This window comes from Nocardia sp. bgisy134, assembly GCF_057708325.1.
Window position 1 is genome coordinate 1 of record NZ_JBYIRW010000025.1, and the last position, 93,926, is coordinate 93,926.

The following is a 93,926-nucleotide window of genomic DNA, read 5'->3' on the forward strand; positions in this document are numbered from 1 at the left end:
TTCCAGGGGGGGGGACCGCTCGCCCCCACCACCGGAACGAGATGTCAGGAGCTCGGCGGCGAGCTGGACGCCGATGCCCTGCGCGCCCGGCGGCGGATCAAGAGCCATCCGCCGCCCGCGACCACCGCACCCACACCGACACCGGCCGCGACGAGCAGCACCGAAGACGTGCGGTCGTCGGCGTCCTGCGGCACCGTGACGGCCACGTTGGTTGTCGCGTTCGTCGCCTTTGCCTGGACCGTGGTCTTGCCCGACGACGGCAGCGCGACGTACGGGAAACTGCTGGAGAACGACGCGTCGTTGACATCGACCGCGTCACCGGCAGCGAGCGCCTCGACCGGTTTGCCAGTCTGCGCCGCGCCCACCATCGCCTGCAGCGCGATGTCGACCACGTCGTCGCTCAGCCGCCGGCCGTTCGGGAATCCCTGGAGATCGCCGCCGATCACGCCGAGCCGGTTGGGCTGGGCGGTCACCGGCACCGACATGTTCAAACGCAACATCTCCGAGGGCTGGAACGCGGCCGCCTGCGCGTCGGCGTTGAGGATCTGCGAGTTCAGGTCGGCCTGGATGGGCGGGGCGCTGCCGTCCAGGGTCGGCGCCTTCTTCGCGATCCCGGTCAGGAAGATCTCCACGAGGTCGTTGCGCGGGGCCGTGGGTGCGGGCACCTTGTACAGCGACTCGATCAACTTCGGCAGCTCGGGATCGGTGACCCGCTGGACGACCTCTGGAATCGTCGCGTCCCTGCTCGGTGACAACCCGTTGAACGCGTCCTTCAGCCCGACCGGGACGACAACTTCGTTCACCAGCGGGTTGCCCAGCCGCGACACCTGCACGAAGTCACCGACCGAGGTCGCGGCGCCCGGGCTCAGTTGCAGCGAGCGGCGCTCGGTGTCGCTCCACACCCCGACCACAGGGTTGCGCGCCGGGTCGCCACGCAGCGCGAGATCGCGCTTCGGCACCTGGAGGACGACGGTGTTGACGTTGTACCCGGCGAGCGTGTCGGTACCGACCTCGGACAGATCACCGCCGTAGAGCAGGTCGAAAACCCGCAGATCGAGGAAGAAGGGGTCCTCCGCGGCGCCGACGTAGACCGAGCCGCCGCCCGGCAGATTCGCGGTCGCCTCCTTGCGCAGCCGACCGTAGTCCGGCATCGAAGCCGGACCGGTGAACGACGGAGCCGCCTGACCGTGCGCGATCGGCCGCCAGTCGTTCACGCCCTGACTCACCGACACCGTGTAGTTCTGCCGGAACAGCAGGTTCTCGTCCTTCAGTCCGGTGACCGGGCCGTTGTTGAACAGGAACGTGCTGCCACCGCGCCGATCCTCGGTCGCGAAGGTGATCCGATAGGTGATGTCCGGCTTTCCGTTGCCGTCGTTGTCGATGTTGATGTCGTAGTTGGCGTCGGTGGCCCACGGGTAGAAGTTCGGGCCACCGTTGGGCTCCTGTAACCCGAACCAGTTGGCGACGAGCGTCACCGTGTCCGGATTGTCGGGGCTGACGAACGCGTAGACGTCCGTGTTGTCCACCGCCGGATCGGCGGCGACCAGGGGAGCCTCGCGGTGGCTGGAGGCGCCCGCGGATTGCAGCGCGGGGCCTGCGGCCGTGCTGAGCGCGATAGCACCTACACCCACGAGAATGCCTGCGGCACGAGCGCCGCGGCGGAGTGGACGGGACATGAGTTTCCTTCGACGAGTGCGATGATGCTGCGCCGGAGCGCAATCGGACACGGCTCGACGATGAATCGGCAGTCGAGGCAACGCATTTCACGTGAACCGCCGATGACCGGTGTTCGTGTTCGTCAAGACCGTGCCGTCAATGGTGCGCGCCGACCCGTCCGGGCCACATCGGTCGATCGACCTATCTCGGATGGCCTCGCCTGCGTCCGGCCGCCGAAGCAGAACCGCCACTGCGCCGCGACCGACCGGCCAGTTCGGCGCTGCCCGCGCGCAGGGGCTCGGTCCCGGTGTCCAGCTGGGCCGCCCCGGCCACCAGCTGATCGATGTCGGTGGCCAGGGCGCGGGAGCCGTCGACGAGTTGCACGGCTCCCTGCCCGGGCCTGTGCGGAACCGGCGGCGAGACCGTCGAGTCCGGTGGCCAAGGCCCGAGCCCCGTCGTTCAGCTGCGTCGCGCCGCCGGACAGCCGTTGCACGTCGGGTCGCGCCGCGCGAGCTGCCCTGCCGCCGAGCCGAGCCGGTCGCTCAGGATGCCGAGCTGCCCGTTGACCGAGGCTTCCTGGATGGGGCGCCCAGCGAACGGGAGATCGACCGGACCGAAGCCACACCGGGGAGCCGGGAGATCCCGGTGGCGAGCGTTTCCAGCCCGGCGTAGTCGCGAGAGCTGCGCATGTCGTGGTCGGACCGGATGTACACGGAGATCGGCAGCAGCTCGTTTGCCGGGCAATGCCCCGCAGTGGCGGCATAGCCGCGGTCGCTCGGAGTGTCGGACGGCTGGGTGGCGCGCTCGTCGTAGCTGATGGCCAGTCGGCACCATCGCGACTCGTCGGCGAACGTGGCGCTCGGCTCGGTTAGGTCGGCTGAAAGCCCCTGCGGTCGTGAAATATTCGCCACAGTGGCACGCAAGGCGTCCACCGAGCGCGTGTCCTGGGTGGTGCCGGTGTCGCCGACCAACCGGACCTGCCTGCTCATGTCGAGCAGCGCCCTGGACACGGGGGTATCCTGCGGGACCATCGGGTACGAATGCTCGAAGATTGCTAATTCCAGCTGCGGCACAGCGAGATTCAGGATGCCAGCAGTTAGCAGCCAGATCGCCGCCACAGGGTGGCGGCAGCGCAGCACCAGTGCGCCGAGTCGGTCGAGTAGGCCGGTTCGCATCCGACTCTCTCCACACATCCGCGACGACCATGTGTCGAGCTGGCTCGAGAACGAGAGTCTCGTATTACCAACCCTTTTGAAAGCCATTGCGAATTCGATAGTACGCCTGGAGTTAGAACATCCTGGACCGCAGGCCAATTGGCGGACGATAGCGGCAGCGAACGAGCCGCGCAGAGGATTAAGGGCGACAAGCCAACTCTCCTCATCTCGAGGAGAGTTCACAAGACTTGAAGAACGTGCATGTAGCACTTAAAAGCTCTGTGCTACTTAGAGATTCATGTTAGGTCCGTCCCAGCCAGCAAGAACCCTCGCCGGGAGATCGCTCCACCAGCTCGGAGGCGATCCCCGCCCGCCCAGACGCGCGATCAACCAGTGTCTGTCTGGGTTGCGTTGTCTTTCAAGCTGTTACATACTTGCCCACCTGTATCGATCGCCATGAAAAGTTCCTGTCATTTTCAACGAGCGCTCAGTTGTGTTGTGGGGTAGCCTCTTCCGCTATGTCGAGGGATGAAGATCTGGTTGCGTTGATGGGAAAGCTGAACGACGGACGGGACGCATCGGCGGTGGGGCAAGACTGTGTGGGACGACTACGTATTGCGTGACGATCCACGCGCGTACGCGGACGAGCACCCGAGCGATCCGGACGGGATGCTGGTTGTGGATGGGACCGGATACTCGAAGAACGGAATGAAATCACCTGGGGCGCAACCGTCTACCTCAGGAAGAGCCTCCATGCGCGTCGAGTACTGTCGGCTCGACGTTCTGCGCACAGGAGGCGTGGCCGCTACGCCGCGCAACCGGCCCAACTCGACGATCACCGGCTGCCCATGCGATGATTACCGTGTCGCACACACCGTTTCACACGCATCGACACAGCTCGGCCGCGGTTTCGGAGCCGAACGACCGCGGATGTCCGAATGGGCGGTAACCCCGCCACCGACCGGCCCGTGGACCACTCCCGGCGGCTGGAGCCGCCCGCAACTCGCTCGGCGCGCACTGACGCCGAATCTCAATGGCGAGCACGAAATCGCTACTACCTTCGCTGCACATCCGCCCGGACAAGCGACGACGACCGCACGGCGTCACGGTGGCAGTGTCGCCGCACGCTGCCGGACAGCCACCTCGTAAGTAACTCGACGCCCGCCAGGCCGCTGGTGCCTGTCGCATGCCCGACTCCGCCGCCGTTACGACACCGAAGGAGCCCTCCGCCCATGGATAATCCCACGTCACCGTCAGGACATCAGCAGGAAGAGCGCTTGGTGGCGGCCGTGTCCGGACGGTCCGGCACCACGCACGCGGTCGTGGACAGCCGGGCGCGTGGCACCGCCCCGGCGTCGAACGGACATGCCGGCACCACCGACACCGTGGCCCAGGATGTGGCGGTGGACCAGGTCGACGCCCAGCTCATCGCGCCGACCTATCAGCCAGCGATGGTCACCGAGCGCATGCGCGAAATCCTGGTTACCGGAAGCGATTTCGACGATATCTACCGTCATGTCCTGGCCGCTCCCGGTAAACGGGTCCGCGCCCGCCTGGTGCTGGACTGCCACCGCCTGTTGCCCTCGGCCGAGTCCACATCCGTGCCCGACGCCGTCGACCTGGCCTGCGCGATGGAGATGTTCCACGAGTCGTCGCTGATCCACGACGACATCTGCGACAGTTCTCTGCTGCGCCGCGATTCCCCCTCGGTACCGGCATTGTTCGGCATCCGGACCGCCGCCCGCGCCGGATTCCATATGGCGGGCACCGCATTACAAGTGTTGGCGCGGGTACTCGAGGACAATCCCGTGGTCTGCGCACACCTCGGTGAGGCTCCCGGCGTCACCTATCTGGACCGCATCTCGGATCTCTCGGCCGGGCAGCTCGTGGAGATCATGGCGCCCGACGTCGACGATGCCGCGCTGCGCAGGCACTACGAGGTCGTCGCGGGCGCGAAGACCGGCACGCTGTTCCGGCTGGCCTGCACGTACGGCGGCACGGCGGGCGGCGTCGACCACGACCGGCTGCGGGTCCTGATGCAGTACGCCGAGCAGTTCTCGCTGGCCTTCCAGATCATGGACGACGTGCGCGACGTCGAGGGCGATCCCGCGCTGGGCAAGGAGGCCTGCGGCGACCTCGACCGCCGTGTGCCGACCTGGCCGGTGATCGAATGGCTGGCGATCCGGCCCGATGCTCGCGAAATGTGGCTCTCCGAAGAGACTTCCAGCGCCGAACTGCAAGCCGACCTGGTGCGCAGCGGAGCGACCAAGGCCGCGCACGACGCCGCGATCCGTGCCGCCGAGACGGCGTGCGAAGCCCTCGAAGTGTTCCCGCCCACCCCCGCGCGGGACGACCTGCGCGACCTAGCGCTACAGGTGGTGTCCCGATGATCGGACGACGACTCGGCATTCTCGCCCACGGGCTGCGGAATCTGCGCCGCGCACCCGACCTCGCCGCGCTGCGGGCAGCAGGCTCACCGGACGAACTGGCCCGGCTGGCACTGATTCCTGCGGCCAGGAACATGGGCATCGCCATCGGTTTCCTCACCCCGGAGCTGCGGGCCGAGGCCACCGCGGCCCTGCTGGCCTGCCGGGTGCTCGACGCCTACGAGGACCTGATCGACCGTCCGCTGGCAGGCAGCGCGGTGCGGACCGCGGCCGAGTATCTCACCGGCAGCACCGACACCCCGCCGCCACCGCCGGACCGGGTCACGGTGCGCGACAGCGAAGCCGTGGATTTGGTACTGGCAGAACGTATTCGGGACATTCGGGCGCTGGTGGCGGCGCTTCCCGTCGCGGGACGAGAACGGGTGGGCAGGCTGCTGCTCGATATCGGCGATGTCATGGCCCGCAACCTCGATTCCCCCCTGTCGCGGGTGGTCTACGGCGAAGGCGTGCTCGGCCGGGTGACGCACTACGCGTGTTCGCTGGCCGCCCCGGAGGCCTGTGCCGAGGACGATTTGCGCGAACTGGCCGCCTGCGTCGGTGTCATCGCCCAGTCCGCCAACGACCTGCGCGACAACGAAATGGCGCTCTACGGTGTCGCCGACCGCAAGGAACTGACCCAAGTGGTGATGCTGCGGCTGCTGGCGCCCGCGCTGGGTGGGTTCGCCCTGCTGGCCCGGCTCGGTCCGCACACCCCGAGCGCGGGCGCCCGGGCGGCGATGGCGTACATGACCATCACCACAACCGGTTTCCTCTGCACCGCCGTCGGCGCCCCGGTGCCCTACCGGCGGCCGGTCGGCGCGACCGCGCTGGCCGCCTGCTCACCCGCCTACTGGACCAAGATGGTCGAGCGGGTGCAGCGAGCCGCCGACGAGGCGATCCACCGGGTGCTCGACGCCTCGCCCGAACTCGGTACCGGTTCCGACGCCGCGGCGGAGTTGCTCGGCTCGGTCGACCCGCGTTCGCTGTCGCCCTCGATGGTGCCGCTGATCGTCGACACCACCTTCGCTCTCGTCCGGTCGCTGCCGGAAGAACCGCTGACGGGCAGGCTTTCCGCCGCCGACATCCGCACCATGATGATCGCCGACCACTTGGCCTTCGGCGCACTGGAGCGGCTGCCACCCCACAGCGCCGACGCGATGCGGGCGCTCGCCACGAATTTCCAACTCGCCGCCCTCGAAACGACAACCCCTGGAGATCGCCCGTGACCAGCGCGTCAACCCATTCCGCAGGAACGCCCGACACCGATACCCGAGGAGATCGACTATGACCACCGTGCCCACCCGTCCCGGCGACGGAACGCCAGCGGCGTCCGACCAACCGCCGTTCAGCCGCCGGGTGCTGAAACTCGAGCACCCGGCGAATGTCGGCCCGCTGCTGCACATCGTGGCCTGGGTCGTGCTGCTGTCCTTCGGCCTGTTCGTCCCCGCCGCCACGAACTGGTACCTCGCCGTCCCGCTGATCATCCTGCTGACCCTGCTGAACTTCTCGCTCACCATCGGCGTGATGCACATGCACACGCACCGTGCGCTGTTCGTGTCGCGCAGGATGAACCGGTTCGTGGACATCATGTGCTGTCTGCCCGCCACGCTGACCTCGGCGGAGATGCGTGAGGTGCACGTGCTCAACCATCACCGGTTCAACGACGGACCGGGTGATGTGACCTCCACCGAGGGCATGGAGCGCGGGCTGGGCGCCGTCTGGTACTGGATCAGATACGGCACCATCGTCAAGAACCACACGATGCGAATGATCTTCGCCGCCAACCCGTCCGAAGGCAGGCGCAAGCGCCGCCACCAGTTCGTCTTCGACCTCACGCTGGCCTTGGTGCTGCCGGTGGGCATCTGGTACGCCGCGGGCTTCGAACGCTTCGCGCTGTTCTGGGCCCTTCCGTTCCTCATCACCCAGGTGAACTCCGGATACTTCGCCTGGCTGACGCACGCCCCGGCGCGGGTGTTCGAGGACGACCCGAGCAAGTCGCTGAACACGGCGGGTAACTGGCTGAACTTCTTCATCTTCAACCAGGGCTACCACAGCGTGCACCACCGTTACCCGGGCGTGCACTGGAGCCAGATCCCCGACAAGCTCGACTTCATGCGGCAGGTCGACGCCGCCGTCATCGTGCCCTACTGGATGACGATCAACTCGGCGTGGCGCCTGGCGCGCACTGATGGCTTCCTGACCGCGCCTTACGGTGAGCGGTGGAAGACCAAGCTGGACAAGCGGATGGAGGAGGGCACGGTCCGCATGCGGTTCCTGCCCTGGTTCGCATGGATCTGACCACCACGCGGCATTCGGTTCGGGGCGCGCTGACGGACCGCCGCCGGCTCGTCCCGTTCCTGCTGGCCTTCGGCGTGTACGGCGTCGCAGGGGTGACCGTGCCCCTGATGCTGCTGTTCGCCGGAGGCTGGTGGCTGCCGAAGACCGTCGACGACGGACCGCACCTGGCGACCGGTCCCGCGCTCGCGATCGACGTCCTGCTGATCGCGCTGTTCGGCTTGCAGCACTCGGGCATGTCGCGGCCCGCGTTCAAGGCGTTCATCACCCGCTGGGTGCCGGAGGCTTTGGAGCGGACCGTCTACATCGTGATGGTCTGCCTGGTCATGTGGTTGCTCTGCCTGGCTTGGCAGCCGCTGCCGCAACGGATCTGGTCGGCCGACGGCGTCGTCGGGATCGCGCTCGACGCCGGATTCTGGCTCGGCTTCGTGCTGGTCTACGCGGCCACCCTGCTGCTCAACCACTTTCACCTGCTCGGCATCAGCCAGGCATACCGCCACTACGTGATCCAGGTGCCCGACGCGACCATGGACCGCCTGCAGGTGCACGGGCCCTACCGCCTGGTGCGCCATCCGCTGATGACCGGCCTGCTGCTCTCCTTCTGGTGCGCGAGCGACATGACGGCCGGGCATCTGCTGTGGGCGGTGGGAATGACCGGCTACATCCTGCTGGGCACCTTCCTGGAGGAGCGCGACCTCGTCGCTCGCTTCGGCGCGGCGTACCGTGCCTACGCCGCACAGGTACCCGCCTTCTTCCCCTCGCCGCTCGGCCCCTCGGCGCGGGCAAGTCTCCGCCAGACCCTTTTCCGCCGTTCGGATCAGCAGCTGTGACGGCCGATTCGCCCTCGGCCTGAACGGATTTCGCACTACAGCGCAGACCGTCCACTGTCGCCGCACGCCGAAGTGTCCAGCGGCTGCGCACCGTCCGCCACCGCGTGTCCCCATCCGGGAACACGCCGGTGGGCCCTGCTCGAGTTTGGAGATGAACCGACGTGAACAGCGATCGCGTTCGCGAGGACAGCAGACCCACGGCCGCGGGGCCGGGGGGAGGGCGCGGCACCGGTCGCGCCCATGGCAAGGCGATCCTGCTCGGCGAGCACACGGTGGTGCACGGCACGCCCGCCATCGCGTTTCCCTTGCCCGCGCTGTCGGCGCGCGCGGTCGCTCGCCGGGCGGATGCGTCGCAGGAGGGCGAATCCTCTGCGGGACAGCACTTTCGATTCGTCGCGGGTGACGTCGTCACCCCGGAGCGCGCGTCGTCCGGTGCGCACGTCGCGGTCGAGGAGGCGTTGCGGCGGTGGGGTCTGGCCGGTGCGGCGGTCGAGGTCGCGCTCGACTGCGAGATCCCGCCCGCACGCGGCCTTGGATCCAGTGCCGCGTGCGCGGCGGCCGCGGTGCGGGCGGTCGCCGACCTCTACGACCGGACCATCGACTCCGAAGCGCTCTACGAGTTGGTGCAGTGCGGCGAGCAGTTCGCACACGGCCGGGCCAGCGGCGTGGACGCCAGCACCGCGGTGGCGACCGGACCGATCTGGTTCCGGGCGGGTGCGGCGCGCGGGCTGGCCGTCGGACTGGACGCCACCCTGGTGATCGCCGACACCGGGGTGCGGGGCGCCACGCAGCATGCGGTCGCGGCCGTCCGCGGCAAGCTGGAGGCCGATCCACCGGCGGCCCGGCGGCTGCTGGAACGCGCGACGGACCTGGTCGAGTCGGCCACGGCGGATCTCGCGGCCGGTGACGCCGCGTCGCTGGGCAAGGCGCTGCTCGAATTCCAGGATCTGCTGGCCGAACTCGGCGTCAGCACACCCGAGATCGACACCCTCGTCTCCGCGGCACACGATGCGGGCGCGTACGGCGCGAAACTCACCGGCGGCGGCCTCGGCGGATGCGTCCTCGCCCTCACCGACACCGGCGACGCCGCCGCGACAGTGCGTGCGGCGCTGCGCCGGGCCGGCGCGGCGAAGACCTGGATCGTCCCGGTCCGAGACGCACAGCAATGACCGATTCCCGATTCCCCTCGATACCGGAGTTCGAGACACGCCAATGACATTCACACCTGGAGCAGAGCTGGCCGATCCGCTCGCGGATCGACGCGGCGACGACGCGGCGACCGCTGTCGCGCATCCGAACATCGCCTTGGTGAAGTACTGGGGCAAGCGGGACGAGTCGTATTTCCTTCCCGTCACGGGAAGCCTGTCGATGACACTCGACATCTACCCGACCACGACAACGGTGCAGTTGAGTGCGGAACCTGCCGACACGGTCGTGCTCAACGGCCGCCAGGCGGTCGGCGAGGCGTACACCAGGGTGGCGCGCTTCATGGATCTGGTGCGCGCGCGGGCAGGCCGCGAAGAACACGCCGCGGTCGTCTCCACCAACGCCGGGCCGACGGGCGCGGGTCTGGCCTCCTCCGCGAGCGGCTTCGCGGCGCTGGCCGTCGCGGCGGCCGCCGCCTACGGGCTCGACGCGGATCCCCGTGCGCTGTCGCGGCTGGCTCGACGGGGGTCGGGATCGGCCTGCCGGTCCCTCTTCGGGGGCTTCGTGGTGTGGCATGCGGGGGAGGGCGACGGCGACGCGGGGGATGCGACTTCCTACGCCGAACCGATCGACGGCGACGCGCTCGATCCGGCTCTGGTGGTCGCCGTGGTCGACAACGCGTCGAAGGCCGTGTCGAGCCGGGAGGCGATGCGGCGGACCTGCGACACCTCGCCCTTCTACCTGCCGTGGGCCGAGGCGTCCAGGGTCGACCTCGAGGAGATGCGCAAGGCGATCGAGCGCCGCGATCTGCCCGCGGTCGGGGAGATCGCCGAGCGCAACGCCCTGGGGATGCACGCCAGCATGCTGCTGGCCAGGCCGTCGGTCCGATACCTTTCGCCGCAGTCGGTCGCGATCCTGGATCGTGTGCTGGCGCTGCGCGCGGACGGCATCGCCGCGTACGCGACCATCGACGCCGGACCGAACGTCACCGTGCTGTGCGCCCGCGCCGACGAGCAGCGGGTGATCGCCGCCCTGCGGGAAGCAGGCGACGTCATCGACCTTCCGGTGGCGCATCTCGGTCCCGGCGCGGCCCTCGTCCCGGATGGCGAACGATGATCATCTGTCGGGCCCCGGGCAAACTGTTCATCGCAGGCGAGTACGCCGTCGTCGAGCCGGGGCGCCACGCGGTGCTCACCGCGGTCGACCGCTACGCCACCGCCGCGGTGGTGGCGGCCGGCGCCGAGGGCACGACGCTGCATTCGGATCTCGACGGTGGCGTGACGCTGTCCTGCGGGCGCGTCGGCGGCCGACTGGTCCCGTCGACCGCCGATGGCATTGTGCCGCCGAACTTCACCTACGTTTTCGCGGCGGCCGCGATCATCGAACAACTGCTCGTCGAGCGCGGTATCGGGGCGCGTTCCTACCGGCTGAGCATCGGCACCGACCTCGCCGACGAGGATGGCAGAAAGCTCGGCCTCGGTTCCAGCGCGGCCGTCACGGTGGCCACCGTCGCGGCGCTGGGGCGGTTTCACCGGCTCGATCTGAGCCCGATGGACCGCTACCGACTGGCGATGCTTGCCACCGTTTCGATCAACCCGCGCGCCTCCGGTGGCGACGTCGCGGCGAGCACCTGGGGCGGCTGGATCGCCTACTGTTCCCCCGACCGGCAACGGGTCTCCGAGCTGGCGAGGGAGAGCGGGGTGGACGCCGCACTCCGTGCGCCATGGCCCGGGCTGTCGGTGCGCCCGCTGCCCACGCCGACGGGACTCGCGATGCAGGTCGGCTGGACCGCCAAGCCCGCGTCGACACCGACAATGGTCGCCGGGCTCGGCGACAGCCGCCGGAAGCTCGGCGCGCACGCCGATTTCGTGTCGCGCAGCGACCATTGCGTCCAACGGCTCACCGCCGCGCTGGAGGCCGACGACTCGCTCGGCATTCGAACCGAAATCGACTGTGCCCGACAGCTTCTCCTCGACCTCGACGCAACAGCCCAGTTGGGCATCATGACGCCGTCGTTGCGTGCGCTGTGCGAGGCGGGCGAGGCGGTCGGCGCTGCGGCCAAACCCTCCGGCGCGGGCGGCGGCGACTGCGGCATCGCGCTCATCGACCGCACCCGCCGCGCGGCGATCACCGAACTCACCGGCCGCTGGGTCGCCGCGGGCATCCGGCCGCTGTCGCTGCGGACACATCCATTCGAAGGGGATCGCCGATGACCGCGAGCCGCAAGGACGATCACGTTCGCCACGCCGTGAGTCAGCAGCGCGACGCGGGCCGCAACGACTTCGACTCGGTGACCTTCGTGCACCACGCCCTCGCGGGCATCGACGGCGGCGACGTGTCATTGGCCGTCGACGTCATCGGCAAGCGGTGGGACACACCGCTGTTCGTCAACGGCATGACCGGAGGCAGTCAGCACACCGGAGAGATCAACCGGCAGCTGGCCATCGCCGCCCGGGAGACCGGAATTCCCATCGCGTCCGGGTCGATGAGCGCCTACTTCCGCGATCCCTCGGTCGCCGACACCTTCCGTGTGCTGCGTCAGGAGAATCCGCACGGCTTCGTCATGGCGAACGTCAACGCCACCGCGACGCTGGACGAGGTGCGGCGAGCGATCGATCTGCTGGAAGCCGACGCGCTCCAGATCCACCTCAACGCGGTCCAGGAGATCGTGATGCCCGAAGGGGACCGGTCTTTCCGGTCATGGGGGCGCCAGATCGAGCGGATCACCGCCAATACTCCCGTGCCGGTGATCGTCAAAGAAGTCGGGTTCGGTCTCAGCAGGCCCACCGTCGCCTGGCTGCGTGAGGCGGGCGTGGCCGTGGCCGATGTCGGCGGCCGCGGCGGCACCAATTTCGCGCGCATCGAGAACGATCGGCGGCCCACGGCGGACTTCTCCTTCCTGGAGAATTGGGGTCAGTCCACGCCCAACTGCCTGGTGGATTGCGCGGGCATCACCGGCATCGATCTCTTCGCCTCGGGCGGCATCCGCTCACCGCTCGACATCGCCCGCGCATTGGCGTTGGGCGCCAACGCGACCGGGGTGGCGGGCCGCTTCCTCGAGACGCTCGTCAGCCACGGCACCGACGCCTTGGTGGCGATGATTCGCACCTGGCTCGATCAGCTGCGGCAGATCCTCACCGTGCTCGGCGCATCCACGCCTGCGGACCTGGTCGGTAGCGATCTGCTGATCACCGGCGACGTGGCCGCGTTCTGCCGGCTGCGCGGTATCGACCCGGCCTCCTATGCCCACCGGAACCTCTGGTGGAACGAATCGGACAGAAGGAGTCACCCATGAACGACTCGGAATTCGCGGCGGTGCCGCTGCGGTGGGTCGGCCCCCTGCGCATTACGGGCAACACCGTCGACGACAGTGTCGACGTCCCGCTGGCCACCTACGAATCGCCGCTGTGGCCGTCGGTCGGTCGCGGCGCGCGGATTTCCACGCTGACCGAGAAGGGCGTGGTGGCGACCCTCGTCGACGACCGCATGACGCGCTCGATCCTGCTCGAGGCCGACGACGCCTACACCGCCCACACCACCGTCACGCAGATCGAAGCCCGCTTCCCCGAACTACAGGAGGTGGCCGCGGGCAGCAGCCGGTTCGCCCACCTCATCGACCTGCACCACCAGATCACCGGCAACCTGCTGTTCCTGCGCTTCGAATTCACCACCGGCGACGCCTCCGGCCACAACATGGTCACTCTCGCCTGCGACCACCTGATGAACCACATCCTGGTCACGCAGCCCGGCATGCGGTATGTCTCGATCTCCGGAAACTACTGCACGGACAAGAAGGCGACCGCGGTCAACGGGATCCTCGGCCGCGGCAAGAACGTCGTCACCGAACTGCTCATCCCCCGTGAAGTGGTCGAGAAGCGACTGCACACCACCGCTCGCCAGGTGGTGGAGCTGAACATCCGCAAGAATCTCATCGGAACCCTGCTTGCGGGCGGAATCCGTTCCGCCAACGCGCATTACGCCAATATGCTGCTGGCCTTCTACCTGGCCACCGGCCAGGACGCCGCGAACATCGTGGAAGGGTCCCAGGGCATCACCCACGCCGAGGACCGCGAGGGCGACCTGTACTTCTCGTGCACACTGCCCAATCTCATTCTCGGGACGGTGGGCAACGGCAAGCACCAGAGCTTCGTCGACGAGAACCTGACCCGCCTGGGTTGCCGCGCGGATCGCGATCCCGGCGACAACGCTCGGCGGCTCGCCGTCATCGCCGCGGCCACGGTGCTGTGCGGCGAACTGTCGCTGATGGCGGCACAGACCAACAGCGGCGAATTGATGCGCGCCCATACCCAATTCGAACGGTCCACCGTAAGCAACGGAGTACAGCCATGACCATGACGCCGGTAGGAATCCACGACCTTTCCTTCGCGACCACTCACTACGCACTCGACCACGGGGTGCTCGCCGAGCGCCTCGGCGTCGATCCCGACAAGTTCTACCTCGGCATCGGCCAGGAGAAGATGAGCGTCGCCGCCGCCGACGAGGACATCGTCACCATCGCCGCGGCCGCTGCCAAGCCCATCCTCGACCGCCACGGCATCGACAACATCCGCACCGTGCTGCTGGCCACCGAAAGCGGTGTCGACCAATCCAAGGCGGCAGGCCTCTACCTCCACCCGCTGATCGGCCTGCCGAACACCGCCCGCGTCGTCGAGCTCAAGCAGGCCTGCTACGGCGGCACGGCCGGGCTGCAATTCGCCGCCGGGCTGATCGCCCGCGATCCGTCGCAGCGAGTGCTCGTCATCGCCGCCGACGTCGCCAAATACGAGCTCGACACCCCCGGTGAACCGACCCAGGGCGCCGCCGCGGTCGCGATGCTCGTCAGCGCGAATCCGGCGATCCTGCAACTGGAACCGCAGTCCGGGATCTACAGCGCCGACATCATGGATTTCTGGCGGCCGAACTATCGCACCGCCGCCATGGTCGACGGCAAGACCTCCGTCAACGCCTACCAGAAGGCCACCCAGGAAGCCTGGACCGACTACCGGCGCAATGGGGGACGCGATCTGACCGAGTTCGCCGCGTTCTGCTATCACCAGCCGTTCACCAAGATGGCCTTCAAGGCGCATCGCCACCTCCTGGAAAGCCAGGGGCACACCGCCGAACCCGCCGAGATCGACGCCGCGATCAACGCCACGACCATCTACAACCGCACGGTCGGCAACAGCTACACCGCGTCGCTCTACCTCGGTCTGGCCTCGCTGCTCGACCACGCCGACGACCTGACCGGGCAGCCGCTCGCCTTCATCAGCTACGGATCGGGCAGCGTCGCCGAATTCTTCAGCGGCACAGTGCAGCCCGGCTACCGCGACCACCTGCGCACCGACGCCAACCGGGACGCCATCGACACGCGCATCGCGCTCGACTACGACCGCTACCGGGTGCTGCACGAAACCGAGTCGCCGTCGGACGGGATGTATCACGCCATTCCGGAGGAGACGGGTCGCCCGTTCCGGCTGGCCGCGATCTCCGGCCACAAGCGCATCTACGAAGCCCGATGAGGTCCGGTATGAGTCAGAGCATCACCAATGGGCACACCCAGGACACTTCTCGGCGGCACGCACGTGTCGTCATCATCGGCAGCGGGCTGTCCGGGCTCGGCACGGCCGTGCGGCTGAGCCAGGAGGGATACACCGATTTCCTGGTCCTCGAGCGTGGCGAAGACGTGGGCGGCACCTGGCGGGTCAACACGTATCCCGGTGCGGGCTGCGATGTTCCGTCCCAGCTGTACTCGTACTCGTTCGCGCTGAATCCGGAGTGGTCGCGGTCGTTCTCGCCGCAGCCGGAGATCCAGCGGTACATCCAGGGCATCGCCGACCGGTACGGGGTGCGCGACAAGCACATCTTCGACTGTGCGATGACGGCCGCCCGGTGGAACGACGCGGACAGCCGATGGGAGATCGACACCACGCGCGGCGCGTTCACGGCCGACATCGTCGTCTCCGCGGCCGGGGTGCTCGCGGAGCCGAAACTCCCGGACATCAAGGGAATTCACACCTTCGAGGGAGAGATCTTCCATTCGGCGCAGTGGGATCACGACGCCGATCTGGCGGGTAAGCGGGTCGCCGTCATCGGCACGGGCGCCTCGGCCGTGCAGGTCGTGCCGTCCATCGCGCCAGAGGTCGCGCACCTCGACGTGTACCAGCGCAGCGCCGCATGGGTATTCCCGCATCTCACCCGCACGTACCTGGCGCCGGAGCGATTCGCCTTCAAACACGTTCCTGGGCTACAGCGGTTGATCCGTGGGCTGATCTACGCGAACCGCGAACTGTTCGTCATCACCCAAGCCAAGTACCCGGCGACGGCGCGGCTGCTCGAGGTGATCGCGCGCGTGAAGTTGTGGTGGGAGGTCCGTGATCCCGCGCTGCGCAAGCGGCTCACCCCCACCTTCCGCGCGGGATGCAAGCGCCTGCTGGTCTCGAACAAGTTCTATCCGGCGCTGACGCGCGACAATGTCGACCTCGTCACCGACGGCATCGAAGAGATCCGCGGGCGCTCGATCGTGTCGAACGACGGCACCGAACGCGAGGTCGACGCGATCGTGCTGTGCACCGGCTTCCACGTCGCCGATTCGCCGACATACAGCATGTTCACCGGCCGGGACGGGCGCACCCTGTTCGAGGAGTTCGAAACCGACGGACTGCAGGCATACAAAGGCACGACCGTCGCAGGCTTCCCGAACGCCTTCACCATGCTCGGCGCCAACTCCGGGCTGAACTACACCTCGCTGATCTATGTCATCGAATCCCAGATCGCCTATGTCATCGACGCTCTCGCGACGATGGACAAGCAGGGCCTGCGGACGTTCGAGGTTCGGCAGGACGTGCAGGACGAGTACAACCGCGCTGTGCAGCGGAAGATGGCCCGCGGCGTGTGGCTCACCGGCGGTTGCACCAGCTGGTTCCTGGACCGGCACGGAAACAACCCTGTGCTGTGGCCGGATTTCAGCTTCCGGTTGCGGCAGTTGCTGCGGAAGTTCGATGTGGAGAACTACGAGACGACTGATCGCGTTGCGGCACAGGATGCTTCGACAGTCGTCACCGCGCCCGCAGAGATTTCCGCCAACGGGAACGGTGTCCACGATCCGGCGGGTCAGAAGCTGGCGTAGTGACGCCGCGGTTCGCCGAGCGCGCCTGCCCGTAGGTTTTTCGATACGGGCGGCCGCGAGGTGAGTCGACGTGGGGTCGGCTCCGACCGTGTGCGTGCGATCGGCGGGAAGTCGCGCGGTCAGTGCTTGGACTTCTTCGGCTTCTTCTTGTACTTCGGCTTGTCGTGGTCCGGTTCCCACTCGTAGCCCGGCACACCCTGTTCGCAGTACGAGTTCTCGACGACCACGTCACCTCGGTCCAGCTCGCACCAGCGTTCGGTGCGTGAGCAGGCGGTGGCGCTCGCGCCGGCGAGCACGGTGAGCGCGAGAACAGCGGCGGCGGTGGAAGTTCGGGTGGTCATTCGTCCTCGTATCCACAGGTCGGGGTGTGCATGGTCCGTGGTTGCCCTCGGCGCCGATCAGCCGGCGCCGGTCGAGCACGTTCCTCACGGTATTCGATCGGCCGGACTTGCACCCTTCGCGTTGCCTGATTCGCTGAGCAGATAGGCGCGAAATACGCGCGGGGCGTAGTAGACGGCGCTTTGCTCGGTGCGCCGATGCCGAGCCGCCCGACGGCGTCACTCAGAACGCGAAACGGTTCAGCACGTCGTAATTTCTGGCCGATGTCGCGGACATCAGCCGGTACAGCAGCCGCAGCGGCGCGGAGGGGATCCTTGTGTAGTTCGCCAGCGCGGCGGTCTGTTCGAGGAAGCGAAGTCGCGGGCTCCAGCGCTCCAATTCGCGGACGTCACGGATGCCCCAGGTGACGATGCCTTTGCTGAACACCTTCGACAGGCGTGGGCCTGCCGACGACAGTGTGTCGAAAAGGAGCTCTCCGTTCGAGAATCGATCCGTCAGGCGCTTGATCAGCGCGCGCACCTCGTCCTCGTGCAGGTACATGAGCAAGCCTTCGGCGACGATCAACGCGGGCCGGTCGGGCGGAGTCTCGTCGAGCCAGCCGGGGTCCGTCACCGAAGAGCCGATCATCCGGTAGCCGTCGCGATCGTCGTACAGCTTGCGCCGCAGCTCGATGACCTTCGGCTGGTCCACGTCGAACCACTGCACGTCCTGCGGCGGATGCAGCCGGAACGCCCTGGTGTCCATTCCGCACCCGAGATGCAGCACCACGGCGTTCGGATGGCGGCCGAGGAAGTCCGCGCTCCAGTCGTCCAGCGTGGCCGCTCGCAGGGCGACCAGCCACTGGTTCGCCCACGGCTGCATGTACCGGCGCATCTTGGCCCAGTCGTAGTCGATTCGGTCCACCGCCTCCGCCGCCGCGTCGTCACCGAGAATTGTTCGCGACGAACGACTTTCGCAGGCTCGCAGATAGAGTGTGGCGAGGTTCGTCCACTCCACCGACCCCCACCGCACGTCGCCGAAATCGAGCTTGCCCTCCTGCGTCATCAATGCCTCCTTGGTGTGCTGTACTCGATCGTGTCCTGACCTGTCGTGAACGAGCTGATGTTTCGACCGAAGGGTTCTTCCACATGAGCATTACCACCTGTTCCCTTCACCCTGCCGGACCGGCGCGGCACAAGGTCACCGGCGATGTTCATCTGTTGCTGTGCGTAGAGAACGGTTGCGTCGGTAAATCGAGTGACGACTTGCCCGTAGGGTCCTAGCCTTACCGGCATCGGACCGTGCCACGGTCCGGTCGTACCGTTGAGGACACACCGAATGATCACCGAAACGATTCCCATGTGGACCTCCCAGCGAACGCTGGTGTCCCTGCGCGATGTACTCCAGTTGTTCCCGCCGAACAACTGGCGGTGGACGGTCGAGGACTTCGACGGGGTGTTCGGATTCCCCACTGACATCACCCGGGCCCAGTTCCAGGAGATGGTGGCCGCCGGGGCAGTGGCATTCGACTGGAACGGAATCCAACAATTCGCCGACGGCGTAGATCAGATGATCGATGGCCGGATCGTCGCGACCGATGAGAACGACACCGCCGTGGTACAGCTGGACGCGTTCGACAGCACCGAATACGAGATCGTCATCGATCCTGCCTGGAGCGGCGCGGCTGCGCTGGTTTCCGCTGTCCGTTCCGGACTGGTGCCCCACCGCCGAACACCGTAGGGCGTGCCTCAGCCCGCGACCCGAACCCCCACAACGCCGTGGCCTATGGGCGTTTTCGCAGGTCCACACGACCCGGCAGCACCATGGGGATGTCGTTCTTCCAGTCGATCTTCCGCTTGGCGGCGCGCACCACGCGACTGCGGGCAGCCAGATCATGCACAGCACGGCGCTTTCCGACAGGAACCGCCGCGAGGAAGAAGCTCGCGATCAGCGTGAGCAGGCCGAGCACGGAGATCACCTCGAGGATGTCCGATTCGGGATTCGACCCGGACAAGGACATGAAAACGAACGGCAGGAAGATGATCAGCATGCGAGACGCCGCTGGCAGCAACTCCAGCCTAGGCCGAGCCCACTCCCCAGCAGGTACCACCCGCAGCCCGAGAAGCCCCTTGCCCAGAGTCTGCCCTTCGCGGCGGATCAGCAGGAAGACCTCCAATCCGACATAGGCGATGAAGTAGCACAACCACGCCGCTGCCCCATAGATCACCCCTTCGTTGGCTTCGGTCGTCACCAAGGTAATCGGGATCAGCAGAATCCCGACCGGTATCGCAATGACGAACGTGAGTAGCAGGCAGAATGCAAGGTCGAGCAGCCTGGCGACGAAGCGCCGGAAGAATGGTGCGGATTCGTAGGGCACGTGACCTCCTCTGCGAGGTTTCGCCGACGGCGAGCTGCTCTCGGCAAGGTCGGCTTCGGGTACTGTGGCGCAAATCGCCAAGCGCGTTCTGCGCGTTACTCATACGGGGAGGGCGGCTCGGCGTTCGGATTCGGTCGGGGTGGTGTGGGGACGAGACCGAGACTGTGTGCTTTCCGCAGTGCCGAGACGCGGTCGTGCACGCCGAGCTTGCGGTAGAGGTTCTCGGTGTGCTTGGTCACGGTCGCCGGCGTGATCACGAGTCTGGTGGCGATGGCGCGAGCGGTCAGGCCTTCGCACAGCAGGGTCAGTACCGCCAGCTCGCGCGGAGTGATCTTGTATTCGGCGGGGTCGCTTGCTCCCCGGTAGGCGAATATCGCTGTCTCGTGGGCTTCGACGGTATCGAGCAGGGATCTGGCGAGCGCGGCGTATTCGAGGTCGCGATCGTTGAAACCGAGACCGCTGCGGCTCATGATGACACCGCGAATTCGTCCCGGCCCAGCGGACAGCGGCAGGGCGAGCTGGCGGTCGATGCCGATGGCTTCCTTGCCCGCTCGGTAGGCTTCGCCTTTCCACCAGCGGTCGTCGGCGACCTCGTCCATGGTCAGCGGTGTCTTGTCCCGGGAGTGCGCGTAGTGCCGCAGCAGGGGATGGGATCGCATGTGCGCGTGGATGAGTGCGTCCAGCGGGGCCTCGTGCAACCAGTCGGGGGACCCGGTCAGCGCGTGGCCGGTGCCCGCGTTCCAGTCGAGGTCGATCAGGACGGCCAGGTCACACGGTAGGTCGGCGGTCAACCTCGCCATCAGCAGCGGCCACACCCGCACCGGCTGCTTCTCGGTGATGATCTCGAGCGCGAGATCGTGGATCCTCTTGGCGTCGCCCCCTGGCAAACCCTGCACTCCAGCATTGTGCCCCAACGGATTCCGCATATCAGCCGAAAGACCGGACCGCCATACGAGGTTCTGCGTATGGCAGCCGATGCGGCGTGAAATCTACCGTTGATCTGCATGTAAGCAGTTGGCCGACAAACACTTTCGAAGCAGAGGCGGGTCGGCCACTACCACGGAGGGTGTCTCATGTCCGAAAACGCACGTTTCCGTCGCCAGCGGGGCAAGGGGTGGGTAGCTGCGCTGCTCGCCGCTGCCGGATTCGCAGGCGCGATCATCGCTGCCACACCCGCCGCGCACGCGGACATACCGGTCCTGTACCCGCTCTACACCTGGTGGAATCCGGACCGCGGCGACAACTTCACCACCGGCAACCTCAACGACGAGAACAGCGCCGTAGCGGCCGCCTATCTGCCCATCCGCAAGGAGGCGTTCGTCTACGAGACCCAGCAGCCGGGCACCGTGCCGCTGCATCTGTTCTGGAACAACGCCCGCCAGGACAACTTCAGCACAGCGACACCGGTGGGAATCGACTCCGCCTACAGCGCCGGCTACACCTACATCGGCGTCCAGGGATACGTCCACACCGCCCAGGCGCCCGGCACCCGCCCGCTCTACCTGTTCTGGAGCGAAGCGCGCCAGGACAACGTCCTCGCCGTCGATCAGACCACCATCGACTCTGCCTACAGTGCGGGCTACGTCCTCATCCGCACGGAAGGCTACGCGCCGTACGCCTGACGCACAGCTGGACGGCATCCAGCCGCGCAAGCCCGATCGGTCGTCGCGACAGAGCCCACCCGATGTCCGGCTCTGTCGCACGAGTTCTCCTTCGAATCATTCCCCGCCCGACACCGAACGCCAGGACGAACAGTTGGCGCGCCGCCTTCGCGATGCGTGCACGGGTCAACCGCTTCTGCCCGGGCGGGCAGTGAGCGGCGGCGGACTCGTTCTCCAGGGACGCCGTCACACGCTAGACAAGCAGTCACTCACTAGACACGGTGTCAAGCCAGTGCTAGCGTGTGCCACATCACGCCCGGCCCGGTCCTCGTCGACCGTCAGCCCTACAGGAGAGTGACCCCCGCATGCCGGGCAATCACAGTGAAACCGCTGCCGCGCAAGACAACCGGCCGCCTCGCCCGGGGCGAGATTCCGATTCGCGGCGTGGCCAGCGCGGTGACCGCAGGCTGTGACCGAGGGGAGTAAGGAGAAATCCCATGTACGACGGCATCATCAAAGGTGGCCGCTGGTTCGACGGAACCGGCGCACCCTCGGCGATTCGTCACATCGGCATCCGCGACGGGCGGGTGGCGATCGTCTCGGCCGAGCCGCTCGACGAAACCGGGTGTGGCACCGTCGTGGACGCCAACGACAAGTGGGTGATCCCCGGCATGGTCGACATCCACACCCACTACGACGTGGAGGTGCTCCTGGACCCGGCGCTGTCGGAGTCGGTGCGACACGGTGTCACCACCGTTCTGCTCGGCTCCTGCTCACTGTCGGCGGTGCATGTCGACCCGGAGACGGCAGGCGATCTGTTCGGCCGGGTAGAGGCTATTCCGCGCCCGTACGTCATCGAGGCCGTGGCCGATCACAAGACCTGGCGCAGCGCCCAGGAATACGTCGAGGCGCTGGAGCGGTTGCCGCTGGGCGCGAATATTGCCAGCTTCCTGGGACATTCGGACATCCGGGCTGCCGAACTCGGGCTCGACCGCGCCACCCGCCACGACGTGCGGCCCGAGGCCGGCGAACTGGCGGCGATCGAACGCAGGCTGGTCGAGGCGCTCGACGCGGGATTCGTCGGAATGTCCTCCCAGCAGTTGCTGTTCGACAAGCTCGACGGAGAGCTGTGCAGGTCCCGAACGCTACCGTCGACCTTCGCTACCAGCCAGGAACGGAAGCGGCTCAACGCGATCCTGCGCGAACGCCATCGTGCCCTCCAGGGCGGCCCCGACGTGGCCCGACCGCAGAGCCTGGTCTCCATGGCGGCCGCCACGCTGGGCATCTGGCGCAAGCCGCTGAAGACGAGTCTGCTCTCGGCGGCCGACATCAAGGCGATTCCCGCGATCGCCACCCTCTTCCCAGTGGTCGCGCGGTTGCTCAACGCGCTGGGCGGCGACTTTCGCTGGCAACACCTGCCGGTCCCGTTCGAGGTGTACTCCGACGGCATCGACTTGCCCGTGTTCGAGGAATTCGGGTCCGGCGCTGCCGCATTGCACCTGTCGAATCAGCTGGACGAACGCGGGCAGCTGATGCGCAGCGAAAGTTACCGACGGCAGTTCCGGAAGGACTACGACAAGAAGTATGGGCCGAGGGTGTGGCATCGCGACTTCTTCGACGCCGAGATCGTCGAATGCCCCGATCGGGCGGTGATCGGCAAGACCTTCGGGCAGGTCGGGAGGGAGCGCGGCGGCGTGCATCCGGTGGATGCGTTCCTGGACTTGGTCGTCGAGCACGGTGGCAAGGTGCGCTGGCGCACCACGATCTCCAACCACCGTCCCCACGTGCTGGACCGGTTCGCCGCCGATCCTGGTGTGCAACTGGGATTCTCGGATGCCGGCGCGCACCTGCGCAACATGGCTTTCTACAACTTCGGCCTGCGGTTGCTGCGCCGGGTGTACGAGGCCGAGCTGGCGGGCCGGCCGTTCATGACGGTAGAGCACGCGGTGCACCGAGTGACCGGCGAACTCGCCGACTGGTACGGACTGGAAGCCGGGCACCTGCGCGTCGGCGATCGGGCCGACGCGGTCGTCATCGACCCCGCTCACCTGGATGGCAGCCTCGACGCCTACGCCGAGCATCCGGCACCGTACTTCGGCAACCTGGCGCGGATGGTGAACCGCAACGACGACACCGTCACCGCGGTATTCATCGGAGGCGCCTACGTATTCGGCAACGGAAAGGCTGCCCCGATCCTCGGCGACCGGCGCACCGGCCAATTCCTCCGCGCCGCCTGATCGGCTCGTTCGTTCAACTCCACAGTGTCACATGCACTTTCGGTCGGAACCGGGTGACGCCCACGCCGGAGCCGCGGATCATCGCTTGAATGCATCGAGGGGTGGTGATGAACCGCAGCAGTTCCGACGCCGCGGGCTGGCGGGAATCGGGCGGCAATGTGGTGGCGCACCATTCGTCGGATACCTGAAGCCTGGGTCCCTTGATATGGATCAACCGACCGGCCGCGAGGTCGGAGGAGACGGCGAAACCGATCGTCAGGGTGATGCCTCCGACCCGGCGGACCTCTTCCAGGGCGGCAGCGTCGCTCTGGAAGATCCGCTGGTGTGATTCGGGAACGGCCAACTCGCGCAGCATCGTCGCGATGTGCCCGTCGACACTGCCCGCGCCGGGGCCCAGCATCCACTGTTGCTCCCGCAGCAGCGCCGGATGTGGCGCGGCGCTCGCCAGCGGGGTGTCCGGGCGCGCGACCGCAATGATCTGATACTTCAGGAACGGCCGGGCGGCGAGGGCCGTGTCGGCGCCGTCCGGCCCCGGTCCCAGTGCGATGTCCACCGCACGGGTCTCGATCAGACCGCGGAATTGGCTGGTGGGATGCACACTCAGCTCGACGGACAGATCCTTCGCACGCGCCGCGAACAAATCGATGAGGCCGGGCGCGGCGTGTTCGGCGAACGCGCTCGACGCCGCGATGCGGAGCAGCCGCCTGCCGTGCGCCGCCTCGCTGACCTCGACAGCGGTTTGATGTTGCAGTCCGAGAATCTCGATAGCCCGGCTCGCCAGGCGCAATCCGCCGGGAGTGAAGGCCAGCCCCGCCGCCGCGCGGACGAACAGCGGGTCGTCGAGCTCCTTGCGCAGCTGGGCGATGTGCAGCGAGACACCGGCGTCGGACATCCCCAGCTCTCTGGCCGCCGCATGGACGGAGCCGAGCCGTACCACGGTCGAGTAGGCCCTAAGCTGGGCGGGCGTCACGATCCGAGTCTAGTTTGGTGGTGGACGCAGTGCCTACAGTCGCATCGCGCCTGGAGGACGCATCATGCGGGACGTGCTCACGGATCTGATGACAACCTGGAAGGGCGGGGGTACGGCTGGGGTCGCGACGGTCGTGCGGACCTTCCGTTCGGCACCGCGACCGCCTGGCGCGTCCATGGTCGTCGCGCCGGACGGGACGGTCGGCGGTTCGGTTTCCGGTGGCTGCGTCGAAGGCGCGGTCTACGAACTCGCCACCGACGTGATGCGGACCGGTCGCCCGGTGCTGCAGCGGTTCGGCTTCTCCGACGACGACGCCTTCGCCATCGGCCTCACCTGCGGCGGCATCATCGACATCTTCGTCGAATCGATCTCGCGGGAGACGTTTCCGGAACTCGGCGAGGTCGCCGCGGATATCGCCGCGGATCGTCCGGTCGCGATCGCGACCGTCATCGAGCACCCCGACACCGCCAGGGTGGGGCGACGGCTGCTGATCCGGCCGAGCGCCGCGCACGGCACGCTGGGGTCGGCGCGCGCCGACGACGCGGTGATCGACGACGGACGCGGCCTGCTCGCGACGGGCCGCAGCGAGGTGCTGTCCTACGGCCCGGACGGGCAGCGCCGCGGTGAGGGCATGGCGGTTTTCGTCGCCAGTCATGCCAGGCAGCCGCGGATGCTGGTGTTCGGGGCCATCGATTTCGCCGCCGCCGTCGCCCAGCAGGGATCGTTCCTCGGGTATCGGGTCACGGTGTGCGACGCGCGGCCGGTCTTCGCCACCTCCGCCCGGTTCCCGACCGCCGACGAGGTCGTCGTCGACTGGCCGCATCGCTATCTGGCCGCGCAGATCGCGGAGGGCGCGGTCGATGCGCAGACCGTCGTCTGCGTGCTGACCCACGATCCCAAGTTCGACGTTCCGCTGCTCGAGGTGGCGCTGCGCGCGCCGGAGATCGGCTATGTCGGCGCCATGGGGTCGCGCCGCACGCACGACGAGCGCCTGTCTCGGCTGCGCCAGGCAGGCCTCACCGACGAGCAGCTCGCCCGGCTCGCCAGCCCGATCGGGCTCGATCTGGGCGGCCGGACGCCCGAGGAGACGGCGGTGTCCATCGCGGCCGAGATCATCGCGCGGCGCTGGGGCGGACACGGCCGCTCGCTGACCCGAACCGGCGGCAGGATCCACCACGACGGGGGCGAACAGCGAATTAAGTGATTCCTTAATCCGGTCTTGACGGCGGCGTCAGCGGGGCAGAGGCTTGGTTTCTCCCCAATGATGTGAGGTAGATCACATGCAAGTCCCTGGGCCATTCGAATACGAGCGCGCGACGGGCGTGGATCACGCCATCGGACTGCTGGACCGGCTGGGGGAGGAGGCGCGCATCATCGCGGGCGGGCACAGCCTCCTGCCGATGATGAAGCTGCGGCTGGCCAATCCGGAATATCTCATCGACATCAACGACCTGGCCGCCGAACTGGGCTACATCGTCACCGATCCGACCCTAGTGCGCATCGGTGCGATGGTCCGGCATCGGAACCTGCTCGAATCGGACCGCCTCGCCGCGGTGTGCCCGATCTTCCGTGACGCCGAGCGCGTGATCGCCGATCCGGTCGTGCGCAACCGCGGCACGATCGGCGGCTCGCTGTGCCAGGCCGATCCCGCCGAAGATCTCACCACGGTGTGCACGGTCCTCGGCGCCACCTGTCTGGTGCGCGGACCGTCCGGCGAACGGGAGATCGCGATGGACGACTTCCTGGTCGGTCCGTACGAAACCGCCATGTCGCGCAACGAACTTCTGATCGAGCTCCGAATTCCCTTGCGGCATCGGACCTCGAGCGCCTACGCGAAGGTGGAGCGGCGGGTCGGCGACTGGGCGATCGCGGCGGCAGGCGCGACCGTGACAGTGCACGGCGGGACGATAGCGGCCGCGCGAATCGGTCTGACGGCGGTCAACCCCGATCCGTCGGCGGTCACCGCCGCGGCGGACGCGCTCGTCGGTCAGCCGCACACCGAAGAGGTCTTCGCGGAGGCGGGCCGCCAGGTGAGCGCAGCGTGCTCACCTGTCTCCGATGCGCGCGGTAGCGCGGACTACAAGCTCCATCTCGCGTCCGAACTGACGATTCGCGCGCTGCGCACGTCGGTCGAGCGCGTACTGAACGAATCTGCCCTGAAAGGGAATTAGCCATGCAGGTCACCATGACCGTCAACGGCGAGCCGGTCACCGCGGAAGTCGAGCCGCGTACCCTGCTCGTGCACTTCCTGCGAGATCAATTGCGGCTCACCGGAACCCACTGGGGCTGCGACACCAGCAACTGCGGCACCTGCGTGGTGGAGGTCGACGGCGAACCGGTGAAGTCGTGCACGATGCTGGCCGTGATGGCCGGCGGCCATTCGGTGCGCACCGTCGAGGGACTCGAAGTGGACGGCAAGCTCGATCCCGTGCAGGAGGGCTTCATGCAGTGCCACGGGTTGCAGTGCGGATTCTGCACGCCCGGAATGATGATCACCGCCCGCGCGCTGCTCGACCGCAACCCGAATCCCGACGAGCAGACCATCCGGGAGGCGATCTCGGGCCAGATCTGCCGCTGCACCGGATATACCACCATTGTGCGGTCGATCCAGTGGGCCGCGGCGAAGCAACGCGGCGAAGCGGCGGAGCCCGAACCCGCTGCCAGCCCGACGCCGGTGGGGAGCACATCATGACCGCCGTCGAGTCCCGGCCCGAAGACCGGGTCGACAACGACCACAAGCCCTGCGGTCACGGCAGGATGCTCCGGAAAGAGGATCCGCGGTTCATTCGCGGACGCGGCAACTACGTCGACGACGTGCAACTGCCCGGCATGCTGCATATGGCGATCCTGCGTTCGCCGTTCGCGCACGCGCGGATCGTGAGCATCGATGTCTCCGCGGCACAGGCGCATCCGAAGGTCAAGGCGGTCGTCACCGGCGCGGATCTCGCGGCGAAGGGACTGGCCTGGATGCCGACGCTGTCCAACGATGTGCAGGCGGTGCTGGCGACGGACAAGGTCCGGTTCCAGGGGCAGGAGGTGGCCTTCGTCGTCGCCGAGGATCGCTACTCCGCGCGTGATGCGTTGGAGCTGATCAACGTCGAGTACGAGATGCTCGATCCGGTGATCGACGCCCGCACCGCGCTGGCGCCCGACATGCCGGTGATCCGCGATGATCTCGAGGGCAAGCGGGACAACCAGTGCTTCGAATGGGAGACCGGCGACGCCGCCGCGACCGAGGCGGTGTTCGCGCGCGCCGACGTCGTCGTCAAGCAGGAGATGGTCTATCCGCGAGTGCATCCCGCCCCGATGGAGACCTGCGGCGCCGTCGCGGATCTCGATCCCGTGACGGGGAAGCTCACGCTGTGGTCGACGAGCCAGGCGCCGCATGCCCACCGCACGCTCTACGCGTTGGTGGCAGGACTGCCCGAGCACAAGATCCGGGTGGTCTCACCCGATATCGGCGGCGGGTTCGGCAACAAGGTGCCCATCTATCCGGGATACGTCTGTGCCATCGTCGGGTCGTTGTTGCTGGGCAAACCGGTGAAGTGGATGGAGGATCGCAGCGAGAATCTCACCAGCACCGGGTTCGCCCGCGACTACATCATGGTCGGTGAGATCGCCGCCGACGCCGACGGCAAGATCCTGGCCATCCGGTCGACCGTGCTCGCCGATCACGGCGCCTTCAATGGCCAGGCCGCGCCGTTGAAGTATCCGGCAGGCTTCTTCGGAGTCTTCACCGGTAGCTACGACATCGAGGCCGCCTACTGCAAGATGACCGCGGTCTACACGAACAAGGCCCCCGGCGGCGTAGCCTACGCGTGCTCGTTCCGGATCACCGAGGCCGTGTACTTCGTCGAGCGGTTGGTGGATTGCCTCGCCTACGAACTGAAGGTGGATCCCGCCGAGCTACGGCTGCGGAATCTGCTTCGCCCTGAACAGTTCCCGTACACGAGCAAGACCGGCTGGGTCTACGACTCCGGCGACTACGAGAAGACCATGCGCCTGGCGATGGACATGATCGGCTACGACGCCTTGCGAAAAGAGCAGCAGGACAAGCGCGCCCGCGGCGAGTTGATGGGCATCGGGATGTCCTTCTTCACCGAGGCGGTCGGCGCGGGTCCGCGCAAGGATATGGACATCCTCGGACTCGGCATGGCCGACGGGTGCGAGCTGCGTATCCATCCGACCGGCAAGGCCGTGGTGCGCATCTCGGTTCAGACCCAGGGGCAAGGGCACGAGACGACGTTCGCCCAGATCGTCGCCGAGGAACTCGGCATACCGCCGGACGACATCGACGTCGTGCACGGCGACACCGATCAGACTCCGTTCGGTCTCGGCACCTACGGCACCCGGTCGACACCGGTCTCGGGCGCCGCTGCCGCACTGGTGGCGCGGAAGGTGCGCGACAAGGCGCGGATCATCGCCTCCGGCATGCTCGAGGTCTCCGTCGCCGACCTCGAGTGGGAGAAGGGCTCGTTCCACGTCAAGGGCGATCCGTCCGCGGCCGTGACGATCCAGCAGATCGCGATGCGCGCACACGGCACCGGTGACCTGCCCGAGGGCATCGAGGGCGGACTCGACGCGCAGATCTGCTACAACCCGGAGAATCTCACCTACCCGTATGGTGCGTACTTCTGCGTCGTCGACATCGACCCGGGGACGGCCGTGGTCAAGGTCCGGCGCTTCCTGGCGGTCGACGACTGCGGCACCCGTATCAATCCGATGATCATCGAGGGCCAGGTGCACGGCGGTCTCACCGACGGCATCGGCATGGCCCTGATGGAGATCATGGCCTTCGACGAGGACGGCAACTGCCTCGGCGGATCCCTGATGGACTACCTCATCCCGACGGCACTCGAGGTTCCGCACTTCGAGACCGGGTACACGGTCACCCCGTCGCCGCACCACCCGATCGGCGCGAAAGGCATCGGTGAATCGGCCACGGTCGGATCACCGCCTGCCGTGGTCAATGCGGTGGTGGATGCGTTGGCGCCGTTCGGAGTTCGGCACGCCGACATGCCGCTGACGCCGTCGCGGGTCTGGGAAGCGATGCAGGGGCGGGCCACACCACCCATCTGAGCAGGTGCGAGCGATGGGATCATCGATGAAGATGACCGAGCGTGCACAGCAGTTGGTCCGCACCAGGACGCCGTTCGTGCACGCGACCGTCGTACGCGCGCAGCAGCCGACCTCGGCGCACGCCGGGGACGAGGCGATTCTCTTGCAGGACGGGACGATCGAAGGATTCGTCGGCGGCCAGTGCGCGCAGAACTCGGTCCGCAAGGCGGCGCTGGGCGCCCTGCAATCGAACGAGAGCGTGCTGCTGCGTGTGCTACCCGACGGCGATCTGCACTTTCCCGAGGCGCCCGGCGCGGCGGTGGTGGTGAATCCCTGTCTGTCCGGCGGCGCGCTGGAGATCTTCCTCGAGCCGCAGATCCCGCCGCCGCTGGTGCACATCTGCGGCGCGACGCCTATCGCGGACGCCCTGGCCGACTTGTGCGAACTGGTGGGATTCACGGTGCGGCGCAGTGTAGCCGGAGCCGACCCGCTGGAGTCACCGTCCGACACGACGGCGATGGTGATCGCGAGCCATGGCGGCCCGGAAGCCGAGATGATCCGCGTCGCGCTCGATGCGGGCGTGGGGTATATCGGGTTGGTTGCCAGCAGGATTCGGGGCGCGTCGATTCTCGACGAACTCGAATTGACCGACGCCGAGCGGGCTCGCGTGCACACCCCGGTGGGATTGCCGATCGGCGCCAAGACGTCCGCGGAGATCGCCGTCTCGATTGTCGCGGAAGTGATCCAGGCGATCCGCAAGGGTGGCTTGGCCGTCCCGGCCCGCCCGGCGAGCGTTGTCTTCGAGGCGCTCGATCCGGTGTGCGGTATGACCGTGACGGTCGGGCCGGACACACCACACCTCACCGTCGACGATGTCGACTACTGGTTCTGCGGCTCCAGCTGCCGCAATTCCTTCGCGGCGGCGAAGGCGGGCTCATGACCATCGGATTCGTCACCGGAGTCGTACTCGCCGCGGGATCCTCGCGGCGCCTCGGCACCGCGAAACAGGTACTGCCGTATCGAGATACGACGGTTCTCGGCGCCACCCTCGACGTGGTTCGATCCTGCGCCCTCGATCAGATCATCGTCACGCTCGGGGGTGCCGCGGAAGCGGTGCGCAGGCAGGTCGACCTCACCGGGGTGGAGGTGGTCATGGCCGACGACTTCGGTTCGGGCTGTTCGTCGTCGTTGCGTTCGGCCCTGAGCGCGGTGCATCCGCGGGCCGCCGGAATAGTACTGATGCTCGGTGACCAACCGGGACTGTCGGCGGCAACCGTCGACCGGCTGGTCGCCGAGGGGACAACCGCCGCTCCGATCACCGTCTGCCGCTACCGCGACGGTGTCGGGCATCCGTTCTGGCTGAACCGCAGCACATTCGGCGAGCTGGCCCGGTTGCACGGCGACAAGGCCGTGTGGAAGCTCATCGAGTCCGGCCGCGTCGCGGTGTCGCGACTCGACGTCGACGCACCGGCGCCCTTGGACGTCGACACCTGGGACGACTACGAGCGCCTGCGCGCCTCGACGTTGCCATGATCGCGCCGTTCGACGATGTCGAGGAGGTGGTCCGGCGATTCGACGCCGACGACTACCTGCTCGATACCGGGACCGCCGCCGCCTTCTATCTGGCCACCACGTTGGGTCGGCCGCTGCTGCTGGAAGGCGAACCCGGAGTGGGCAAGACGACGGCGGCGAAGACCCTGGCCACGGTGCTGGATGCACCGCTGATCCGCCTGCAATGCTACGAGGGCCTCACCGTGAGCGAAGCGCTGTACGACTGGAACTACCAACGTCAGCTGCTCAGCATCCGGCTCGCCGAGGCGCGCGGCGCCGACCTCACCGAGGCGGACCTGTTCACCGAGGCCTACCTGGTCGACCGCCCCATCCTGCGCTGTGTGCGATATCGCGGTCCGACGCCCCCGGTGCTGCTCGTCGACGAAATCGACCGTGCCGATGACGAATTCGAGGCACTGCTGCTCGAATTCCTCGGTGAGGCCACGGTGACGGTTCCCGAACTCGGGACTTTCGTCGCCGAGCACCCGCCGCTCACGGTGCTGACCTCGAATCGCAGTCGCGACCTGCACGACGCGTTGCGGCGGCGTTGCCTCTACCACTGGATCGACTACCCGGATCCGGCCCGCGCGGTCGCGATCGTGCGACGCACCGTGCCCGGGGCAACCGATGTGCTGATCGAGCACGCCACCCGATTCGTCGGCCGCGCCCGCGATCTGGATCTCGACAAACCGCCCGGCGTCGCCGAGACCATCGACTGGATCGCCGCGTTGGCGACGCTCGACGTCGCCGATCTGACCGCGCCGGAAGCGGTCGCCGCGCTCAGCGCACTGGCGAAGACACCCGACGACCGTGCCACCTTGCACGGGGAATTCGTCGAATACACCCAAGGCATGGCTACCGGATGAGAGGGATACTCCGATGAAGATCGCCAATGAGTTCACCGTCAACGCCCCGGTCGAGCAGGCATGGGAGGTGCTGTCCGACCTCGAACAGGTGGTCCCGCTCCTGCCCGGCGCACAGATGGTCGGCTGGGAGGGAGACGATTTCCTCGGCAAACTGAAGGTCAAAGTCGGCCCGGTGACAAGCGAATTCACCGGAAAAGCGAACTTCGTCGAGCGCGACGAACACGACCATCGCGCCGTCATCGACGGCCGCGGCCGGGACACCCGCGGATCCGGAAACGCGGCGGCGACCATCACCACCCAACTGCGCGAGGAAGGCGATCGGACCCGGGTCATCGTGGACACCGACCTCAAGATCGTCGGCAAGCTCGCCCAGTTCGGCAGCGGGATGCTGCAGCAGGTGTCCGAGAAGATGATCAGTCAATTCGTCACGTCTCTGGAAGCGAAACTCGCAGAAGGGGATTCGGCCGCCGCGCAGCCGGTGGCCGGGCCGGACAGCCGAGCGGTGCAACCCGTTGCCCAATCCGAGCCCGCGCCGCTCGACCTCGTCGATCTCGTGGGGCCCGCGATGATCAAAAGGTATGGCCCCGCGATCGCCTTCGTGCTCGCGGCCGTGCTCGCAATCATTCTGGTACGCAGGCGGATGCGCGAGCGGTGATGACGGGAACGGTGCTGCTGCGCGGCATCGATCTGGCCGCATTCGCCGTCGCGGTGGTCGCGCGGCTGCGGCGCGGTGGCGTCGCCGTGGCGCCGAGCGGACCCGCCCTGTTCGTACAAGCTTTGCGGCGCATGGCGCCGCGGTCACGCACCGAGCTCTACTGGGCCATGCGACTCACGCTCGTCGATCGCATGCAAGATCTCGCCGCCTTCGACACGGTCTTCGCGACGGTGTTCGCCGACGCGACGCTGGGTGTGGACCCGCCGAGCCGGACGCACGGGCTGCCCACCGAACGCGCGTCGACGCCGGGCACCGGCGGTCAGGGTCAGTCTCGAAACGGTGGTGAAGTCCCTTGGGCGACACTGCAATCGGCAACCGGCTCCGACCGATCCACCGACAAGAGCGTGGCGCTCCCGGACGTGCTGCCGAGCCGGTTCGCGGCACGGGAACAAGAACCGTTCGCTCGCTTCGATCCGGACGACCTGCGGACAGTCGGCGCCTGGCTGGAGCAGACGTCGGCGCTGTGGCCGCAGCGCAACAGCAGGCGCTACGAAAACCATTCGCACGGCAAGCGGATCGACTTCCGGGCGACGATGCACAACTCCCGCCGCACGGGCTGGGAGCCTGCGGTGCTGGTTCGCACTCGTCCCCGGCGCCGACCGCGCCGAATCGTCATGATCTGCGACGTCAGCCGCTCGATGCAGCCGTACTCGACGATCTACCTGCACCTGATGCGGGCCGCGATGCAGCACCGTTCGCCCGGCCGACCGGAGGTTTTCGCCTTCTCGACCTCGCTGACCAGGCTGACTTCGGTACTGGCGCACCGTTCCCCGGATATCGCGGTAGCCAGGGCCAACGAGAAGGTCGCCGACCGCTACGGCGGCACGCACATCGGGCGATCCCTCACCGCGCTGCTCACAACCCCGTCCGGCAACGCGGTGCGCGGCGCCGTCGTCGTCATCGCATCGGACGGCTGGGACAGCGACACCCCCGATGTCCTCGCCCGCGCGATGGCCCGCATCCGCCGCCGGGCTTGGCGCGTCATCTGGCTCAATCCCCGTGCGGGCGAATCCCGATTCCAGCCCGCCACCGGTGCGATGGCGGCGGCCCTGCCGTTCTGCGACATCATGATGCCCGCGCACACACTGGCGGGGATCCACGCGTTCGTGCAAGTTCTGGCATCGTCGGTCGTCACCTGACGCGCGACCGGCTTCCGGCCGACGGGTAGCGATTCCGACTCGGCTACCTACGTCTCAGCCGAACCGACAAATATCGCCGCAGATGCGGCAAGAATTGCAGCCACTACTTCACCTCTTGTGGGAAACCGCCAACTGTGCGCGGCTCGAGGCTCCGGCGGAGCATGCTCTATTCCCGATTCGAATGCCAGCAGGGCACTTTGCGCCAAGAGGACGAAGGTACCGACGCCCACGATGACCCAACCGACCGCGGGGGAGATATGAGCGGCTGGATCCGTATTGGGAAGCGATACCGACCAGGGCCGACCACAACAGCCTGGCGACGCTGACCGACCATGCGAAGGCGCTCGAGGATCACGGCTGGAAGGGTGCATTGCTCGGCACCGGTTGGGGTCGCCCCGACACATTCACCGTCGCCGCGGCGCTCGCCGCCAGGACGACGACCTTCGAACCGCTCAGCGCGATCCGACCCGCTATTGGCATTCGTCCTCGAGGATGCGCAACTGTTGTTTTCGCCGCCGGTCCCGGTTCACGATCATCGGCCCCGGCAAGGGTCGAGGAAATGCTTACGATCAGGGCGATTTTGTGCAGGACTGCTTGCCTGATCGATCAGAAGCCGGCCGGACACCGCGCCGCTCCGGAAGCGGAGGCAGAGGCTGGTCGCGGATGGATCGGGGGCGGCCAGCAAGAACCGCCGCACACCTAGCAGCGCTAGAAAACTGACACCGGCCACACCGCGTATGACGTGAGTCGTAGCCCCATCGATTCGCTCGGTGGCCTGGTGAAAGAGATTCGCAACTACGCCGGCGAGCGCTTCGGAGTTATCGTGGAAGTCCTGCCGGACGCCGTGGTGGCCTCAGGGGACACGATATGCACACGCTGATCGAGTCGCTCACCGAGAACCTCCGCATGCTGCTTTCGAAGCCGCTCGCGGCGGCCGATGGCAGCGCGATGGTGTGCCCATGACGGCCGGAGCGGATGGCGCGTTCCCGCTGTCGGCGGCGCAGCGCGGAATCTGGTTCGCCCAGCACATCGCGGGCGACATCCCGATCTCCATCGCCCAGTATGTCGACCTGGCCGGGCCGATCGATGTCGACCGGCTGGCGCCGGCGGCGCGTCAGGCCGGGCGCGAGTTCGGCACCGGCTATCTGCGCTTGATCGAAAGCGACGGGTATCCACTTCAGTGCGTCGACACCACCCTGGACGACAGTGCGCGCATCGTCGACTTCCGCCATGAGCGTGATCCGGTGGCCGCCGCGCACGCCTGGATGCGCGACGAATACTCGGCACCTCTCGATCTGCTGAACGATCGGTTGGCCTGTGCGGTCATGCTGCGGATCGCCGACGACCACTGGTTCTCCTACTGGCGGATGCATCACATCGCGCTCGACGGCATGGGTGTCTCGGTGATGGCCCGGCGTACCGGCGAGCTCTACACCGCGGCGATCGAGGGAAGGCCGCCGCCCGCCTCCCGAGCCGAGAACCTCAGGAAGATCGTGGCCGCCGATCTGGCGTACCGCGGCTCCGACCGTTTCGCGGCCGACCGGGAGTACTGGCTGCGGCACCTCGACGGGATGGCCGACCCGGTGAGCCTCGCCGGCCGCACCGCCGACATCGACGCCCACCCGCGGCGCGTCGAGGGCGTGCTGGCGCAGGAAACAGCGGAATTGCTGGAGACGGTCGCCACGGCGGCGGCCTCCGGTGTGGCACCCACGGTGGTCGCGGCGTTCGGCGCCTATCTCGCCGCGACGACCGGTGCGCCGGAGGTGGTATTGAGTCTGCCGGTCTCGGCGCGCACGACGGCAGCCATGCGACGTTCCGGCGGCATGATCGCCAACGTCGTCCCGGTGCGACTCCGGGTGGCTCCGACCATGACCGTCGGTGAGCTGATCAGCGCCGCGCAGGGCGAGCTGACCGGTGCGCTGCGGCGGCAGCGTTACCGTCAGGAGGACATCTTCCGTGACCTCGGCTGGCCGATGGACGAGGTCGCGACATTCGGCCCCTCCGTGAACTTGATGATGCTGGACACCAGGGTTCAGCTCGGCCCGGTCACCGGACGAGTGCATGTGCTGACCCCCGGGCCGATCGAGGACCTGTACCTCAATCTGTATCCCGGTGTGGGCGGCGAGAGCACCCACATCGACTTCCAGGGCAATGCGAACCTGTACAGCGACACCGAATTGGTCACCCACCACAGCCGATTCCTGCGGTTCCTGCGGAAACTTCTCGCCGCAGGCCCGGACGCGGCCCTGTCCACGGTGCCTGTCGTATCCGACGACGAGCTTGCCGAGCTGGCACCGGCACGAGGACCGGCGAGCGTCACGCCTCGTACGCTCCCCGAAATACTCTCCGCGGGTGCGGAAATCAACCCTGATGGGATCGCTGTTCGCGACGGTGCCGCCTGTCTGACCTACCGCCAGGTCGACGAATACACCAATCGGCTTGCGCGCGTAGCGATCGCCTCGGGTGCGGGCCCGGAATCCAGTGTGGCGATATCGATTCCGCGTTCGATCGATTCGGTGCTCGGGATGCTCGCGGTGGCCAAGACCGGTGCCGCCTTCGTGCCGATCGACCCGGACTACCCTGCCGACCGGATCGCGTACATGATCGACGACAGTGGAGTCGTCGCCGGGATTACCGTATCGACCGCGCGAAGCCTGTTGCCGGACAGGGTGAACTGGCTGGTTCTCGATGAGGACAGGACCGGTCGGCGGATCGCCGAGCAGGACTCGGCAGCGGTGGATGACAGTGTGCGGCATGCCCCGGTGCACCTGGATCAGGTCGCGTACATCATCTACACCTCGGGATCGACCGGATCGCCCAAAGGCGTGCTGGTCACCCATCGGGGTTTGGCGAACATGGTCGCGAGTTTGGCGCATGCCTTCGGTGTCGGTGCCGATTCCGTCATGGCACATGCGGTTTCGTCGAGTTTCGACCTCTCGGTCGAGGAGATCCTGGTGACCTTCGCCGCCGGAGCGATGCTCTCCGTTGTCCCGCCGTCGGCGTACGCCGGCGAGGAGATGGCGGACAGTCTTCGCGTGCAAGGTGTTTCCCATCTGGATGCCACGTCGGCAGTGGTGGGGTCCCTCGACCCGGCGACGCTGCCCGGCCTGCGCACTGTCATCGTCGGTGGCGACGCCTGCCCTGCCGAACTGGCGGCCAGGTGGTCCGGCCATGCTGTCCTCAACGGGTACGGACCCACCGAAACCACCGTCACGGCGACGTTGAGCGACGCGTTGACACCCGCTGCGCCGGTCACGATCGGTGGCCCCATCCGCGGTGTCTCCGCAGTCCTGCTCGATTCATGGTTGCGACCGGTCGCTCCGGGCACGATCGGTGAGCTGTACCTCGCGGGTGGGGGAGTAGCGCGCGGCTATCACCGGCGCACGGGCCTCACCGCGGGCCGATTCGTCGCGAACCCGTACGCGTGCGGCGAGCGGATGTACCGCACCGGGGATCTGGCGCGCTGGACCAAGAGTTCCGGTACGTTGGAGCTGGACTATCAAGGCCGCAACGACTTCCAGGTGAAGGTGCGCGGCTTCCGGGCCGAGCTCGGCGAGATCGACGCCGTCCTGCAACGGCACCCGGACATCGACTTCGCGATCACCCTCGGGATCGATACCGATTCGGGCACCACTGTCCTGGTCTCCTATGTGCTGCCCGAACCGGGCATCGAGGTGAGCGTAGAAGCACTGAAAGCGGCTGCTGGCGAATCGCTTCCGGCGTACATGGTGCCCGCCGCGATCATGCCTCTGGAGAGCGTTCCGCTGACACCGCTGGGCAAGATCGATCGTACGGCGCTGCCCGAACCCGATTTCGCTTCCCACGCACTCATGAGCCGACCACCCTCGACCCCGCGCGAGGAGGCGCTGGCCGCGTTGTTCGCCGAAGTTCTCGGGCTGGATTCGGTGGGCGTCGAGGAGAGCTTCTTCGCGCTCGGCGGCGACAGCATTTCCTCTATTCAACTGGTCTCCAGGGCGAAGAACGCCGGGATCGGCTTCAGCGCACGCGAGGTATTCGAACGCAAAACCGTTGCCGGGCTGGCGGCGGTGGCCACCGAGGCGCGCGCCGAAGTTGTGCACGAGTTACCCGGCGGGGGAGTGGGCGCCGTCGAACTCACGCCGATCGTGCGCGCGATGCTGGACCAAGGAGATACCTGGCGCCGGTTCGGCCAGGCCGTCTTGATCGGTCTTCCGGCCGGCGTCGACGGCGCTCGGCTGATCGCTGCCGTCCAAGCGCTCCTCGACCATCACGATCTGCTGCGCTGTTCGTTGCGAAGCACCGATCACGGCTGGGAATGGAACGTCGCCCGCCAGGGTTCGGTCGTGGCAGGCACTCTGGTGGACGTCGTGACCGCGCGCCCCGATCGGGACCATAGCGGCGAATTCGAATTGCAACGTGCCGCAGACCAACTCGACCCGGAGGCGGGAATCGTCGCGCGCTTCGTGCTGATCGAGCGCGCCGACGCTGCTCCACTGTGCTGGATCGTGCTGCACCACCTCGTGACCGACGCCGTCTCGTGGCGGATCCTGCTGCAAGATCTGGCGACCGCCGCCTCTGGCGGCGCCCTCGCTCCGGTCGGCACATCGTTCCGACGTTGGGCGCGTGGACAGTTCGAGCACGCGACTGACCGAAATGTCGAACTGCAGGTCTGGCAACGCATCCTGGCCACACCCGACCCGCCGATCGGCACGGGCACCTTGGATCCGGCCGTCGATGTCGCCGCCACGAGGGCGATCTACCGGACCGCTATCGCCCCCGACGTCGCGCACGCAGTGCTCACCACGGTGCCCGACCGATTCCATTGTGGCGCTGATGATGTCCTGCTGACCGCGTTCGCGATGGCGGTGAGCCGTTGGCGCGGTCGAAGGTCCTCACTCTTCACGCTGGAGGGCCATGGTCGCGAGGAGGCCATCCTGCCCGGCGCCGATATCGCGCGCACGCTGGGCTGGTTCACCGCGGTGCATCCGGTGGCCATCGACCTGACGGGCATCGATCTCGGTGACGCGTTCGACGGCGGCCCCGCGGCGGGCGCCGCGATCAAGACTACGAAGCAGCAGCTGCGCGCGATGCCCGACAAGGGAATCGGTTTCGGCATGCTTCGCTATCCGAACGCCGGCACCACCGATCCGTTCGCGGATGCGCCGACACCGCAGCTGAGCTTCAACTATCTCGGCCGAGCGCCGACCGGCGGCGAGACCGGAGCCTGGCTGCCGCAACGCTTCGCGGCAACGCAGGACGACCGAGCGCCGTTGGCCGCGGTCATCGATCTCAACGCCGTGCTGACCGAGAATGGCTTGGAAGCGGCCTGGGCCTACGCTTCTCGGCTGCTCGATGCGGCCGAGGTCGGCGAACTCGCCGGTCTCTGGGCGCACGCACTGCGGGCGCTCGTCGACCATGCCACGACCGCGGGAGCGGGCGGGCACGCGCCCTGCGACTTCGACCTCGTCGCGGTCACCCAGCCGCAGATCGAGGCTTGGGAGCACGACTATCCGAATCTGGTCGACATATGGCCGCTTTCACCGCTCCAGTCCGGCCTGTTCTTCCATGCGATCTACGACCCTGATGCCGCCGACGGCTACACAGTGCAATCGGTGTTCACGCTGGCGGGCACGATCGACGACGCGCGACTGCGCGCTGCCGCGGAGGCGGTGGTGGCACGGCACGACATCCTGCGGGCCGCGTTCGTGGCGACCGACGACGGGCCTCGCCAAATCGTGCTGTCGGACGCCGACATCCGCTGGCGGGAGGTCGACCTGAGCGGAGTCGCCGATCCCGAGGAACGGGAGCGGGAGCTCGATCGAGTGATCGCCCTGGACGCAAGAACCCGATTCGAGCTGACTCGTCCGCCGCTGATGCGCTGCACACTCATACGCAGCGGCCCCAACCACTACCGGTTCGTGCTGACCAACCATCACCTCGTGCTGGACGGCTGGTCGACCTCGCTGCTCGTGCGCGAGTTTCTGACGCTGTACGCCACGGGCGACGCGTCCGCGCTATCGCCCGCGCACTCCTACCGCGAGCTTCTTTCGTGGCTGCGCGAGCAGGACCACGCCGCGTCGACCACGGTATGGAAGCAATACCTCGCGGGCATCGATACCCCGACACGGGCCGTCCCGGCACTGGCCGGTATCGAAACGACCGAGGCCGGGACGGTTTCCGTCGACCTGGTCCGGGACACGGTCGACCAGCTGGAAACGACCGCCCGCAGTTCCGGCACCACGGTGAACACGATGATGCAGGCGAGCTGGGCGATGCTGCTGGCCGTACTGACGGGCCGAACCGATGTGGTGTTCGGCGCAACGGTGTCCGGCAGGCCACCGGAACTGGCCGGTGTCGAGGAGATGGTCGGGCTCTTCATCGACACGCTGCCGGTGCGAGTGCGGCTCGATCCCTCGGAGACAGCGGCCGACCTGCTGGCCCGCCTGCAGAGCGAGCAGGCGCGGCTGATGGACCACCAGCACGTCGGCCTTGCTGCGATCCACAAGGCTGTGGGCCTCGCCGAATTGTTCGACACCCTCACCGTTTTCGAGTCCTACCCGATTGACCGTGAGGCTTTGGCGGCAGCAACGGACATCGCGGGCATGCGTGTGCTGGACGTCGAGGGCACCGACGCGACGCCGTATCCGTTGAATCTCGTGGTTGTTCCACTCCGCGGCAGCGATGGGCACAACACGCTGCGCATCACCCTGAAGTTCGCGGCCGACCAGGTCGCGCCGGAGGCGATGCGACCGCTGCTGGATCGCTTGGTCGGGTTGCTGACCCAGCTCGCGAACAACCCGCATGCCCTGGTGTCCCAGCTCCAGTACTGCGACGACGTCGAACGCGCCGAGCTGCTTCCGGTTCGTGGCGCGGAGTCGGTGCCGCCGCGGACTCTTCCCGAGATCCTCTACGCCGGAGCGCAGATCGATCCCGGCGCCATCGCGGTGAGCGCGGGCGAGCTCACGATGTCCTACGAGGAGCTCGACGCCTGGTCCAACCGCCTCGCCCGGGTGTTGCTGCGCCGAGGTGTCCGGCGGGAGATGTGCGTCGCGCTCGCCCTCGGTCGATCGCTGGAGTCGGTGGTGGCGGTGTGGGCGGTGGCCAAGACAGGGGCGGCTTTCGTGCCGCTGGATCCCCGCAATCCGATCGCGCGGATCGAGCACATGCTCGCCGACTCGAAGGCGCCGATCGGCCTGACAATGACCGCGGCCCGCGAGGCGCTGCCCAGCACCATCGACTGGCTGCTGCTGGACGATCTCGAGACGATCCGCCGGGTCGAGAAGGTCGCCGACGCGCCGATCACCGACGAGGAGCGTCGCGGTCCCATCGACATCGATCAGGCGGCCTACCTGATCTACACCTCGGGATCCACCGGCACACCGAAAGCGGTGCTGCTCGGTCATCGCGGCATGGCGAATCTGGTTGCGGACCTGAAGAATTCATTGGATCTGGATTCGACCGCCAGCGTGTTGCAGGTAGCCTCCCCGAGCTTCGACGCGTCGGTGTTCGAGCTGCTCGCCGCGCTGAGCGTGGGCGGCAGGCTCGTGATCTCGCCACCGGATGTCTGCGGTGGCGCCGACCTGACTCGCCTGCTGCGCACCGAACGGGTCACTCACGTGGCGATCACGCCGTCGGTGCTGGCCACGATGGAATCCGCGGGCCTCGATCGCTTGCGAGTGCTTGCTGTCGAGGGTGAGGCCGCGACACCGAAGCTGATCGAGCAGTGGTCGGGCGGGCGGCGGATGGTGAACCTGTATGGTCCGGCGGAGTTCAGCATCTGGGCAACCTGTCGCGGCGAACTCGAAGCGGACGATCCGATCACTATCGGCGGGCCGATCCGTGGGGCCGCGGCCATGGTGCTCGACACCTGGCTGCGTCCGGTGCCGATCGGCGTCGCCGGTGAACTGTATGTGGCCGGTCCCGCACTGGCCCGCGGCTATTTCAACCACTCCGCGACGACCGCGGGACGGTTCGTCGCCAACCCCTGCGGCGAGCCGGGGGAGCGGATGTACCGGACCGGCGACATGGTGCGCTGGGTCATCGGGAGCGACAACACGTACGAGCTGGAGTATCTGGGCCGCAGCGACTTTCAAGTCGAGATTCGCGGCGTGCGGATCGAGCTCGGCGAGATCGATACCGTGCTGTCTCGCGACGAACTGGTCGACCATGCGGTGACGATCGGCCGCACCGGACCGGCGGGGACGACCGTGCTGGTGTCGTACATAGTGCCCGCCGAGGGCGCCGAGGTCGACGGCGAGCATCTGCGCGCGGTAGCGGCCGACGCCCTGCCCGCGTACATGATCCCCTCCGCCTTCGTCGTGCTGGATGCGATCCCGCTCACCGCGGTCGGCAAACTCGACCGGGCAGCGTTGCCGACACCGAAATTCACCGACGGGCAGACCGAGTACCGAACACCCTCGACACCGACCGAAGAAAGTCTCGCCGATATCTACGCGGAGTTGCTCGGCCTCGACAAGGTCGGCGCCGACGATTCCTTCTTCACCCTCGGCGGCGACAGCATCACCGCCATCCAGCTCGTGTCCAGGGCGAAGCAGCGGGGCGTGCACTGCACCCCGCTGCAAGTGTTCGAGCATCGCACCGTCGCCGCGCTGGCCGCGGCCGCCGACACCGCGCGGGCGACGCTGCTTCCCGGCGAGCTGCCGGTGGTCGACCGCGGACCTGCGCTCGACGTCGTGTTGCCGATCCGGCTCGGCGGCGACGAACCCGCGCTGTTCTGCGTCCACCCCTCATCCGGATTGTCCTGGACCTACCTGGGATTCGCGGATGTGCTGGCCCCCGGCAGGCCGATCTATGGACTACAAGCGCCGGACCTGCGCGGTGCCGAAGCGCCGGCACGCTCGATCGAGGAGCTGGCCGATAGGTACATCCGCGAGATCCGCGCCGTGCAGCCCGCAGGGCCCTACCACCTCCTCGGGTATTCGTTCGGCGGACTCATCGCCCACGCGATCGCCACGAAGCTCGAGAACGCCGGTGCCACGGTCGGCGTCCTCGCGTTGCTCGACGCCGATTGCGCTGATATCGACGGTGGCAGTATCGAGCAGCTGTCCGCCGGCGCTTTCGTCAGTACCTTCGGCCCGATCGTCGGCATCCACGATGTGCCCGCCGATGCGTCCGCCCAGGAGGCCGCCGATCTGATCCGAGCACGGCTGGGCGGCGCTTCGCCGATCGACGCGGGCGCCATCGAGCGGATGGCCCGGTCGTACAACGCGACGGCGCGGACCCGAACGGGATACCATCGTCCCGTATTCGACGGTGACATGGTGTATTTCAGCGCCACGGTCGATACTTCCGACCTCTTCGGCCCGGTCGGCTGGCAGCCCTATGTGACCGGCGAAGTCGTCAACCACGACGTAGCGGCCACCCATGACGAACTGACCTCGCGACACGTGCTGCCGACCATCGCTCGTCTACTCGACGAGCATTTGGCAGGTCGGCGATGAGTATCGCAGCGATGCGAACGTCCGCCGAACGTCACGCGGAGATCCTGCTCTAGCTCGCTGTCGGTGTCAGGGAGAGGTTCCACATATCGGCGTAGCGGCCACCGCGGCGCAGCAGCTCGTCGTGGCTGCCCGCTTCCACGACGCGGCCGCGGTCGACGAAGACGATGCGATCGGCTCGTCGCACGGTCCGCAACCGGTGCGCGACCATCACCACCGTCCGGCCCGCCATCAAGTGCTCGACACCCTGGTGGACGGCCGCCTCGTTCACCGGGTCCAATGCGGAGGTGATCTCGTCCAGCAGGACGATGGGCGCGTCCTTCAGCAGTGCCCGTGCGATCGAAACACGTTGTCGCTCACCGCCGGACAGCAATGCGCCACCCTCGCCGACTTTTGTCGCCCAACCGTCGGGTAGCCGCTCGATCACCTCGTCCAATCGCGCCGCGGTGGCTGCTGCCCGCACCTCGGCGTCACCGGCGTCGGGACGGCCGAGGCGCACGTTCTCCTCGATGGTTCCGTCGAAGAGATAGACGTCCTGGAAGACGATGGCGATCTGCGCCATCAACTCCTCGTCGCTGATCCCGCGCACGTCCACACCGCCGATGCGCACCGCTCCCGCGTCCGCGTCGTAGAACCGCGCGAGCAGTTGCAGCACTGTGCTTTTGCCCGCACCCGACGGACCGACGATGGCGAGCCGCTGTCCCTGCGGCACGGACAACGACACGTCGTCGATCACGACGCGACCGCCGTGCCGGAAGGTGACGCAGTCGAACTCGAGGTCGTGGCGTTCCGGCCGGATCGATTCGCGAGGTTCGGGCAGCGGCTCGGTGCGCAAGACCGCATCCAGTCTCGCCAGCACCGAACGCGCGCCGCGAAGTTTGCCGCCGATATCGGCCAGCGACAGTAGCGGATCGGCGCAGCGAGCGGCCAGCACCAGGATCGCCAAAACCTCTGCCGCGCCGGTATTCCCGCCGAGCGTAAGGTAGGCGCCGAGGGCCAGCAGCGCGCTGAACATCGCCTGCACCGTGAGGGTCAGGCCCACCACGCCGGGTAGTGCGGACACGGTCGAACGGCGGGACGCGCGCTCGAGCTCACGCAGCGAGTCGTCGAGCAACCGGAAGCGCTCCGTGGTCCGGCCACCGGCCCGTAGCACCGGCTGCGCTTGGAGATACTCGATGACCCGCCCGGTGGCCTCCTGTGCGCGTTCGGCGCTTTCGGCGTCGCTTGCGGCCGTCGACCGTCGCGTCCGGACTTGAACCGCCGCCACGAGCGGGACGGCGAGCACCGCGGCCAAGCCCATCTGCCAGTTGAAGGCCAGCATGACGACAACGATCGTCAGCGGAGTCACCGCGGCGGCGATGAACGGCGCCAGCAGATGCGCGATCACGCTCATCGCCTCCAGCACACCGCGACTGGCCAGGACGGACACTTCCCCGGTCCGGCTCGCGCTGTACCAGCCGAGGGGCAAGCGGGCCAGGTGATCGCCGAGCCGGTGATACATGCCGCGCAGCAGCGTGGTCCCGGCGCGGAAACCGGACAGGTCGCTGAGATAGCGCAGCACCGCGAAGACCGCGACCGCGACCCCGAACGCGATCAGCCAGGGCCGGGCCTCCGCGGGCGTGCTCCCGAACAGGGCCCGCAGCACCGGAACCAGCAGTGCGTAGGACAGACCCTCGGCGACGGCGGTCGTCGTCATCAGCGCCACGGTGCGGCGCACCGGACGGGCGTACTGGGGCCCCAGCACGCGCAGCAGCATTCGAATCATCGGTACTCGTCTCCTTGCAACGCACCGGAACGGGTTTCGACCTCGTCCGCGATCGCCGATCGATGGGATTGCCAGAACGCGGCGAACTTTCCGCCGCGTGCCACTAGTTCGGCGGGCCTGCCGCGCTCGACGATCGACCCGTTCTCCAGCACCACGACGGTGTCGGCGTCGGCAACCGTCTCGAGTCGATGGGCGATGACCAGGATCGTGCGATCAGCTGCCAGCGTCGAAAGGGCTTGGCGCACCGCCTGTTCGGTCTGCGGGTCGGCGAAGGCGGTCGCCTCGTCGAGCACGAGCACCGGAGTGTCGGCAAGCAGTGCTCGGGCGAGCGAAATCCGTTGTGCTTCACCACCGGACAGTCCGGCATCCGCACCGATCACCGAATCGTATCCGCGTGGCAGCTCGAGGATTCGATCGTGAATATTCGCCAGGCGGGCGGCGCGAACCACGTCGTCGAGGCCGGCATGCGGTACCGCCAGCGCGATATTGTCCGCGACCGACGCGCGCAGCAGTCGAACGTCCTGGAAGACGAAGGACACCATCCGGTAGAGCTCCCGGCTGCCGAGCTCGCGCAGATCGATGCCGCCCACGGCCACCGAACCGTGGGTCGGGTCGAAGAACCGCGGCAACAGCTGCACCAGCGTGGACTTGCCACTTCCCGAAGGACCCACGAGCGCGGTGACGGTGCCGGGCTCCAGCACCAGGTCGATTCCGCGCAGCACCTCGCGCCCTGTGTCGTAGCCGAATCGGACGCCACGCAGTTCCACCCGGTGACCCTCTGGTGTGCGCGGATGCTCGGGCTCCGGCAGCGACGGCACGGCCAGCACATCCCGGATCCGGTCGACCGCGCGCCGGGCGGCCTGCATCTCGTCGAAGCCGTGGCCCAGCGCCGCCACCGGAGCGGTCAGGCCGAGTCCCAGCAGCAGAAACGGGAGCAGATCCGTCGGGGCCAGCGAACCGTTCGTGATGAGAACCGCGCCACCGACCAGCACGATCAGCAGCACGAACGGCGGCGACAGCACCAGCTGCATCCCCGCGGCGATCGGGGCGAGACCGCGCACCCACCGGAAGAAGGTGCCGACGAAATCGTCCACGGCCGTGCGGAATGCGCGATGGGCGCGCCCGGACCCGCCGAACGCCTTGACCACCGCGATCCCCTGCACGAACTCGACGACCGAACTCGCGACCCGCCCCATCGCGACGTCGAACTCCTCCTGCTCACGAAGCCGGGTCGGGGTCATCATCAGCGGAACCAGCGCCACTGCCAGCACCACCGGAATCAGCGTGATCAGCGTCAGCCGCCAGTCGACGGTGAACAAGTAGATCAGCGACACCAGCGGCACCACGAAAGCCGAGACCAGCTCGCCAGGGGTGTGGGCGATGAACGGGTGCACGGCGCTCACATCGTCGCCCACCAACTGCGCCAGCTCACCCGTTCTGCGGCGGGAGAACCAGCCGATCGGTACACGCCCCAGCTGCGCGGCCAGTTGCCGACGTAACGACAGTTGCACCCGGCCGTCGAGTAGATGCCCGATCCCGGACGACGCGGCGGTGAACAGCAACCGGACGAACAAGCCGCCCGCGCCCGCGAACACGACAGTCCAGACATGGCCGTCATCGATGGGACCGGCCGACACCAGGGTTCGCCCCAATTCGACAACCGCCAGCAACGGGGCCAACCCCGCGACAGCGCCGATGACTTGCAGGATCACCACGGCGGCGAAGCTGCCCAGATAGGGGCGCAGGAGTCGGGAAATGCTCTGTCCAGCAGCGGAATCCGCCTCAGGGCGCAGCGGGGGCAGCACCCTCGCCTCGGCGATTTCGGTGGTAGTCATGGCCGCCGCGCCTTAGCCGTCCCCGTCGCCACACTGTCCGAGCGCTCCAGCAGGTGGCGGCGCAGAAAGGCGAGGATCTCGGCGCGGGCGGGCCGGGCCGCCGGGACCAGTCCGGGCATACTCAGGAAGGCGTGCACCGCTTCCGGATAGCGAGTCAGCGTCGCCTCGACTCCCGCGTGCCGCAACCGCTCGGCGTAGGCCGGTGCCTGATCTTCCAGCGGGTCGGTACCTACGGCTTGGACGAGGGTAGGGGCGAGTCCCGCGAGGTCGTCGCTGTGCACTGGTGAAATCGCACGAGGGTCGAAGGATTCGGGAAGCGCGATGCGTTGCACCGCACGGCAATTGGCCGGTGTCGCGGTTGGACTGTCCGCGTTCTCGGTGAACGAGGGGTATTCGAAGACGCGCTCGGTCCAATCCAGCTGCGGATTGATCAGCACTTGGGCGCGCACCGGCAGTCCCAGTTCGACCGCCCGGATCGCGGTGAGTGCCGCGAGCGTAGCTCCCGCGCTGGCGCCCAGCAGGGCGATCCGAGTGGGATCGGCTTCCCACCGCGCGGCCTCGTCGACGATGTGCGATACGGAGTCATAGGCGTCCTCCACGGGCGCGGGCACGGGGTGCTCGGGCGCCAGCCGATAGTCGACCGAGACGACCACGGCCGGACATTCGGCCGCGAGGTGACTGAGAAGCCAATCGTCCTGGTCCGGTGCGCCGAGAATCAATCCGCCGCCGTGGAACGCGACGATCAGCGGCAGCGCCGAGCCACCCTGCGCGGGCCGGTACACGCGCGCACTCAGCCGACGCCCTGGCAGGGGGAGAGTGTGTGTCGTGATCAGCGCGCCACGGTCGGGCCTGCCGGTGACGATTTTGCCCAGCGCGGACCGGCGCTTGCGGTGCTGCGCTTCACGCACCTCGATGACCTGGGCCGGGGTGATCGAATCCCAATCCGGTTCGGTCGAGAGCGCGGACAGAATCCGCACCCCCAGGGGAACTTTACCTCGCATGACTGTCTCCAGACTCCTCGTCGACCGCCGGGTTCCAGCGGCCGTACCGATACCCTGGCAAGCGTGACCATCGACGCGCTTTCGGAAATCTGCGGTCCGGCACGGACGCCGGTGGCGTGGGTGCGGCCCGGTCACGTCGGCTACATCGGGCCGGATCTCGGCGTCGACCCGCATTCCCCCTCGGTCGCGATGCTCAGCGTCGGCCTGGACGCGCCGCTCGTCCTGCACACCGCGCACGGGCCGAGACACACCGGCAGTTCATTCGCCCCCGCCCGCACGACGCAGCGCATCGTCGCCACCCGGGGATGGATTCTGGTGCTGTTCGTCGACCCTGCGGGTGCGCCCGCCACGGCTATCGCCGACGAGATGACCACTGCCGCAGGCCCTTTCGGCCTCAATCATCGCCGAGAGCGTGAGCTCGTCGAGCTGTGCCGTAGCCCCATCGTGGACCCGGACCGCATCTACGCCCGCGCCATCGCAGGCCCCGCACCCGTCACCGATCCACGCATCGAGCAGATCGCCGCCACCATCCGCAGCGACCCTGCCCGCCCCTTCCGCGCCGACCACATCGCCGCGAACCTGGGCCTGTCCACCACCCATTTCCTCCGCCTGTTCACCCAGCAGTGCGGCACCACATTCCGCGGCTATCAGCGGTGGAACCGCATGATCCACACCGTCCGCGGCGCCGTCGGCGGCCACGACCTCACCCGATCCGCCCTGGACGCCGGCTTCGCCACCCCTTCCCACTTCAGCGAAACCTTCCGCGACATGATCGGCCTGTCCGCCACCAAAATGCTGCGCGCCGGCATCCACTTCGATCTCGGAACCTCGCCCGCGCCATAGGATTCGCGATCTCCCGGCTGGCCACAACGCCCTGATGTGGTTGGAGCAGGTCCGGTTCGACGGACTGCGTTGGGAAACAATCAGCAGATCTCGCTGCGCACCAACGAGTATTCGGTCCCGGTCCGGTTCATCGACCGTCAGGTCCGGTCCTGCTGCGCGCCTCGGGACTGGTCGTCTACGACGGAAAGACCGAGATCGCCCGCGACGAACGGCTGCTGGCCAAAGGTGGATCCCGGCTGGAACTGGATCACTATCTGGAAGGGTCGCTGCGCAAACCCGGAGCCCTGCCCGGGGCAATCACCGAGCGCGAGGAGAAGAACAGTGTCGCCATCGCATCCAACGACAGCTACTCCGGATGGACGAAACCTTCACCGACCCGCGGCTCTGCGCGGCGATCATCGACAGGTTGACCTTCGGCGGGCACATCATCGAAACCGGCACCGACTCCTACCGGCTCGCCCATACGCGCGCTGGCAAAGCTGATCCCTCAGTGCCGCCGGTGATTCCGTGAACAGGATCCGACGCCATTGGAATACGAACCGCCACAAGCTCTCGAGCCGCAACAGGTAACAGTTGAGATCCGCGGAGCGACAGCATCGTCGGCGGGTGGAGCGGCATCACTGGATGATGCTGGCGACGTTGTTCGCGTTGGGTCTACCGATCAGCCGAGGTGAGCAGTCCAGACCAGGATGGTCTGGCGGGGAGGACAACAGTTATGGCGCAGGACACCGATGCATGGCTTCGCAAGGTCAAGAGGTTCAACAAGGTGATCATCTGGCTGCAGAAAATGGGGATCGCCCTTGGCCCTCACCACTTGATCACCACGACCGGACACCGCACCGGCCAGCCCCGGATCGCGGCGATCGGGGTGATTCCTATTGCGGGGCAACGCTACATTTTCCAGGCATACCCGAAGGCCGCGTGGGTCGCGAACGTTCGCGCAGCGCAGACTGTCACCCTCTCTCGCGGCCGCCGATCCTCGGTCGTGAAGTTGGTCGAGTTGCCCGTCGAGGAACGCCGGCCAATACTGCGTGACCACATCGCGAACAGTCATGCACGAGTCGGCAATCTGTTCGTCACGACCGGCTTGGTCGAGGATCCGACCCCACAGGCTGTTGCCGACGCCGCGGATCGGATCGCCGTATTCCGCATCGCGGCCCAGCCCTAGTTCGAACTCGACGGCGCTGGGCGCCAGAATCCGCACACGCACGTCACTGCGACACAAACAGCACCGTTCGGCCGACACGCTGGCCGAACGGTGTTCATTTTCGCGACCAGAATCCGACGCCAAGCCGTCCGACTGATTCCAGGTTTCACGACCAACCGGCACCACAATTCGGTTCTGGCCCACTTTCCGTGACGAAAGGTGTTGTGCCGCAGAACCCCAGATCTGGCGTCATCGTTGCGCGGCCGTGGGAAGCACGCGTTTTCGTAGCAGTGGAAGGCCAGCCCTGCCGAACATCTGCCTCTTGATCATTTTGATGTGATTGACCGGGCCCTCGACCGGACCGGAGTTCCAGCGCATGGTCAGACCGGCACCGTGCGCCGGTGTCGGAGCGAGGCGGGCGCAACCGGCCAACGCGCGCTATTCGAACCAGTGAGACCGTGATCCGGCTGGATGTCGTCCTGCTGGCGGCCCTGCTGCAACCGCTCGGGCCGGGCTACTTCAGTAGTTCGATGACCGGTGCGAATCTCTCCATAGCCGGTTCCTGCACAGTGAAATACGTGATTCCGTGGCGCTCGCGGAATTCGCGCACGTTTTCGGCGATCTGCCGAGGAGTGCCGATCATGACCGTGGGGGTGGCATCGATCTGGTCGTCGGTGAATCCGGGCAGAAACGCGCGCACCTGTTGGCCAAGGGTGTCGCGTTCGGACGGGGAGGCCACGCCCCAGATGGCGACGTTGATTTCCACCTGATCGCGACGCTCACCGAGCAAGCCGCGCACGTACTCGGCGCGTTCGGCGAGCGTGTCCGGGTCGGCGGCGGTCGGCAGCCCGGATTTCGCGGGCACGGCACCGGACAGACTCACCACATCGGCGTGCTGAGCGGCCATGCGCAGCAACCGTTTTCCCCATCCGGCGATCAGCACCGCCGGGCCTTCCGGACGCGTGGGCGCCGGCCGGTAGCCGGGGTCGGCGTAGAGCTTGCGCATGGTGAGCACAGTCTGCTCGACATGGTCGATGCGGGCGCCTGCGCCCGCGAACGGTATTGCGGCGGCGTCGAATTCGCCTTCTACGTATCCCGCGCCCAGCCCCAGCTCGACCCTGCCTCCACTGAACTGGTCGAGTGCGGCGATATCGCGAGCGAGCAGCACCGGATTGTAGAACGGCGTGTTCAACACGAAGGTGCCCAGCCGAATTCGCTCGGTAGCCTGCGCCGCCAGCAGTAACGTCGGCAACGGAGCCAGCACACCGAGGTGATCGGGCACCGCGAGTACGTCGTAACCGAGCATCTCCGCACGGCGAGCTTGACTTACCCACTTCGAAGGCGAATTCGGGAACGCAATGTTGACCCCGAAGCGAAAACCAACCATGTTTCGTTTCTACCACCACCCGCGCAGTCGACACTGCACCAGCGTCTCGTCGGCAGCGGACCCGGACCACTCGGCAAGGCGGACACCACGACGCACTGCCATGCCGCTGGGCGCTCGTTGGTCGACTGTCCGAAATCTGGCTCGGATCGATTGGGTGGCAAGGACCTTCGCTCGCAGCCATGGGGTTGCGGCGGGTACTCGCACGGGGGCCGCGGCTCCAGACCTGATCACGGAAAGTGGGCCAGAACCCAAAATTCCACGACCAAAGCCACCTGCTGATCGCAGAAGGACATCTGCTCGGTCCCCGAGACTCGAAGCGGCAGTTTCAGCCCGGTGTTGGCCGTCCAATACGGCTCCCAGCCGGGTTGGCCGTACCAGGGCGAGGACTCACTGGCGAGCAACAGCAGGGGCCGGTCTGTCCCCTCGACAGCGACCGAGCCCAGGACGGGGCCGTCCAGGTTCACGCCCGCACTGATGCGGGAGTCATCATGCAGGGCTTGGATTGTGGTCGAACCGCCTAGCGAGTGGCCGAACATCCCGACCCGCGACAGGTCCATGCTCTCTGCCAGACGGGCCGGCAGGACGCGACCGTCTCGAGTTGTGGGCGCGGCGAGTCGATCCAGCACGAACCGGGTGTCGGCCACGCGTGTCGGCAGGAGGAGATCCCGCAGAACCTCCTGGGGTGAATCCAGCGGAACCACCGTGTTCTCGACCCTGCCGTCGGGGAATTCGACGGCGAAGGCTTCGTGTGTGTGATTGAGTGCGACCACGATATAGCCGTGGCTGGCCAGATCTTCGGTCTGGGCGGTACTCCAGCCGGTGGTGTCGCCCATGCCGGGTGAATTCAACAGGACCGGAAAACGACCGCCGTCTGTGCGGGCGGGTTGATCCCGGTAGCTGTGGCTCGGCGCGAGTTCCCAATGCTCGGAAACACCGAGACTGGTGAGATAGGTGTGCTGGGCCTGCCTGCCACCGTGCGGCATCCAGGGATCGACGGGCACCCCGGTCGCCATATCGGCCGGATACCAGATCTGCACCATCAACTCGCGTCGGCGACTGGTGTCCCACGGGTCGACGCGGCTCGGGTCGACCCTGTGCAGGTCGGTGACTCCGACCGGATATGGGCCGGTCGGGGCCGGAATCGAGAGTGTCACTCAGCATCGCCTAGCGCCACTGCGGTCGTTCAGACGCGCAGCAGGAGGTAAGCGGCGGTTCCCGAGCCGATGACGGCGGCTCCGTAGCAGACCAGGATGATCAATGTACTGAACTGCTCGAGCCGCAAGCCGTGCTGCAGCGCGTACCGGAAGCGGTGTGCCCAATGGAACAGAGCCAGCGCACAGAGTCCGAAAAGGACCAGCCGGGTGACAGGATGACGCAACACCGAGAGCAGGTGTGCGTGGTCCGGCACAGAAAGCCAGTCCAACGGGAAGGCGAGGCCGAACAGAAACAGCAGCACCGGTATGAGCAGCGCGGCGGCCATCCCACCGACGCCGAACAGTATCCACGCGAACGGTTCCAGGGATCTCTTGTTCGTCATCGCAGCACCACCACCAGCACGAGCGCCGTCAGCAGACCCCACAACAAATAGTGCAGTCCGACGATCACGACCGGTGCGACGCGCCGGTTCCGTACCCGCACCGCCATCGCTTTGGGCGCGAGGTCGAACCAGGTGACCGTGTGCAGCAGCACGAACAGCAGGGCGACCGTGTTCAGTGCAACGACCCACCAGTTGGCGCTCCAGCTCAGAAACCGTTGGTATTCCTCGCTTCCGGAACTGACCGCATGGATCAGAAGCAGGAAATACACCACGAACCAGGCGACGAACACGCTGCTGAGTTCGCGCAGGGCGAAGAACAGGTATGAGCGGCGTCGCGCCCACCAGAAGGTGGAGACCGGCTTTCGGTACAACTGGGGTGTCGTGGTCATCGTGCCCGCCAAGGCATGAGGAGATCTCGGAGCGATTGGGTGGCCGCCGTCAGCTTGTAGCGCTGGATCGCACCGGCCGGGTCGACCCCCTTGGGGCAGGCGGTGGTGCACTCGCCGACGAACGTGCAGGACCATACGCCCTCGGCGGAGGCGAGCACGTCCCGCCGATCCTCGGCTCCTTCGTCGCGCGAGTCGAGGTTGTAGCGCTGGCCCAGCGCGATCGCCGCCGGACCGATGAACTCGGGCTCGAGCGCGAAGACGGGACAGGCCGAGTAGCAGAGCATGCAATTGATGCACATGCTGAATTGCTTGTAATCGTCCATTTCGGACGGTGTTTGCAAATACTCGCCGTCATCGAGTGGCCGGTGTTCCTCCCTGATCAGCCATGGCTTGACCGCGGTCAGCTTGTGCATGAAGTCGCTGATCTCTACGACGAGATCCCGGATCACCGGGAAGTTGCGCAGTGGCTCGACCCGCACCGGCCCCGGTGCGTAGTCGGTCAGGAAAGTGGCGCAGCTCAGTTGTGGGTCGCCGTTGACGGTCATGCCGCAGCTGCCGCAGATGCCCATCCGGCACGACCACCGATACGACACGGTTCCGTCGAGATAGTCCTTGATGTAGTTGAGGCCGTCGAGCACCGTCCATTCCTTGCGCAGCGGAACCTCGTACGACTGCGGTACCGGTTCGTCATCTCGATCCGGTCGGTAGCGTGCGACCTGCAGGGTTATCCGGTCCGCCATCGCCATCACCTCCCATATACGCGTTCGCCCGGAGGCCAGCGAGTAATCGTCACCGGGAGGTACGAGACGCGGCTCGAACCGTCCGGCTGCCGATGGATCATCGAATGGGCCAGGAACCGCTCGTCGTTCCTGGCGGGGAAATCGGTCCGCTGGTGCGCGCCCCGGGATTCCTCCCGTGCCAGCGCGCAGGCGATGATGCATTCCGCCACGTCGAGCATGCACGAGAGTTCCAGCACCGCAACCAGTTCGGTGTTGAACGCCCGGCTGTGGTCATCGAGGCAAGCCCTGCCGAACCGATCGCGAAGCTCGCGCACCTTGTCGGCTCCCTTGGCGAGGGAGTCGCCGTCCCGGTAGATCCCGGCACTGGTCTCCAGCGTCTCTTGCATTTCGGTGCGGATATGCGCGATGCGTTCGGATCCCTCGGTATGTCGCGTGAGATCCCGTTCCAGCCGGTCCTGTTCGGCGCGGCCGAGCGCGAGAACCGCCTGCGTCTCGCGGGCAGTGGCCGAGCTCGCGTACTCGGCGGCGGCGCGACCGGCTCGCGCACCGAAGACCAGCAACTCGGGCAAGGAGTTCGACCCGAGCCGGTTCGCGCCGTTGATACTGACGCAGGCGACCTCGCCGACGGCGTACAGGCCCTCCAGCGGTGTCGCGCCGTGGATGTCGGTATGAATACCGCCCATCATGTAGTGGACTACGGGACGTACCGGGATCAGCTCCCGTACCGGGTCGATGTTCTGGTACTTCGTGCACAGCTCGCGTACGAACGGCAGTTTCGTGTCGATGAGATCCGCACCGAGGTGGCGTATGTCGAGATGGACGACGTGCCCGTACGGTGTGCCGATGGTCCGGCCCTTGTCGAATTCGTGCACGAAGGCCTGCGAAAGCCGGTCGCGTGGCCCGAGTTCCATACTTCGCATCACCGGCTTCGGTGAGGGGGTCCCGAGGTCGTAATCCTGCAGGTAGCGATAACCGTCCTTGTTGAGCAGCCAGCCGCCCTCCGCGCGCGCTGCCTCGGTGATCAGGATGCCCGTGAACGGGAGGCCGGTCGGGTGGTACTGAACGAACTCCATGTCCTTGAGCGGCGCGCCTGCCCGGTACGCCAACGCCATTCCGTCGCCGGTGTTGATATTGGCGTTGGTGGTGAACGGATACACCCGGCCGCAGCCGCCGGTGCACACGATGACTGCGCTGGCGAGAATGGTTTCGACACGGCCGGTGGCGAGTTCGATGGCAACGACGCCGCGTACCCTGCCGTCGTCGACGAGCAAGGTTGTGGCGAACCACTCGTCGTACCTGACGATGTCCCGATACGACAGTGCGGTCTGGAACAGGGTGTGCAGCAAGTGGAAGCCGGTCTTGTCGGCTGCGAACCACGTGCGGTTGTTGGTCATACCGCCGAACGCCCGTACCGCGATGTGCCCGTCCGGCCGACGGCTCCATGGGCAGCCCCAATGCTCCAGTTGGAGCAGCTCCCGCGGCGCCTCCTCGACGAAGGCCTCGACGGCGTCTTGGTCACAGAGCCAATCGCTGCCGGAGACCGTGTCGTAGGCGTGCTCGTCGAGGCTGTCGCCTGGACCGGCGACAGCGGCAGCCCCACCTTCAGCGGAGACGGTGTGGCTGCGCATCGGGTAGACCTTGGAGACGATCGCGATACTCAGGCGCGGGTTGTGTTCCGCGATGGCGATGGCCGCACGCAGGCCCGCGCCGCCCCCGCCAACGATCACGACATCGTGAGAAGCGGTCATGGTGGCACCACCCGGGCGTCGTCGGTTCAGGCCTCGAAGTCGGCGCTGTGCTCGTCCATCAGGACCTTGCCGTCATGGCGGACCGTTTTGATCCGAACGCTGCCGTCGTGGTATTCGTGCCGAATCCGGCGGCAGCCGCAGTCGTAACGCAGATCGTCGATCACCAGGCCCGCTTCGTCGTCTTCGCGGTGGCGAGCCCCGCCCCGCTGTTTCCCGCATGGGGCGCGTTCGGTGCTGAACTGCTCGGTGATGCTGAGCACGTCCACCTCCCGGCTAACCGGTGGCACACCTTACTGATCGGTGTAAGACACCTAAGCGTACGCGCCTTGCGCCGAGGCCGCAGGAGGCGTTCTGGGTCTCGCGAAGGTGCTCACCTGCGACGATGCGTTGTCGACGAACCGATTCGGGTTCCGGCCCCATCTGCTCGACGTGACAATTTCGCGACCATTTCGTAATGTATCGGTGATCATCTTCCCGACAGTAGCCGGTAACCGACATCATGCCTGGTCAACATCGAAAACAGACCGCAGCCTGGAAGCGCACCGCCCTGGCTGTGTGTGGCGCTGTGGCGACTGTCGCCGTCGTGCTGTGGGTGGCGATCCGACTGAGCCCGGCCGCCCAGCCCGCCGCCTCGGTCGATTCGCCGCCGTCGTCCGCCGCCGCAACCCCGGTCCCGACCGCTGTGCCACCGCCAGCTCAGATAGCGGCGGCGGCGGTCGCCGCCGAGCCGCCACTCCCGTCGGAAAAGACGGCCCAACAGCACCCGCCCTCCCTCCCGTGCTCGACGGAACTCGCCGGCGCGCAACCGCATGTGGCCCAGGTGGGCAACCTGCTCAAGAAGACGTTCGGCCTCACCGATATCGGCGGCGCCATCGGCCGGGGCGACGGCGACCACGGCGCCGGGCTGGCGCTCGATTTGATGACATCCGATTCCGCCCGCGGCGACGCGATCGCCGAATTCGTGCTGGCCAACAAACAGCGCTTCGGTGTGACCTATGTGATCTGGCGGCAGCGGTACAACGACGGCAACGGTTGGTCGTATATGGAAAACCGCGGCAGCCCGACCGCCAATCACTATGACCATGTGCATGTGTCGTTCGCTCAGGCTGCCCATGTGGACGTGACTTGCTGATTGCGCGCCATGCCGATACCTTCCCGGATCGAGCATCGGCGTGGGGGAGTCCGGCCCCTCTGCCGGACGCAGACTTGTTTACTTGCCGTGCATTTGAAGCATCGCGCCATGCCAGCCCTCGCCTGGACTGCCGCTAGCCGTCGAGACGAGGTCACAGCGCGAAGGAGCGCCGCTTCGGACGATGACGTTCGAAGCAGCGCTCTTGCCGCGGCAGTCGGCGTGTGATCAGGCGTGCGCTGCTGCCAGGCGGCGTGGCTCGAGGATCGCGGCGAGCAGGTAGCTGCCTCCGCCGGCCAGTGCCAGCAGCCAATACAGGTTGGCGCCGTGGAAGAACAACGCGGCGCCCGACATCAGGGCGAGCCACGCGCCGAGGGAGTACTGCAGGACATCGCGGTAGGCGACGCCGCCAGCGAGGTGGAGCAGACCGACAACCACACCGGAACCGGTGGGCCAGAGCAGAGTCTGGATCGCCGGGTCGCCGATGACCGAACTCAGCGCTGTGATGACGACGAAGAGCGCGCCGAAGCCGATCACCCACGACGCAGCGAGCAGGCCGGAGACAAGGGGGTCGGCCGTGGCAGTGCGACGTGCCCGCCCGGCGGCGGCGCCGGTGATGGCCAACGCCGCGAGCAGACCCCCTCCCAGCAACAGCATCGGCACAGGACCGGGCAGGTCGACGAGCGGGTCGTCGCCGTGGGCCAGGGCGAAGGCGCCGTGGCCGACGAACCAGGCCGCACCGAAGCTCAGATAGGAGGAGCGGTTGTCCAGGATGGTGCGCGCGGACGCCGCGATGAGGTGGGACATGACAGTTCTCCAATGATGTGGGACGAAGACGGTTTCAGGCTTCGAGGGCGGGAACGAGCACGACCTTGCCGATGACCGTGCCGGATTCGGCCAGTGCCAGCGCACGGGCGGCTTCGGTCAGCGGAATGCGGGCGGCGACCTGTGGACGCACTGTTTCTTGCACGGCGAGCGCGAACACCGATCCCAGGTCTTCGGCGATCCGGTGACGGAAGCGGCCGGCATTGCGCTTGCCCGCCCAGATGTTGAAGAAGTGGGCATGGCGGCGGTTGGGCAGCGCGTTCCACCACAGCAGCCTGGCGAACAGCTTCAGCACCGGCAGGCGCGAGTCTCCCGCGACATCACGAGTCGAGGCGGTGCCATAGGAGACGAGGGTGCCGCCCGGGGCGAGCAGTCCAAACGAGTCCACGATGCCGGAGCCGCCGACATGGTCGAACACGGCATCGACCCCGCCCGGGGCCAGCGCCCGTACCTCGGCGGCCACGTCGCCGCGGTAGTCGATCCAGCTCGCGCCGAGCGCCTCGACCGCGGCGCGGTTGCGCGGCGATGCCGTGCCCAGGACTCGGATCCCCGCCGCACGGGCCAGCTGGACCAGTGTCGAGCCGACGCCCCCGTTGGCGCCGTGGACCAGAATCGTCGCACCACGGGGCACCGCAGCGGTGCGGTGCAGCATCTGCCAGGCCGTAATCCCATTCACCACCAGGGTTTCAGCTTCGGCGGCGCCCAGACCGGCGGGCACGGGGACAACGTCCGCGGCGTCGAGCAGGATGTGACTGGACCAGCCCCCGATCTTGGTCAGCGCGGCGACCCGCTGTCCGATCAGCGCGGGGTCGACCGACGCACCCGCCGCGGCGACGATGCCGACCAGGTCGTAGCCGGGCACGAACGGGAACGGCGGCTGGTCGTAGTACTTGCCCCGCCGCATTTGCTGCTCGGCGAAGGAAACGCCGGATGCCTCCACCGTGACGAGCACCTGCCCGGCGGCGGGCGCGGGCAATTCACGTGTAGTGACGAGCAGGCCGTCGGGATCGACGGTGCCGGGGAGAACGATCTCGGTGGCGTAGACGGTGGACATGGTGGAACCTCCTTATCATGAGTGACTGTTCACTCACTCTGGCTGTCAAAGAAATGCCCCCGAAGGGGCAGGGTGGTCGTTGCGTGGTCGCGCCGGCTCAGCGGGCGGCTGGGTGGCGGATGCCTGCGGTCAGCAGGGCGGCCCAGTCGCTGGTGTCGCCGTCCAGCCCTAGCGTGGTGATGAGGTGGCAGAGCTGGCCGTAGGCCATGAAACGCTGCACCTGTTCGTCGGTGGCGTCGGATCGTTGTTTGGCGAAGCGCGTCGTGCGGGCCAGGCCGCGGCGCATCGCGTCGGCGACCTCGGGGATATCGGCAGCGGACTGGGCGTGCACCTGCAGCATCAACAGGTTCTTGTCGCCGATCAGTTCGGCATAGGCGCCACCCATCTCGTGCAGGATCTGCTCCGGGCTCACCCCTTCGGCGCGGGCGGCCCCGGCCGACAGCGCCTTCTCGACGAGCTCGAAGCAGCGATCCAGGGCTGCGACGAACAGTGTGGTTTTGCCGGGGAACAGCTTGAACACATAAGCCTGCGAGATCCCCGCCTTGGTGGCTACCGCGCTGATCGGCGTGCCGTGAAATCCGGCACGGGCGAATTCCGCGATCGCCGCGTCGATCACCACGTCGCGTCGAGCATCCGAGGTCGAGAGGGTGGCACCGGGCTTCGTCATGTGAGTGACTGTACACTCACTCTCGGATGATGTCCAGCCACAGGCACGAAACCCCGATTCCGTTGTGGGCGTACACCTCTACCGCTCGGGCGTAGACGAATTCGGCAGGTCGGTCACTCGTGTCGGTGAAAACCACCTACGCGATTCCCGCGATGCGAATAGGTAATTCTCGCCGACGCGAAACACACTGTGCCACTGGAAGTCTCCCTCTCGTCACCGAACGACGAGGAGGAACGATGACCACCGCCCGGCACGCACCCCCGCGGGTGGCCCAGGCGACGCTGCTGGCCGCGGCCACGCTGACCATCATGGCCGCGGCCATCATCGCGCCGAGTCTGCCCGCGATGACCGAGGTCTTCGACACGGCGGATGTCATGGTCAGGCTGGCCCTGACGGTCACGTCGCTGGCGATCGCCATCAGTGCTCCGCTGAGCGGCACGGTCGCCGACCGCGTCGGGCGGCGACCGTTGCTCATCGGCAGCTTGGCGCTCTACGCGGTGGCGGGCACCGCAGGCTATTTCGTCTCCGATCTGGCCGTGCTGCTGGCCACCCGGGCGCTGCTCGGCGTCGCAGTCGGCGGGATCATGACCGCGGTCAGTGCGTTGATCACCGACTGGTTCGACGGACCACGGCGTGCCTCGTTCCTCGGGATGCAGCAGGCGGCGGCGAGCTTCGGCGGAGTGGTGTTCTTGCCACTGGCCGGTGTGCTGGCCGGCCTGGACTGGAAATTGCCGTTCTGGATCTACGCCGTGTCCGCACTGATCCTGCCGTTCGCCGTGCTGACGATCGGTGAGCCCGCCCGCGCCGCCACACCCACCGCGGCGTCCGGCGCGGCGCGGAAGTCGTTGCGCATCTACGGAATCTACGCACTCGCCCTGGTCGCGACACTCGCGTTCTACATGGCACCGACCCAATTGCCGTTCCTGCTCACCGATTTCCACGTCGGCCCCGCGGTCACCGGAATCGTGGTCGCCGGGAGCACACTGACCGGCGTCGTGGGTGCGCTGGCCTTTCCGGCCCTGCGCGGCAGGCTCACACCCACCACCATCACCACCACCAGCATCGGCCTGCTGGGGCTGGGCTGGCTGGTGATCGGCACCGCGGGATCTGTCGCGCTGATCGTGGCCGGACTGCTCGTCGGCGGCATCGGCGTCGGCCTCGTTGTGCCCAACCTGAACCTGCGCCTTGCCGACCTGGCAGCCCCGGAGCGGCGCGGCCAAGTCCTCAGCGGACTCGTCACCGGGATCTTCCTCGGCCAGTTCCTGTCACCGCTGGCCGTGCAACCACTCATCCAGACCATCGGCGTCGCTGACACTTTCGCTCTCAGCGGTGTCGCGATGACCGTGGGCGCGGCCCTGGCCGCGCTGTTCGCCCTGCAACAGAACAAGAACAGGAAAGTCGCATGATCTACCACGGCAACCGATTCACCATCAAGCCCTCCGCCACCCCCGAACAGGTCGAAGAGGCGCTCGAGAGCCTGCGCAACCAAGGCCGGGTCATCCCGTCGGTGAAGTCCTTCGTCGTCGGCCCCGACTACGGCGGCGAATACCACTACGGCGCGGTGTTCGCCATCGAGGACCTCGAGGGCTACTGGGAGTACCTCGTGCATCCGGCCCACCTCAACACCGACCGGGTCGGGCTGCCCCTGGTGGACAAGTTCGTGTCGTTCGACATCACCGACGACGAGGACCCGCAGCTGGCCGACAAGATCGCCGAGCTGCACCAGCGCCGCTACGACACCATGCCCGACATCGGCAAGCTCGTCTCCGAGCTCGGCGAATACAGCGGCAGCGCCGCCCCCGGCCAGCACGGCGAATAGCCCCGCCACCGACCGCTGACCGAACGAAGGAGGACCAGAACAATGTCCTACGACAAGATCGCCCAAGCATGGACCGACATATGGAACGGTGACCTGTCACTGATCGAAGGCACCGTCCACCCGGATTTCGTCTCCCATGCGGCACCGCTGCTGGGCGGACCTCCCGCAGACGCTGCCGGCCGCGACAACCTCGACACCTGGGTCGGTGGCATCCGGGCAGCTGTCCCCGACCTCCGCTTCACCGTTCAGGTCGGGCCACTGGTCGACGATCCCTATCTGGTGCTGCGTTGGCTCGGTCGCGGGACCTACCAGTCCGGTTTATCCGGTGCGGCGCCCGGACCGACTCCGATCGAGTTCTTCGGCACCGACATCCTGAGGGTGACCGACAACCTGATCAGTGAGTACTGGGCCAACGCCGACAGCATGTGGGTTGTCCAGCAGCTGGGCATTTCCTAAGGCTTCAGGTCGGGCATCTCCCGCAGCTGCCTGCGGGAGGTGATGCCCAGCTTGCGGAAAATGTTGCGCAGGTGGGCATCGATCGTGCGAGGGCTCAGGAAGAGCCGGTCGGCGACCTCTTTGGTCGTCGCACCGGCGGCCACGAGCCGCGCGATGTGCATTTCCTGCATGGTCAGCTCGTCGTGGGTGCGGGTGGAACGGCCGCCTGCCTGGGCTCCGGTGGCCCGCAGTTCGTCTGCGGCACGACGGGCGAACGCTTCCATCCCCAACTCCGACAGCCGGTTGTGCGCACTACGGAGCCGTTGGCGTGCATCCAGCCTGCGGTTCTGGCGGCGCAACCATTCCCCGTACAGCAGCTCGGTCCGGGCAAGGTACGGCGCGAGCCGGGTTCCGTCGAAGATCTCGATGGCTTCCAGATATGCCGGTTCGCCCCCGGTGACGAGAGCGCGGGCGCACGCGGTGACTCCGGTGGCCCACACCGTGCCGCTCGGCTGGGTGCGTTCGGTCAGTGCCGCCAGCGCGGCCTCGGCTTCGGTGCTGCGGCCGCAGTGCACGGCCGCCTCGATCAGTTCCGGCAGGGCGATGCCCGCGAGGAACAGGTCACCACCGGCTGCGGCCTGCTGAGCGGCGGCCAGCGCCGCCGGATAGTCGGCCAGACCGTTGCCCAGGACCGACTGGGCCCAGTGGATGTTGGCGATGAGCTGCCCGGCGCCGCGCGCGTCAGCCGCCGCTGCGGCCGCATCGAAGAGTTCGCGCGCTTCCTGCCGACGGCCGCGGACGGCGGCCAAATGCAGCCGCGGATACATCATCGGTGGCGCGCCGACGGCGTCGGCGATCGCTTCCTCTTCCGCGATCGCCGACATCGCCACGGCGAAGTCGCCGGTGTGCACGGCGCCGGAAGCCACCTGGGCAAGGCCGAGCCGCAGCATGACCGGCGCGCCGGAACCACGACCGGTTTTCATGATCCACTCGGTGATCACGTTGTGCGCGTCGATGTCCCACAGTTCGGCCGCGACCATCGTGGCCAGTGCGGGACGGGCAGCGAACGCGCCGACATCGGTGACGACCGACCGCAGTAAGGGCGCCGCCGCCCGGTGCCCCTGGGTGGTCAGCATGAGCAGCGCGTCGAGGATGTCCGGCGGTGCCGGAGACTGTGGGGCAGAACCTGCTTCACGTATCACCGAGTCCATCACCCCGCTGGCGTGGCCGACTGCCAACGCCATTTCCAGCGCGTCGAGGTAGCAGTCGCGCGACCATGCCGGATCCAAAGCGGCCAGCCGCTGCGCGGCACGGAGCATGAAACGCGGGCCGTCCCCGTCGCCGTGCCGACTGAACGCGATCTGCCCGCGCAACAAATCGACTCGCGCGAGCACCCCGTCGTCCAAGCCGCTGGTGTCCACGGTGGTCAGCAGATCCGAGGCTGCTTCGACAGCGCCTGCTTCCAGCGTGACCCGCACGGCCGTGAGTGTGCGCCCTGTGCGTTTGGCAGGGTCCAGCGACAGTGCTGCGGCGCGTTCGAGGAACGCTGCTGCGGCCGCGACGCCGCACCGGGCCTGAGCCCGGGACGCGGATGCTTCCAGTTCAGCGGCAACGGCTTCGTTCGGCCCGGCACCGGCATGAGCTCGGTGCCAGGCGCGGCGGTCGGCGTCGGTGACCGGATGGGTTACCTCAGCGAGCGCTCGGTGCACCGTATGCAATTCCGTTGCGTCAGCAGCCCGGTAGACAGCCGACCTCGCCAGCGGATGACAGAACCGCACCCGCGTGCCGAATTCGATCAGGCCCGACACTTCCGCAGCGCTGCTCACATCGACATCGATGCCGAGTTCGCGGGCCGCCGCCCACAACAGGGCGGGGTCGCCGGTCGGCTCGGCACTGGCGAGTGTCAGCAGTAACTGCACCGCGGCAGGCAATGCCGCCAACCTGGCCTGGAATCCACGCTCCACCCGGTTCGCCACCGACGACGTCTGGGGGAGAGCGAATCCATCGGTGCGCGGCAACTCCAGCAGCGCCAGCGGGTTACCGCGCGCCTCGGCGAGGATCCGGTCACGCACCCGAGAATCGAGCGTGGACTGCAGCAGCCCACGCGCCTCGTCGTCGGTCAGACCCTCCAGTTCCACACCGGGAAGCTCATCGAGCCCCTGGCGAGCCGCGAGGACCATCGCGACCGGTTCCGAAGCGATCCGGCGGGCAAGAAACATCAACGCCTTGGTCGATGCATCATCGAGCCAATGCGCGTCGTCGATCACACACAGCACCGGGCGATTACGCGCAGCCCCGCCGATCAACTCCAGGACCGCCAACCCGATACGAAACATCTGCGGCGCGCCGGTGGCCTGGCCGAACGCAACTCGCAGGGGCTCCGGCATCTCGTCCACCCGCCCCAACACCGGCACGCACAGCTGGTGCAGTGCAGCGAACGGCAACTCGGATTCGAACTCCGACCCCGATGCCTGCAGCACGAGAAACCCAGGCGCTCGGCCGATCTGCTCGAGCAGGGCGCTCTTACCGATGCCCGCTTCTCCCCGCAGTACCAGCACCCCGCCCCGGCCCGCGGCAGCCGAGCGCGTCAGCCCCTCCAGTCGGCCGATCTCGTCCTGTCTACCGACCAACGCCGAACGATTCTGCACAGCGCGCAACCTACTCGACACCGCAGTCGACTGCCGCCGGGGCCGATTCAGTGTTGAGCACTGGTGTCCGAAGGGGGACTCGACCACTACGCACACGACGAAACCACCGGTGCTCGCTGAACGAATGTGATTCCGTCACAACCCCATACAACTAGCCGAACCGTCTCCAGGTGATGTTCAGGCGCGCGAGTTCGGCTGACTCTCCGGTGGACAGCGCGGCGCGGCCGCTGGCTTTGGCCAACGCCGTCCGGCGGTCCCAACCCAGATGGGTAGCGGCGGGCTCGATCTGCAAGAAATCGCCCACGACCGCGGCGGCTTCGTGTGTAGTCCATGCCGACTCGCCGAGTGCGATGGCCATGTCGAGGCCGTGCAGAACCAGTTCGACAACGCGGGTGATCATGAACTCGCTCAACAACATCCCGTCGCCCCATCGGGTGGTGATCAGGCGATCGGCGGGTTGCCCCGATATCGCCGTGTCGGTTCGTCGCCAAGTGTCGTCGAATGCCGCGGTGATCGCGGCCGCGTTCGGATAAGCGGCGGCGTCGCGTTGGGCCATGCGCACCCGCTCGGCATTGGCAGCATCGTCGAAGATCGCCGACCGGTAGTAGTCGGCGGCGGCGATATCCGCTCGAGGTGGCGCGGGCGCGGCGAGCCCCGCGGGGACACGGGCAACAGCGGAGGTGATGTGCACCGCCAATTCGGCGACATTCCATGGCGGGCACGGAGTCGCCAGGGCGAATTGCGCCTCGGTCAGCTCGCCGAGCACCTCGCACAATCGAGAGCTCTCCGCACGGAAAGCCTGCGGCACACCATCTTCACCGGTCGTGTCGGACATGGCAGCACGAGGCCGGTCAGCATTCATGATCAACAGTGCTCCTGGTCATTGCACAACTATCGCCTGGGCAGTTCACCCTTCTCATCTTCGCCTGCGAACCCCTCATCTTGGTCGCGAGCCAGCCCGATCCTCGCGGCCCGCATGGTCTCGGCCACACGACGTTTCGACGCAGCAGGCGGCGACGGCGGTTTGGATCAGGCGGGATTCCTGGCGGTGGGGACTCCCGGACCGCTGGGGCGGTCGGGCTGGTTGCGAGTCCCGAGGAGGCGGGCGCACGTCCGAGTGGATGCGCGCCCGCCGCGGAACGATCTACGACGCCAGCGACTCTCTTTGGCACGTCGCGCTGATCGCCGCACTGATCGGGGCTGTCATCGCGCTATGACGTCGGCGGGATGACACTTCCGGTCGACGTCGAACATCAGTCGGCCCGCCGCAGGCCGACCGTGGGGAAGTCGACCGGGACTGCGAGGGCGATATTGATGTAGTTGGTGAACAGGTTGAGCGCGACCTGCCCGATAACCTCGACGATGTGCTCATCGCTCCAACCCTGATCACGCAGCGCCTGCACTTCCTCTGCCGTGACCTGGCCGCGCCTCTCCACCAGTTTCAGCGCGAAGCCTAGCAGTGCGGCCGTGCGAGGGTCATCGGAGTGGCCGGTCTGCGCGGCCTCCAGCGCCGCACGGCTCACCCCGGCCTTGCGTCCGAGAGCGGTGTGCGCGGCCAGGCAATACTCGCACGAGTTGCGGTTGGCGACGGCCACGGCGATCTGCTCGCCGAGCGCCGGCCCGAGAGCGCCGCCGCCGAAGGCGCGGAACGAAGCCCACATGCTCGTCAGAGCGGCAGGCGAGTTCGCGACGGCTCGGAACATCGCGGGCACGGTGCCGAACGCGGCATGGATCTGATCGAGCTGGTCCTCGACGGTTCCGGTCGCGGACTCACGCTCGGCAAGGGGGACAAGAGACATGGGCATTCCTTCAGTCGTGTTTCCAATGACGACTCCCGCAGGTTCCCGGCGGGCGACGCACCCTCAGACTGTCAGGATCAGCTGGACGAATTAATGCATATCATCTTGAATTCGTACCATATCGTCCGGCACACTTGATCCGTGTCTTCCCTCGACCGGCTCTCGCCTCTGCTCGAACGGTTCCGGGTGCGGACCCGCCTGTTCCATACCGGACCGTTGTGTGGCGTGACGACCTTCGACGCACAACCGGGACGAGGCTTCCTCCACGTGCTCCGGCACGGTGAGATGGAAGTGACACACCGAGGCGTCAGCGGTCGGCTGGAAAAGCGACGGATCGACAAGCCCAGCCTGCTGTTCTATCCACGCCCGCTGGAACACGCCTTCCGCAACGCACCCACCGAGGACTCCGACTTCGCCTGCGCAACACTCGACTTCGACGGCGGCCCGACCCACCCCCTCGTACGCACGCTCCCGCCCGTGATCGTGCTCCCACTGGACGCCGTCAGCACCCTCGAACCAGCACTCGATCTACTGTTCGCCGAGATCGACGATCTGCGATGCGGCCAACGACTGCTGGCCGATCGGCTCTTCGAAGTCGTCCTCATCCAGCTCTTCCGCTGGATTCTCGACCACGTCGACGAGCTCGCCCTGCCCACCGGCCTGCTGACAGGGCTCGCCGACGAACGCCTCGCCCGTACACTCGTCGCCATCCACGAGTCACCTGGGCGGGCCTGGACGCTCGCCACAATGGCGCAGGAAGCACGTATGTCCCGCAGTTCCTTCGCCGCCCGTTTCAAAGAGATGGTGGGCCAGCCACCCGCCGAGTACCTGACCGGATGGAGGATCACGGTCGCCCAGGATCGGCTTCGCGCCGGTGCCTCGATTGCTCGCATCGCCACGGAACTCGGCTACGCCAACCCACCGGCGTTCTCGCGGGCTTTCACACAAAGACTGGGATGCTCACCGCGCGCATGGCTGGCTACCGCACTCTGAGTCGGCGTCGGACATCGGCGCCGCCACTCTGCAGTCGGCACACCAATGATGCTCCTACCTGCGGAAATTCGCAGATCAGTGTGACGCGGGCGGGATGCTCTGCTCGTACTGGAAGACGTTGTGGGGGTCGTACTTCGCCTTGATCCTGCGCAGCCGCTCGAAGCGCTGGCTCCCCCAGTAGGCGGTCTCCCACTCTTGCATTCCGATGTTCGGCACGTTGACGTAGGCGCCGTCCACGTATGGCCGCAGCGCCTGGCTGAACTCAGCGGTCCATGCCTGGGCCTGCGAGGTCAGCGGGTCGCCGACGCCTGGTTGTGTCGAACGAGTCCCCCAGGCCGCGCCGATCTCGCCGTAGAAGAGCGCGTCGCGATGCGCGAACGCCGTGCCGCCGGGGGGCTCCCTCTTGATCGCCCCGCCGAAGGCATCGACGAAGTAGTTGCTCTCCTCTGTGGGAGCGTTTCGCATGAAGTCGCCGATGATGTCGATCGCCTTCTTCGGGAACCGCTCTTCGACGAACTCCGAGAAGAACTTCCAATTCGCGGGCTCTTGCGCGAGCGGGACCTGGGCTCCCGCGAAGATATCGCCCCAGTTACCGACCTGCACCGTGACATCGGGCGTGCCGACCGACAGGATCGGAGCCAGCATCTCTCTGGCCTGTGCCGCTGCCCCGTTCACAAGCCACGCGGACAGCAGGATCTGGGACTTGTGGATCTCGAGCTCGGATCCCAGACGGCTGTCGGCAGACGGTACCGCACGCTGCCACGCTTCGAAGACCCCGTACAGGTCCCCGAGTCCATCCCATACCGCCTGCACAGAGGCGAGATGCTCGAGCGGATGCACCTTATAGGTGAGTTGTGTGACGATCCCGAAGTTGCCGTTTCCCGCCCCGCGAAGCGCCCAGAACAGGTCCGAGTGGTGCTGTACGTCCGCGTTGATCACCTCGGCACAGTCGTGACCCGACGGGACGACGACCTCGGCCGCCATCAGGCTGTCGCAGGCCATGCCGAGCCAGCGGTTGAGGGGCCCGAGGCCACCGCCGAGCGTTGCGCCACACAGGCTCACGCTGCCCTCGCTCCCGGTTGTGACCGCAAAGTTCTGCTTCGCGAGCGTCGTCACCGCTTCCAGTTGGTTCAGCCCAGCACCGACCGTCGCGATACGAGCGCCAGGGTCGATCTGGACCGACTTCAGCTGGCTGACGTCGATTACGACGCCGTTGTCGATGTTCGACCAGCCTTCGAGGGCGTGGCGGCCGCTCCGCACCCGCAGCGCGATGTCGTGCTGCCGCGCCCACGTCAGGGCGTTCACCACGTCCTGGGTTTCCTGTGCGAAGGCGATGACCAGCGGATAGTGAGAAAAGAGCTGGTCCCAGCCGAGTCGCGCATCCGTGTACGACGCGTCACCCGGGCGGACGATGTGGCCGGTCAGCGTCGCGGGCGGGCATCCCGGGCTTTTGCTCGGGTGGTCCGCGGCCTCGATTCCCGGGGAGCTTGCGTCCGCAATATCCGGCGTGTCTGCGGCCGTGAGGCCCGAGACGACGACTGCTCCAACGCCAGCGGCAGCCGACGTCCTGAGCAGGTCACGGCGAGAAAGATCGCCCAAGGTTCAGATCCTCTCCATCGATCTACGCCAGTACCGGGCTGCCAGGGGAACTCCTTACCCGCTGGCCGCCGGGCAGTCCTGTGGTCGACCCCCGCACTGCGTTCTCGATCGCGGCACTGCTGCGATCGTGGTAGGCCGGGTTCAGCTAGCCGGGAGTTTCACCACCGGATCGGGGCCTAGATCGGTGATGTATACGTCGCCTGCCGAGTCGACCGCCACACCCTGGGGATTCTGCAGACCGGTGAACGGCAGCGGGGTCGGCGTCGACGCGCCGGCCGCCAACATCACCACCGATTTGTTACCCCAGTCGACGACGTACACGTCTCCCGCCGTGTCGACCGCCAAGGCCTGGGGATCTTTTAGCCCGGTGAACGGCAACATGGTCGATGCCGACGCGCCCGCCGCCAACATCTTCACCTGCTCGGTACCCAATTCGGTGACGTACACGTTGCCCGCCGGGTCGACTGCCACACCATCGGGACCTTGGAGCCCCGTCAACGGCAGCGGGGTCGGCGTCGCCGCGCCGGCCGCCAATTTCAGCACCCGATCATTACCCCGGTCGGCGACGTATACATCTCCCGCCCCGTCGACCGCCACACCGTGGGGATCCTTCAGGCCGGTGAACGGCAGCGGGGTCGGCGTCGCCGCGCCGGCCGCCAATTTCAGCACCCGATCGTTACTCGTGTCGCTGACGTATATGTTGCCCGCCGGGTCGACCGCCACATCCTGAGGATTCTTCAGGCCGGTGAACGGCAGCGGGGTCGGCGTCGACGCGCCAGCGGCCAATTTCAGCACCCGATCGCTACCCATGTCGGTGACGTATATGTTGCCCGCAGTGTCGACCGCCACACCGGTGGGCAGGCTGACGCCGGTAAACGGCAGCGGGATCTGTGACGAGTAACCCGAGGCGATGGATGTGGGCGACTGACCACCGCCGCCTGATTCCCGTTGGACACCGAGGACGACAGCCACGACGGACACCACCGCGACCGCGACCGCGGCGGCGAGCAGCCCGGCGGTCTTGGGCGACAATCTGATTCGCCGCCCACGGCGCGCAGCCACGCCCCCGGTGGTGTCGACCGCGGAATCGCCCACCGCGGCGCGGGCCGCCGCGGCCAGCTCGCGCACGGTCTGGTAACGATCGTCGGGATTCTTGGCCATCCCCATGGCGATGATGGCATCGAACGCAGTCGGTACATCAGGTGTAGTGGTGCTGGGACACGGCGGCGGGGTGTGCAGGTGATGGGCGATCACACCCTGCATCCCCAATGTGCTCGCAAACGGCGGCCGACCGGTCAGGCACTCATACAGCACACACGTCAACGCGTACACGTCCACACGGGCATCGGCCTTGACCTCCGCGTCGATCTCCTCCGGCGCCATGTAGGCGACGGTGCCGATCGTCTCGCCGGTCGCGGTCAGCGTACGGTCGTCGGCGGCGTGGGCGATCCCGAAGTCGATCAGGGAGGCGAACTCATCGGGCCCCAGCAGGATATTGGTGGGTTTGACATCGCGGTGGACCAGCCCGGCGTCGTGGGCCGCCTGCAGCGCGCCGGCCACCTGCGCGACGATCGCCACTGCCCGCTGCGGCGACAAGGCCCCTTCTTGCGTGATCACCTTGCGCAGGTCGGTGCCCTCGATCAAGCGCATATTCAGATAGAGCCGACCGTCGATGTCGCCGAAGTCGTGGATGGGGATCACATGCGGTTCGGTCAACTGCGCCACCGCCCGGCACTCCCGGCGGAACCGCTCGCGCAGCTGCTCGTCATCGGCGTAGCGCTCGGGCAACAACTTGAGCGCCACCACCCGGTTGGTCAGCGAATCATGCGCCCGCCACACCTGGCCCATACCGCCCTGACCCAGCACCGATAACAGCCGATAGCGCCCGAACGTCACCGCTGGCCCCGACGCCCGGGCGGTGTCCCCGCCACCCATTGGTATGTCGTCCATTGTGCCGTCCCGTGACCACTCGTCTGGCTAACGGCGTACTCGCTTGCAATCCAACCCGCGCCCGCGAGCGGATAGGTCCACACTAGTCGATTCAGCCAGGCCAGATGCTCAATAGTCGAACGCTATCGTCGGTGTACCCAAGGTCACTCGGCTGCCGCGCGGCACCCCGCAGCAAATTGCCGCTGCCCAGGTCGACGGCAAGCCGCCACAGCTCGAACCGATTGTTCTCGTGCCCTACGATCCGCGCTGGCCGCAGATGTTCGACGAGCAAGCTGGAACAAGTCACGGCGGAGGCGAACCCACGACCACAGCTCGGCGTACTGTCTGTGTCCGAAGGGGGACTTGAACCCCCACGCCCGATAAAGGGCACTAGCACCTCAAGCTAGCGCGTCTGCCATTCCGCCACCCGGACCGGTGTGTTCTGTTGTGTCCGTGGCGACTTGGCGTCGCCAACGGATCATGATCATAAAGGGATGGGTGGGCCGATCGCCAAATCGGCAGGTCAGGCCGGGATGTGGACGCGGTCGGCGCCGATGCGATCGATGCGGTCGCGACCCCAGGCGCCGAGCGGTTCGAGTGCGCGGTTGAGGGTCGAACCCAGCTCGGTGAGTTGGTATTCCACGCGCGGCGGGATCTCCGGGAAGATCTCGCGGGTGACGATGCCATCCTCCTCGAGCTCGCGCAGCTGTTGGATGAGCATCTTCTCCGAGACGCCGGGCAGACCGCGGCGCAGCTCGCCGAAGCGGCGCACACCGTTCACCTCGAGCTCCCAGAGGATCAGCGCTTTCCACTTGCCGCCGATCACGTCCATGGCCGCGTCGATGCCGCAGAAGTATGGTCCCGATCTCTTTGCGCCCATCGCCGAACCTCGCTAGCTGCTCACACACGTGTTGGTAAGTACCCGACCGAATAGTAGGTACTTGTCGACCCAACGTCACTCGAGCAGTGTTGATTCCAGCGCGCTGACCACAACGTTTCCAACCCAAGGAGTTGACCCGCGATGGCGGAAATCCAGCAGACCTCGGTGACGGTTCTCGGTCTCGGCGCGATGGGCCAGGCCCTGGCGTCGGCCTTCCTGAAGACCGGCCGGCCCACCACCGTCTGGAACCGGACCCCGGGCAAGGACGCCGACCTCGTCGCGGCAGGCGCGGTCGCCGCGGCCACCGTGGACGAGGCCGTATGGGCGGGGGAGGTGATCGTGGTCGTACTGCTCGACCACGCGTCGGTGCATGCCGCGCTCGATCCGGTCGCGGACCGGCTGTCCGGCAAACAGGTGATCAACCTGACCAGCACCGCGCCGGAGGAAGCGCGCGAGCTGGCCCGGTGGGCCGAACGGCACGGCATCGACTACCTCGACGGCGGCATCATGGCGGTGCCGCCGATGATCGGACAGCCCGGCGCGGCCATTCTGTACAGCGGGTCGCGCAAGGTCTTCGACGACAACCGCGAGTTGCTCGAATCCGCCGCCGCCGCAGACTATTTCGGTGACGACGCGGGTCTCGCGTCCACCTGGGATTTCGCGCTGCTGTCGAACATGTACGCGATGTTCGCCGGTTTCTTTCACGGCGCGGCACTGGTGCGCTCCACCGGAGCCTCGGCTTCCGCGTTCGCCGAACGTGCGACCGCGTGGATCACGGCGATGGCCCAGCTCCTGCCGGAATACGGCCGGATCATCGACGGCGGCGACTACGCCACCGACGTGCAGCACCTGGCCTTCCACAAAGCCGCGCTCGACGCCATCGCGCGCGCCAGCCGCGACGCCGGCGTCGCGCTCGATGTGGTCGGTCCGATCAAGAATCTGATCGACCGCCAGGTCGCCGACGGCCACGGTGCGCTCGCCTTCGAGCGCACCTTCGAAGAGCTCCGCTGACCCCACCCCCGACAGCCCGAACCTGCCCGGTGGCCTGCGGTTTGTACCGCGATTTGGTCCCAGCCGCCGCATCCGTTAACCTTGCTGAGCACCACCGGTCCGGGTGGCGGAATGGCAGACGCGCTAGCTTGAGGTGCTAGTGCCCTTTATCGGGCGTGGGGGTTCAAGTCCCCCTCCGGACACAGATAAATAGCAGGTCAGGGGCGTAATCGCGAGATTGCGCCCCTTCTGCGTCCACATTGCGGTCCACAAACTGGGGAATCTGAGGGGATTCGGCCTTAGTGGTTTCGCCCGCAAGTTCTTCGGGGGTTCACGCGGCTGCTGGTGATGCGGCAGTCTGGTGACCGCAGCCGGTGGGCTGTTGGGAGTGCTCTTTCTGTTCGTGCCGTTCGATCCGGGCCATCAGGTCCTCGAGGTCGGCCGGGGGTGAACTTCCATTCGAAGGGCCGGGCGGTCTCGTGGTAGCGACGCCCGAAGACGGTGAGTCGGTCTTCGACCTGGTCAAGGCTGGTGAAATCGTTGGGAGACACGACCTTTCGTTGCACGATGGAGAAGATCTCCACTTGGTTCAGCCAGGAGGCGTGCACCGGGGTGTGGACCATGACCGCGTTGGGAAACCGTGCGGCCAGCCGATCGGCAGCGGCTTTGCCGCGGTGCGAGGATCCGTTGTCGACCACCCAAAACACCCGTTTGGCCGAGGCGTAGGGCTCGCTGGTCGCTACTTTCTCCACCAGGGTCATGACTTCGCCGCGCAGTGCCCGAATACCTGGGCGTGGTGAACGTCTTAGGCGGCCAGGTAGGCCACCGAGCCTCCGCGGTCGTATTCGTGGTTGACACGCATCATGCGGGCGGTGCCGGGCGGCAGCGTGGGGTGGCAGCGGCAGCGGGCCTGGATCGAGGTCTTCTCGTCCGAGGAGATCACATACTCGTCGTCGGGGAGCGGGGTGCCGTCGAACACCCGCTGGTATAGGTCGAGTACTCGGGCCGCTTTCGCGGCGAAGTCCGGGTCGCGGATGAACACCCATGACTGATACTGCCATGGTTTGAGCACATCCTCGGCCAGGATCCGGCCGACGGTCGAGGCCGAGATCGCTGCCACGATCCCCCGGCCGATCGCCTCGGTGGCCAGGTCGGTGCTGCTCCACCGTGACAGCGGCACGCCGGCTTCGGCTGGGAGCTGGCACGCTAGGTGCTTTGATCTCGGCGCGTTGGACGGGAGTGAACCGGGGTGGCCGGCCCGATCGCGGCCGGTCTTGCAGCCCGGTCAGGCCGTGGTCTGCGTATCGGTCACGCCAGGTTCGCACCGTGTCGAGATGAACTGCCTGCCGCACGGCGATCTGGTTGTTGGAGTGGCCATGAGCGGCATCGAGGACGATCCGGACACCGACGACCAGCCCGATCTCGGCGGTGCGGGAGTAAGCCAGTTTCTCGAGCCGTCGCGGCTCGGACGCGGTCAGCACGATCTGGCGGGCACGGGGGACTGGCACGAAAATGACAGACTTTCAACGACTTTCGAGATATCAACCGCCACGACCTTGCCCGATTACCTCACCTGGGCCGATTCGACACGCCGCAGCAGGCAAGATGACCCTCATGCCCGTGATCCCGGACTCGACCAAGACTTCCCTGGCCCAGCGGCTGCGCCAGCACGCCCGCGACTACTGGCCGCAGCTGACCGGCCTGCATGTCCGCTACCACGGCCAATTCGCCTACGTCGAGGGCGAACTGGCCGATGGCGACCGGCTGCCCCTCATCCGGCTCCACTACGGCGGATCGGCCTCGGTCTGGGGATTCGGCCTCTACCTCGCCAGCAGCGGCAAGTACGAAAACCAGATCCTGCCCACCGGATTCACCGCAGGCAGTCCCCAAGAAGCCCTCGACTGCGCCTGCGACCTCTACCTCGGGCACTGACCCCCGAAGAACTTGCGGGGGGAACCACTTAGTGCCGCGATTCGGGGAGATGGGCCCTGGTGCTGGGCCGGTTGGGGGGAGGTGGAGGCGCATCAGTAGGTGGAGTTATTGGCCGTTGGAGCGGCTGCCCAGGTCGCCGTCGATAACCCGGTCGAGGTTGCCGAGCTGTTGGGTAGGTTGCGGTCGGTCGGGGCGCACCGGCAGGTGAAGATCCTCGCCGACAGAGCCGCCGCTCATGTCTCGATCGACAGCCATACCGATAGCAAAGTGGCCGACGTTCGGTGGGGATACGCTGGGCCTATAACGAAGAGTTGACCCAGATTGCTCGGTGCCGGGAACGCAGGCGGGTGGTGTGCTTGCTGATGGGTGAGGATGATCCGTTCCGGACGATCCGTGGCGTGTTAGAGCCGGTCACGGAGGAATTGGCTGCGGCAGGGTTCGAGGATGCCGAAGAGGTCGGGCGGGGCGGTTTCGGGGTGGTATATCGCTGCACACAGTCGGAGCTGGATCGGGCGGTGGCGGTGAAGGTGCTGACCGCGGAGCTGGACGCAGAGAACCGTGCGCGGTTTTTCCGAGAGCAGCGGGCGATGGGCCGGTTGACCGGGCATCCGAACATCGTGACGGTGCTGGAGGCGGGTACCACTGCGAGTGAACGGCCGTATCTGGTGATGCCGTATCACCCAATGGATTCGCTGGACGCACGGATCCGCGGGCAAGGCGCGCTTCCGTCTGAGACCGTGCTGTGGATCGGGGTGAAGATCGCCGGAGCGCTGGAGAGCGCCCACCGCCTCGGCATCGTGCATCGCGATGTGAAACCGGGCAACATTCTGCTGACCGATTACGGTGAGCCCGCGCTGACCGACTTTGGTATCGCCCGAATCGCCGGGGGGTTCGAAACAGATGCGGGTGCCCTGACCGGGTCGCCGGCGTTCACGGCCCCGGAGGTGCTCGAGGGGCAAGCTCCCACTGCGGCCGCGGACGTCTACGGGTTGGGAGCCACCCTGTTCTGTGCGCTGACCGGTCATGCGGCCTTCGAACGACGCAGCGGGGAGCAGGTGGTTGCGCAGTTTTTGCGGATCACAACCCAGCCGGTGCCGGACTTGCGCGAGCAAGATATCGCCGCGGACGTGGCGGCGGTGGTCGCGGCGGCGATGAACCGCGATCCGCAGCGGCGGCCGTCGGCGGCGGAGCTGGGGGAGGCGATCCAGCAGGTGCAGCGCAACCACGGATTCACCGTGGACGAGATGGCGCTGCAGCCTGGACCACTCCCGGAACGCCGGGACCCTAAGCGTGCCATGCGGGGATGGCGCGCGCCGACGTCGGCGACTGCACAGGGTGGCGGCTCCTTACCGCTGGAGTTGACCAGTTTCGTCGATCGGCGCACCGAGCTGGCGGAGATGAAGAATTTGCTGTCCTCGGTGCGGCTGTTGACATTGACCGGGATCGGTGGTGTCGGCAAGACGCGGCTGGCGCTGCGGGGAGCGGCGACGGCGCCACGGGAATTTGCCGACGGGATGTGGCTGGTCGAGCTGGCCGACGTGTCCGATCCGGCGCTGCTGGTCAACGCGGTGGCGGGCACGCTCGGATTGCGCGACGAGTCGGCGCGGCCGTTGCGCGAGGTGGTGGTGGAGTTCTTGTCCGCGCGGGAGGCGCTGCTGGTGTTGGACAACTGCGAACATCTGGTGGCGGCGGTGGCGGAGGTAGTCGAGACCTGGTTGCGGAAGTGTCTGAACCTGCGGGTCCTAGCCACCAGCCGCGAACCGCTGGGTATCGCCGGAGAGGCGGTACTGCAGGTGCCGCCGCTGCCGGTTCCGGCTCCGAATCGCAAGCCGTCGCTGCGAGAGCTGCCCCGTTACGACGCGGTGACCTTGTTCGCCGATCGTGCGACCGCGGTGGTGCCAGGTCTGGAACTATCCGACGACGACAAGGCAGCCGTGGCCCGGATCTGTGCCCGGCTCGACGGATTACCACTGGCGATCGAACTGGCGGCGGCGCGTGTGCGCACGATGTCGCCCGGGCAGATCCTGCAGCGGCTCGATGATCGGTATGCGCTGTTGACCCGGGCCAGCCGCACCGCGCCCACCCGGCAGCAGACGCTGCGGTGGTGTGTCGACTGGAGCTACGGATTGTGCACCTTGGCCGAGCAGCGGCTGTGGGCCCGGCTGTCGGTATTCGCTGGTGGTTTCGAACTCGATGCCGCCGAAGAGGTGTGCGGGGTGGATCTGGCTCGAGAGGATCCGCTCGATGTGTTGTCCTCGCTGGTGGACAAGTCGATCCTTATCCGGGAGGAGTCCGATGGCGTGGTGCGGTTGCGGATGCTGGAGACGGTGCGCGAGTACGGCCGGCAGAAGCTGAGGGAGTCCGGCGAGGCTCAGCAGCTGCGGAACCGTCACCGCGATTGGTACCGCCAGTTGGCGTTGGCCGCGGAGGCGGAGTGGATCAGCGATCGGCAGCCATATTGGATCGCCAGGCTCGATCGCGAGCAACCCAACCTGCGCGACGCGCTCGAATACAGCCTGACCGAGAAAACCAAGGAGGCAGCCGAAGCCGGGCTGCGCACCGCTGCCGCGTTGTTCGGGTTCTGGATTTTCCGAGGTTTGTACGGCGAAGGTCGTCGCTGGATCGACCGGCTCCTCGATCACCCTGCCCGGCAGTCCGTACCTGATCGTGTCAAAGCGCTTCATGCCGGCTGCTTTATGGCGGCGATGCAGGGCGATCTGCCTGCCGCGGCGGCCCTCGCCGAGGAGGGCCACACGCTCGCAGAACGGGATCCCACCCGGATGACCCGGGCGCTGATCAGTCACGCCGACGGTGCCGTGGCGCTGTATCGCGGTGAGCTTGCCCTGGCGTGCTCCTCCTTCGAACGCGCCGTCGAGATGGTCAGCTCGCATCGGCAGGGGTTCTTTCACGTTGCTACTTTGTTGATGCTCGGTGTGGTGCACGAACTGGCCGGTGAGACACAGCGTGCGATCGAGTGTTATCGGCAGCTGCTTTCGATTACCGAAGCATGCGGTGAATCGCTGTTCCGGTCGTCCGCGTTGTGGGGCATGGGAATTGCGGTCTGGCAGCAAGGTGAGCGGGCCCTGGCCATCGAACTGCTCGAGAGTGCGTTGCGAGTCAACCGGCGAATACACAGTCCGGTTGTCGCCGCGTTGAGTCTCGAGGCACTGTCCTGGACTGTCGGCGCTGCTGGTAACACTGAACGCGCGGCTGTACTGATGGGAGCAGCGCAGGAACTGCAGCGATCCATGGGCGCTACGGCGAGTGTCTTCCCGTTATCGCAACAGCACGCCGACTATGTCCGGATGACGCGATCCGCCCTCGGCGCACGTGGATTCGATGCGGCCGTCCGCAAAGGGCAGAAGATGGGGATGGACGAGGCCGTGGCCTACGCACTCGGCGAGCAGCCCCCCAACAGCACGGCGACGTCGGGTCCGGGCGTGGCGCTGACCAAGCGTGAGCGCCAGGTCGCAGCCCTCATCGCCCAGGGCCTGACCAACAAGCAGATCGCCGCGGAACTGGTGATCTCCCCACGCACCGCCCAAGGCCACGTCGAGCACATCCTCACCAAACTCGGATTCACCTCTCGCGCACAGATCGCGGCCTGGATCGCAGAAGACGCTGAACGACAGCATCGTTGATCGTGCCGACCCGCACTGGATTCCGGTATCAAGTTCGAGACGGCACGTCGTCTCAGTGATCCTGGTCGCACGATCCCGAAGCCACCTGGCGAATTCCATTGGGTGCCAGGGCATTCATGCAAAGGATACTTGGTTTGCGGCATGCGACCCCGCCGCGACTGGTCCGCCTCTAGGCGATCAGGGTAGGGATCGTGTTGCACACGGCGCGCAGTGACGCGTCATCGCGAGTCGACAGTGCGACGACGAAGGCGCCTTGGATCAGGGCGAGTACGCCATCGGCCAGTTCATCGGCCGTGCGATCACGGCGTATGTCGCCTGCGGTCTGGCCTGCTGCCAGGATGTCGCGTAGTCGCGACTGCCATTCGCGCATGTCGGTGCCGAGCTGATCGCGGAAGACGTCGGATGTCGCGGCGACCTCTGTGGAGAACTTGCCGAACAGGCAGGCGCGTTGGTAGCCGGATATGACGAAGTGATCGACCATCGCCGAGAAGTAGCCGGTCAGTCTGTCGGGTGTGCTCAGGCCGGGCTTGCCGGCCCATTTCTCCAGAAGATCGAGCTGGAATTGGCCATAGCGCTTCAGGACAGCTTGGCCGAAGGCCTCTTTGGATCCGAAGTGGTGATAGAAGGAGCCCTTCGGAACACCGGACGCATCGAGTATCGCGTCGACGGTCGTTCCGTGGAAACCGTTCGCATAGAACAGCTGCATTCCGTGCTGAAGGAGTCGCTCCTTGTGTGAGGGCTCCTTGCCGACCGCGGTGCTCTGACTGCGGGTTTCCTGCGTCTTCACCTGCCCAAGCATAACGGCACCACCTGCCCTGCCTTATCGATGACTCTTGACGATACAGTCTAGCCGATTTAGTCTAGCCCCGCTGCCAGTGCCGACCACGGTCCCCAAGGAGTCAGTCAGTGAGCACCACGAGCTATGAATCGAACGGTGATATCGCCGTAGTGACCTTGTCCAACCCTCCGCTGAATCTGTTCGTCGCCTCGATGGCCGAAGGCATCGATGAAGCGGTGCGGCGGGCGACGGCGGAGGGCAGACGCGCCATGGTGATCAAAGCTGACGGCCCGGTCTTCTGCAGTGGTGCCGATGTCAGCCAATTCCAGGGTCTGACCTCTGAGACCGGGGCGGAGTTGATCTCTCGCGCCACGAAGCTGCTCGGGGCGCTCGAGGACGCCCCGTTTCCCGTTATCGCCGCCGTTCACGGAATGTGTTTGGCCGCGGGGATCGAAGTGGCCTTGGCGTGCGATCTGGTTATCGCCGCCGAGGACACGAAGTTCGCGCAGGTGGAGGCGATGATCGGAGCGACAACCCTGCTGGGAGGGGTGTACCGGCTGGCCGAGCGTTGTGGTCCGGCGCGTGCCAAGGAGATCGTTTACACCGGCGACTTTTACACCGCGCACCAATTCCAGCAATGGAACATCGTCAACCGCGTCGTGCCCGGACCGCAGCTTCACGAGCAGGCGCTGGGCTGGGCCCAGCAACTCGCCGCCGGCCCGACTCGCGCGCATCAAGCCACCAAGAGGCTGGTCCGTGAATTTCTCGAGCACGGTTCACGACAGACCGATCGCTACCTCGCCGACATCGCGCCGGTGCTGTTCGAGACCGGGGACATGCGTACGGCCGTCGACTACCTACTGCGACACGGGGCGCGCAAACTCGCACAGAGTTGTGACGAGATCCGCTTCGAAGGCCGGTGACCGTCATGCACCCGACCACCGATCGCTCCACGTTGTGCCACCGATTCGCCGCTACGACAGCGACACATAACGACCTACCCGCGGTGTCGTGGCACGAAGGCTCAAATCAACGCACGTTGAGCTGGTTCCGATACCGGGAAGAGGTTCTGAACCTCGCCGGCGCGTTCCTGCGACTCGGCCTGAATTTCGGCGACACGGTGGCTATCGTCGCCGACAATCGGTCCGAGCATCTGCTGGCCGATTGGGCGGCTCTGCACTGCGGTGCGGTACCGGTCAGTGTCTATCCCACGATGGCCGCGGAGCAGATGGACTATGTCCTGTCCGACTGTGCGCCTCGGTTGATCGTGGTGGTCGGCCATCACCAGCAGCAGATCGTGCGTGAGTTGCCGTGGGTGGTAGGAAATCGCCCGAAACTCGTCTTGTTCGAGCCTTTGAGCGACCCGATTGCGCCGGATGAGTTCAGCTGGGACGAAGTGGTGGCGCTCGGGCGTGACAGCCGCACATGGGTCGCTGACGAACTCGATACCCGTATCTCGCTGGTAGAACCGGCGAGCCCGGCCACGATCGTCTACACCTCCGGGACAACTGGAATGCCCAAAGGTGTGGTCTTGACCCACGGCAACGTGTTGTGGGAAGTCGATGCGATGGTAAGCACCGGCACCGTCGACTACGCCTACCGGTCGGTATCCCATCTGCCGTTGGCTCATGTCGCGGAACGTCTTTGGTCGCTGTATCTACCGATGCGACTGGGCGGACACGTATTCTGCTGCCCCGACTCCGCACAGCTGGTCCTGGCGCTGCAGACTCATCGGCCGAGTTTTTTGATGACGGTCCCGCGGGTCTGGGAGAAGCTGCGCACCGCCGTCGATCACATCGCCTCCTCGTCACCGTTCGCGGATCGACGCTCGGAAATCGCACGAGATCGCAAAATTCTGCGCGAGGTGGCCGAGGCGCGACTGGAAGACCAGCATGTCTCCGCGTTGCAAGCGACCGCGGCAGCGCATGCGCGGGAAGGCGTGCTGCGCGAGATTCGGCAGGCCCTTGGTCTCGACGGTGTGATCTACCCGTGCACCGGCGCCGCGCCGGTCTCGCACGAGTTGCGACTGGATCTGGCATCGGTGGGGATCGATGTGCATGTGGGCTACGGAATGACCGAAACCTGCGGGATCGCCACCGGTGACCGGTTCGGATGCGGCGGCCGCGACGCGGTCGGGACTCCGCTGCCCGGTGTCGATATCTGGATCGCCGCGGACGGCGAAATCCTGGTGAGAAGCCCGGGAAACACACCAGGCTACCGCCACGGCGATGGCGTCGAGCTCTACACCGAGACCTGGCTGCATACCGGTGATATCGGATTCCTCGACCCGGCGGGCCGCCTGCACGTCACCGATCGGCGCAAAGAACTGCTGATCACCTCATCGGGCAAGAACATCGCGCCGACGGCGATAGAGACACGCCTTGCCGGTCAGTCCTTCCTCGATACGGTCATCGCGGTGGGCAACGATCGCCCGTATGTAGTGGCGCTGCTGACTGTCGAACCCTCGCTGCTCGTGAAATTCGCCCGCGAACGCGACATCGATGACACCGACATCGCGGCGCTGCTCGATCACCCCGTGGTCCGCGCCGAAATCGACGCTGCCGTCGAGCGCGCCAATCAAGGGCTTTCTCGCCCGGAGCAGGTCAAGAAGTACCGAGTGCTCGCCGACCAGTGGAGTCCCCACACCGGCGAGCTCACTCCCACCTTCAAGATGCGCCGCAATGTCATCACTGCGAAATACAGCGCGGTGATCGAGGACCTCTACCGCTGACTTTCACCAGAAAGGCTCCAATGTTCCCTGAAATCTTCTCCGTCGCCGGCAAGACCGTGCTGGTCACCGGTGGTACCCGCGGGATCGGCTACATGATCGCCGAGGGATACCTGCGTGCCGGTGCACGCGTCTACATCTCCTCCCGCAAGCAAGACGCGTGCGACGAAGCGCGAAAGGCGCTGTCGCAGTATGGCGATGTCCATGCGATCGCCTGCGATGTCAGCAGTGAACAGCAGTGCCGGGCGCTGATAGATGCCATTGCCGCGCGCGAGCCCGGTCTGCACGTTCTGGTCAACAATGCCGGAGCAAGCTGGGGCGCGCCGTTCGACGAGTTCCCTGGCGCGGCGTTCGACAAGGTGCTCACTGCCAACGTCAAGGCGCCGTTCACCCTCGCCCAACTGGCCCGCCCGCTGTTGGAGAAAGCCTCGACGGCCGCTGATCCGGCACGCGTGATCAACATCGGATCGATCGACGGCTTGGTCGTGCCTGGTTTCGGGAACTACTCCTATTCCGCGTCCAAAGCCGCGATCCATCATCTCACCCGCCACCTGGCCGCGGACCTCGCGCCGTCGATCCTGGTCAACGCCATCGCACCTGGACCTTTCCCGACGAAGATGATGGCGAAAGCCCTCGAAGAGGCCGGGGACAAACTGGCTGAGGCCAGTCCTGTCGGGCGTATCGGCGAGCCAGCGGACATCGCGGCGACCGCAGTCTTCCTCAGCTCGATCGCATCCAATTTCATTACGGGCGCGGTGATTCCACTCGACGGCGGACTGGCCACCACCAACGGCATCCGGCTCTGAAAGGCAACTTGTTCATGTACCAACCGCCCATTGAGGACTACGACTTCCTGTATCGGAACGTATTCGGCGACGAAGTGTTGCACACGCTCAGCGACGGCGAACTCAAGACCGAGGACGCCCGCGACATCCTCACCACCGCAGCCGATCTCGCGGTGCAGATGATGCACCCGCTCAACCGGCTCGGTGATCGAGTGGGTAGCACACTGGCCGACGGGAAGGTCACCACCCCGCCCGGGTTCGTCCAGGCGTACCGATCCTTCGCCGAGGGCGGCTGGGTCGGCCTCGGCATCGACGCCGAAATCGGTGGCGGGGGAGTGCCGGTCATGCTCTACAACGCGGTATCGGAGATGTGGACCGCCGCCAACGTGGCGTTCTCGCTGTGTTGGGGACTGTCCACCGCCGCGATCACCGCATTGCAATCGGCCGCCAGCGACGAGCTGAAGGCCACCTACCTGCCGAAGATGGTCACCGGCGAGTGGACCGGCACCATGAATCTGACCGAATCCCAAGCCGGTACGGACCTGGCCTCGATCCGCACTACTGCCCGCCCGGCCGAGGACGGTAGCTGGCGGGTGCGCGGGCAGAAGATCTTCATCACCTGGGGCGATCACGACCTCGCCGAGAACATCATTCATCTCGTGCTGGCCCGTACGCCCGATGCCCCTGAGGGACTGCGTGGTCTGTCGCTGTTCGTGGTTCCCAAGTTCCTTCCCGACGAGAACGGCAATCCCGGCGACCGCAACCGCGTCACCACCCTCGCGCTCGAAGACAAACTCGGCATCCACGCCAGCCCGACCTGTGTCCTGGAGTACGACGACGCGGTCGGCTTCCTGGTGGGCGAGCAGAATCGCGGCCTGTCGGCGATGTTCGTGATGATGAACAACACCCGTATCGGTGTGGGCCTGCAGGGCCTGGGCATCGCCGACCGTGCTTACCAGCAGGCCCGTGACTATGCCCAACAGCGCATACAGGGCAAGGTTTTCGGCCGCGGAGCCGCCGCCCCGATCGCCGAGCATCCCGACGTCGCGCGGCTGCTGCTGTCGATGTCGAGTTCGATCTCGGCCATGCGTGCGTTCTCCGTTCAGTTGGGCGAGTGGGTCGACAGATCAATGCTGCAAGGCTCATCGGAGACCGAGCAGCTGGTGGAGTTCTTCGTGCCGGTGATGAAGGCGTGGTTTACCGAGGAAGCCGTGCGTATCGCCTCCGACGGGATCCAGGTCCACGGCGGCATGGGCTTCATCGAGGAAACAGGTGCGGCCCAGCACTACCGCGACGCTCGAATCCTGCCCATCTACGAAGGCACCACCGCCATCCAGTCCAACGACCTATTGGGCCGCAAACTGTTTCGCGACAAGGGCGCGACGGTGACGCTGGCGCTCGAGATGATCGGCCGCGACATCGCGCGCCTGCGCGAATCCTCCGATCCCGTCGCGGTCCGGACAGCGGAAAGACTCGACCGGGCGTTGGAGTGCACGCGCGACACCACGCATACATTGCTGATGCTGGCGTTGAACGACCCCCGCGATGCGTTCGCGGGCTCGGTCGCCTACCTGTCCATGATCGCGCTTGTCGCCGGCGCATGGATGCACGCACGCATCGTCGCCGCAACGGTGACGACCTCGACCGAATTCACCGACGCCGATCGGCGTCGGCTGCGTGAGGCCGACTTCTACGGCGCCCACCACCTGAGCCGTGTGCACTCACTGGCCGAATCGATCCGCGGAGGCGAAATCCGATGAGCAACAGCACACTAACCCTCGACGTCTACACCTGCGAGGGTTTCGAGCTCCCCAGCGGTGGGATGTTCTCTCCGACGACCTCGACGCTCATCACGGGTCCGACCGAAGCGATGCTGGTCGATACCCAGTACCGGGCCGCCGACGTCGACGAGGTCATCCGGCGCATCGAGGATTCCGGCAAACGACTGTCGACGATCTTTATCACCCACGGCCATTCCGACCACTACTTCGGACTGCAACGGCTACTGTCGCGTTTTCCCCACGCCCGGCCCGTCGCGATCCCGTCGGTGGCCGCGCACATTGCCGCCAACCTCGAATCCGACCGGGCCGCCGCCCAGGCGTTCTTTGCCGGACAGGCCCTCGACAACACCGTCGTGCCCCTTCCACTTACCTACTCGACCTTGACGGTCGATGGGATTGCGGTGCACGCCATCGCGATTCCCCAAGCCGATATCGCCCCCACCGCGATCCTGCACATCCCCTCGATCGCCGCGGTCATCGTCGGCGACGCCATCTACAACGGTGTCAACCCATTCCTCGCCGTCACCGGTCCACACGAGTGGCAGCAGTGGCTGGCCAGCATCGACGCCATCGCCGCCCTCAACCCGTCCACCGTCGTGGCCGGGCACAAGCGCCCTGGTGCAGCCGACACCGCCTACTGCGTCGCTGAAACCCGTTCCTATATCCAGCAGTTCGCCGCCAACGTCGACAGCTGCCGCGACTCTCGCGAGCTGGTGGCGCAGATGCAGTCGATATTCCCCGATCACGTCAACCCCTCAGCCCTGGTGCTCTCGGCGGTCACGGCGTTCAAACGAAAGAAGCAGACCCATGCCTGAAGCTGTCATCGTCGCCGCGACCCGGTCTCCGATCGGTCGCGCGAACAAGGGATCCCTGACGCAATGTCGTCCCGACGATTTGGCCGCACAGATCGTGCAGGCCGCGCTCGCCCAGGTACCAGCGCTGGATCCCAACACCATCGACGACCTGATCCTTGGCTGCGCGCAGCCCGCGGGTGAAGCAGGCTACAACCTTGCCCGTGTCGTGGCCGTTCTCTCTGGGCTGGACACAGTTCCGGGAACAACCGTCAACCGCTATTGCTCGTCGTCGTTGCAGACAACCCGGATGGCCTTCCATGCCATCAAAGCCGGTGAAGGACATGCCTTCATCTCCGCTGGCGTGGAAACGGTCAGCCGATTCGGCAAGGGAGCCGCAGATTTCGGCGAGAACACCACCAACCCGGTTTTCGCCGAAGCGCTGCTACGCACCCAAGGCCAGACCGGTGCCGCCGTCTCCGCCTGGGTCGATCCTCGTAAAGACGGTGCGCTGCCGGACGTGTACATCGCGATGGGACAGACCGCCGAAAACGTCGCGCAACTGACCGGGATCAGCCGGGAGGACCAGGACTGCTGGGCGGTACGTAGCCAGAACCGGGCCGAGGCAGCGATCGCCGACGGGTTCTTCGCCCGCGAGATCACCGCGGTCACCACTCCCGACGGCACCACGGTCACCAGTGACGACGGCCCCCGCCCAGGAACCACCTACGAGGCGGTGGCAGCACTGAAACCGGTATTCCGTCCCGACGGCAGCGTCACCGCCGCCAACTCCTGCCCCCTCAACGACGGCGCCGCGGCCGTCGTGATCATGTCCGACACCCGGGCGAAAGAACTCGGTCTCACACCCTTGGCTCGGATCGTCTCCACAGGAGTCTCGGGCTTGTCGCCGGAGATCATGGGTTTGGGTCCTATCGAAGCCACCCGACGCGCTCTGGCCCTGGCAGACATGTCCGTCGCTGATATCGATCTGTTCGAGATCAACGAAGCGTTCGCGGTGCAGGTGCTCGGCTCGGCCCAGGAACTCGGCATCGACGACGACAAGCTCAACGTCTCCGGCGGCGCTATCGCTTTGGGCCATCCCTTCGGTATGACCGGCGCACGGATCACCACCACCTTGATCAACAATCTTCGGACCCACGACAAGCAGTTCGGGGTCGAAACCATGTGTGTCGGCGGCGGCCAGGGCATGGCCATGGTCATCGAACGACTGTCTTGAACGAGTAAAGGATCAAAGCATTGATAGACAAAGACTCTCGTGTCGCGGTAGTCACCGGCGCCGCGCGCGGCATCGGCGCCGGGGTGGCGCGCAGACTGGCCGCCGACGGGTTCGCCGTCGCCGTGCTCGATCTCGATGAGCACGCCGCCGCTCCGGTGGTCGCCGACATCGAAGCTGCTGGTGCACGAGCGCTGGCCGTCGGCGTGGACGTCGCCGACGAAGCATCGGTGGAGGCTGCCGTGGCCCGCATCGCCGAGTCGCTGGGACCGCCTTCCGCACTGGTCAACAACGCGGGCATCACCCGCGACAACCTGCTGTTCAAAATGACCTCCACTGACTGGGACGCGGTCGTCAACGTGCACCTGCGCGGCGCGTTCCTGATGAGCCGCGCTGTGCAGAAGTACATGAGCAGCAGCGGGTGGGGGCGCATCGTCAACCTGTCGAGCACTTCGGCGTTGGGCAACCGCGGCCAAGCCAACTATGCCGCGGCCAAGGCCGGTGTGCAGGGATTCACCAAAACCCTGGCCCTCGAGTTGGGGCGGTTCGGAATCACCGTCAACGCCATCGCCCCCGGCTTCATCGCTACCGACATGACCGCCGCCACCGCCGCCCGCCTGGGAATGTCGTTCGACGACATGAAAATCGCAGCAGCCAAAGAGATTCCGGTGCAACGCGTCGGCGAGCCCGCCGACATTGCCGCAGCGGTGTCGTTCTTTCTGCGTGAGGACGCCTCGTTCGTATCCGGGCAAATCCTCTACGTCGCCGGCGGCCCCAAAGCCTGACCACCAGCCCTGAACTCCTGACCTTAGAAGGATGGACAATGACTTACGAAACACTCACGCTGCGCCGCTCCGGCCATGTTCAGATCATCGGCCTCAACCGGCCTACCAAACGCAACGCCTTCGACAGCACCATGCTGCAGGAGTTGGCCGCCGCCTATGGTGAATTCGATCGCGACGACACCGCGCGGGCCGCGGTGCTCTACGGCGAAGGCCCTATGTTCACCTCCGGGCTGGACCTCGCCAGCGTCGCCGCCGACCTCCAAGCCGGCAACTCCCTGGTGCCCGAGGGCGGGATCAACCCGTGGCAAGTCGACGGCCAGCAGTTGTCCAAGCCGGTGGTCGCCGCCGTTCACGGCAAAGTGCTGACCCTCGGTATCGAGCTCATGCTTGCCGCCGACATCGTCGTCGCCGCGGAGTCCACGAAATTCGCTCAGCTCGAGGTGTCCCGCGGAATCTACCCGTTCGGCGGAGCCACCATCCGATTCCCGCGGGCCGCGGGCTGGGGCAACGCCATGCGCTGGATGCTCACTGCCGAAGAGTTCGACACCACAGAAGCGCGCCGCATCGGCATTGTGCAGGACATCGTCGCCGACGGCGACCATGTGCAGCGCGCGGTCGCCATCGCCGAGGCGATCGCGCGCCAAGCCCCTCTCGGAGTGCAGGCGACGCTGAGCAACGCGCGCCAGGCCCAGCGTGACGGGGACGCCGCTGCGGAAGCCGAACTGGTGCCGACTATCCGGAAACTGTTCACCTCCGAAGACGCCGCGATCGGCGTGCAGGCGTTTCTGACACGCACCACCGCCGAATTCGTCGGCCGCTGACTAGGGGAAGGACGTCAACATGCACACGATCAACGGGATCGACGAACTGCCCTCATTGGTGGGAACTGAACTGGGCGCCAGCGACTGGCAAGTGATCACCCAGCAGCAGATCGACACCTTCGCCGAGGTCACCGGTGATCACCAGTGGATCCACACCGACCCCGCCCGAGCCGCGATGGGACCGTTCGGCACGACCATCGCCCACGGCTATCTCATCTTGTCGCTGATCCCCACGATCCTCGAGCGCACTGTGCAGGTCGAGGGTATCCGGATGGCCGTCAATTACGGCAGCAACAAGGTCCGCTACATCGCGCCGGTTCCGGTGGGATCACGGGTTCGGGGCGTCGTACGGCTCGATGAGGTGGAGACCACGGCGACCGGCACCCGCGTCATCTTCACCATCACTATCGAACTCGAGCACGCGCAGAAACCGGCGTGCGTCGCGGAAACCATCAGCCTGCTCGCCTGAGCACGCCGACACCGCTACATCGACATGCTGGCCTGCCCGATTACCCGGCGGGCAGGCCAGCAGTGCTCATCTAGGACTCATCAATGACCATACGAATCACAGACGTCGAACCCGGGATCCAAGTGCTGGCGATCGACCGGCCGGACACTCGAAACGCATTCGACACCAGAACCTATCGCGTCCTGGCTGACAGTATCGCGGCCGCTGAAGCCGACCCGCACATCGACGTCATCATCCTTACCGGCCACGGCGGCATCTTCACCAGCGGCAACGATATGGCCGACTTCCGCGACCAGAAAGGATTCGAGGAACCGCTCGCTCTGCTGCATTTGCTGATCAGCGCCGACAAACCGGTGATCGCCGCGGTCGAGGGCTACGCGATCGGCATAGGCACCACCATGCTCCTGCATTGCGACCTGGCCTACGCGGGCCGGTCGACCATCTTCTCGGTTCCCTTCGTCAAGCTCGGACTCAGCGCAGAAGCCGCTTCGACACTGCTGCTGCCCAAAATCGCAGGCGACAAACGCGCCGCGGAAATGCTGTTGCTGGGAGGGCGTTTCGACGCCGCACGCGCCGAGACCGCCGGGCTGATCAACAGTGTGGTCGACGACGGTGCCGCCTTGACCGTCGCTATCGACACCGCCCGATCTCTGCGGCAAATCCCGACCGAAGCCGTGCGTACCACCAAGCGCCTGATGCGCCGAAATCGCAGCGAGGTGCTGCAAGTCATCGAGGACGAAGCGGTTGTGTTTCGCGAGCGGGCAGCCTCTCCCGAAGCGCTGCAAGCCTTCGACGACTTCCTGCAATCCGCTTCGCAGCGACCGGCAGTCCGGACGTAATAGGCTTTGTTCCAATGGATTTGAGTGGGGCTCCCTGGCCAAGTCGTATCGACTCGGCGCAAATTGCCGACTACTCGCCTCGGTCTAGAGTCTGTTGCGTGATCCATCGGGGGCGCGGTGGGTCGTTGTTCACGGCAAGATAGAAAGCGACATGATGGGGCGGTACACACGATGAGCCGGACACCACTGGTTCTTCTGCATGGCGTGACGAACTCCGCAGATATCTGGGGATCTGTCATGTCGGCATTGTCGGAGCATCACGAGGTGATCGCCCCGACAGCGCTGGGACATCGCGGCGGCGCTCCCGTCGAGTCACGACCAGTTGAAATTCGCAGCTTTGTCGAAGAGGTCGAGCGGCTCCTCGACAAGAATGGCTGGGATACAGCGCATTTCGCCGGAAACTCACTCGGCGGGTGGGTCGCCCTCGAACTTGCCCGCAAGGGGCGGGCACGTACCGTCTGTGCGCTCTCACCAGCAGGATTCTGGACTGCGCACGGCACCGGCCACGCCGCATCGGCCGCACGCATCGCTGCCGCGGCCACACTCGCCCGCCGGACACGCCCGCTAGCGCCGGTCGGTTTCCATCTGCCATTGGTGCGGCAGTTGACGTTTCGCACTATCGCCGGGCGCGGTGACCGGCTCACGCCAGCCCAAGCACTCGGAATCGTCGACGACCTCCTCGGTTGTACGGTCACCGAAGAGCTACTGGCTACCCGAGAGCAGATCGCGTCGATGCCAGTCTCACCGTGCCCGATCACCGTCGCATGGTCAGGGTGCGACAGGGTCTTCCCGCAGCAGATCAACGGCAGAATCGCGGTCGACCGATTGCCCCAGGCGCAGTTCGAGACCCTGCCGAACGTGGGTCACGTCCCGATGATCGATGATCCTGACGGCGTCACTCGTGTCATCCTGGCCACCACCGCTCGATCCTCTGGGGCAGTCTCATTCAGTAACGGGGACAGGGTGTCGGGTGAAAGCGGGATCGCGGTCGTAGAGGCTGGTGATCACCGGGCCGACGCCAACGCCGCACAGGCCGCCGACGGTGACGTGCAGCCATGCCGCCCGCAACCCTGACAGCGGCCAGGTCCAGCTGTCATCCGAGCCCGGCAGCCTCGGGCGTCGGGAAGCATCAACATGCGCTCGTGCCTCAGTGGTGCGCAGTGTAGGCGGTCGTGCTCCAAACCGGGGATCGGTGACGACGGCATGGTGCGAGGTCTCGGCCACGCTGACGCCGCGCCACCATGGGCGCTACGGCGAGCGTGACGCGACTACAGCGAAAGGACAAGTTATTGCGAATTAAAGATGCTACCCATCGCCGTACTCCAGAAGTCGCTCACGCTCGCCTCGATCTCAGGCTAAACGGTGGCTTCGGCTTGGATGCGCTCGAATTGCTCGCCCATGCGTGCAGCCAGGGCGGTGGCTGCGGACAGCGGCCGCACCATAACCATGAAGTCGTCGATCTTGCCGTGTTCGTCGAAGTGAAGGAAGTCGCAGCCGGTGACATGTTTGCCGTCCACCGTGGCTTCGAAGATCAGCGCGTGCTCACGGCCGTCGGCGTCGGCGATCTCGCGCACGTAGTGGAAATTTTCGAACACCCGTAGTACGCCCCGCAGGATTGCAGCGGTGATGGGCTTGCCGGGATACGGCTTGAACGCTACGGGGCTGGTGAATACGACATTGTCGGCCAACAGTGCCTCGACGGCGGCCATGTCGCGAGCCTCGATGGCTTTTCGGAAGGAGTGCATGCTCACCTCTGTGGGTCAATTACTTGAATATTAGCCAGAAACAGTAGCTCGGCATTCCGGCAATGTCCAGCACAGAAAACCAGTCAGCGAGCGGGCATGGCTTGAGGAGGTCGAGCGAGTCGGCCTCATACCTGCCGCTGCTCCGCGAAACCCGTTCGCACAGGAGAATCCGTTGGTCCGAGTTCGCTCGGTCGGTCATCGATCGGCGCCTCGTTGCTCACGTTCAGGCCTCTCGGCGGTCGACTCGAATACTCATTGCCAAATGGCAAACCTCCGGTTAGCCTATCTTCTTAGTAAATAAATTGATTAATGGAGTCCATGATGAACGCCGTGTCGTATCCGCACCTGTTGCAGCCGCTGGACCTCGGTTTCACCACCCTGCGTAACCGTGTCGTGATGGGGTCGATGCATGTCGGCCTGGAGGAAGCGCCGAACGGGTTCGGCAGGATGGCAGCCTTCTACGCCGAACGCGCGCAAGGCGGGGTCGGCCTAATCGTCACCGGTGGCATCGCCCCGAACGAGGCTGGTCGACCCTATCCGGGTGGGGCCATGCTGACCAACGACGACGAAGCCGCACAGCACCGGGTAGTCACCGATGCCGTGCACGCCGCAGGCGGCAAAATCGCCCTGCAGATCCTGCACTTCGGCCGCTACGCCTACCATCCGGGTCTGGTCGCCCCCAGCCCCCTGCAGGCTCCTATCAGCCCGCACGTACCGCGCGAACTCACCGCTGCCGAGATTGAGCAGACCATCGAGGATTTCGTCCGCTGCGCGGTACTTGCGAAGCAGGCCGGATATGACGGTGTCGAGGTGATGGGTTCTGAGGGGTACCTCATCAACGAATTCATCGCCGCGCAGACCAACCATCGCAGCGACCGGTGGGGCGGCCCCTACGGGAACCGGATGCGATTCCCCGTCGAGATCGTGTCCCGCATCCGTGCGGCCGTGGGCACCGACTTCATCATCGTCTACCGGCTGTCCATGCTGGACCTGGTCCCCAACGGCTCCACCTTCGACGAGGTCGTCACCCTTGCCAAAGCCATTGAGGTAGCGGGCGCCTCCATCATCAATACCGGAATCGGCTGGCACGAGGCCCGGATTCCCACCATTGCCACTTCGGTGCCGCGTGGCGCGTACGCATGGGTGACGAAGAAACTCAAAGGCGTGGTAACGGTGCCTCTGGTCACCAGCAACCGCATCAACACCCCGGACAAGGCCGAGGAGCTGCTCGCCGAGGGCTACGCCGATATGGTGTCACTTGCGCGCCCGTTCTTGGCCGATCCGGAGTTTGTGGCCAAGGCCGCCGCAGGTCGAGCCGAGGCGATCAACACCTGTATTGGCTGCAACCAGGCGTGCCTGGACCATACCTTTTCGTTCAAGATCACTTCGTGCTTGGTCAATCCGCGCGCCTGCCACGAGACCGAGCTGGTACTCGGGCCCACGCGCCGGGGTAAGTCCGTGGCGATCGTCGGCGCCGGCCCGGCGGGGCTGGCATGCGCGGTGACTGCCGCCGAATGTGGCCATCGGGTAACTCTTTTCGATGCCGCCGACGAGATCGGCGGCCAGTTGAACATCGCCCGCCAAGTGCCGGGCAAGTATGAATTCAACGAGATGCTGCGCTACTACCGCAACCAGCTCGAGACCTTGGGAGTCGAGGTCCGGCTCCGCACCACCGTGACAGTCGATGACGTAGCGCAAGGATTCGATGAGATCGTGCTGGCGACCGGCGTCACCCCCCGTACCCCGGACCTGCCCGGCGTCGACCATCCCAAGGTGCTGGATTACCTGGACGTGCTGCGCGACAAAGCGCCGGTCGGTGATCGGGTGGCGATTCTCGGTGCGGGCGGCATCGGATTCGATGTCGCCGAATTCCTCACCGATCCAGGCGATCACGCCGACCAGAACATCACCGCATTCCTCGCCAACTGGGGCATCGACATCGAACAGGAAGGCCCGGGCGGACTGACCGAACCGCGCCGACAGCCCTCCGCGCGTGCGGTGACCTTGCTCCAACGCAAAACCAGCAAGGTCGGCGCCGGACTGGGCAAGACCACCGGATGGATTCACCGCACCGAACTCAAACACCGCGGTGTGGCAATGATCGCTGGCGTGACCTACGACCGTATTGATGACGAGGGCCTGCATTACCACATCGACGGTGTGGAGCATGTCCTCGCCGTGGACAACGTAATCCTCTGCACCGGGCAGGAATCCGAACGCACCTTACACGCTCAGCTCATCGCTCGGCGAGCGAGTCCGCACCTGATCGGCGGAGCCGATGTCGCCGCCGAACTCGATGCCAAACGCGCCATCGACCAGGGCACCCGCCTGGCGGTCGCACTGTGAACGAGCGGGCTTCGAATAAGTCGACGGCCACCAGGGCGCTACGGTAGTCGTCCCTGTCGTGAGTGCCGCAATGCAGCTCAGTCTCCAGTTATGAACTGATTATCACGGTTTCGTCGAGTCGGTAACCGTGATGCTCGCGGGCAAGGTGTGACCTGCCCCGCGGTCCGCACGGAGATCATTGCGGTGATCGACCAGGCCTTTCCCGAATCGCACAGATCAAAAGGTACGCAGTGCTCCGCTGGTCCGGGAGCACTCGCGTTGGAGCTAACACCGACACACGCTGCTCTGCGCCTCCGTCACAACGCGCGGAGCAGTGATCGAGCACTTATATGGCTGCCCGGCTCATGCCCTCCGGCGCGCGGGTACGGCTGTGTACACCCGAGCGTCTTTACGGAATTCGCGTAGACAGCGAGGACTCTCATGATTGGAAGAAGGACTGACCGACGTGCGAGTGTAGACCTGCGGTTGTTCGGTTGGCCGGTCACCAAGTCGGGCGGGCATGTGATCCTGACCGTGGTCGGCGGGTTCTGTGGGGTGGTCGTTCCTCGCCCGGTGGGAGATCAGGTGATCGACAGGCTCGGCGCTGCCCGAAGCCAGGGGCCCGTCGTCGGATCGCGGTATCCTCGACCGCGCTACACTTTTCTCGCCGAGGCCGATACGGTTGTCGAATCCAGCGAGATCACCACGCGCGGCGGAATCTTGCTGCAAACGTCGAGCCGAATCCGGCTCCCTTCGCCGCAGCACTTCCACAGCGACCTGTACTGGGTCATTCCTCCCGACCCCAGTTGTCGCTGGCTACCGAAGCTGTCGACGTTGGTGTGGGCGCTTCAGGCAACCACCCTTTCGCAATCTGGAAGTTCTTTTCGCAACCACGTCGAGTAGAGCCTGATGGACAAAATTCGCAAGGCAGCGCCCGCTTCCGTGTAGAAGGTTCGCCGAAAAGCACTCGCGGGCAGGCACCTTGAGATGTCGAACATTCAGCGGACGGCCGCGTTCATACAGTGTGGTGATGATCGGGTCGCGTGATGCGACCCGCAGCGCGCCGCGGACGTCCTCGGCCACATCCGACCTCGTCCCGGCCTGGTGCGGGAATGGGCCAAGGCCAACGGGTTCGACGTTTCCCGACGGGGGCGCGTGCCAGCCAGTGTCGTAGCCGAAACAGCCGCGGCGGTTGCAGGGCGAGGTCGTCG

The 93,926-nt window shown here is 66.5% G+C and carries 80 protein-coding genes, 2 tRNA genes and 4 pseudogenes; 51 read left to right on the top strand and 35 right to left on the bottom strand.

The window, feature by feature from the left end; genetic code table 11:
* Positions 1-44: 44 nt before the first annotated feature.
* The 4 genes and pseudogenes from AC3ERS_RS32385 to AC3ERS_RS32400 all read right to left on the bottom strand — a co-directional run bounded on the left by AC3ERS_RS32385 (position 45) and on the right by AC3ERS_RS32400 (position 2,831).
* Complete coding sequence (locus tag AC3ERS_RS32385) at positions 45-1,676, bottom strand: DUF4331 domain-containing protein (protein ID WP_431971949.1); 1,632 nt, start codon at positions 1,674-1,676, stop codon at positions 45-47.
* Positions 1,677-1,857: 181 nt separating this feature from the next.
* Positions 1,858-2,040 (bottom strand): hypothetical protein, encoded by a 183-nt coding sequence (locus AC3ERS_RS32390; RefSeq protein WP_431971950.1) that lies wholly within the window; start codon positions 2,038-2,040, stop codon positions 1,858-1,860.
* A 37-nt stretch (positions 2,041-2,077) separates the two neighbouring features.
* Positions 2,078-2,281: pseudogene (locus AC3ERS_RS32395) on the bottom strand (hypothetical protein); the annotation flags it as partial.
* Positions 2,199-2,831 carry an MMPL family transporter gene (locus AC3ERS_RS32400; protein WP_431971951.1) on the bottom strand — a complete coding sequence of 211 codons (633 nt, stop codon included), beginning with the start codon at positions 2,829-2,831 and terminating at the stop codon, positions 2,199-2,201. The gene AC3ERS_RS32400 and the pseudogene AC3ERS_RS32395, both read right to left, overlap by 83 nt.
* 1,211 nt (positions 2,832-4,042) lie before the next feature.
* Here AC3ERS_RS32400 and AC3ERS_RS32405 point away from each other — a divergent pair.
* The 11 genes from AC3ERS_RS32405 (at position 4,043) to AC3ERS_RS32455 (ending at position 16,633) form a co-directional block, all read left to right on the top strand.
* On the top strand, positions 4,043-5,200 hold the full coding sequence (locus AC3ERS_RS32405; RefSeq protein WP_431971952.1) for a polyprenyl synthetase family protein: 1,158 nt from the start codon (positions 4,043-4,045) through the stop codon (positions 5,198-5,200).
* Positions 5,197-6,462 carry a hypothetical protein gene (locus tag AC3ERS_RS32410; RefSeq protein ID WP_431971953.1) on the top strand — a complete coding sequence of 422 codons (1,266 nt, stop codon included), beginning with the start codon at positions 5,197-5,199 and terminating at the stop codon, positions 6,460-6,462. Before AC3ERS_RS32405 ends, AC3ERS_RS32410 begins: the two co-directional genes overlap by 4 nt.
* Before the next feature lie 58 nt (positions 6,463-6,520).
* Positions 6,521-7,534, top strand: a complete 1,014-nt coding sequence (locus tag AC3ERS_RS32415; RefSeq protein ID WP_431971954.1) for a fatty acid desaturase — start codon at positions 6,521-6,523, stop codon at positions 7,532-7,534.
* Entirely contained in the window at positions 7,525-8,361 is an 837-nt protein-coding gene (locus AC3ERS_RS32420; protein ID WP_431971955.1) for a methyltransferase family protein, read from the top strand. Before AC3ERS_RS32415 ends, AC3ERS_RS32420 begins: the two co-directional genes overlap by 10 nt.
* Before the next feature lie 161 nt (positions 8,362-8,522).
* Entirely contained in the window at positions 8,523-9,530 is a 1,008-nt protein-coding gene (gene mvk, locus AC3ERS_RS32425) for a mevalonate kinase (protein WP_431971956.1), read from the top strand.
* Positions 9,531-9,573: 43 nt separating this feature from the next.
* Positions 9,574-10,623, top strand: a complete 1,050-nt coding sequence (mvaD, locus tag AC3ERS_RS32430; RefSeq protein ID WP_431971957.1) for a diphosphomevalonate decarboxylase — start codon at positions 9,574-9,576, stop codon at positions 10,621-10,623.
* Positions 10,620-11,720 carry a phosphomevalonate kinase gene (locus AC3ERS_RS32435; protein ID WP_431971958.1) on the top strand — a complete coding sequence of 367 codons (1,101 nt, stop codon included), beginning with the start codon at positions 10,620-10,622 and terminating at the stop codon, positions 11,718-11,720. Before mvaD ends, AC3ERS_RS32435 begins: the two co-directional genes overlap by 4 nt.
* On the top strand, positions 11,717-12,802 hold the full coding sequence (fni, locus tag AC3ERS_RS32440) for a type 2 isopentenyl-diphosphate Delta-isomerase (RefSeq protein ID WP_431971959.1): 1,086 nt from the start codon (positions 11,717-11,719) through the stop codon (positions 12,800-12,802). The genes AC3ERS_RS32435 and fni overlap by 4 nt, the downstream gene beginning before the upstream one ends.
* Entirely contained in the window at positions 12,799-13,857 is a 1,059-nt protein-coding gene (locus tag AC3ERS_RS32445) for a hydroxymethylglutaryl-CoA reductase (RefSeq protein WP_431971960.1), read from the top strand. The genes fni and AC3ERS_RS32445 overlap by 4 nt, the downstream gene beginning before the upstream one ends.
* 2 nt (positions 13,858-13,859) lie before the next feature.
* On the top strand, positions 13,860-15,026 hold the full coding sequence (locus AC3ERS_RS32450; protein ID WP_431972025.1) for a hydroxymethylglutaryl-CoA synthase: 1,167 nt from the start codon (positions 13,860-13,862) through the stop codon (positions 15,024-15,026).
* An 8-nt stretch (positions 15,027-15,034) separates the two neighbouring features.
* A complete protein-coding gene (locus AC3ERS_RS32455; RefSeq protein WP_431971961.1) occupies positions 15,035-16,633 on the top strand; it encodes a flavin-containing monooxygenase in 1,599 nt (532 codons plus the stop codon).
* 119 nt (positions 16,634-16,752) lie between these two features.
* Here AC3ERS_RS32455 and AC3ERS_RS32460 read toward each other — a convergent pair whose 3' ends face one another.
* Together AC3ERS_RS32460 and AC3ERS_RS32465 are read right to left on the bottom strand one after the other, a co-directional pair.
* Positions 16,753-16,974 carry a hypothetical protein gene (locus AC3ERS_RS32460; protein WP_431971962.1) on the bottom strand — a complete coding sequence of 74 codons (222 nt, stop codon included), beginning with the start codon at positions 16,972-16,974 and terminating at the stop codon, positions 16,753-16,755.
* A gap of 220 nt (positions 16,975-17,194) precedes the next feature.
* Positions 17,195-18,016, bottom strand: a complete 822-nt coding sequence (locus tag AC3ERS_RS32465; protein ID WP_431971963.1) for a class I SAM-dependent methyltransferase — start codon at positions 18,014-18,016, stop codon at positions 17,195-17,197.
* Positions 18,017-18,289: 273 nt separating this feature from the next.
* Between AC3ERS_RS32465 and AC3ERS_RS32470 the strand changes: the two genes are divergently transcribed.
* On the top strand, positions 18,290-18,691 hold the full coding sequence (locus AC3ERS_RS32470) for a hypothetical protein (RefSeq protein WP_431971964.1): 402 nt from the start codon (positions 18,290-18,292) through the stop codon (positions 18,689-18,691).
* A 43-nt stretch (positions 18,692-18,734) separates the two neighbouring features.
* Here AC3ERS_RS32470 and AC3ERS_RS32475 read toward each other — a convergent pair whose 3' ends face one another.
* Together AC3ERS_RS32475 and AC3ERS_RS32480 are read right to left on the bottom strand one after the other, a co-directional pair.
* Complete coding sequence (locus AC3ERS_RS32475) at positions 18,735-19,328, bottom strand: RDD family protein (RefSeq protein ID WP_431971965.1); 594 nt, start codon at positions 19,326-19,328, stop codon at positions 18,735-18,737.
* A gap of 95 nt (positions 19,329-19,423) precedes the next feature.
* Complete coding sequence (locus AC3ERS_RS32480; RefSeq protein ID WP_431971966.1) at positions 19,424-20,224, bottom strand: helix-turn-helix transcriptional regulator; 801 nt, start codon at positions 20,222-20,224, stop codon at positions 19,424-19,426.
* Positions 20,225-20,401: 177 nt separating this feature from the next.
* Here AC3ERS_RS32480 and AC3ERS_RS32485 point away from each other — a divergent pair, with 177 nt between their 5' ends.
* Positions 20,402-20,950 (top strand): hypothetical protein, encoded by a 549-nt coding sequence (locus tag AC3ERS_RS32485; RefSeq protein ID WP_431971967.1) that lies wholly within the window; start codon positions 20,402-20,404, stop codon positions 20,948-20,950.
* A gap of 476 nt (positions 20,951-21,426) precedes the next feature.
* Positions 21,427-23,166 carry an N-acyl-D-amino-acid deacylase family protein gene (locus AC3ERS_RS32490; protein WP_431971968.1) on the top strand — a complete coding sequence of 580 codons (1,740 nt, stop codon included), beginning with the start codon at positions 21,427-21,429 and terminating at the stop codon, positions 23,164-23,166.
* 13 nt (positions 23,167-23,179) lie between these two features.
* Here the strand turns inward: AC3ERS_RS32490 and AC3ERS_RS32495 are convergent, their stop codons facing one another.
* A complete protein-coding gene (locus AC3ERS_RS32495; protein ID WP_431971969.1) occupies positions 23,180-24,136 on the bottom strand; it encodes a LysR family transcriptional regulator in 957 nt (318 codons plus the stop codon).
* Between the two features lie 64 nt (positions 24,137-24,200).
* On the opposite strand from AC3ERS_RS32495, the gene AC3ERS_RS32500 reads away from it, so the two are divergent.
* The 11 genes and pseudogenes from AC3ERS_RS32500 (at position 24,201) to AC3ERS_RS32550 (ending at position 42,905) form a co-directional block, all read left to right on the top strand.
* Entirely contained in the window at positions 24,201-25,340 is a 1,140-nt protein-coding gene (locus tag AC3ERS_RS32500) for an XdhC family protein (protein WP_431971970.1), read from the top strand.
* A gap of 76 nt (positions 25,341-25,416) precedes the next feature.
* Positions 25,417-26,307, top strand: coding sequence for an FAD binding domain-containing protein (locus AC3ERS_RS32505; RefSeq protein WP_431971971.1), 891 nt, complete (start codon positions 25,417-25,419; stop codon positions 26,305-26,307).
* A 2-nt stretch (positions 26,308-26,309) separates the two neighbouring features.
* Positions 26,310-26,828 carry a (2Fe-2S)-binding protein gene (locus tag AC3ERS_RS32510; protein WP_431971972.1) on the top strand — a complete coding sequence of 173 codons (519 nt, stop codon included), beginning with the start codon at positions 26,310-26,312 and terminating at the stop codon, positions 26,826-26,828.
* The gene (locus tag AC3ERS_RS32515) at positions 26,825-29,215 is read left to right on the top strand and encodes an aerobic carbon-monoxide dehydrogenase large subunit (protein ID WP_431971973.1); all 2,391 of its coding nucleotides are present in this window, start codon (positions 26,825-26,827) and stop codon (positions 29,213-29,215) included. Before AC3ERS_RS32510 ends, AC3ERS_RS32515 begins: the two co-directional genes overlap by 4 nt.
* 25 nt (positions 29,216-29,240) lie before the next feature.
* On the top strand, positions 29,241-30,134 hold the full coding sequence (locus tag AC3ERS_RS32520; RefSeq protein WP_431972026.1) for an XdhC family protein: 894 nt from the start codon (positions 29,241-29,243) through the stop codon (positions 30,132-30,134).
* On the top strand, positions 30,131-30,727 hold the full coding sequence (locus AC3ERS_RS32525; RefSeq protein ID WP_431971974.1) for a nucleotidyltransferase family protein: 597 nt from the start codon (positions 30,131-30,133) through the stop codon (positions 30,725-30,727). Before AC3ERS_RS32520 ends, AC3ERS_RS32525 begins: the two co-directional genes overlap by 4 nt.
* Positions 30,724-31,611 carry an AAA family ATPase gene (locus tag AC3ERS_RS32530; protein WP_431971975.1) on the top strand — a complete coding sequence of 296 codons (888 nt, stop codon included), beginning with the start codon at positions 30,724-30,726 and terminating at the stop codon, positions 31,609-31,611. Before AC3ERS_RS32525 ends, AC3ERS_RS32530 begins: the two co-directional genes overlap by 4 nt.
* A gap of 13 nt (positions 31,612-31,624) precedes the next feature.
* A complete protein-coding gene (locus tag AC3ERS_RS32535; protein WP_431971976.1) occupies positions 31,625-32,266 on the top strand; it encodes an SRPBCC family protein in 642 nt (213 codons plus the stop codon).
* The gene (locus AC3ERS_RS32540; protein WP_431971977.1) at positions 32,266-33,465 is read left to right on the top strand and encodes a vWA domain-containing protein; all 1,200 of its coding nucleotides are present in this window, start codon (positions 32,266-32,268) and stop codon (positions 33,463-33,465) included. Before AC3ERS_RS32535 ends, AC3ERS_RS32540 begins: the two co-directional genes overlap by 1 nt.
* Positions 33,466-33,751: 286 nt before the next feature.
* A pseudogene (locus AC3ERS_RS32545) lies at positions 33,752-33,945 on the top strand (LLM class flavin-dependent oxidoreductase); the annotation flags it as partial.
* A 479-nt stretch (positions 33,946-34,424) separates the two neighbouring features.
* The gene (locus AC3ERS_RS32550) at positions 34,425-42,905 is read left to right on the top strand and encodes an amino acid adenylation domain-containing protein (RefSeq protein WP_431971978.1); all 8,481 of its coding nucleotides are present in this window, start codon (positions 34,425-34,427) and stop codon (positions 42,903-42,905) included.
* Positions 42,906-42,954: 49 nt separating this feature from the next.
* Here AC3ERS_RS32550 and AC3ERS_RS32555 read toward each other — a convergent pair whose 3' ends face one another.
* From AC3ERS_RS32555 to AC3ERS_RS32565, 3 genes are read right to left on the bottom strand one after another with little or no spacing between them, the layout of a single operon-like run.
* On the bottom strand, positions 42,955-44,667 hold the full coding sequence (locus tag AC3ERS_RS32555; RefSeq protein WP_431971979.1) for an ABC transporter ATP-binding protein: 1,713 nt from the start codon (positions 44,665-44,667) through the stop codon (positions 42,955-42,957).
* The gene (locus AC3ERS_RS32560; RefSeq protein WP_431971980.1) at positions 44,664-46,502 is read right to left on the bottom strand and encodes an ABC transporter ATP-binding protein; all 1,839 of its coding nucleotides are present in this window, start codon (positions 46,500-46,502) and stop codon (positions 44,664-44,666) included. Before AC3ERS_RS32560 ends, AC3ERS_RS32555 begins: the two co-directional genes overlap by 4 nt.
* On the bottom strand, positions 46,499-47,503 hold the full coding sequence (locus tag AC3ERS_RS32565) for an alpha/beta hydrolase (RefSeq protein ID WP_431971981.1): 1,005 nt from the start codon (positions 47,501-47,503) through the stop codon (positions 46,499-46,501). Before AC3ERS_RS32565 ends, AC3ERS_RS32560 begins: the two co-directional genes overlap by 4 nt.
* A 63-nt stretch (positions 47,504-47,566) precedes the next feature.
* Here AC3ERS_RS32565 and AC3ERS_RS32570 point away from each other — a divergent pair, with 63 nt between their 5' ends.
* The 3 genes and pseudogenes from AC3ERS_RS32570 (at position 47,567) to AC3ERS_RS32580 (ending at position 49,514) form a co-directional block, all read left to right on the top strand.
* Entirely contained in the window at positions 47,567-48,346 is a 780-nt protein-coding gene (locus AC3ERS_RS32570) for an AraC family transcriptional regulator (protein WP_431971982.1), read from the top strand.
* A gap of 293 nt (positions 48,347-48,639) precedes the next feature.
* Positions 48,640-48,857 (top strand): annotated as a pseudogene (locus AC3ERS_RS32575) (ATP-binding protein); the annotation flags it as partial.
* A gap of 204 nt (positions 48,858-49,061) precedes the next feature.
* Entirely contained in the window at positions 49,062-49,514 is a 453-nt protein-coding gene (locus AC3ERS_RS32580; RefSeq protein WP_431971983.1) for a nitroreductase/quinone reductase family protein, read from the top strand.
* A 493-nt stretch (positions 49,515-50,007) separates the two neighbouring features.
* Here the strand turns inward: AC3ERS_RS32580 and AC3ERS_RS32585 are convergent, their stop codons facing one another.
* The 7 genes from AC3ERS_RS32585 to AC3ERS_RS32615 form a co-directional block, all read right to left on the bottom strand.
* On the bottom strand, positions 50,008-50,880 hold the full coding sequence (locus AC3ERS_RS32585; RefSeq protein WP_431971984.1) for a TIGR03621 family F420-dependent LLM class oxidoreductase: 873 nt from the start codon (positions 50,878-50,880) through the stop codon (positions 50,008-50,010).
* 227 nt (positions 50,881-51,107) lie between these two features.
* The gene (locus AC3ERS_RS32590; RefSeq protein ID WP_431971985.1) at positions 51,108-52,034 is read right to left on the bottom strand and encodes an alpha/beta hydrolase family protein; all 927 of its coding nucleotides are present in this window, start codon (positions 52,032-52,034) and stop codon (positions 51,108-51,110) included.
* Positions 52,035-52,063: 29 nt separating this feature from the next.
* On the bottom strand, positions 52,064-52,417 hold the full coding sequence (gene frdD, locus AC3ERS_RS32595) for a fumarate reductase subunit FrdD (protein ID WP_431971986.1): 354 nt from the start codon (positions 52,415-52,417) through the stop codon (positions 52,064-52,066).
* Positions 52,414-52,806: a fumarate reductase subunit C gene (locus AC3ERS_RS32600; protein ID WP_431971987.1), complete on the bottom strand. Its 393-nt coding sequence runs from the start codon at positions 52,804-52,806 to the stop codon at positions 52,414-52,416. The genes frdD and AC3ERS_RS32600 overlap by 4 nt, the downstream gene beginning before the upstream one ends.
* Entirely contained in the window at positions 52,803-53,546 is a 744-nt protein-coding gene (locus AC3ERS_RS32605) for a succinate dehydrogenase/fumarate reductase iron-sulfur subunit (RefSeq protein WP_431971988.1), read from the bottom strand. Before AC3ERS_RS32605 ends, AC3ERS_RS32600 begins: the two co-directional genes overlap by 4 nt.
* Positions 53,547-53,551: 5 nt before the next feature.
* Positions 53,552-55,294: a fumarate reductase (quinol) flavoprotein subunit gene (frdA, locus tag AC3ERS_RS32610; protein WP_431971989.1), complete on the bottom strand. Its 1,743-nt coding sequence runs from the start codon at positions 55,292-55,294 to the stop codon at positions 53,552-53,554.
* A gap of 26 nt (positions 55,295-55,320) precedes the next feature.
* Positions 55,321-55,554: a hypothetical protein gene (locus AC3ERS_RS32615; protein ID WP_431971990.1), complete on the bottom strand. Its 234-nt coding sequence runs from the start codon at positions 55,552-55,554 to the stop codon at positions 55,321-55,323.
* A 323-nt stretch (positions 55,555-55,877) separates the two neighbouring features.
* Here AC3ERS_RS32615 and AC3ERS_RS32620 point away from each other — a divergent pair, with 323 nt between their 5' ends.
* Complete coding sequence (locus tag AC3ERS_RS32620; RefSeq protein ID WP_431971991.1) at positions 55,878-56,426, top strand: VldE C-terminal domain-containing protein; 549 nt, start codon at positions 55,878-55,880, stop codon at positions 56,424-56,426.
* Positions 56,427-56,651: 225 nt separating this feature from the next.
* Here AC3ERS_RS32620 and AC3ERS_RS32625 read toward each other — a convergent pair whose 3' ends face one another.
* The 3 genes from AC3ERS_RS32625 to AC3ERS_RS32635 all read right to left on the bottom strand — a co-directional run bounded on the left by AC3ERS_RS32625 (position 56,652) and on the right by AC3ERS_RS32635 (position 58,969).
* Positions 56,652-57,230 carry an ABC transporter permease gene (locus AC3ERS_RS32625; RefSeq protein WP_431971992.1) on the bottom strand — a complete coding sequence of 193 codons (579 nt, stop codon included), beginning with the start codon at positions 57,228-57,230 and terminating at the stop codon, positions 56,652-56,654.
* A 34-nt stretch (positions 57,231-57,264) separates the two neighbouring features.
* Positions 57,265-58,302, bottom strand: a complete 1,038-nt coding sequence (locus AC3ERS_RS32630; RefSeq protein WP_431971993.1) for a medium chain dehydrogenase/reductase family protein — start codon at positions 58,300-58,302, stop codon at positions 57,265-57,267.
* A gap of 97 nt (positions 58,303-58,399) precedes the next feature.
* Positions 58,400-58,969 (bottom strand): TetR/AcrR family transcriptional regulator, encoded by a 570-nt coding sequence (locus AC3ERS_RS32635; RefSeq protein WP_431971994.1) that lies wholly within the window; start codon positions 58,967-58,969, stop codon positions 58,400-58,402.
* 236 nt (positions 58,970-59,205) lie between these two features.
* Between AC3ERS_RS32635 and AC3ERS_RS32640 the strand changes: the two genes are divergently transcribed.
* From AC3ERS_RS32640 to AC3ERS_RS32650, 3 genes are read left to right on the top strand one after another with little or no spacing between them, the layout of a single operon-like run.
* Entirely contained in the window at positions 59,206-60,375 is a 1,170-nt protein-coding gene (locus AC3ERS_RS32640; protein ID WP_431971995.1) for an MFS transporter, read from the top strand.
* Entirely contained in the window at positions 60,372-60,788 is a 417-nt protein-coding gene (locus AC3ERS_RS32645; RefSeq protein WP_431971996.1) for a Dabb family protein, read from the top strand. Before AC3ERS_RS32640 ends, AC3ERS_RS32645 begins: the two co-directional genes overlap by 4 nt.
* Before the next feature lie 42 nt (positions 60,789-60,830).
* Positions 60,831-61,244: an ester cyclase gene (locus tag AC3ERS_RS32650; protein WP_431971997.1), complete on the top strand. Its 414-nt coding sequence runs from the start codon at positions 60,831-60,833 to the stop codon at positions 61,242-61,244.
* On the opposite strand, the gene AC3ERS_RS32655 is transcribed toward AC3ERS_RS32650, so the two are convergent.
* The 3 genes from AC3ERS_RS32655 to AC3ERS_RS32665 all read right to left on the bottom strand — a co-directional run bounded on the left by AC3ERS_RS32655 (position 61,241) and on the right by AC3ERS_RS32665 (position 65,670).
* Entirely contained in the window at positions 61,241-63,871 is a 2,631-nt protein-coding gene (locus AC3ERS_RS32655) for an AAA family ATPase (RefSeq protein ID WP_431971998.1), read from the bottom strand. The two genes, AC3ERS_RS32650 and AC3ERS_RS32655, sit on opposite strands and share 4 nt — an antisense overlap.
* A 151-nt stretch (positions 63,872-64,022) precedes the next feature.
* A complete protein-coding gene (locus AC3ERS_RS32660) occupies positions 64,023-64,706 on the bottom strand; it encodes a maleylpyruvate isomerase N-terminal domain-containing protein (protein WP_431971999.1) in 684 nt (227 codons plus the stop codon).
* A gap of 418 nt (positions 64,707-65,124) precedes the next feature.
* Positions 65,125-65,670 carry a carboxymuconolactone decarboxylase family protein gene (locus AC3ERS_RS32665; RefSeq protein WP_431972000.1) on the bottom strand — a complete coding sequence of 182 codons (546 nt, stop codon included), beginning with the start codon at positions 65,668-65,670 and terminating at the stop codon, positions 65,125-65,127.
* 141 nt (positions 65,671-65,811) lie between these two features.
* On the opposite strand from AC3ERS_RS32665, the gene AC3ERS_RS32670 reads away from it, so the two are divergent.
* The gene (locus AC3ERS_RS32670; protein WP_431972001.1) at positions 65,812-66,663 is read left to right on the top strand and encodes an AraC family transcriptional regulator; all 852 of its coding nucleotides are present in this window, start codon (positions 65,812-65,814) and stop codon (positions 66,661-66,663) included.
* A 75-nt stretch (positions 66,664-66,738) separates the two neighbouring features.
* On the opposite strand, the gene AC3ERS_RS32675 is transcribed toward AC3ERS_RS32670, so the two are convergent.
* The 4 genes from AC3ERS_RS32675 to AC3ERS_RS32690 all read right to left on the bottom strand — a co-directional run bounded on the left by AC3ERS_RS32675 (position 66,739) and on the right by AC3ERS_RS32690 (position 71,071).
* Positions 66,739-68,262 (bottom strand): FAD-binding oxidoreductase, encoded by a 1,524-nt coding sequence (locus AC3ERS_RS32675; RefSeq protein WP_431972002.1) that lies wholly within the window; start codon positions 68,260-68,262, stop codon positions 66,739-66,741.
* Between the two features lie 141 nt (positions 68,263-68,403).
* On the bottom strand, positions 68,404-70,212 hold the full coding sequence (locus tag AC3ERS_RS32680) for a serine/threonine-protein kinase PknD (RefSeq protein WP_431972003.1): 1,809 nt from the start codon (positions 70,210-70,212) through the stop codon (positions 68,404-68,406).
* Positions 70,213-70,539: 327 nt separating this feature from the next.
* Positions 70,540-70,624, bottom strand: a tRNA-Leu gene (locus AC3ERS_RS32685).
* Positions 70,625-70,714: 90 nt separating this feature from the next.
* Positions 70,715-71,071: a winged helix-turn-helix transcriptional regulator gene (locus tag AC3ERS_RS32690; RefSeq protein WP_431972004.1), complete on the bottom strand. Its 357-nt coding sequence runs from the start codon at positions 71,069-71,071 to the stop codon at positions 70,715-70,717.
* Between the two features lie 141 nt (positions 71,072-71,212).
* Here AC3ERS_RS32690 and AC3ERS_RS32695 point away from each other — a divergent pair, with 141 nt between their 5' ends.
* The gene (locus tag AC3ERS_RS32695) at positions 71,213-72,082 is read left to right on the top strand and encodes an NAD(P)-dependent oxidoreductase (RefSeq protein WP_431972005.1); all 870 of its coding nucleotides are present in this window, start codon (positions 71,213-71,215) and stop codon (positions 72,080-72,082) included.
* Positions 72,083-72,179: 97 nt separating this feature from the next.
* Positions 72,180-72,264: transfer RNA gene (locus AC3ERS_RS32700), tRNA-Leu, on the top strand.
* 96 nt (positions 72,265-72,360) lie between these two features.
* Here AC3ERS_RS32700 and AC3ERS_RS32705 read toward each other — a convergent pair.
* The 3 genes and pseudogenes from AC3ERS_RS32705 to AC3ERS_RS32715 all read right to left on the bottom strand — a co-directional run.
* A complete protein-coding gene (locus tag AC3ERS_RS32705) occupies positions 72,361-72,822 on the bottom strand; it encodes a transposase (protein WP_431972029.1) in 462 nt (153 codons plus the stop codon).
* A gap of 44 nt (positions 72,823-72,866) precedes the next feature.
* Positions 72,867-73,241: a hypothetical protein gene (locus tag AC3ERS_RS32710; protein ID WP_431972030.1), complete on the bottom strand. Its 375-nt coding sequence runs from the start codon at positions 73,239-73,241 to the stop codon at positions 72,867-72,869.
* Positions 73,242-73,326: 85 nt separating this feature from the next.
* A pseudogene (locus AC3ERS_RS32715) lies at positions 73,327-73,569 on the bottom strand (helix-turn-helix domain-containing protein); the annotation flags it as partial.
* A 97-nt stretch (positions 73,570-73,666) separates the two neighbouring features.
* Here AC3ERS_RS32715 and AC3ERS_RS32720 point away from each other — a divergent pair.
* The gene (locus tag AC3ERS_RS32720) at positions 73,667-73,993 is read left to right on the top strand and encodes a hypothetical protein (protein ID WP_431972007.1); all 327 of its coding nucleotides are present in this window, start codon (positions 73,667-73,669) and stop codon (positions 73,991-73,993) included.
* 105 nt (positions 73,994-74,098) lie between these two features.
* Here the strand turns inward: AC3ERS_RS32720 and AC3ERS_RS32725 are convergent, their stop codons facing one another.
* Complete coding sequence (locus AC3ERS_RS32725; protein WP_431972008.1) at positions 74,099-74,248, bottom strand: hypothetical protein; 150 nt, start codon at positions 74,246-74,248, stop codon at positions 74,099-74,101.
* Positions 74,249-74,355: 107 nt separating this feature from the next.
* On the opposite strand from AC3ERS_RS32725, the gene AC3ERS_RS32730 reads away from it, so the two are divergent.
* The gene (locus AC3ERS_RS32730; protein ID WP_431972010.1) at positions 74,356-77,634 is read left to right on the top strand and encodes a protein kinase domain-containing protein; all 3,279 of its coding nucleotides are present in this window, start codon (positions 74,356-74,358) and stop codon (positions 77,632-77,634) included.
* Positions 77,635-77,803: 169 nt separating this feature from the next.
* Here AC3ERS_RS32730 and AC3ERS_RS32735 read toward each other — a convergent pair whose 3' ends face one another.
* Entirely contained in the window at positions 77,804-78,433 is a 630-nt protein-coding gene (locus tag AC3ERS_RS32735) for a TetR/AcrR family transcriptional regulator (protein WP_431972011.1), read from the bottom strand.
* 107 nt (positions 78,434-78,540) lie between these two features.
* On the opposite strand from AC3ERS_RS32735, the gene AC3ERS_RS32740 reads away from it, so the two are divergent.
* From AC3ERS_RS32740 to AC3ERS_RS32790, 11 genes are all read left to right on the top strand, one after another.
* A complete protein-coding gene (locus AC3ERS_RS32740; RefSeq protein WP_431972012.1) occupies positions 78,541-79,335 on the top strand; it encodes an enoyl-CoA hydratase/isomerase family protein in 795 nt (264 codons plus the stop codon).
* 5 nt (positions 79,336-79,340) lie between these two features.
* The gene (locus AC3ERS_RS32745; RefSeq protein ID WP_431972013.1) at positions 79,341-81,143 is read left to right on the top strand and encodes an AMP-dependent synthetase/ligase; all 1,803 of its coding nucleotides are present in this window, start codon (positions 79,341-79,343) and stop codon (positions 81,141-81,143) included.
* Positions 81,144-81,163: 20 nt separating this feature from the next.
* A complete protein-coding gene (locus AC3ERS_RS32750) occupies positions 81,164-81,946 on the top strand; it encodes an SDR family oxidoreductase (RefSeq protein WP_431972014.1) in 783 nt (260 codons plus the stop codon).
* A 14-nt stretch (positions 81,947-81,960) separates the two neighbouring features.
* Positions 81,961-83,685 (top strand): acyl-CoA dehydrogenase family protein, encoded by a 1,725-nt coding sequence (locus AC3ERS_RS32755; RefSeq protein WP_431972015.1) that lies wholly within the window; start codon positions 81,961-81,963, stop codon positions 83,683-83,685.
* A complete protein-coding gene (locus AC3ERS_RS32760) occupies positions 83,682-84,521 on the top strand; it encodes an MBL fold metallo-hydrolase (RefSeq protein WP_431972016.1) in 840 nt (279 codons plus the stop codon). The genes AC3ERS_RS32755 and AC3ERS_RS32760 overlap by 4 nt, the downstream gene beginning before the upstream one ends.
* Positions 84,514-85,734 carry an acetyl-CoA C-acetyltransferase gene (locus tag AC3ERS_RS32765; RefSeq protein ID WP_431972017.1) on the top strand — a complete coding sequence of 407 codons (1,221 nt, stop codon included), beginning with the start codon at positions 84,514-84,516 and terminating at the stop codon, positions 85,732-85,734. The genes AC3ERS_RS32760 and AC3ERS_RS32765 overlap by 8 nt, the downstream gene beginning before the upstream one ends.
* Before the next feature lie 23 nt (positions 85,735-85,757).
* Positions 85,758-86,516 (top strand): 3-oxoacyl-ACP reductase FabG, encoded by a 759-nt coding sequence (gene fabG / locus AC3ERS_RS32770; protein WP_431972027.1) that lies wholly within the window; start codon positions 85,758-85,760, stop codon positions 86,514-86,516.
* A 38-nt stretch (positions 86,517-86,554) separates the two neighbouring features.
* Entirely contained in the window at positions 86,555-87,337 is a 783-nt protein-coding gene (locus AC3ERS_RS32775) for a crotonase/enoyl-CoA hydratase family protein (RefSeq protein WP_431972018.1), read from the top strand.
* A gap of 19 nt (positions 87,338-87,356) precedes the next feature.
* Positions 87,357-87,806, top strand: a complete 450-nt coding sequence (locus tag AC3ERS_RS32780) for a MaoC family dehydratase (RefSeq protein ID WP_431972019.1) — start codon at positions 87,357-87,359, stop codon at positions 87,804-87,806.
* Positions 87,807-87,889: 83 nt separating this feature from the next.
* On the top strand, positions 87,890-88,645 hold the full coding sequence (locus AC3ERS_RS32785) for an enoyl-CoA hydratase-related protein (RefSeq protein ID WP_431972020.1): 756 nt from the start codon (positions 87,890-87,892) through the stop codon (positions 88,643-88,645).
* Between the two features lie 171 nt (positions 88,646-88,816).
* A complete protein-coding gene (locus AC3ERS_RS32790) occupies positions 88,817-89,719 on the top strand; it encodes an alpha/beta fold hydrolase (protein WP_431972021.1) in 903 nt (300 codons plus the stop codon).
* Between the two features lie 281 nt (positions 89,720-90,000).
* Here AC3ERS_RS32790 and AC3ERS_RS32795 read toward each other — a convergent pair whose 3' ends face one another.
* Positions 90,001-90,390: a nuclear transport factor 2 family protein gene (locus AC3ERS_RS32795; RefSeq protein WP_431972022.1), complete on the bottom strand. Its 390-nt coding sequence runs from the start codon at positions 90,388-90,390 to the stop codon at positions 90,001-90,003.
* Between the two features lie 321 nt (positions 90,391-90,711).
* Between AC3ERS_RS32795 and AC3ERS_RS32800 the strand changes: the two genes are divergently transcribed.
* The 3 genes from AC3ERS_RS32800 to AC3ERS_RS32810 form a co-directional block, all read left to right on the top strand.
* Positions 90,712-92,736: an oxidoreductase gene (locus tag AC3ERS_RS32800; protein WP_431972023.1), complete on the top strand. Its 2,025-nt coding sequence runs from the start codon at positions 90,712-90,714 to the stop codon at positions 92,734-92,736.
* A gap of 501 nt (positions 92,737-93,237) precedes the next feature.
* On the top strand, positions 93,238-93,618 hold the full coding sequence (locus AC3ERS_RS32805) for a hypothetical protein (RefSeq protein WP_431972024.1): 381 nt from the start codon (positions 93,238-93,240) through the stop codon (positions 93,616-93,618).
* A gap of 180 nt (positions 93,619-93,798) precedes the next feature.
* Positions 93,799-93,926: Lsr2 family DNA-binding protein (locus AC3ERS_RS32810; RefSeq protein ID WP_431972028.1), on the top strand; the 128-nt coding region annotated here is incomplete at its 3' end.

Bases quoted from the DNA above. Each gene is read 5' to 3' on its own strand.
- AC3ERS_RS32385 (WP_431971949.1), bottom strand. From the start codon at position 1,676: ATGTCCCGTCCACTCCGCCGCGGCGCTCGTGCCGCAGGCATTCTCGTG.
- AC3ERS_RS32400 (WP_431971951.1), bottom strand. From the start codon at position 2,831: ATGCGAACCGGCCTACTCGACCGACTCGGCGCACTGGTGCTGCGCTGC.
- AC3ERS_RS32405 (WP_431971952.1), top strand. From the start codon at position 4,043: ATGGATAATCCCACGTCACCGTCAGGACATCAGCAGGAAGAGCGCTTG.
- AC3ERS_RS32410 (WP_431971953.1), top strand. From the start codon at position 5,197: ATGATCGGACGACGACTCGGCATTCTCGCCCACGGGCTGCGGAATCTG.
- AC3ERS_RS32415 (WP_431971954.1), top strand. From the start codon at position 6,521: ATGACCACCGTGCCCACCCGTCCCGGCGACGGAACGCCAGCGGCGTCC.
- AC3ERS_RS32420 (WP_431971955.1), top strand. From the start codon at position 7,525: ATGGATCTGACCACCACGCGGCATTCGGTTCGGGGCGCGCTGACGGAC.
- mvaD (WP_431971957.1), top strand. From the start codon at position 9,574: ATGACATTCACACCTGGAGCAGAGCTGGCCGATCCGCTCGCGGATCGA.
- AC3ERS_RS32435 (WP_431971958.1), top strand. From the start codon at position 10,620: ATGATCATCTGTCGGGCCCCGGGCAAACTGTTCATCGCAGGCGAGTAC.
- fni (WP_431971959.1), top strand. From the start codon at position 11,717: ATGACCGCGAGCCGCAAGGACGATCACGTTCGCCACGCCGTGAGTCAG.
- AC3ERS_RS32445 (WP_431971960.1), top strand. From the start codon at position 12,799: ATGAACGACTCGGAATTCGCGGCGGTGCCGCTGCGGTGGGTCGGCCCC.
- AC3ERS_RS32450 (WP_431972025.1), top strand. From the start codon at position 13,860: ATGACGCCGGTAGGAATCCACGACCTTTCCTTCGCGACCACTCACTAC.
- AC3ERS_RS32455 (WP_431971961.1), top strand. From the start codon at position 15,035: ATGAGTCAGAGCATCACCAATGGGCACACCCAGGACACTTCTCGGCGG.
- AC3ERS_RS32460 (WP_431971962.1), bottom strand. From the start codon at position 16,974: ATGACCACCCGAACTTCCACCGCCGCCGCTGTTCTCGCGCTCACCGTG.
- AC3ERS_RS32465 (WP_431971963.1), bottom strand. From the start codon at position 18,016: ATGACGCAGGAGGGCAAGCTCGATTTCGGCGACGTGCGGTGGGGGTCG.
- AC3ERS_RS32470 (WP_431971964.1), top strand. From the start codon at position 18,290: ATGATCACCGAAACGATTCCCATGTGGACCTCCCAGCGAACGCTGGTG.
- AC3ERS_RS32485 (WP_431971967.1), top strand. From the start codon at position 20,402: ATGTCCGAAAACGCACGTTTCCGTCGCCAGCGGGGCAAGGGGTGGGTA.
- AC3ERS_RS32490 (WP_431971968.1), top strand. From the start codon at position 21,427: ATGTACGACGGCATCATCAAAGGTGGCCGCTGGTTCGACGGAACCGGC.
- AC3ERS_RS32500 (WP_431971970.1), top strand. From the start codon at position 24,201: ATGCGGGACGTGCTCACGGATCTGATGACAACCTGGAAGGGCGGGGGT.
- AC3ERS_RS32505 (WP_431971971.1), top strand. From the start codon at position 25,417: ATGCAAGTCCCTGGGCCATTCGAATACGAGCGCGCGACGGGCGTGGAT.
- AC3ERS_RS32510 (WP_431971972.1), top strand. From the start codon at position 26,310: ATGCAGGTCACCATGACCGTCAACGGCGAGCCGGTCACCGCGGAAGTC.
- AC3ERS_RS32515 (WP_431971973.1), top strand. From the start codon at position 26,825: ATGACCGCCGTCGAGTCCCGGCCCGAAGACCGGGTCGACAACGACCAC.
- AC3ERS_RS32520 (WP_431972026.1), top strand. From the start codon at position 29,241: ATGAAGATGACCGAGCGTGCACAGCAGTTGGTCCGCACCAGGACGCCG.
- AC3ERS_RS32525 (WP_431971974.1), top strand. From the start codon at position 30,131: ATGACCATCGGATTCGTCACCGGAGTCGTACTCGCCGCGGGATCCTCG.
- AC3ERS_RS32530 (WP_431971975.1), top strand. From the start codon at position 30,724: ATGATCGCGCCGTTCGACGATGTCGAGGAGGTGGTCCGGCGATTCGAC.
- AC3ERS_RS32535 (WP_431971976.1), top strand. From the start codon at position 31,625: ATGAAGATCGCCAATGAGTTCACCGTCAACGCCCCGGTCGAGCAGGCA.
- AC3ERS_RS32540 (WP_431971977.1), top strand. From the start codon at position 32,266: ATGACGGGAACGGTGCTGCTGCGCGGCATCGATCTGGCCGCATTCGCC.
- AC3ERS_RS32550 (WP_431971978.1), top strand. From the start codon at position 34,425: ATGACGGCCGGAGCGGATGGCGCGTTCCCGCTGTCGGCGGCGCAGCGC.
- AC3ERS_RS32555 (WP_431971979.1), bottom strand. From the start codon at position 44,667: ATGATTCGAATGCTGCTGCGCGTGCTGGGGCCCCAGTACGCCCGTCCG.
- AC3ERS_RS32560 (WP_431971980.1), bottom strand. From the start codon at position 46,502: ATGACTACCACCGAAATCGCCGAGGCGAGGGTGCTGCCCCCGCTGCGC.
- AC3ERS_RS32565 (WP_431971981.1), bottom strand. From the start codon at position 47,503: ATGCGAGGTAAAGTTCCCCTGGGGGTGCGGATTCTGTCCGCGCTCTCG.
- AC3ERS_RS32580 (WP_431971983.1), top strand. From the start codon at position 49,062: ATGGCGCAGGACACCGATGCATGGCTTCGCAAGGTCAAGAGGTTCAAC.
- AC3ERS_RS32585 (WP_431971984.1), bottom strand. From the start codon at position 50,880: ATGGTTGGTTTTCGCTTCGGGGTCAACATTGCGTTCCCGAATTCGCCT.
- frdD (WP_431971986.1), bottom strand. From the start codon at position 52,417: ATGACGAACAAGAGATCCCTGGAACCGTTCGCGTGGATACTGTTCGGC.
- AC3ERS_RS32600 (WP_431971987.1), bottom strand. From the start codon at position 52,806: ATGACCACGACACCCCAGTTGTACCGAAAGCCGGTCTCCACCTTCTGG.
- AC3ERS_RS32605 (WP_431971988.1), bottom strand. From the start codon at position 53,546: ATGGCGGACCGGATAACCCTGCAGGTCGCACGCTACCGACCGGATCGA.
- frdA (WP_431971989.1), bottom strand. From the start codon at position 55,294: ATGACCGCTTCTCACGATGTCGTGATCGTTGGCGGGGGCGGCGCGGGC.
- AC3ERS_RS32625 (WP_431971992.1), bottom strand. From the start codon at position 57,230: ATGTCCCACCTCATCGCGGCGTCCGCGCGCACCATCCTGGACAACCGC.
- AC3ERS_RS32630 (WP_431971993.1), bottom strand. From the start codon at position 58,302: ATGTCCACCGTCTACGCCACCGAGATCGTTCTCCCCGGCACCGTCGAT.
- AC3ERS_RS32635 (WP_431971994.1), bottom strand. From the start codon at position 58,969: ATGACGAAGCCCGGTGCCACCCTCTCGACCTCGGATGCTCGACGCGAC.
- AC3ERS_RS32640 (WP_431971995.1), top strand. From the start codon at position 59,206: ATGACCACCGCCCGGCACGCACCCCCGCGGGTGGCCCAGGCGACGCTG.
- AC3ERS_RS32645 (WP_431971996.1), top strand. From the start codon at position 60,372: ATGATCTACCACGGCAACCGATTCACCATCAAGCCCTCCGCCACCCCC.
- AC3ERS_RS32650 (WP_431971997.1), top strand. From the start codon at position 60,831: ATGTCCTACGACAAGATCGCCCAAGCATGGACCGACATATGGAACGGT.
- AC3ERS_RS32660 (WP_431971999.1), bottom strand. From the start codon at position 64,706: ATGTCCGACACGACCGGTGAAGATGGTGTGCCGCAGGCTTTCCGTGCG.
- AC3ERS_RS32665 (WP_431972000.1), bottom strand. From the start codon at position 65,670: ATGTCTCTTGTCCCCCTTGCCGAGCGTGAGTCCGCGACCGGAACCGTC.
- AC3ERS_RS32680 (WP_431972003.1), bottom strand. From the start codon at position 70,212: ATGGACGACATACCAATGGGTGGCGGGGACACCGCCCGGGCGTCGGGG.
- AC3ERS_RS32690 (WP_431972004.1), bottom strand. From the start codon at position 71,071: ATGGGCGCAAAGAGATCGGGACCATACTTCTGCGGCATCGACGCGGCC.
- AC3ERS_RS32695 (WP_431972005.1), top strand. From the start codon at position 71,213: ATGGCGGAAATCCAGCAGACCTCGGTGACGGTTCTCGGTCTCGGCGCG.
- AC3ERS_RS32705 (WP_431972029.1), bottom strand. From the start codon at position 72,822: ATGACCCTGGTGGAGAAAGTAGCGACCAGCGAGCCCTACGCCTCGGCC.
- AC3ERS_RS32720 (WP_431972007.1), top strand. From the start codon at position 73,667: ATGACCCTCATGCCCGTGATCCCGGACTCGACCAAGACTTCCCTGGCC.
- AC3ERS_RS32725 (WP_431972008.1), bottom strand. From the start codon at position 74,248: ATGGCTGTCGATCGAGACATGAGCGGCGGCTCTGTCGGCGAGGATCTT.
- AC3ERS_RS32730 (WP_431972010.1), top strand. From the start codon at position 74,356: ATGGGTGAGGATGATCCGTTCCGGACGATCCGTGGCGTGTTAGAGCCG.
- AC3ERS_RS32735 (WP_431972011.1), bottom strand. From the start codon at position 78,433: ATGCTTGGGCAGGTGAAGACGCAGGAAACCCGCAGTCAGAGCACCGCG.
- AC3ERS_RS32745 (WP_431972013.1), top strand. From the start codon at position 79,341: ATGCACCCGACCACCGATCGCTCCACGTTGTGCCACCGATTCGCCGCT.
- AC3ERS_RS32750 (WP_431972014.1), top strand. From the start codon at position 81,164: ATGTTCCCTGAAATCTTCTCCGTCGCCGGCAAGACCGTGCTGGTCACC.
- AC3ERS_RS32755 (WP_431972015.1), top strand. From the start codon at position 81,961: ATGTACCAACCGCCCATTGAGGACTACGACTTCCTGTATCGGAACGTA.
- AC3ERS_RS32760 (WP_431972016.1), top strand. From the start codon at position 83,682: ATGAGCAACAGCACACTAACCCTCGACGTCTACACCTGCGAGGGTTTC.
- AC3ERS_RS32765 (WP_431972017.1), top strand. From the start codon at position 84,514: ATGCCTGAAGCTGTCATCGTCGCCGCGACCCGGTCTCCGATCGGTCGC.
- AC3ERS_RS32775 (WP_431972018.1), top strand. From the start codon at position 86,555: ATGACTTACGAAACACTCACGCTGCGCCGCTCCGGCCATGTTCAGATC.
- AC3ERS_RS32780 (WP_431972019.1), top strand. From the start codon at position 87,357: ATGCACACGATCAACGGGATCGACGAACTGCCCTCATTGGTGGGAACT.
- AC3ERS_RS32785 (WP_431972020.1), top strand. From the start codon at position 87,890: ATGACCATACGAATCACAGACGTCGAACCCGGGATCCAAGTGCTGGCG.
- AC3ERS_RS32790 (WP_431972021.1), top strand. From the start codon at position 88,817: ATGAGCCGGACACCACTGGTTCTTCTGCATGGCGTGACGAACTCCGCA.
- AC3ERS_RS32795 (WP_431972022.1), bottom strand. From the start codon at position 90,390: ATGCACTCCTTCCGAAAAGCCATCGAGGCTCGCGACATGGCCGCCGTC.
- AC3ERS_RS32800 (WP_431972023.1), top strand. From the start codon at position 90,712: ATGAACGCCGTGTCGTATCCGCACCTGTTGCAGCCGCTGGACCTCGGT.